At 54.1% G+C, this 112224-nt stretch carries 127 protein-coding genes (1 of these 127 only partly in view); 105 read left to right on the top strand and 22 right to left on the bottom strand.

The genetic code is table 11. The annotated features are described in order from the left end of the window. From KNP06_RS07945 to KNP06_RS07935, 3 genes are all read left to right on the top strand, one after another. A protein-coding gene (locus KNP06_RS07945) for a YqgQ family protein (protein ID WP_034778034.1) crosses the window boundary here: on the top strand, positions 1-80 show its 3' end. 115 nt of this gene lie to the left of the window's left edge; only the last 80 of its 195 coding nucleotides appear in the window; its start codon lies beyond the left edge, outside the window; its stop codon occupies positions 78-80. Between the two features lie 93 nt (positions 81-173). After that, positions 174-1136: an ROK family glucokinase gene (locus KNP06_RS07940; protein ID WP_138859255.1), complete on the top strand. Its 963-nt coding sequence runs from the start codon at positions 174-176 to the stop codon at positions 1134-1136. Between the two features lie 242 nt (positions 1137-1378). After that, positions 1379-3295 (top strand): LTA synthase family protein, encoded by a 1917-nt coding sequence (locus tag KNP06_RS07935; protein WP_138859256.1) that lies wholly within the window; start codon positions 1379-1381, stop codon positions 3293-3295. A gap of 80 nt (positions 3296-3375) precedes the next feature. Here the strand turns inward: KNP06_RS07935 and KNP06_RS07930 are convergent, their stop codons facing one another. Next, complete coding sequence (locus KNP06_RS07930; RefSeq protein WP_029595254.1) at positions 3376-3555, bottom strand: DUF2759 domain-containing protein; 180 nt, start codon at positions 3553-3555, stop codon at positions 3376-3378. Between the two features lie 158 nt (positions 3556-3713). Here KNP06_RS07930 and KNP06_RS07925 point away from each other — a divergent pair, with 158 nt between their 5' ends. After that, positions 3714-4334 carry an MBL fold metallo-hydrolase gene (locus tag KNP06_RS07925; RefSeq protein ID WP_034778027.1) on the top strand — a complete coding sequence of 207 codons (621 nt, stop codon included), beginning with the start codon at positions 3714-3716 and terminating at the stop codon, positions 4332-4334. Between the two features lie 39 nt (positions 4335-4373). On the opposite strand, the gene KNP06_RS07920 is transcribed toward KNP06_RS07925, so the two are convergent. Continuing rightward, on the bottom strand, positions 4374-4637 hold the full coding sequence (locus KNP06_RS07920) for a DUF2626 domain-containing protein (protein WP_021067727.1): 264 nt from the start codon (positions 4635-4637) through the stop codon (positions 4374-4376). A gap of 248 nt (positions 4638-4885) precedes the next feature. Here KNP06_RS07920 and KNP06_RS07915 point away from each other — a divergent pair, with 248 nt between their 5' ends. The 13 genes from KNP06_RS07915 to gcvPB all read left to right on the top strand — a co-directional run bounded on the left by KNP06_RS07915 (position 4886) and on the right by gcvPB (position 13650). Further along, positions 4886-5272, top strand: a complete 387-nt coding sequence (locus KNP06_RS07915) for a Spx/MgsR family RNA polymerase-binding regulatory protein (protein ID WP_052090134.1) — start codon at positions 4886-4888, stop codon at positions 5270-5272. 58 nt (positions 5273-5330) lie between these two features. Next, positions 5331-6137: an ATPase, T2SS/T4P/T4SS family gene (locus KNP06_RS07910; protein WP_034778024.1), complete on the top strand. Its 807-nt coding sequence runs from the start codon at positions 5331-5333 to the stop codon at positions 6135-6137. Next, positions 6119-7096: a type II secretion system F family protein gene (locus KNP06_RS07905; protein WP_214788418.1), complete on the top strand. Its 978-nt coding sequence runs from the start codon at positions 6119-6121 to the stop codon at positions 7094-7096. The genes KNP06_RS07910 and KNP06_RS07905 overlap by 19 nt, the downstream gene beginning before the upstream one ends. A gap of 17 nt (positions 7097-7113) precedes the next feature. Then, a complete protein-coding gene (locus tag KNP06_RS07900; protein WP_034778021.1) occupies positions 7114-7425 on the top strand; it encodes a prepilin-type N-terminal cleavage/methylation domain-containing protein in 312 nt (103 codons plus the stop codon). After that, on the top strand, positions 7422-7859 hold the full coding sequence (locus KNP06_RS07895) for a prepilin-type N-terminal cleavage/methylation domain-containing protein (protein WP_138859259.1): 438 nt from the start codon (positions 7422-7424) through the stop codon (positions 7857-7859). The genes KNP06_RS07900 and KNP06_RS07895 overlap by 4 nt, the downstream gene beginning before the upstream one ends. Further along, complete coding sequence (locus KNP06_RS07890) at positions 7846-8082, top strand: hypothetical protein (protein ID WP_214711436.1); 237 nt, start codon at positions 7846-7848, stop codon at positions 8080-8082. Before KNP06_RS07895 ends, KNP06_RS07890 begins: the two co-directional genes overlap by 14 nt. Beyond that, positions 8018-8500, top strand: coding sequence for a prepilin-type N-terminal cleavage/methylation domain-containing protein (locus KNP06_RS07885; RefSeq protein ID WP_214711437.1), 483 nt, complete (start codon positions 8018-8020; stop codon positions 8498-8500). The genes KNP06_RS07890 and KNP06_RS07885 overlap by 65 nt, the downstream gene beginning before the upstream one ends. After that, entirely contained in the window at positions 8500-8778 is a 279-nt protein-coding gene (locus tag KNP06_RS07880) for a hypothetical protein (protein WP_034778012.1), read from the top strand. Before KNP06_RS07885 ends, KNP06_RS07880 begins: the two co-directional genes overlap by 1 nt. Next, complete coding sequence (locus KNP06_RS07875; RefSeq protein WP_034778010.1) at positions 8771-9256, top strand: shikimate kinase; 486 nt, start codon at positions 8771-8773, stop codon at positions 9254-9256. Before KNP06_RS07880 ends, KNP06_RS07875 begins: the two co-directional genes overlap by 8 nt. Beyond that, on the top strand, positions 9253-9591 hold the full coding sequence (locus KNP06_RS07870) for a hypothetical protein (protein WP_214711438.1): 339 nt from the start codon (positions 9253-9255) through the stop codon (positions 9589-9591). Before KNP06_RS07875 ends, KNP06_RS07870 begins: the two co-directional genes overlap by 4 nt. Positions 9592-9738: 147 nt before the next feature. Further along, entirely contained in the window at positions 9739-10812 is a 1074-nt protein-coding gene (gcvT, locus tag KNP06_RS07865; protein ID WP_214711439.1) for a glycine cleavage system aminomethyltransferase GcvT, read from the top strand. 25 nt (positions 10813-10837) lie between these two features. Beyond that, a complete protein-coding gene (gene gcvPA / locus KNP06_RS07860) occupies positions 10838-12175 on the top strand; it encodes an aminomethyl-transferring glycine dehydrogenase subunit GcvPA (RefSeq protein WP_214711469.1) in 1338 nt (445 codons plus the stop codon). After that, positions 12175-13650, top strand: a complete 1476-nt coding sequence (gene gcvPB / locus KNP06_RS07855) for an aminomethyl-transferring glycine dehydrogenase subunit GcvPB (protein WP_214753118.1) — start codon at positions 12175-12177, stop codon at positions 13648-13650. Before gcvPA ends, gcvPB begins: the two co-directional genes overlap by 1 nt. Before the next feature lie 90 nt (positions 13651-13740). Here gcvPB and KNP06_RS07850 read toward each other — a convergent pair whose 3' ends face one another. Further along, positions 13741-14121, bottom strand: coding sequence for a rhodanese-like domain-containing protein (locus KNP06_RS07850; RefSeq protein WP_034778003.1), 381 nt, complete (start codon positions 14119-14121; stop codon positions 13741-13743). A gap of 164 nt (positions 14122-14285) precedes the next feature. Here KNP06_RS07850 and mntR point away from each other — a divergent pair, with 164 nt between their 5' ends. Beyond that, a complete protein-coding gene (gene mntR / locus KNP06_RS07845) occupies positions 14286-14714 on the top strand; it encodes a transcriptional regulator MntR (protein ID WP_034778001.1) in 429 nt (142 codons plus the stop codon). A gap of 178 nt (positions 14715-14892) precedes the next feature. Then, complete coding sequence (gene hpt / locus KNP06_RS07840; RefSeq protein WP_034777998.1) at positions 14893-15420, top strand: hypoxanthine phosphoribosyltransferase; 528 nt, start codon at positions 14893-14895, stop codon at positions 15418-15420. A gap of 55 nt (positions 15421-15475) precedes the next feature. Here the strand turns inward: hpt and KNP06_RS07835 are convergent, their stop codons facing one another. Together KNP06_RS07835 and KNP06_RS07830 are read right to left on the bottom strand one after the other, a co-directional pair. After that, positions 15476-15889 (bottom strand): SA1362 family protein, encoded by a 414-nt coding sequence (locus KNP06_RS07835; RefSeq protein ID WP_034777995.1) that lies wholly within the window; start codon positions 15887-15889, stop codon positions 15476-15478. Between the two features lie 16 nt (positions 15890-15905). Further along, the gene (locus KNP06_RS07830; protein WP_214711441.1) at positions 15906-16850 is read right to left on the bottom strand and encodes a DUF1385 domain-containing protein; all 945 of its coding nucleotides are present in this window, start codon (positions 16848-16850) and stop codon (positions 15906-15908) included. A 142-nt stretch (positions 16851-16992) separates the two neighbouring features. Between KNP06_RS07830 and aroQ the strand changes: the two genes are divergently transcribed. The 15 genes from aroQ to spo0A all read left to right on the top strand — a co-directional run bounded on the left by aroQ (position 16993) and on the right by spo0A (position 30718). Beyond that, a complete protein-coding gene (aroQ, locus tag KNP06_RS07825) occupies positions 16993-17430 on the top strand; it encodes a type II 3-dehydroquinate dehydratase (RefSeq protein WP_214753120.1) in 438 nt (145 codons plus the stop codon). Then, positions 17426-18493, top strand: coding sequence for a M24 family metallopeptidase (locus tag KNP06_RS07820; protein ID WP_138860291.1), 1068 nt, complete (start codon positions 17426-17428; stop codon positions 18491-18493). Before aroQ ends, KNP06_RS07820 begins: the two co-directional genes overlap by 5 nt. 29 nt (positions 18494-18522) lie before the next feature. Then, complete coding sequence (gene efp, locus KNP06_RS07815) at positions 18523-19089, top strand: elongation factor P (RefSeq protein ID WP_021067706.1); 567 nt, start codon at positions 18523-18525, stop codon at positions 19087-19089. 113 nt (positions 19090-19202) lie between these two features. After that, on the top strand, positions 19203-19658 hold the full coding sequence (gene accB, locus KNP06_RS07810; RefSeq protein ID WP_138859268.1) for an acetyl-CoA carboxylase biotin carboxyl carrier protein: 456 nt from the start codon (positions 19203-19205) through the stop codon (positions 19656-19658). Between the two features lie 7 nt (positions 19659-19665). Continuing rightward, a complete protein-coding gene (gene accC, locus KNP06_RS07805) occupies positions 19666-21009 on the top strand; it encodes an acetyl-CoA carboxylase biotin carboxylase subunit (RefSeq protein WP_034777987.1) in 1344 nt (447 codons plus the stop codon). Between the two features lie 112 nt (positions 21010-21121). Next, positions 21122-21505, top strand: a complete 384-nt coding sequence (gene nusB, locus KNP06_RS07800; RefSeq protein ID WP_138859270.1) for a transcription antitermination factor NusB — start codon at positions 21122-21124, stop codon at positions 21503-21505. Positions 21506-21589: 84 nt separating this feature from the next. Further along, entirely contained in the window at positions 21590-22426 is an 837-nt protein-coding gene (gene folD, locus KNP06_RS07795; RefSeq protein WP_138859271.1) for a bifunctional methylenetetrahydrofolate dehydrogenase/methenyltetrahydrofolate cyclohydrolase FolD, read from the top strand. Further along, complete coding sequence (gene xseA / locus KNP06_RS07790; RefSeq protein WP_138859272.1) at positions 22419-23768, top strand: exodeoxyribonuclease VII large subunit; 1350 nt, start codon at positions 22419-22421, stop codon at positions 23766-23768. The genes folD and xseA overlap by 8 nt, the downstream gene beginning before the upstream one ends. Further along, a complete protein-coding gene (gene xseB, locus KNP06_RS07785; RefSeq protein WP_034777980.1) occupies positions 23737-23967 on the top strand; it encodes an exodeoxyribonuclease VII small subunit in 231 nt (76 codons plus the stop codon). The genes xseA and xseB overlap by 32 nt, the downstream gene beginning before the upstream one ends. Then, complete coding sequence (locus tag KNP06_RS07780) at positions 23964-24842, top strand: polyprenyl synthetase family protein (RefSeq protein ID WP_138859273.1); 879 nt, start codon at positions 23964-23966, stop codon at positions 24840-24842. The genes xseB and KNP06_RS07780 overlap by 4 nt, the downstream gene beginning before the upstream one ends. Before the next feature lie 123 nt (positions 24843-24965). Then, the gene (dxs, locus tag KNP06_RS07775) at positions 24966-26858 is read left to right on the top strand and encodes a 1-deoxy-D-xylulose-5-phosphate synthase (RefSeq protein ID WP_214711446.1); all 1893 of its coding nucleotides are present in this window, start codon (positions 24966-24968) and stop codon (positions 26856-26858) included. Positions 26859-26864: 6 nt separating this feature from the next. Next, complete coding sequence (locus KNP06_RS07770; protein WP_034777976.1) at positions 26865-27686, top strand: TlyA family RNA methyltransferase; 822 nt, start codon at positions 26865-26867, stop codon at positions 27684-27686. 139 nt (positions 27687-27825) lie between these two features. After that, positions 27826-28275 (top strand): transcriptional regulator AhrC/ArgR, encoded by a 450-nt coding sequence (gene ahrC / locus KNP06_RS07765; RefSeq protein WP_021067696.1) that lies wholly within the window; start codon positions 27826-27828, stop codon positions 28273-28275. 13 nt (positions 28276-28288) lie between these two features. Beyond that, a complete protein-coding gene (recN, locus tag KNP06_RS07760; RefSeq protein ID WP_214711447.1) occupies positions 28289-29986 on the top strand; it encodes a DNA repair protein RecN in 1698 nt (565 codons plus the stop codon). Next, positions 29987-30718: a sporulation transcription factor Spo0A gene (spo0A, locus tag KNP06_RS07755; RefSeq protein ID WP_138859276.1), complete on the top strand. Its 732-nt coding sequence runs from the start codon at positions 29987-29989 to the stop codon at positions 30716-30718. A 613-nt stretch (positions 30719-31331) separates the two neighbouring features. Here the strand turns inward: spo0A and KNP06_RS07750 are convergent. After that, the gene (locus KNP06_RS07750) at positions 31332-31580 is read right to left on the bottom strand and encodes a DUF2627 family protein (protein WP_034777970.1); all 249 of its coding nucleotides are present in this window, start codon (positions 31578-31580) and stop codon (positions 31332-31334) included. Positions 31581-31710: 130 nt separating this feature from the next. Between KNP06_RS07750 and KNP06_RS07745 the strand changes: the two genes are divergently transcribed. The 8 genes from KNP06_RS07745 to KNP06_RS07710 all read left to right on the top strand — a co-directional run bounded on the left by KNP06_RS07745 (position 31711) and on the right by KNP06_RS07710 (position 41330). Further along, complete coding sequence (locus tag KNP06_RS07745) at positions 31711-33348, top strand: sigma 54-interacting transcriptional regulator (protein ID WP_138859277.1); 1638 nt, start codon at positions 31711-31713, stop codon at positions 33346-33348. A 122-nt stretch (positions 33349-33470) separates the two neighbouring features. Beyond that, positions 33471-34367 carry a phosphate butyryltransferase gene (gene yqiS / locus KNP06_RS07740; RefSeq protein ID WP_034777965.1) on the top strand — a complete coding sequence of 299 codons (897 nt, stop codon included), beginning with the start codon at positions 33471-33473 and terminating at the stop codon, positions 34365-34367. A 24-nt stretch (positions 34368-34391) separates the two neighbouring features. After that, positions 34392-35513: a Glu/Leu/Phe/Val family dehydrogenase gene (locus tag KNP06_RS07735; protein WP_214711448.1), complete on the top strand. Its 1122-nt coding sequence runs from the start codon at positions 34392-34394 to the stop codon at positions 35511-35513. 1 nt (position 35514) lies between these two features. Beyond that, the gene (gene buk, locus KNP06_RS07730) at positions 35515-36606 is read left to right on the top strand and encodes a butyrate kinase (protein ID WP_214711449.1); all 1092 of its coding nucleotides are present in this window, start codon (positions 35515-35517) and stop codon (positions 36604-36606) included. After that, on the top strand, positions 36590-37999 hold the full coding sequence (gene lpdA / locus KNP06_RS07725) for a dihydrolipoyl dehydrogenase (RefSeq protein WP_214788414.1): 1410 nt from the start codon (positions 36590-36592) through the stop codon (positions 37997-37999). Before buk ends, lpdA begins: the two co-directional genes overlap by 17 nt. A 21-nt stretch (positions 38000-38020) precedes the next feature. Next, positions 38021-39019, top strand: a complete 999-nt coding sequence (locus tag KNP06_RS07720; RefSeq protein WP_138860292.1) for a thiamine pyrophosphate-dependent dehydrogenase E1 component subunit alpha — start codon at positions 38021-38023, stop codon at positions 39017-39019. Then, positions 39019-39996 (top strand): alpha-ketoacid dehydrogenase subunit beta, encoded by a 978-nt coding sequence (locus tag KNP06_RS07715; protein ID WP_214711451.1) that lies wholly within the window; start codon positions 39019-39021, stop codon positions 39994-39996. The genes KNP06_RS07720 and KNP06_RS07715 overlap by 1 nt, the downstream gene beginning before the upstream one ends. Positions 39997-40007: 11 nt before the next feature. Further along, positions 40008-41330 carry a dihydrolipoamide acetyltransferase family protein gene (locus tag KNP06_RS07710; RefSeq protein WP_214711452.1) on the top strand — a complete coding sequence of 441 codons (1323 nt, stop codon included), beginning with the start codon at positions 40008-40010 and terminating at the stop codon, positions 41328-41330. An 81-nt stretch (positions 41331-41411) separates the two neighbouring features. On the opposite strand, the gene KNP06_RS07705 is transcribed toward KNP06_RS07710, so the two are convergent. Next, complete coding sequence (locus KNP06_RS07705; protein WP_138859284.1) at positions 41412-42188, bottom strand: sporulation protein; 777 nt, start codon at positions 42186-42188, stop codon at positions 41412-41414. A 99-nt stretch (positions 42189-42287) separates the two neighbouring features. Between KNP06_RS07705 and KNP06_RS07700 the strand changes: the two genes are divergently transcribed. The 8 genes from KNP06_RS07700 to KNP06_RS07665 all read left to right on the top strand — a co-directional run bounded on the left by KNP06_RS07700 (position 42288) and on the right by KNP06_RS07665 (position 48041). Next, complete coding sequence (locus KNP06_RS07700; RefSeq protein ID WP_214711453.1) at positions 42288-43472, top strand: class I SAM-dependent methyltransferase; 1185 nt, start codon at positions 42288-42290, stop codon at positions 43470-43472. Between the two features lie 34 nt (positions 43473-43506). Further along, a complete protein-coding gene (locus KNP06_RS07695; protein WP_034777946.1) occupies positions 43507-43935 on the top strand; it encodes a BrxA/BrxB family bacilliredoxin in 429 nt (142 codons plus the stop codon). A 55-nt stretch (positions 43936-43990) separates the two neighbouring features. Continuing rightward, positions 43991-44332: a DUF952 domain-containing protein gene (locus tag KNP06_RS07690; RefSeq protein ID WP_021067681.1), complete on the top strand. Its 342-nt coding sequence runs from the start codon at positions 43991-43993 to the stop codon at positions 44330-44332. A gap of 183 nt (positions 44333-44515) precedes the next feature. Further along, entirely contained in the window at positions 44516-45304 is a 789-nt protein-coding gene (locus tag KNP06_RS07685; protein WP_138860293.1) for a transporter substrate-binding domain-containing protein, read from the top strand. Between the two features lie 57 nt (positions 45305-45361). Then, on the top strand, positions 45362-46021 hold the full coding sequence (locus tag KNP06_RS07680) for an amino acid ABC transporter permease (protein ID WP_138859287.1): 660 nt from the start codon (positions 45362-45364) through the stop codon (positions 46019-46021). Beyond that, positions 46018-46740 carry an amino acid ABC transporter ATP-binding protein gene (locus KNP06_RS07675; RefSeq protein WP_138859288.1) on the top strand — a complete coding sequence of 241 codons (723 nt, stop codon included), beginning with the start codon at positions 46018-46020 and terminating at the stop codon, positions 46738-46740. The genes KNP06_RS07680 and KNP06_RS07675 overlap by 4 nt, the downstream gene beginning before the upstream one ends. Before the next feature lie 39 nt (positions 46741-46779). Continuing rightward, complete coding sequence (locus KNP06_RS07670; RefSeq protein WP_214711454.1) at positions 46780-47454, top strand: metal-dependent hydrolase; 675 nt, start codon at positions 46780-46782, stop codon at positions 47452-47454. Continuing rightward, positions 47454-48041, top strand: coding sequence for an HD domain-containing protein (locus KNP06_RS07665; protein WP_214711455.1), 588 nt, complete (start codon positions 47454-47456; stop codon positions 48039-48041). Before KNP06_RS07670 ends, KNP06_RS07665 begins: the two co-directional genes overlap by 1 nt. 32 nt (positions 48042-48073) lie before the next feature. Here KNP06_RS07665 and fadH read toward each other — a convergent pair whose 3' ends face one another. Next, entirely contained in the window at positions 48074-48838 is a 765-nt protein-coding gene (gene fadH / locus KNP06_RS07660; protein WP_251129699.1) for a 2,4-dienoyl-CoA reductase, read from the bottom strand. 93 nt (positions 48839-48931) lie between these two features. Beyond that, on the bottom strand, positions 48932-50011 hold the full coding sequence (locus KNP06_RS07655) for an N-acetylglucosaminidase (protein WP_240731339.1): 1080 nt from the start codon (positions 50009-50011) through the stop codon (positions 48932-48934). A 67-nt stretch (positions 50012-50078) separates the two neighbouring features. Here KNP06_RS07655 and KNP06_RS07650 point away from each other — a divergent pair, with 67 nt between their 5' ends. Together KNP06_RS07650 and KNP06_RS07645 are read left to right on the top strand one after the other, a co-directional pair. Then, on the top strand, positions 50079-51068 hold the full coding sequence (locus tag KNP06_RS07650; RefSeq protein ID WP_034777929.1) for an aromatic acid exporter family protein: 990 nt from the start codon (positions 50079-50081) through the stop codon (positions 51066-51068). Between the two features lie 179 nt (positions 51069-51247). Then, positions 51248-52378 carry a M20/M25/M40 family metallo-hydrolase gene (locus KNP06_RS07645; protein WP_214711456.1) on the top strand — a complete coding sequence of 377 codons (1131 nt, stop codon included), beginning with the start codon at positions 51248-51250 and terminating at the stop codon, positions 52376-52378. 44 nt (positions 52379-52422) lie between these two features. On the opposite strand, the gene KNP06_RS07640 is transcribed toward KNP06_RS07645, so the two are convergent. Next, complete coding sequence (locus KNP06_RS07640; RefSeq protein ID WP_167491781.1) at positions 52423-52596, bottom strand: hypothetical protein; 174 nt, start codon at positions 52594-52596, stop codon at positions 52423-52425. A gap of 75 nt (positions 52597-52671) precedes the next feature. Here KNP06_RS07640 and rnz point away from each other — a divergent pair, with 75 nt between their 5' ends. From rnz to KNP06_RS07605, 7 genes are read left to right on the top strand one after another with little or no spacing between them, the layout of a single operon-like run. Continuing rightward, on the top strand, positions 52672-53577 hold the full coding sequence (gene rnz, locus KNP06_RS07635) for a ribonuclease Z (RefSeq protein ID WP_214711457.1): 906 nt from the start codon (positions 52672-52674) through the stop codon (positions 53575-53577). Between the two features lies 1 nt (position 53578). Beyond that, on the top strand, positions 53579-54469 hold the full coding sequence (locus tag KNP06_RS07630; RefSeq protein WP_214711458.1) for a hypothetical protein: 891 nt from the start codon (positions 53579-53581) through the stop codon (positions 54467-54469). Further along, the gene (locus KNP06_RS07625) at positions 54466-54876 is read left to right on the top strand and encodes a DUF4430 domain-containing protein (protein WP_214711459.1); all 411 of its coding nucleotides are present in this window, start codon (positions 54466-54468) and stop codon (positions 54874-54876) included. The genes KNP06_RS07630 and KNP06_RS07625 overlap by 4 nt, the downstream gene beginning before the upstream one ends. After that, positions 54854-55522 (top strand): hypothetical protein, encoded by a 669-nt coding sequence (locus KNP06_RS07620; RefSeq protein WP_214711460.1) that lies wholly within the window; start codon positions 54854-54856, stop codon positions 55520-55522. The genes KNP06_RS07625 and KNP06_RS07620 overlap by 23 nt, the downstream gene beginning before the upstream one ends. Beyond that, a complete protein-coding gene (locus KNP06_RS07615) occupies positions 55491-56453 on the top strand; it encodes an ATP-binding cassette domain-containing protein (protein WP_214788411.1) in 963 nt (320 codons plus the stop codon). Before KNP06_RS07620 ends, KNP06_RS07615 begins: the two co-directional genes overlap by 32 nt. Beyond that, positions 56426-56971 carry a hypothetical protein gene (locus KNP06_RS07610; protein WP_214711462.1) on the top strand — a complete coding sequence of 182 codons (546 nt, stop codon included), beginning with the start codon at positions 56426-56428 and terminating at the stop codon, positions 56969-56971. The genes KNP06_RS07615 and KNP06_RS07610 overlap by 28 nt, the downstream gene beginning before the upstream one ends. A 35-nt stretch (positions 56972-57006) precedes the next feature. Then, positions 57007-57327: a hypothetical protein gene (locus KNP06_RS07605; protein ID WP_214711463.1), complete on the top strand. Its 321-nt coding sequence runs from the start codon at positions 57007-57009 to the stop codon at positions 57325-57327. Positions 57328-57395: 68 nt separating this feature from the next. On the opposite strand, the gene KNP06_RS07600 is transcribed toward KNP06_RS07605, so the two are convergent. Then, a complete protein-coding gene (locus KNP06_RS07600; RefSeq protein WP_251128396.1) occupies positions 57396-58190 on the bottom strand; it encodes an SDR family NAD(P)-dependent oxidoreductase in 795 nt (264 codons plus the stop codon). 150 nt (positions 58191-58340) lie between these two features. Between KNP06_RS07600 and KNP06_RS07595 the strand changes: the two genes are divergently transcribed. The 3 genes from KNP06_RS07595 to KNP06_RS07585 all read left to right on the top strand — a co-directional run bounded on the left by KNP06_RS07595 (position 58341) and on the right by KNP06_RS07585 (position 61974). Beyond that, positions 58341-59243, top strand: a complete 903-nt coding sequence (locus KNP06_RS07595; RefSeq protein WP_084592826.1) for a peptidase U32 family protein — start codon at positions 58341-58343, stop codon at positions 59241-59243. Between the two features lie 10 nt (positions 59244-59253). Next, positions 59254-60507: a peptidase U32 family protein gene (locus tag KNP06_RS07590; protein WP_214712638.1), complete on the top strand. Its 1254-nt coding sequence runs from the start codon at positions 59254-59256 to the stop codon at positions 60505-60507. 81 nt (positions 60508-60588) lie between these two features. Beyond that, complete coding sequence (locus KNP06_RS07585; RefSeq protein WP_034777906.1) at positions 60589-61974, top strand: MATE family efflux transporter; 1386 nt, start codon at positions 60589-60591, stop codon at positions 61972-61974. Here the strand turns inward: KNP06_RS07585 and KNP06_RS07580 are convergent. Continuing rightward, complete coding sequence (locus tag KNP06_RS07580; RefSeq protein WP_214712636.1) at positions 61969-62838, bottom strand: DMT family transporter; 870 nt, start codon at positions 62836-62838, stop codon at positions 61969-61971. The genes KNP06_RS07585 and KNP06_RS07580 overlap by 6 nt on opposite strands. A gap of 126 nt (positions 62839-62964) precedes the next feature. Here KNP06_RS07580 and KNP06_RS07575 point away from each other — a divergent pair, with 126 nt between their 5' ends. Next, positions 62965-65091, top strand: coding sequence for a DNA topoisomerase III (locus KNP06_RS07575; protein ID WP_214712635.1), 2127 nt, complete (start codon positions 62965-62967; stop codon positions 65089-65091). Between the two features lie 30 nt (positions 65092-65121). Here the strand turns inward: KNP06_RS07575 and ytzI are convergent, their stop codons facing one another. Next, positions 65122-65289, bottom strand: a complete 168-nt coding sequence (gene ytzI, locus KNP06_RS07570; RefSeq protein ID WP_131436521.1) for a YtzI protein — start codon at positions 65287-65289, stop codon at positions 65122-65124. A 161-nt stretch (positions 65290-65450) separates the two neighbouring features. On the opposite strand from ytzI, the gene KNP06_RS07565 reads away from it, so the two are divergent. Then, the gene (locus tag KNP06_RS07565; RefSeq protein WP_138859306.1) at positions 65451-66563 is read left to right on the top strand and encodes a PP2C family protein-serine/threonine phosphatase; all 1113 of its coding nucleotides are present in this window, start codon (positions 65451-65453) and stop codon (positions 66561-66563) included. Positions 66564-66604: 41 nt separating this feature from the next. Here the strand turns inward: KNP06_RS07565 and KNP06_RS07560 are convergent, their stop codons facing one another. Further along, a complete protein-coding gene (locus KNP06_RS07560; protein ID WP_034777898.1) occupies positions 66605-67540 on the bottom strand; it encodes a magnesium transporter CorA family protein in 936 nt (311 codons plus the stop codon). A 141-nt stretch (positions 67541-67681) separates the two neighbouring features. Between KNP06_RS07560 and KNP06_RS07555 the strand changes: the two genes are divergently transcribed. Next, entirely contained in the window at positions 67682-68059 is a 378-nt protein-coding gene (locus KNP06_RS07555) for an Hpt domain-containing protein (RefSeq protein ID WP_138859307.1), read from the top strand. A 43-nt stretch (positions 68060-68102) separates the two neighbouring features. Here the strand turns inward: KNP06_RS07555 and KNP06_RS07550 are convergent, their stop codons facing one another. Further along, complete coding sequence (locus KNP06_RS07550; RefSeq protein ID WP_034777893.1) at positions 68103-68978, bottom strand: chemotaxis protein CheV; 876 nt, start codon at positions 68976-68978, stop codon at positions 68103-68105. A 227-nt stretch (positions 68979-69205) separates the two neighbouring features. On the opposite strand from KNP06_RS07550, the gene KNP06_RS07545 reads away from it, so the two are divergent. From KNP06_RS07545 to KNP06_RS07505, 9 genes are all read left to right on the top strand, one after another. Beyond that, positions 69206-70642 carry an NADP-dependent glyceraldehyde-3-phosphate dehydrogenase gene (locus tag KNP06_RS07545; protein WP_214712643.1) on the top strand — a complete coding sequence of 479 codons (1437 nt, stop codon included), beginning with the start codon at positions 69206-69208 and terminating at the stop codon, positions 70640-70642. A 101-nt stretch (positions 70643-70743) separates the two neighbouring features. Further along, positions 70744-71721 carry an MBL fold metallo-hydrolase gene (locus tag KNP06_RS07540; RefSeq protein ID WP_138859308.1) on the top strand — a complete coding sequence of 326 codons (978 nt, stop codon included), beginning with the start codon at positions 70744-70746 and terminating at the stop codon, positions 71719-71721. Beyond that, entirely contained in the window at positions 71718-72464 is a 747-nt protein-coding gene (locus KNP06_RS07535; RefSeq protein ID WP_214712634.1) for an SDR family NAD(P)-dependent oxidoreductase, read from the top strand. Before KNP06_RS07540 ends, KNP06_RS07535 begins: the two co-directional genes overlap by 4 nt. 34 nt (positions 72465-72498) lie before the next feature. After that, entirely contained in the window at positions 72499-73668 is a 1170-nt protein-coding gene (locus KNP06_RS07530) for an ABC transporter substrate-binding protein (protein WP_214712633.1), read from the top strand. Beyond that, on the top strand, positions 73655-74428 hold the full coding sequence (locus KNP06_RS07525; protein ID WP_214712632.1) for an ABC transporter permease subunit: 774 nt from the start codon (positions 73655-73657) through the stop codon (positions 74426-74428). Before KNP06_RS07530 ends, KNP06_RS07525 begins: the two co-directional genes overlap by 14 nt. Further along, positions 74425-75126: an ABC transporter permease gene (locus KNP06_RS07520; protein WP_214712631.1), complete on the top strand. Its 702-nt coding sequence runs from the start codon at positions 74425-74427 to the stop codon at positions 75124-75126. Before KNP06_RS07525 ends, KNP06_RS07520 begins: the two co-directional genes overlap by 4 nt. Beyond that, positions 75123-76010: an ABC transporter ATP-binding protein gene (locus KNP06_RS07515; protein ID WP_214712630.1), complete on the top strand. Its 888-nt coding sequence runs from the start codon at positions 75123-75125 to the stop codon at positions 76008-76010. The genes KNP06_RS07520 and KNP06_RS07515 overlap by 4 nt, the downstream gene beginning before the upstream one ends. After that, complete coding sequence (locus tag KNP06_RS07510; protein ID WP_138859314.1) at positions 76010-76591, top strand: CDP-alcohol phosphatidyltransferase family protein; 582 nt, start codon at positions 76010-76012, stop codon at positions 76589-76591. Before KNP06_RS07515 ends, KNP06_RS07510 begins: the two co-directional genes overlap by 1 nt. Further along, positions 76588-77520: an NAD(P)/FAD-dependent oxidoreductase gene (locus KNP06_RS07505; protein WP_138859315.1), complete on the top strand. Its 933-nt coding sequence runs from the start codon at positions 76588-76590 to the stop codon at positions 77518-77520. The genes KNP06_RS07510 and KNP06_RS07505 overlap by 4 nt, the downstream gene beginning before the upstream one ends. Before the next feature lie 35 nt (positions 77521-77555). Here the strand turns inward: KNP06_RS07505 and KNP06_RS07500 are convergent, their stop codons facing one another. Beyond that, positions 77556-77870 (bottom strand): thioredoxin family protein, encoded by a 315-nt coding sequence (locus KNP06_RS07500; RefSeq protein WP_138859316.1) that lies wholly within the window; start codon positions 77868-77870, stop codon positions 77556-77558. A gap of 127 nt (positions 77871-77997) precedes the next feature. Here KNP06_RS07500 and KNP06_RS07495 point away from each other — a divergent pair, with 127 nt between their 5' ends. Continuing rightward, a complete protein-coding gene (locus KNP06_RS07495; RefSeq protein ID WP_034777872.1) occupies positions 77998-78537 on the top strand; it encodes a PadR family transcriptional regulator in 540 nt (179 codons plus the stop codon). Between the two features lie 3 nt (positions 78538-78540). Here the strand turns inward: KNP06_RS07495 and KNP06_RS07490 are convergent, their stop codons facing one another. Beyond that, positions 78541-79371 carry an aldo/keto reductase gene (locus tag KNP06_RS07490; protein WP_251129758.1) on the bottom strand — a complete coding sequence of 277 codons (831 nt, stop codon included), beginning with the start codon at positions 79369-79371 and terminating at the stop codon, positions 78541-78543. Positions 79372-79447: 76 nt separating this feature from the next. On the opposite strand from KNP06_RS07490, the gene KNP06_RS07485 reads away from it, so the two are divergent. Next, the gene (locus KNP06_RS07485) at positions 79448-79978 is read left to right on the top strand and encodes an NUDIX domain-containing protein (protein ID WP_214712625.1); all 531 of its coding nucleotides are present in this window, start codon (positions 79448-79450) and stop codon (positions 79976-79978) included. Between the two features lie 112 nt (positions 79979-80090). Beyond that, the gene (gene fur, locus KNP06_RS07480; protein WP_016509373.1) at positions 80091-80570 is read left to right on the top strand and encodes a ferric iron uptake transcriptional regulator; all 480 of its coding nucleotides are present in this window, start codon (positions 80091-80093) and stop codon (positions 80568-80570) included. A 46-nt stretch (positions 80571-80616) separates the two neighbouring features. On the opposite strand, the gene KNP06_RS07475 is transcribed toward fur, so the two are convergent. The 4 genes from KNP06_RS07475 to KNP06_RS07460 are packed head-to-tail and all read right to left on the bottom strand — an operon-like array spanning position 80617 to position 84028. Continuing rightward, positions 80617-81453, bottom strand: coding sequence for a Cof-type HAD-IIB family hydrolase (locus tag KNP06_RS07475; protein ID WP_214712623.1), 837 nt, complete (start codon positions 81451-81453; stop codon positions 80617-80619). A gap of 12 nt (positions 81454-81465) precedes the next feature. Then, positions 81466-81846: a VOC family protein gene (locus KNP06_RS07470; protein ID WP_214712621.1), complete on the bottom strand. Its 381-nt coding sequence runs from the start codon at positions 81844-81846 to the stop codon at positions 81466-81468. After that, positions 81843-83024 carry an MFS transporter gene (locus KNP06_RS07465; protein ID WP_214712616.1) on the bottom strand — a complete coding sequence of 394 codons (1182 nt, stop codon included), beginning with the start codon at positions 83022-83024 and terminating at the stop codon, positions 81843-81845. The genes KNP06_RS07470 and KNP06_RS07465 overlap by 4 nt, the downstream gene beginning before the upstream one ends. Positions 83025-83035: 11 nt before the next feature. Beyond that, a complete protein-coding gene (locus KNP06_RS07460; RefSeq protein WP_214712615.1) occupies positions 83036-84028 on the bottom strand; it encodes an ROK family transcriptional regulator in 993 nt (330 codons plus the stop codon). A gap of 225 nt (positions 84029-84253) precedes the next feature. On the opposite strand from KNP06_RS07460, the gene xerD reads away from it, so the two are divergent. The 6 genes from xerD (at position 84254) to KNP06_RS07430 (ending at position 89482) form a co-directional block, all read left to right on the top strand. After that, the gene (gene xerD, locus KNP06_RS07455) at positions 84254-85138 is read left to right on the top strand and encodes a site-specific tyrosine recombinase XerD (RefSeq protein ID WP_114166052.1); all 885 of its coding nucleotides are present in this window, start codon (positions 84254-84256) and stop codon (positions 85136-85138) included. Positions 85139-85161: 23 nt separating this feature from the next. Further along, positions 85162-86328, top strand: a complete 1167-nt coding sequence (deoB, locus tag KNP06_RS07450) for a phosphopentomutase (RefSeq protein ID WP_214788408.1) — start codon at positions 85162-85164, stop codon at positions 86326-86328. Positions 86329-86341: 13 nt separating this feature from the next. Continuing rightward, the gene (locus KNP06_RS07445; RefSeq protein ID WP_214788405.1) at positions 86342-87151 is read left to right on the top strand and encodes a purine-nucleoside phosphorylase; all 810 of its coding nucleotides are present in this window, start codon (positions 86342-86344) and stop codon (positions 87149-87151) included. 28 nt (positions 87152-87179) lie between these two features. Then, positions 87180-88481 (top strand): pyrimidine-nucleoside phosphorylase, encoded by a 1302-nt coding sequence (locus KNP06_RS07440; protein WP_131471226.1) that lies wholly within the window; start codon positions 87180-87182, stop codon positions 88479-88481. A 114-nt stretch (positions 88482-88595) separates the two neighbouring features. Next, positions 88596-89036: a peptidylprolyl isomerase gene (locus KNP06_RS07435; protein WP_029334855.1), complete on the top strand. Its 441-nt coding sequence runs from the start codon at positions 88596-88598 to the stop codon at positions 89034-89036. Between the two features lie 89 nt (positions 89037-89125). Further along, positions 89126-89482 carry a GNAT family N-acetyltransferase gene (locus KNP06_RS07430; protein WP_034777852.1) on the top strand — a complete coding sequence of 119 codons (357 nt, stop codon included), beginning with the start codon at positions 89126-89128 and terminating at the stop codon, positions 89480-89482. 12 nt (positions 89483-89494) lie between these two features. Here KNP06_RS07430 and KNP06_RS07425 read toward each other — a convergent pair whose 3' ends face one another. Then, positions 89495-89965: a DUF309 domain-containing protein gene (locus KNP06_RS07425; protein ID WP_029595323.1), complete on the bottom strand. Its 471-nt coding sequence runs from the start codon at positions 89963-89965 to the stop codon at positions 89495-89497. Between the two features lie 78 nt (positions 89966-90043). On the opposite strand from KNP06_RS07425, the gene KNP06_RS07420 reads away from it, so the two are divergent. From KNP06_RS07420 to KNP06_RS07315, 22 genes are all read left to right on the top strand, one after another. Then, complete coding sequence (locus KNP06_RS07420; protein ID WP_029595324.1) at positions 90044-90811, top strand: segregation and condensation protein A; 768 nt, start codon at positions 90044-90046, stop codon at positions 90809-90811. After that, the gene (gene scpB, locus KNP06_RS07415) at positions 90789-91382 is read left to right on the top strand and encodes an SMC-Scp complex subunit ScpB (protein ID WP_029595325.1); all 594 of its coding nucleotides are present in this window, start codon (positions 90789-90791) and stop codon (positions 91380-91382) included. The genes KNP06_RS07420 and scpB overlap by 23 nt, the downstream gene beginning before the upstream one ends. Then, positions 91383-92141 (top strand): pseudouridine synthase, encoded by a 759-nt coding sequence (locus tag KNP06_RS07410; RefSeq protein WP_029595326.1) that lies wholly within the window; start codon positions 91383-91385, stop codon positions 92139-92141. A 136-nt stretch (positions 92142-92277) separates the two neighbouring features. Continuing rightward, positions 92278-92859 (top strand): redoxin domain-containing protein, encoded by a 582-nt coding sequence (locus KNP06_RS07405; protein WP_214712614.1) that lies wholly within the window; start codon positions 92278-92280, stop codon positions 92857-92859. A gap of 19 nt (positions 92860-92878) precedes the next feature. Next, positions 92879-94426, top strand: coding sequence for a cytochrome c biogenesis protein ResB (gene resB, locus KNP06_RS07400; protein ID WP_233004336.1), 1548 nt, complete (start codon positions 92879-92881; stop codon positions 94424-94426). Next, on the top strand, positions 94426-95610 hold the full coding sequence (ccsB, locus tag KNP06_RS07395; RefSeq protein ID WP_029595329.1) for a c-type cytochrome biogenesis protein CcsB: 1185 nt from the start codon (positions 94426-94428) through the stop codon (positions 95608-95610). Before resB ends, ccsB begins: the two co-directional genes overlap by 1 nt. A gap of 158 nt (positions 95611-95768) precedes the next feature. Beyond that, a complete protein-coding gene (locus tag KNP06_RS07390) occupies positions 95769-96485 on the top strand; it encodes a response regulator transcription factor (RefSeq protein WP_029595330.1) in 717 nt (238 codons plus the stop codon). Beyond that, the gene (locus KNP06_RS07385) at positions 96485-98188 is read left to right on the top strand and encodes a sensor histidine kinase (protein WP_029595331.1); all 1704 of its coding nucleotides are present in this window, start codon (positions 96485-96487) and stop codon (positions 98186-98188) included. Before KNP06_RS07390 ends, KNP06_RS07385 begins: the two co-directional genes overlap by 1 nt. A 53-nt stretch (positions 98189-98241) precedes the next feature. Continuing rightward, positions 98242-98793 (top strand): cob(I)yrinic acid a,c-diamide adenosyltransferase, encoded by a 552-nt coding sequence (locus tag KNP06_RS07380; RefSeq protein WP_029595332.1) that lies wholly within the window; start codon positions 98242-98244, stop codon positions 98791-98793. A gap of 8 nt (positions 98794-98801) precedes the next feature. Then, positions 98802-100040: an EF-P 5-aminopentanol modification-associated protein YfmF gene (gene yfmF, locus KNP06_RS07375; protein ID WP_138859321.1), complete on the top strand. Its 1239-nt coding sequence runs from the start codon at positions 98802-98804 to the stop codon at positions 100038-100040. After that, positions 100037-101296: an EF-P 5-aminopentanol modification-associated protein YfmH gene (gene yfmH / locus KNP06_RS07370; RefSeq protein WP_214712613.1), complete on the top strand. Its 1260-nt coding sequence runs from the start codon at positions 100037-100039 to the stop codon at positions 101294-101296. The genes yfmF and yfmH overlap by 4 nt, the downstream gene beginning before the upstream one ends. Then, on the top strand, positions 101293-101988 hold the full coding sequence (gene ymfI / locus KNP06_RS07365; RefSeq protein ID WP_214712612.1) for an elongation factor P 5-aminopentanone reductase: 696 nt from the start codon (positions 101293-101295) through the stop codon (positions 101986-101988). The genes yfmH and ymfI overlap by 4 nt, the downstream gene beginning before the upstream one ends. Before the next feature lie 97 nt (positions 101989-102085). Next, complete coding sequence (locus tag KNP06_RS07360; RefSeq protein WP_214712611.1) at positions 102086-102862, top strand: YmfK family protein; 777 nt, start codon at positions 102086-102088, stop codon at positions 102860-102862. A gap of 48 nt (positions 102863-102910) precedes the next feature. Then, entirely contained in the window at positions 102911-103762 is an 852-nt protein-coding gene (locus KNP06_RS07355; RefSeq protein ID WP_241764584.1) for a helix-turn-helix domain-containing protein, read from the top strand. Positions 103763-103793: 31 nt separating this feature from the next. Continuing rightward, complete coding sequence (pgsA, locus tag KNP06_RS07350; RefSeq protein WP_021067614.1) at positions 103794-104372, top strand: CDP-diacylglycerol--glycerol-3-phosphate 3-phosphatidyltransferase; 579 nt, start codon at positions 103794-103796, stop codon at positions 104370-104372. 69 nt (positions 104373-104441) lie between these two features. Next, positions 104442-105668 (top strand): competence/damage-inducible protein A, encoded by a 1227-nt coding sequence (locus tag KNP06_RS07345; RefSeq protein WP_214712609.1) that lies wholly within the window; start codon positions 104442-104444, stop codon positions 105666-105668. Between the two features lie 76 nt (positions 105669-105744). Then, positions 105745-106794: a recombinase RecA gene (recA, locus tag KNP06_RS07340; protein WP_021067612.1), complete on the top strand. Its 1050-nt coding sequence runs from the start codon at positions 105745-105747 to the stop codon at positions 106792-106794. Positions 106795-106981: 187 nt separating this feature from the next. Continuing rightward, on the top strand, positions 106982-108544 hold the full coding sequence (gene rny, locus KNP06_RS07335; RefSeq protein WP_029595337.1) for a ribonuclease Y: 1563 nt from the start codon (positions 106982-106984) through the stop codon (positions 108542-108544). Positions 108545-108592: 48 nt separating this feature from the next. Then, positions 108593-109387 carry a TIGR00282 family metallophosphoesterase gene (locus tag KNP06_RS07330; protein ID WP_034777819.1) on the top strand — a complete coding sequence of 265 codons (795 nt, stop codon included), beginning with the start codon at positions 108593-108595 and terminating at the stop codon, positions 109385-109387. A 26-nt stretch (positions 109388-109413) separates the two neighbouring features. Then, positions 109414-109674, top strand: a complete 261-nt coding sequence (locus KNP06_RS07325; protein WP_012726477.1) for a stage V sporulation protein S — start codon at positions 109414-109416, stop codon at positions 109672-109674. Between the two features lie 169 nt (positions 109675-109843). Further along, the gene (tdh, locus tag KNP06_RS07320; protein ID WP_052090133.1) at positions 109844-110920 is read left to right on the top strand and encodes an L-threonine 3-dehydrogenase; all 1077 of its coding nucleotides are present in this window, start codon (positions 109844-109846) and stop codon (positions 110918-110920) included. Positions 110921-110935: 15 nt separating this feature from the next. Continuing rightward, positions 110936-112117 carry a glycine C-acetyltransferase gene (locus tag KNP06_RS07315; protein ID WP_214712607.1) on the top strand — a complete coding sequence of 394 codons (1182 nt, stop codon included), beginning with the start codon at positions 110936-110938 and terminating at the stop codon, positions 112115-112117. Positions 112118-112224: the final 107 nt, after the last annotated feature.

The raw sequence follows: 112224 nt of genomic DNA, 5'->3' as shown, positions 1-112224 counted from the left end.
CCGGCGGGATGATTGAACAACGAGAGTATGACACGGCCAAGATCATTTTGACGCATGAATTGAAAAATTCAATAGATTGACAGAAAAACCCCTAGTGCAAAGGTTTGCACTAGGGGTTTAATAGTGTAAACTATGGGATGAAAGCGATTTAATCGAGATGAGGAGTGGAACAGATGAAGTGGTTATTAGGAATCGACATTGGTGGCACGACGGTGAAAATGGCCGTCTTAGATATGAACGGGATCATTTCTGACAAATGGGAGATCACGACGGACATTCGAGAAAACGGGGTACATATTCCGACTGATATCGCTGCTTCATTCGAGGCTTATCTAGAAAAATCGGGCAAAGCGAAAGAGGAGTTCGCCGGTGCGGGAATCGGGGCACCTGGATTCATCAACTTCTCCGAGGGTGTCGTCGAATACTCGCCGAACATCGGTTGGAAATACTTTGCGCTCGTCAGCGAGTTTGAGAAAGCCGTGGGATTGCCGGCCGTCCTAGAGAACGACGCGAACGCCGCCGCACTCGGTGAGATGTGGAAAGGTGCCGGTGAAGGCGCGTCAGAACTCCTTGCCATTACACTCGGCACGGGCGTCGGTGGCGGTGTCATCACGAATGGAAACATCGTCCACGGGGCAGCAGGGATGGCTGGAGAGATTGGTCACATCACTGTTGAACGTGACGAGTCGAAAGCCGTCATGTGCGGTTGCGGACGCAAAGGTTGCATCGAGACGATCGCTTCGGCGACAGGTGTCGCCCGCTTGGCGCTCCAAAAACGAAAAAATCGGACGACGTCGTTGAACGAGTTGAAAGAAGTGACGGCACGTGACGTGTTTGAAGCGTTCAAGGCGAACGATCCCGTCGCCACAGAAGTCGTCGAAGAGATGACCGAATATCTCGGCCTAACGATTTCAAATATCGCCAACACGTTGAATCCAAAGATGATCGTCATCGGAGGAGGGGTCTCGAAAGCGCGTGAAGCGCTCCTTGAACCGCTCGATGAGCAGTTCAAACGGTTCGCCCTCGAACGCGTCTACGCCTCGACCACGTTCAAAATTGCGGAACTCGAGAACGACGCCGGTGTCATCGGGTGTGCTTGGCTCGCCCGCAAACATTTCTTGCCAACCCGTGTCTAATAATTGTCCATGCACGCCTGCGTCTTGACGCAGGCGTGTTTTTCATATGGAACGGGTATGGGATAATGTAAAATTTGTAATGACAGAGTTGATTTTTTGTTAAAAAAGGGGTAAGATTTGGACTTGATACCGGACTGTTATCGTACGTGAAATGGATAACAAGCCAATTGAACTTATAAAAAAATAGGGGGAGCGAGTTCGTTTGATCTCGTCGCCCGTTGAACAGAGGAGGAGGCCGTCAGATGAAGTCATCTCAGAGCTTTTCGAAGCTTACTATGCGACTGAATGATACGGTCCGCGCTTCGTTTCAAGAATATCGGTTATTTTGGATTTTCACGCTATTACTTTGGACGAAGACGTACGTAGTTTACCAATTTTTCTTCAATATCCCGATTGAAAACACCGCCCAGGCATTCATCTTGCTGATCAGCCCGATCAGCTCCACACTATTCTTATTCGCCTTTAGTTTCTTCTTTAAAGGAAATAAGCAGAAGTGGGTATTGTACATGCTCTATGCCGCGGCGTCATTCATCTTGTTCGCTGACGCCGTCTATTACCGCGAGTTCACCGACTACTTGACGATGCCGGTCATCTTGCAACCTTCGAACATGGAGACGTTGTCGACCTCGTTCACCTCATTGTTGGAATGGAAGGACTTGATCATCCTCGGGGATGTGCTCGCCTTGCCGTTCATCTTACGGCGCATCAATGCGAAGGCGACGGCGGCCTCTCATCAGAGAGCGCTCGTGACGTTCGCAACAGCGGTCGTCGTTTTCTTGTTCAACTTATCGCTCGCCGAAACGGAACGCCCTGAACTATTGACACGTTCGTTCGACCGGGAGCTGTTGGTCAAAAATATTGGGACGTTCAACTTCCACGTCTATGACGCGATGCTTCAAACGAAGACATCGGCCCAGAAAGCGATGGCCGATGGATCGGAACTGGCGAAAGTTGAGCAATATACCCGTCAACATTACGCGGCACCGAACCCGGACTACTTCGGGAAATATAAAGGCAAAAATGTGATCGTCGTCTCGTTCGAGTCGGCCCAAAACTTCACGCACAACATGAAGGCCTCGAACGGCGAATACATCACGCCGAACTTGAACAAATTGATCGAAGAGTCACACTACTGGCCGAATTATTACCATACGGTCGGACAAGGGAAGACGTCAGACGCCGAGTTCGCACTCGATAACTCGCTCTACGGCCTCCCGCGCGGTGCCGTCTACTTCACGAACGCCGACAACGAGTATCAGGCGCTTCCTGAATTGATCAAGGAAGACAACTACTACTCGGCCGTGTTCCACGCCAACAACAAGTCGTTCTGGAACCGGGACTTGATGTATAAAAATATCGGCGTCGATCAATTCTTCGACGAGAAAAGTTATGACCTCGGGAACCCCGAGGATATGACGGAGTGGGGACTTCTCGACGACAGTTTCTTCGAACAGTCGATCCCGATGCTCGAAGAGTTGCCGGAGCCGTTCTACGCGAAGTTCATCACGCTCACGAACCACTTCCCGTACACGATGCCGAGCGAAGACTATGAGCTCGTCCCGAAATTCGAGACGAACTCGACGACGCTCAACAACTTCCCGCAGGCGCTCGCGTATCAGGATTACGCGCTCGGGTTGTTCATCGATGAGTTGAAGGCGAACGGTATGTGGGATGACACGATCTTCGTCGTCTACGGTGACCATTACGGCATCTCGACGAACCATAACGACGCGATGGCCGACCTGCTCGGGAAAGACGAGTTGACGCCATACGACGTCGCCAAGCTCCAAGCGGTCCCGTTCGCGGTCCACTTACCGGGACAAGCCAAGGGCGAAGTACATGACACGATCGGCAGTCATGTCGACATGAAACCGACGATCCTTCACTTGCTCGGAATCGACACGTCGGACACGGTCGGATTCGGTAGCGACTTGTTATCGGAAGACCGGACGAGCCGCGCCATCTTCCGTGACGGCACCGTTATCACTGAGGAGTATGTCTGGACGCAATCGACATGCTATGACGCCTCGAGTGGTGAAGTCGTTGAGGACGTTTCACTTTGTGGACCGGATAGTGAAGAAGCAGAGAAGATTCTCCAAATGAATGATGACTTGATTTATTCGGATCTGCTTCGTTTTAAAGAACAGACCGAACAGTAAGCAACAGCGCCGTCCCGGCTTAGCCGGGACGGCGCTGTTTGTTATACAAAAAAAGACGACCGAGGTCGTCTTCATGCTCATTAGCCTGGGATTCCACCGTAAATCAATGTCGCGACGCCGAAAAATCCAAATACGAGTACAGTGACCGCGGCGAAAGCCAGTGGAAAGAATTGGCGTTTCTTAAACGAACGGGCCATTCCCCAGATTGCAACGAGTGCAACGATGAGCGAGATCCATCCAAATGGTTCATACAAATGCATGACGAGTTCCCCCTTTATTATACGTCATGAAATTCATAAAAATTTCACTGAAATATCATTATTATTTTATCCGATAATGTACACGCTGTCGAGCAAAGAAAGCCTCCGCTACAATTTTGCCACAATATCGATTAGAATGGGATGTGGAGGTGTTCTGAATGAATATTGTAAAAATCACATCGGGCTTGGCCCAAGAGAACGGATACGTGCTCGAGAAAGACGGGACGGTCCTCATCGTCGACCCAGGTACGGACGATCCGAAATTCTTTGAGGCGGTCGAACGCTTCGGTGGCTTGAACGCCATCTTGTTGACACACGCCCATTTCGATCATATCGGTGGCATCGATGCCCTTCGTGATCGTTACGCCGTACCGGTGTACGTCCATGAAGCGGAACGGACGTGGCTGATGGACGACGAGAAGAACGGGGCGGCGAAGTTCCATCTGCCGAGCGCATCGATGCGTCCAGCCGAACGGGTCTATCAAGGTAAAACGCTCGAAATCGGTGCCTTCACGATTGAGTTGCATCACACGCCTGGTCATTCGCCGGGCAGCGTCACGCTCCACATCCCGACGGAACGCATCGCCTTCTGTGGGGATTTGATTTTCAAACAGTCGGTCGGACGGACCGATTTATACGGTGGCGACCAGGCCACTTTGCTCGGATCGATCGATCGGATGCGACAGCTGTTACCAGGCGAGACCGTGCTCTATTCCGGACATGGGCCGAAGACGACGCTCGAGGCCGAAATTCGGACGAATCCATTTTTCGAGCGATGAATCAAAAAAAGATTGTCTCACGAGGAGACAATCTTTTTTTTACATTTGGAAGTTACTCCAATACGTGAAGACGACGAAGAAGACAGTCAAATATGCGCCGAACACGTACACATACGTTTTTTCAGTGAGTTTCAAGTAGCCTAGTGCGACGAAGAAAATAGTTTGAGCTAAAAAGACAAGACCCATTACGACGAAGTCACCACTATGTTCGCTACTGCTTTGATCTCCACCGAGTGCGCCTACGAAAGCAAGCGCCGCGATCAACCCAGTCCAAAAGCCTAGGACACGGAACATTCTCGCCATGTTAATCCCCCCATACGTGCATTATTCCATTCTCATTCACTATTTTACCAACACATTCAGAAAAATGCTATGGAAACGTGTGAATTGAGCAAAATAATCGTGAAAAATATGTGAAATAATTAGGTTGCACAAACTTGTACAAAAAATTAAAAAACTTGTACAAACTATGTACAAAACGGGTATAAGGTTGTATAATCGATTTACACACATCGAACGAATTGGTTCTCAACTTCAAAGGAGGTATTAAAATGGCAAATGAATTGATGTTCTATACGTATCCGAGCTGTACCTCGTGCCGTAAGACGAAAGCGTTTTTACAAGAGCAACACCTCGAGGTGAGCGAGCGCCATATCTTCCGGAACGCCCCGACGGTAGATGAGTTGATGACGCTGTTAGCGCTCAGTGAAAACGGTGTCGACTCGCTTCTTGCGACGAGAAGTCAGGCGTTCAAACAACTCGACATCGACGTCGAAGATTTGAAGCTAAGTGAATTGCTCAAATTGATGAGCGACAACCCGAAACTATTGAAACGTCCAATCTTGACGGATGGCAACGAAGTCATTGTCGGCTATGACAAAGCGACAATCGAGGCGTATGCCCGTCGTTTCGAATCAACAACTGCAAACGTATCCTGACACAAGTCCACTTTCCAAGGAGTGGGCTTTTTTTTATGCTCTTATTGAGGTGGTGGAGATGAAACGAGTGATCGAGCGTGTCGTGGGAGCGGCGCGAAATTTGAATGCGAGCGATGTCCATTTTATGCCATACGGAGACGAGGTGATGATTCAAGTTCGCCACGGGACGCTCTTGCATCGACTGGAGTCGATGACACAGTTTGACTACGAACGGTTGACGTTACATATGAAATATTGGTGCTCGCTAACGGAAACGGATCATCGCGTGCCTCAGTCTGGTATGTACGTCGGGACGGAGGACGCGATCCGGGTCACGTTTTTACCTTCATTCGACCATACGCTTATGTCGTGGCGACTCCCGAACGCCTCGTTTCAGTTGTCCGAGTTGCTAGACGATGAGGATGTGAACCGCTTTTTGAAGTTGGCTATGCTCCGGCAGGGATTGTTATTGATTGGCGGCGCGACGGGGGCAGGTAAGACGACGGTCCTCTACGCATTTTTGCAAAGTTTGGGCGGCCGCCGAATCGTGACGATCGAGAACCCTCCGGAGAAGCAGGTGCCGGGAGTGATTCAACTCGAGGTCAACCCGAAAGCAGGACTTGACCATCGCAGTCTATTGAAAGAGACACTTCGGGCCGACCCAGACGTCATCGTCATCGGAGAGATCCGAACGAGCGAGGAGTTGCGGGTGGCACACGACGCGGCGCTCAGTGGCCATTTGACGATCGCGACGTTCCACACGGCGAGTGTCGAGGACGGCGAACATCGGCTCGAACAGCTCGTCGGCAAGATGGAGGTCGCCCGTCATTGGTGCATCCTGCACCGCGAAGAGGAGGTGAGCTGTTCATGGTCCGAGACCAGATGAGTAAAGACTTATTCACGATCCGTCGCTTTCTCAGGCTGCAGGCCCGTGGTGTCGGATTGAAAAAGACGTTCGAAACACTTGAGCTTCATGAACGAGGCAGAGCAAAACAAGTGATTCGGGACATGCGGCTTCAACTCGAGCAAGGTCGGCCGCTCGCCGAAGTGTTCTCGGGACTCGTCACCGACCCAAGAATGCGTGAGATGCTCGTCACGGCGGAGCGGGGCCATCACTTTTTAGAAGGGCTCGAGCAAGTGCTCGTCTTGTCGACGATGCGCCGAAACCTGCAGCAAGAGCTCAAGCAGCTAGCGCGGTATCCGCTCGTGATTTTGACGATGCTGCTCGGACTCGGGGCGATTTATGCGCTCTATATTTTCCCGAAATTGCTGTCGATGGTGGACGTCGAGGCGCTAGATGGGATAAACGCAATTCTGTTGTCCCGTTGGTTTTTCCCGGGTCTATTCATCGGCTTGCTCGTGACCGGGGCGGCCCTCTACTGGAACGGGAGACGCGGCCGGCTCGTGCCGCTACGTGTCGTCGAACGAGGCAGGCGGCTGTACGTCACGTATTTGTTCGTCAGTGAGCTCTCGCTCTTAAGTGAAGGGCAAGGTTCGGTCCGTCATATCATCGAGCGTTTGTCTCGGGGTGACGGGGAAGTCGCGGCCATCGCGAGACGGATCCATGAGCGTATGTCGGACGGTCTTGAACTCGAAGAGGCGGCCCGGCAAGAACGGTTGCTCGAGCATGAGGTCGTCAGTCTCTTCGGCGTCGGTACGGTGAGTGGTGAGCTGGGGTCGATCATGACGTTGCATCGTGATCTCGTGTTTGAAGAGATGGAATTGTATTGGAAACAACTGATCACCAAGGCCGAGCCGGTATTATACGGATTTTTGACGATGATGGTGACAATGATTTTTTACACGATTTATTTGCCGGTCAAATTGATCATGGCCCAACTATAACAAGGAGGAACAACAACATGACACGATTCAAATCAGAACAAGGGTTCACGCTCGTCGAAATGGCTGCCGTCCTACTCATCATCTCGGTTTTACTGTTACTGCTCGTTCCCTCGATGTCAGACGGGAAATCCCGGGCAGACAGTGTCAGTTGTGAAGGGAGTGTGCGCATTGTCGAGTCGGAAATCAACTTATATTATGCGGAACACAAATCCTATCCGGAGACGTTGGCGGTCATCGAACGGGCCTCGACGGAGAGTCCGCTCGAGTATAGTTGTCAATCGATGGTCTACACGTACGCCCCGACGACCGGTACGTTGACAAAACAATGAGGCAAGACGGATATACGTTCGTCGAGATGGCATCCGTCCTCGTCATCTTGTCGCTCCTGCTGTTGATGACGACCCCGGTCGTCCGTTCGATGGATCGATTGGCCTTGTTTGATTTCACCGAGGCACTTGTGAGCGACATCAACGAGGTTGGCCAATATCCATACGTCGCCGCCGATGAATCATGTGTGCCGCGTCTACGGTGGTACATAAAAGAACGGCGCTATCAAATCGCCTGTGGGATGACGCCGATCGCATCGCGTGTTGTACCCGATGGGGTCGAGATGAGTCTCCCGGCCACGAGTGAGATCGTCTTCTCACGTACAGCGGCGACGTATGCAGGGCAGTGGAAGTTTTATACGGGACCGACGATGGTGACGTTGAAGTTTAGAATGGGGACGTATGAGCCGGAGGTGCTTCGCGTTGAAGGGCGATGAGCAAGGTATCACGTTTTGGGAAATCTGCCTTAGCCTGGCGCTCCTCCTGGCGTGGGTCGGGGTCGTGGCACCTTTTGTCGAGGGCGCGACGGACCGGGTCGACCGTCTCGAAACGACCGTTCGGCGTTATGAGCGGCTTCAAGGGGAGGTGTTGCACGATGCGGTCGAACCGAGCGGACGCACAGAAATCTGTGATGGTGACCTATGTCTCCCGACGCTTTGAGCGGGGGTTCACGTTACTTGAAGTGAGCTTCACGTTGCTCTTGATCCCGCTGTTCGTTGGACTCACGGTTCACTTGTTGGCACTCGGCCAGGCGTTTTATGAGCAACCACGTGACATGGTGCCGACGACGCCCCAACTGATCGTGCGAAAACTTTTCGATAGCCGGGATTGCGTTGTCGAATCGGGACGTCTTGTCGGCACATACGTGCGCCCGGACGACACAACGTGGTCGTGGACGCTCAAACAGATCAATCGCAATTTGGTCATGGTCGGAGACGAGGGAGGGAATTTACTATTTTTAAGAGGAATCGAGACGTATCAGGTCGAACCGGTAGGAGAGGGTTTTCGCATCAGGTGGACCGACGCGACCGGCCCCCGCGAGAAGAGCGTGATGTGCATGCGCGCGGATACTTTGTGATGTCGACGTTAATCGTGTTGACGTGGTTACTCGGCGGAGCGATGTTTTGGTATACTGATATGGAACGAACGACCGACCGACTGGCGCTCGATATTTTGGCGATCCGCTTCGAATCACACGTCATGGTCGCCAAACGGTCCTGTGGTCCGTCCGCCGTCACGGTGACAAAACCGACCGGGACGATTAACTGTCGACCGCTCGGCAGCGGGACGGTCGAGGTCGAGATTCGCCTTGAGACCGGAGAACGACATAAAGAGGTGATTTATTTCGATGACTAAACCGTTTTACATCATCGGGTTTATGGGTACAGGTAAATCAAGCTTAAAACGATATCTTGAAAAATCGAATCACGTCGTCGATTTGGATGAGCTGTTCGAAATGGACGTCCAAATGGACATCCCCGCATATTTTGACCGTTACGGGGAGGAAGCGTTTCGCCTGCAAGAAAGTGAGATTTTGCGACAGGCGAGCGCTGCCTATATCGTGACAGGCGGCGGAATCGTCGAACGAGACGAAAATCTCGATTGGATGCGCGAAAACGGTGTCGTCATCGCACTTGATCTACCGTATGAGATGTGTTGGGACCGAATCAAAGACTCGGACCGGCCTCTCGTGCGCCACGGCAAGGCGGCCGTCGAAGCGTTGTACGAACGTCGGCGGCCGCTCTACGCGCGTGCCGATCACGTGCTTGACGCCTCGCTCAGCACAGAAGCAATCGCGCATACCTTATATCGGTTGAAGGAGGAAGATACATGATTTGGATCAATCTCGGCATCATTGTGCTCGCACTAGTCGGGCTCGGTTTGTATGGGTTCTTATTGTACCGTAACAAGATGAAGACGGACGTGCGGCGGGTCACCCGTTTGACGGAACGTTTCCAGATTCGTGCGAACGTCATCCAAGGTCTCGTCAATGAAATCAAGCAACACGTCGATGCGGTCAACGCCTCTGTGAAGCAGATGAAGGCCTATTCCGTTAACGTGAAAGACGAGACGATGGAGCTTAAGCAAGCGACGATCGGACTGACAAAAGAAATTAAGCGGACAGCTGGAGTCGAACGCCCAGACGTTTCCACTGAGACCAAAATATGAAATAATGAGGATGAAAACGTTTTCGTTTTCCATCCTCTTTATTTTTGCCCATTTTAGCTAGGCATAGCCATAAAAAATTGATAAAGTGGAATAGAAAACGAAATATTTCACGCATTGCATTATTAACGTTCGGGATTGGGGGATAATATGGAGAAAGTATCGTTAAAACGTACGCCTTTGTATGATTTGATTTCCGTAAAGGCGAAGATGGTGGATTTTGCGGGGTTTGAGATGCCGATCATGTTCTCATCGATTAAAGAAGAACATCAGGCGGTGCGTAACGAGGTCGGCATGTTCGATGTGTCGCATATGGGGGAGATTCGGGTCGAAGGTCCGGATGCGCTCGAGAGCGTGCAACGTCTCGTCACGAATGACGTCTCGAAATTACAGATTGGTCAGGCCCAATACAACTTGTTCTGTTTGCCTAACGGCGGTGTCGTCGATGATTTGCTCGTCTATCGACTCGATGAAGATGCGTTTTGGCTCGTCGTCAACGCCTCGAACATCGAAAAAGACGTGGCCCACGTTCGTCAGTATGTGACTGGTGACGTCGCGGTGACCGATGAGTCCGACGCCTATGGTCAAATCGCGATTCAAGGACCGATGGCCGAACACGTGCTCGGCCGTTTGACGGATTTGCCGCTGGCCAACATCAAGTTTTTCCGGTTCATGACCGGCGACGTGGCCGGCGTGTCGACCATCGTTTCACGCAGTGGCTATACGGGGGAGGACGGGTTTGAATTGTATGCCCGCGCCGAAGACGTAGCCGCAATCTGGTCAGCGTTAGAAGCTGAAGGCGTCACGCCATGCGGGCTCGGGGCCCGCGATACGCTCCGTTTCGAGGCATGCTTGCCATTATACGGGCACGAGCTCGATGAGACGGTCACGCCGTTCGAGGCGAACTTGAACTTTGCCGTCAAACTCGATACCGATTTCATCGGCAAGGATGCCCTCGTGAAGCAAAAAGAAGACATCCCGCGCCGCTTAATCGGCTTACGCTTGCTCGGGCGCGGCATCGCCCGTCAAGGGGCGACGGTCGAAGTTGACGGGGAGACGATCGGTGTCGTCACGACCGGCACGATGCCGCCGACGGTGAACGAGTCGATCGCCTGGGCGCGTGTCGACCGTCGTTTCGCGGAGGCGACACACTTTATCGTTGAAGTTCGGGGGAAAAAAATAGAAGCCGAACGTGTACCGACACCGTTTTATAAACGTAAATGAAACAGGGGGATTCAGCATGAACAGAATGGAGTTTCGTTATTTACCGATGACAGAGCAAGATGAGCGTGACATGTTGCAGACGATCGGCGTCGAGTCGATTGAAAACCTACTCGAGGATATTCCAGCATCGCTCCGGGAGACGGCTTCTTTAGCGGCCATCGGTGCGCCGCTTCCGGAAGTTGACCTCGTTCGTCATATGACGAAGCTCGCCGAGAAGAACGTGCACACGAAATCGACCCCGAGTTTCCTCGGGGCCGGAATGTACGATCACCTTTCTCCGAGCGTCATGAACCACATGCTTCTCCGTTCCGAGTTCTATACAGCCTATACGCCGTATCAGCCGGAAATCTCGCAAGGTGAACTCCAAGCGATGTTCGAGTTCCAGACGATGATTTGCGAATTGACGGGCATGGACGTGGCCAACTCGTCGATGTACGACGGCATCACAGCCCTTGCTGAAGCAACGTATCTCGCGAGTGCCCATACGAAGAAAAAACGTGTCGTCGTCTCGGGAGCGGTCCATCCGGAAGCGAAGGACGTCATCCGGACGTATGCCGGTGGGCCAGGGCTCACGGTCGAATATACGGACGTTAACGCGGGATTGACCGACGTGACAGACATCGATTTGACGGACGCCTCGTGCCTCGTCGTCCAATATCCGAACTTTTATGGACGCGTCGAGGACTTGTCAGCCCTCGCGAAAGCAGCGCACGACGCCGGCGCCTTGTTCGTCGTCTCGAGCAATCCGCTCGCGCTCGGGATTTTGGAGTCGCCGGGTGCGCTCGGGGCCGACATCACGGTCGGTGACGCCCAACCGTTCGGGATTCCGCAAAGCTTCGGCGGCCCGTCATGTGGATACTTCGCCGTCAAACAAGCACTCATGCGTAAACTTCCGGGTCGTCTCGTCGGACAGACGGTCGATGAGGATGGCAAGCGCGGCTTCGTCTTGACGCTTCAGGCGCGGGAACAACACATCCGTCGTGACAAAGCGACGTCAAACATCTGCTCGAACCAGGCGCTCAATGCGCTCGCGGCATCAATCACGATGTCTGCCCTCGGGAAGTACGGGATTCGTGACATGGCCGTCCGTAACATGCAAACGGCCCATTACATGAAAGAAACGCTCAAAGCGGCCGGCTATACGGTTATCGATGAAGGACCGATGTTCAACGAGTTCGTCGTCGACTTCGGAATCGATGCGGAGCAAGTATCGCGTCACCTGCTCGACAATGGTATCATCGGTGGTTTGCCGCTCGGGACGTATGAAACGGACCGTCAGACCCAGATGTTGCTCTGTGCGACGGAGCTTCGAACGAAAGAAGAAATCGATTTATTTGTTGAAGTGGTTGGGGGGATGAACTGATGCAACACGAACAAACGCTTATCTTTGAGGTGTCACGTGAGGGGCGGACTGGCTACAATTTGCCGACGCCGACGGTACCAGAAGTCGATTTGGAGACGCTCTTGCCGGCTTCGATGGTTCGACAAGAGGCGGCCGAACTGCCAGAAGTGTCTGAACTCGATGTCGTACGCCATTACACGTCGCTCTCGACACGTAACCACGGAGTCGACTCCGGTTTCTATCCGCTCGGTTCGTGCACGATGAAATATAACCCGAAAGTGAATGAAGACATGGCCCGACTTCCTGGCTTCGCCCATATTCACCCGTTGCAGCCGGTCGAGTCGATTCAAGGGGCGCTCGAGCTCATGGTCGATCTGCAAGAACAACTTGCTGAGATCACTGGCATGGATGAAGTGACCCTGCAACCTGCAGCCGGGGCCCATGGGGAATGGACCGGTCTCATGCTCATCAAGGCGTTCCACCATCACAACGGTGATATGGAACGGACGAAAGTACTCGTGCCTGATTCGGCACACGGAACGAACCCGGCCTCGGCCGTCGTCGCCGGTTTCGAGACGGTGACGGTCAAGTCGGATGAGCGCGGGCTCGTCGATTTGGAGGATTTGAAAGCGAAAGTCGGGACGGATACGGCAGCGCTCATGCTGACGAACCCGAACACGCTCGGTTTGTTCGAGGCTGATATTTTAGAGATCGCCAAAGTCGTGCACGAGGCCGGCGGCAAACTGTATTACGACGGCGCTAACTCGAACGCGATTCTAGGCATCGCCCGTCCTGGGGATATGGGCTTCGACGTCGTCCACTTGAACTTGCACAAAACGTTCACAGGGCCGCACGGCGGTGGCGGTCCGGGTTCTGGTCCGGTCGGGGTGAAACGCGATTTGATTCCGTACTTGCCGACGCCAATCGCGCGCCGCTCTGAGTCTGGCTTCACGCTCGATTATGATCGCCCGCAATCGATTGGTCGCATCAAACCGTTCTATGGCAACTTCGGGATCAACGTTCGGGCTTATAGCTACATCAAGACGATGGGTGCGGAAGGGTTGACGCGCGTCTCACGCGAAGCGGTATTGAACGCCAACTATATGTTCGCCCGCTTGAAAGATGCGTTCGATGTGCCGTATGACACGTTCTGCAAGCATGAGTTCGTCTTGTCTGGAAAACGTCAGAAAGCACTCGGCGTTCGGACGCTCGATATCGCCAAACGCTTGCTCGATTTCGGTTATCACCCACCGACGATTTACTTCCCGCTCAACGTCGAGGAGTGCATCATGGTCGAACCGACGGAGACGGAGTCGAAAGAGACGCTCGATGCCTTCTGCGATGCGATGCTCCAAATCGTCAAAGAGGCGGAAGAGAATCCGGAAATCGTTCAGACGGCCCCGCATACGACGGTCGTCAAACGCCTGGACGAGACGCTTGCGGCTCGGAAACCAGTGCTCAAATACGAACGACGCCAACCGTCGTCAATCAATTGAATCCGAACCCGCTCACTATTCGTGAGCGGGTATTTTTCTGGAAATAAAAAACGTCCCTCCTCGGAGTGAGGAGTGGACGTGGTGGGCAGGTCAGTCTTTCTTGACTTTCCCTTTCCAGTTTTTGAAGCCGCCATCGAGCATGTAAATGTCGGTATAACCATTTTTCATAAGCAATTTGGCCGCCTGGTTCGAACGCGACTTGCCTTGGCAATACATGAGGATCGGCTGATCTTTGCGAAGTTCTTTCATGCGTAGTTTCAATTGGCCGACCGGGATGTTACGGGCGCCGACGATGTGGCCTCCCTTATACTCGTTCGGTTCACGGACGTCGATCAATTGTCCTTTACGGAGCGACGCACGAAACTCTTCTTGTTTCATTTTCTTCAAACCGCGTGCCGGCAAGAAACGCCAGACGATGTATGCGATGAGCGCAGCCCATAGGATGATGACGAGGATAGTTTCGATTCCCATTGATGTTCTCCCTTTCTCTATTAAGTTTCACCAACATCCATTATAAAGAATTTAAGGTCATGAGACAATGATTGACTGATGGATTTACCCGTTCTGCTTTCGGTTTCTAGGTGGTTGCGTTAAAATAGAGGTTGCAGAACGGAACATAAGGGGAGGCTACGCCCATGCCGACACCGAGTATGGAAGATTACTTAGAACGAATTTATTTGCTAATGGTCGAGAAAGGATACGCCCGCGTGTCCGATATCGCCGAACATTTAGGGGTGCATCCCTCCTCTGTCACGAAAATGGTGCAAAAGCTCGACCGGGAAGACTATTTGATTTATGAGAAATATAGAGGACTCATGTTGACGAAAAAAGGTCAAAAAATCGGGAAACGACTCGTCGAGCGTCATGCGATGCTCGAATCATTTTTACGTTTGATCGGTGTCGACGAGGCCCATGTCTACGAAGACGTCGAAGGGATCGAGCACCATTTGAGCTCGAACACGCTTGACTGCATGACCCAGTTCGTCGAATTTTTTGAAGATAAGCCCGAACTGATGGCCCAGTTTCGCGCGTTTCAAGAACTGAATACGAACGACGATGAGTGAGTCTAGATGACCGCGACCGATGAATCGATTCGGGAGCGGTCTTCTTTTATCAAAACGCCTCTAGAACCGAACAATGAAGCGTTTTAATTGAATTTTAGTCTGTTTTTGGTTTGTTTTTGTGATAGAATGGGTGCTGGTAAGAATGATAAGGGGGTGACGGCGAACAATCGCCGACATGATGGATATTCAAATCAAAGGGAAACTGTTTGACGAAGCACAAATCAAACAGCGCGTGGCGGAACTCGCTGAACAAATCGAACGGGATGCGGCCGGAACACCAATCGTCCTCGTGGCCGTCTTGAAAGGGTCGCTCGTCTTTGCGGCTGATTTGATGAGACAGATGACGGGCAGTGTCCAACTTGATACGGTGGCGACGTCTTCTTATGGGAAGAAATCGACTTCGAGCGGGAACGTCCAACTCCGGAAAGATTTAGACCTCGATGTCGAAGGGAAGTACGTCGTCATCATCGAAGACATCATTGACACGGGACAGACGCTTAAATTCTTGTGTCAGCATATGACGTTACATCAACCGGGGCAATTGAAGATTTGTACACTTCTCGACAAGCCGGCCCGCCGACTCGTCACGCTCGACGCCGATTACGTCGGCTTCGAGATCCCGGATGAGTTCGTCATCGGGTACGGCATCGACTACGCCGAACAGTATCGCAATCTACCGTATATCGGTTTCGTCGAAACGGACTGACTTCCGAATCACGACAAAAAACGAACCAGGTCGCCCGTGGCGATCTGGTTCGTTTTCACATGTTCGCTTTCTTTTTCTTCTTGCCTTTCTTCCCCTCGATGACGGTGAGGTGAGGGGCGTCGCTACGATGCGTCGAACGAGCCGGGCGCTTCGAGAGTTTCGTCACGTTTGAACCAGGTTTCGCTTTCTTTTTCGTCGTCGCGGACGGTTTCACTTTAGGGTTCGCACCGGGACGTTGCATCCGTTTTTTGGAAGCCTGAGCGGTCTTCCGGTACCGCATATCCTCGGCTGAGATTTTAGGAGCCATGAACACACGGTAAATCACATAGAAGATTAACCCGAAAATACCGATGAAGAGCAACTGTCTGAACAAGCGACCGGGGTCGGTCGCGAGCATATGTCCGACTCCGATGAAGCCTAAGATGAACACGATCGTGGCAGCGGTCGTACCGATTCTTTGTCTGATCATGGTGCTTTCCTCCTCTTTATCCCTCTCTTTGCGCGGCCGGTTGACCTAGTTCTGAACGTTCCCATGTTTCGAAAGCCTCGATGGCGACGCGGATTTGCTCATCGTTTGGTTCACGCGTCGTCAACAGCTGTAGCGATAGTCCCGGCTTGCCGAGGACGGATAGGAAGCGATGTTCACGAAAACGGTTTGTGAATTGGAGCACCTCGAACGAGATGCCGATGACCACCGGTAACAAGGCGATGCGGCTGACGAGTCGGACCCAGAGCGGATCGATCGGGACGACCATATAGACGCCGATGCCAACGAAAACGGTGAACAGGATGAAGCTTGACCCACAGCGATAGTGGAGGCGTGAGCTCGAGCGGACGTTGTCGACGGTGATCGGTCGTCCGGACTCATAACAGTTGATGACCTTGTGTTCAGCGCCGTGATATTGAAACACGCGTCGAATGAGCGGTGTCAAGGAAATCAAATAGAGGTAACTGAGCAGCAATACTAATTTTATTCCCCCTTCGAGGAGGTTTTGAATCACGTGACCGGACAATGCGGGCACGCTTTGGAACATGGCGGCGAGCAGGGCCGGTGTGACGTTAAAAATCAGCTTGCCGAACACGTACGAGATGATCCCGACGACCGCGATCATGATGACCATCAAGATGTTCTGTTTCTTCTCATCCGGTTTCGTCGCCTCGTCCTCGCTCGGATCGACGTCATAGCGGTCACTGGCGAAGTTCATGTGGGCGGAACCGTTTTTGAGCGATTCGTATAAGGCGACCACGCCGCGCAGGAACGGGACTTTCTTTAACGATTGGACCCAGGGGACGAGGATGCGAGGTTGCTCGAACGTCTCGATCGATCCGTCCTTCCGGCGGATTGCCGAGGCACTCTCGGCGCGTCCTTGAAACATGACGCCTTCCACAAGCGCTTGCCCTCCAACGGGGATCAGTGGTTTAGTTTTCATGGCATTTCCTCGATTCCTACAGTTATATAGTTGAATTATACCGTGATTCACCTAAAAAACGAAACCACATGAACGTCAATTGTCGCTACAACCGTTAAATTTGTTACAATAGAGGCGACTTGACGAACAGGGGGGAAGACTTGTGCACATACTCGTCTTGAATGGGCCGAATTTGAATCTACTCGGGAGACGTGAACCGGACGTATATGGTGACGTCTCGTTGAAGGGACTGACGGCGGAGCTGTTGCTCGCCGCGCCAGATGACGTCGAGTTGACGTTCGTCCAATCCAACCATGAAGGCGAACTGATCGACGCGCTACACGAAGCGTACGATTATGCGGGGGTCATCTTCAACGCCGGGGCGTATACACATACGTCAATCGCGCTTCGAGATGCCATCGCCGCCATCAAGGCCCCGGTCGTCGAAGTACATATCTCGAACGTGCATGCACGAGAGTCGTTTCGTCATGAATCCAAGCTCGCCGGCGTCTGTCTCGGCGTCATCAGCGGCTTCGGGTTGACGAGTTACACGCTCGCGTTGCAGGCGCTGATCGAACATTGGAGGAATCGACATGATTGAACGGGTCAACAAACTGCAAGCTCAGCTAGAAGCGAACGGAATTGACGGATTGCTCGTGACGAAACGGGAGAACATCCGCTACTTGTCGGGGTTCACCGGGTCGAGTGGCGTCCTTGTGATCACGCCAAAGTCGGCGAGCTTCATCACCGACTTCCGCTACACGGAACAGGCCGCGAGCCAAGTGAAAGGGTTCGACATCATTGAACACAAGACATCGCTCATCAAGTCGGTCGCAGAAGTCGTGGACCGGGAAGCGGTCGCACGTCTCGGTATCGAGCAAGATGACATGACGGTCGGGCAATTCCGGACGTATGAAAAAGACGTCAACGCCGAACTTGTCGAGACATCAGGCATCGTCGAAAAGCTACGCTTGATTAAGGATGAGTCAGAGATTAAGATAATGAAGGAAGCTGCGGCGATTGCGGATGCGGCGTTCACCCATATCCAGTCGTTTATCCGCCCGGGCCGGACAGAGAAAGAGGTCGCGAATGAACTCGAGATGTTCATGCGTGCTCAAGGAGCCGACTCGTCGTCGTTTGATATGATCGTTGCATCGGGCCATCGCTCGGCATTGCCGCACGGTGTGGCCAGTGATAAGGTCATCGAGGCAGGCGAACTCGTGACACTCGACTTCGGGGCTTACTATCAGGGGTACTGCTCGGACATCACGCGCACGCTCGCCGTCGGAGAGATCTCAGACGAGTTGCGCAACATCTATGATACGGTACTCCGCGCACAACTCGCGGGTGTCGAAGGCACGAAAGCCGGGATCACGGGAATCGAGGCGGACGCGTTGACGCGTGATGTGATCAAAGAAGCCGGTTATGGTGAGTACTTTGGGCATTCGACGGGACACGGTCTCGGCATGGAAGTCCATGAGGCGCCAGGGCTGTCATTCCGTTCGGAGACGGTGCTTGAACCTGGGATGGTCGTCACGGTCGAACCAGGCATCTACATCGCCGGAATCGGCGGATGTCGCATCGAGGACGATATCGTCATCACTGAGACTGGCAATTTCCGTCTCACGCAGTCGCCAAAAGAGTTAATTACGATTGAGGCTTGAGTCTCAGCTCATCTTAGGAGGAAATCAACATGGTATCAGTTAACGATTTAAAAACAGGCTTAACGGTCAAAACGTCGGACGGATCGATTTGGCAAGTCATCGAATTCCAACACGTCAAGCCGGGTAAAGGCGCGGCTTTCGTTCGTACGAAGATGCGTAACTTGCGCACGGGGGCGATTCAAGAGACGACGTTCCGTGGCGGCGAGCGCATCGAGCGTGCCCACATCGAACGTAAACGTATGCAGTACCTCTACCCGATGGGCGACACGTACGTGTTCATGGACACAGAGTCGTATGAGCAGCTCGAACTCACGGGCGAGCAAGTGAAAGCGGCGCTCCCGTACATGCTTGAAAACATGGAAGTGAGCATCGCTGACTACGATGGCGAGATTCTCGGCATCGAGCTCCCGACGACGGTCGTCTTGACGATTGTCGAGGCCGATCCAGGCGTCAAAGGTGACACGGCATCGAACGTGAAGAAAAATGCGACGGTCGAAACGGGCCACATCATTCAAGTGCCGCTCTTCATCGAGCCAGGCGAAAAAGTAACGGTCGACACGCGCACAGGCGAGTTCACGGGCCGCTATAACGGGTAAGGCAAAGGGTGTCCATTCTTCGGAATGGGCCCTTTTTTTGTCGTTGCATTCACTGGTCTGACCAGTTATAGTAGAGTAGAGATTAGTACCAGGTATAAACAGGGGGTTATTTCATGCAAATCGAACATATTAAAGAGCTGATCACAATGCTCGATCAGACGTCGGTCCACGAGCTGGAGCTCGAGACGTCAGAATTTAAACTATCATTGAAAAAAGAAGCGGCCCCGCAACTCGCCGCCCATCATACACCAGCCGCCCAAGCGGCGCCGGTCGCTGCACCTACACCGGCCGCTCAAACGGAGCAAGCAGTCACACCGGAAGCGGCCCCGAGCAACTTACGGACGATCACGTCGCCGATGGTCGGGACGTTCTATTCGCGCCCGGCACCGGACAAGGAGGCCTACGTCCAAGTCGGCGATCGCGTCGAAGCTGGACAAGTGGTCTGTATTTTAGAAGCGATGAAGCTGTTCAATGACGTCGAGGCGGAAATCAGCGGAGAAATCGTCGAGATGCTCGTCGCTGACGGCGATTTAGTCGAATATGGTCAAGCGCTCTTCAGCGTGAAGTGAGGTGTCTATGAAACTACTCATTGCAAACCGTGGAGAAATTGCGGTCCGGATCATCCGGGCCGCGAAAGAGTTGAACATTCCGACGGTCGCCGTCTTCTCCGAGGCCGACCGTGAAGCGCTACACGTCCGTCTCGCCGACGAGGCGTACTGCATCGGACCGAACCCGTCCAAAGACTCATACTTGAATATCCCGAACATCCTATCGGTCGCTTGTGCGGTCGATGCGACGATGATTCATCCGGGTTACGGTTTTTTGGCCGAAAACGCCGAATTCGCCGAGATGAGCGAGGCGTGCGGCATCCAATTCGTCGGACCGAGCAGTTATGCGATTCGGAAGATGGGCATTAAAGACGAAGCGAAGCGAACGATGATCGAGTCGGGCGTTCCGGTCGTTCCGGGATCGAGTGGGGTCGTGACCGACGAGGAAGCGGTCGAACTCGCCCGTGAAATCGGTTATCCGGTCATCATCAAAGCGACGGCCGGAGGCGGAGGACGCGGAATCCGTGTCGCCTATGATGAGACAGAGCTTGTCAAAGGGCTCACGGATACTCGTAAAGAAGCGAAGCAGGCGTTCGGCAACGGCGACGTCTATCTCGAGAAGTACATCGAGTCGTTCCGCCACGTCGAGGTGCAAGTGCTCGCCGACCAGTACGGCAACGTCATCCATCTCGGAGAACGTGATTGTACGATTCAGCGCCGGATGCAGAAGCTGATCGAGGAGGCACCGTCGCCGGCGATCGATGAGGCGACGCGCCAAGCGATGGGAGATGCGGCCGTGAAAGCGGCCAAAGCGATCCGTTATTCTGGTGCCGGTACGATCGAGTTCATCTACGTCCCGGAGTCGAACGAGTTCTATTTCATGGAAATGAACACGCGAATCCAAGTCGAACATCCGGTCACCGAGATGATCACCGGCTTCGACCTCGTCCAAGCACAACTCGAGGTCGCGCTCGGTCATCCGCTCGCGATCAGTCAAGCCGACATCACGTTCAGCGGACACTCGATCGAGTGCCGCATCAACGCCGAGGACCCGTTTGCCGACTTCCGTCCGATGGCTGGGAAAATTGATCAGTACATCGTGCCGGGCGGTATGGGTGTCCGGGTCGACAGCGGTCTGTTCGCAGGCGCGGTCATCCCGCCGTTCTATGATTCGATGGTGGCGAAGTTGATCGTCCATGCCCCGACGCGGGAAGAGGCGATCGCGAAGATGCTTCGCGCGCTCGATGAGTTCACGGTATCGGGCATTCATACGACGATTCCATTCCATCAACAAGTCATGGCGCACGAACGTTTCCGAGCGGGCGCGTTCGACACGAAATTTGTCGAAAAAGAAATGACGCTCACAAAATGAACCGTACCAGGAAGCCCGAACATTATTTGGGCTTCCTGGTTTTTTGTACTGAATTTATGGAGGCTTTATGCTAAACTATCACAATGAAAGCATGCAAAAGGAGAGTATCTGAATGAAACGTCATGAAGCACGAGAAAAAGCGATTCAAACGCTTTTTCAAATCGAAGTATCAAAACTTAAGGTGGACGAGGCCATCGAATTCGCCCTCGACGGTATGGATTCGGATCCATTCTACGAACAACTCGTCGTTGAGACGTTAGAAAAGAAAGACGAAATTGACGAACTGCTCGTCGAAAACTTGAAAAACTGGAGACTCGATCGCCTCGGCAACGTCGAGCGGACGATTCTCCGCATGGCGACGTACGAGTTGCTCTATGTCGAGACGATTCCGGACAAAGTGACGATCAACGAGGCGGTCGAACTCGCCAAGTCGTTCGCCGACGAAGAAGCGGCCAAGCTCGTCAACGGCGTCCTCGGCAACATTATTAAAGCGTAAACGAAGAGAGAGAAACGCGTCATACAAATAGAGAAGACACCACACCAACTACAGAGAAACCTAAGATAACGGGGGATGAGAGAGATGGCAGTAGTGATCGACGGGAAACAAATCGCAGCATCATATCGGGAAACGTTGAAAGAACGGGTCAGTGCGCTTCGTGCGCGCGGCATCGTTCCGAAACTGAAAGTCATTTTAATCGGGGATGATCCGGCGAGCCACAGCTACGTCCGGGGTAAAGAACGGGCAGCAGCTGAGATCGGGATCGATTCACAAGTGATTCGTTTCGATGAGACGATCTCGGAACGTGAAGTGCTCGAACTGATTGATTCGATGAACGAGGACGACGAGCTCCATGGCATCCTCGTTCAATTGCCGCTACCGAAGCATATCGATGAGAACCGTGTCATCATGCGCATCTCGCCAGACAAGGATGTGGATGGGTTCCATCCGACCAACGTCGGGAAGATGATGCTCGGTCTCGAGACACTGTTGCCGTGCACGCCGCACGGAATTCTCCATCTCGTCAAGACACAGACTGACCTCGTCGGTAAACACGTCGTCGTCGTCGGTCGCAGCCAAATCGTCGGGAAACCTGTCGGGATGCTGTTTTTAAACGAGTCGGCCACGGTGACATACTGTCACTCGAAAACGGTCGACCTCGGTGCGATGACGCGTCAAGCCGACATTTTGATCGTCGCCGTCGGTCGGGCCGGTCTCGTCACGAACGAGATGGTCAAACCGGGAGCGATCGTCATCGATGTCGGTGTCAACCGCGTCGACAGCCGTCTCGTCGGAGATGTTGACTTTGATGGTGTCCGCGACGTCGCTGGCGCCATCACCCCGGTTCCGGGTGGTGTCGGTCCGATGACGATCACGATGCTCATGCACAATACGGTCGAGGTCGCCTCACGTGGCTAATCCGATTCAAGTCTCTGAAGTCGTCCGTTATGTGAAACGTCAACTCGACGGTGACCCGGTGTTGCAACAAGTCGCCGTCATCGGCGAAATCTCGAACTTTAAACGGTACGCCTCAGGGCACTGCTATTTCACACTGAAAGACGAATCGTCCCGCATGAAGGCGGTCATGTTCTCACGAGATGCCCGCACGCTCAACTTTGAACCTACGGACGGGATGAACGTGGTCGTCGTCGCTCGAGTGACGATGTATGAGTCGACCGGTGATGTTCAATTGTACGTCGAGCTCATGCGGCAAGACGGCATCGGCATCTTGTTCGAACGCTATGAGGCACGAAAACGTGAGCTCGAGGCGAAGGGCTGGTTCGCGGCGGAACGGAAACGTCCGCTACCGGCGTTCCCTGAGCGCATCGGAATCATCACGTCTCCGAAAGGCGCAGCCTTGCACGATATCGCGACGACGCTTAGACGGCGGGCACCGCACGTGGCCATCACGTTCGCTCCTGTCGCAGTCCAAGGTGAACAAGCCGCTCCGCAAGTGGCGAGTGCGATTCGGTGGATGAATGAACGCACCGACTGCGATGTATTGATTGTCGGACGCGGAGGTGGATCGATTGAGGAATTGTGGGCGTTCAACGAGGATGTCGTCGTCGAAGCAATCTACGATTCCGAGATTCCTGTCATTTCGGCCGTCGGTCACGAGACAGATTTTACGTTGGCTGATTTCGTCGCCGACGTACGGGCTGCCACTCCGACAGCGGCGGCGGAGCTCGCGACGGCAACAATCGAAGCGCAACGAAAAGATGTGGAGCGCTTAAGTCGCGCACTCACGCGGGTCGTGACGACGCAAATGGCCTCGCTTCGCGAACGTGTCGAGCGCATGAAAAACAGTTACGGCCTCAAGTCGCCCCGCTATACGATCATTCAAAAGCGAGAGCGGTTCGCCCAGGCCGAGATTCGGCTCGAACAGAGTGCCACGAAACAAGTGACGCACGCGCGGCACCGTTTCGCAGCGTCGTCCCAACGCCTCGACGTCCGCAATCTGATGCAAGTGTTCCGAACGCAAGACGACCGTTTCCGGCAATATGAAGGACGGTTAGAACGCATTCGACCTCTCGAGAGACCGGCGGTTCAATTCGCCCAGTTGGCAGGACGATTGCAATCTGTCAGCCCGCTCGCCGTGCTCGCGAGAGGATACACGTTCGTCGAACAGGACGGGACGTACGTGAAAGATGTCAAACAACTACATGACGGCCTGGTGACGATCCGATTTCGGGATGGCCATGCCGTCGCGGAAGTGAAGGAGAGACACGATGGCGAAGAAACAAGAAGAACTGACGTTTGAAGCGGCGCTCGCCCGGCTCGAGGAAATCGTGACACAACTCGAGACGGGAGAAGTCGCCCTTGAAGAAGCGATGACCCTTTACGAGGAAGGCGTGCGATTGTCTGCCCTCTGTCAGACCAAATTGACGGCGGCGGAACAAAAAATGGACGAAATTCTTGAACTCGACGGGACGCTCCGTGAAAAAGGAGGGACCGTATGAGCGTGCAGGTCCATCTACAGGCATGGAAAGAAGAGGTCGAACAGGCGACGCGTCGCTTGCTCGATCCGTCTCTGATGCCGGAGCGCTTGTTTCAATCGATGACATACTCCCTCGAGGCGGGTGGGAAACGGATTCGTCCGGCTCTTCTTTATGCCGTCCTCGATACATATGGCCGTCCGAGGGCGCTCGGGCATGAAGCGGCCGTCGCCCTCGAGATGGTCCACACATACTCGCTCATCCATGATGACCTTCCGGCGATGGATGACGATGACGTCCGTCGCGGGCGTCCGACGAACCATCGTCAGTTCGATGAGGCGACCGCGATTCTCGCAGGCGACGCCTTGCTGACGGATGCGTTTCATCTCATTGCACGGGCCGATTTGGAAGCGACGAAAGTCGTCGCCCTCATGACACGGTTCAGTGAAGCGGCAGGCAGCGCCGGCATGGTCGGCGGTCAGCTCGATGACATGCTCGCTGAGAAACGGAGCGGTGTGACACTGTCGACTCTGCAATCGATCCATGAGCGGAAGACGGGGGCGCTTCTCGTGTATGCCCTTGAAGCGGGGGCCATCCTTTCGGACGCTTCCGAGACGGATCGTCAGGCGCTCGCACGGTTCGGAAAACATCTCGGGGTCGCCTTCCAAATCCAAGATGATATTTTAGACGTCGAAGGAGACGAGGCGCTCATCGGGAAACGAGTCGGTTCGGACGAAGGAAACGATAAAGCGACGTATCCGAAACTGCTCGGTCTCGATGGAGCGAAAAAAGCGCTGGAACAAGAAGTCACGGAAAGTGAGGCCGCACTGGCCGAACTTTCGGTCGAGGCCCCACTTTTACGGGAGCTTCTCGACTTCGTCGTACGACGCAATCATTAATCTCGGTGACACGATGAGCACATCGTGTCACCTTTGTTTTTGTGAATGTATAGCATCTATGGACACATTCTTGTAAAATGTAAGGTACGAATCAGTAATAAGACAGGAGAAAGGATGGTCATCATGGACTTGACATCCATTCAAGACCCGTCATTCTTAAAAAAGATGTCGGTACCCGAGTTAGAAGCGCTCGGCGCAGACATTAGACGGTTTTTGATTGAAAAATTGGCTGAAACGGGAGGGCACTTGGGACCAAACCTAGGGGTTGTCGAATTGACGCTTGCCTTGCACCGTGTATTTGACAGTCCGAAAGACCAACTCGTATGGGACGTGGGGCATCAAGCGTACGTCCACAAAATCTTGACAGGACGAACGAGTCAGTTCGATACGCTGCGTCAATACAACGGCTTATGCGGATTCCCGAAGCGTTGTGAGAGCAATCATGACGTCTGGGAGACGGGGCACAGCTCGACGTCCTTATCGGCCGCGATGGGAATCGCCATCGCGAACGAGTTGAAAGGACGCTCGAACGACCGGGCCATCGCCATCATCGGGGACGGGGCGCTAACTGGGGGAATGGCGCTCGAAGCGCTCAACCATATCGGCGCCGAGAAACAAAATGTCATCGTCATCTTGAACGATAACGAGATGTCGATCGCGCCGAACGTCGGCGCGATGCACAACATGCTCGGCCGGATGCGGTCGTCACGTAAACTGAAACACGCCCGTGAGGAAGTCGAGACGCTCATCAAACATATCCCGATCGTCGGCAACTCGCTCGAACGGAGCGGGGAACGCGTGAAGGATATGCTGAAATCAGCGCTCATACCAGGGACGTTCTTCGAAGAGCTCGGATTCACGTACTTCGGACCGACGGACGGTCACGATTTACGCGACCTGCTCGAGACGCTCGAGTACGCCAAGAAAATCGATGGACCGGTCATCGTTCACGTCATCACGAAAAAAGGCAAGGGCTATCGTCCGGCCGAACTCGATGGTGTCGGCACGTGGCACGGTCTCGGACCGTATAAAATCGAGTCGGGAGAAGTCATCAAAGGCAAGGTCAAAGGACCGAGCTATTCGAAGGTCGTCGCTGAGACGATCACGAAAGTCGCCGAGACGGACGAGCGCGTGACACTCATCACACCAGCGATGAGCGTCGGCTCGAAACTTGATTGCTTCAACAAGCAATTCCCGGAGCGGATGTTTGACGTCGGCATCGCCGAGCAACATGCGGTCACATTGGCCGGAGGACAGGCGACACAAGGCTTGAAGCCGGTCGTCTCGATCTATTCGACGTTCTTCCAACGCGCCTATGATCAGCTCGTGCACGACATTTGCCGTCAAAACTTGAACGTCGTCTTCACGATCGATCGTTCTGGTCTCGTCGGAGCGGACGGGGAGACGCACCAAGGCGTGTTCGATATCGCCTTTATGCGCCACGTGCCGAACATTCGCATCTTGATGGCGAAAGACGAAGAGGAATTGCAACATCTCGTCTATTCGGCGCTGAAGTATGATGACGGTCCAATCGCCGTCCGTTTCCCGCGCGGCGAAGGAATCGGGACATCGATGAGCGAGACGCTCCGCGAATTGCCGCTCGACGTCTGGGAGACGGTCGCGGACGGAACGGATGTCGCCATCTTGACGTTCGGTCCACAAGTGCAAGACGCGCTTGAAGTGCGTGCACTGCTTGAAGGGCAAGTGAGCGTCCGTGTCATCAACGCTCGTACGATCAAACCGCTCGACGACGTCATGCTCTCCGCTTTATACGCGGAAGGCATCCCGCTCGTCACGTTAGAGGAAGCGGCGCTCGCCGGAGGTTTCGGCAGCAGTGTGCTCGAACATGCGAGCGATGCCGGGCAGTTCCCGCGTGTGCTCCGACTTGGCATTCCGGACCGCTATATCGAACACGGCGGCGTCAATCAATTGCTCGAAGAAATCGGGCTCCGTCCGACGCAAATCGCTGACTCGGTTCAGCAGTTCGTTCAAGTGACAAATCGACAGAATGTGTGAGGAACTATGGAAAAACGAAAGAAAACTAGATTAGATGTACTCCTCGTCGACCGCGGGTTAGCGGAGACGAGAGAGAAAGCGAAACGGGCCGTCATGGCCGGTCTCGTCTATAGTGGGACCGAACGGCTTGATAAGGCGGGGGACAAAGTGTTTGACGACATCCCGCTCGAAGTGAAAGGCCAAGTGTTGCCATACGTCGGACGGGGGGGACTGAAGCTTGAAAAAGCGCTCCAAGTCTTCCCGTTCGATGTGGCTGGTAACATCGGCATCGATATCGGTTCATCGACAGGCGGGTTTACTGATTGCGCGCTCCAAAACGGCGCTGCGCAGATGTATGCCGTCGACGTCGGTTATAACCAATTGGCATGGAAGCTGCGGAGCGATGACCGTGTCGTCGTCATGGAGCGGATGAACTTCCGCCATGCGACCGCGGACCAGTTTCCGGTGGCGCCGGACTTTGCGACGATTGACGTCTCATTTATCTCGCTTCGGCTCATGATTCCGCCGTTGAAGACGATTTTGAAGCCTAACGGCATCGTCATGGCGCTCGTCAAACCGCAATTTGAGGCCGGGAAGGCCGATGTCGGCAAGAAAGGCATCGTCCGGGACCGTGCCATCCATGAACGGGTCGTCGACGACATGGTCCGTTACTTCGCCTCGGAAGGGTTCGAAGTTGCGGGACTCGACTTCTCGCCGATCACCGGTGGGGATGGGAATATCGAGTTCTTATTGTTCGCCCGTTTCACCGGCGTCGGCAGTGTCGACCCAGCCATCGACGTGGACGCGGTCATCGACGCCGCCCACGCGCAATTGAAGAAGAACGCTTGAGCTGCAGACGTCTTGTCTGCAGTTTTTTTGTGTCCGCTCGCCGATCCAGGGAATTCATCCCGCGAAAGCTAGACCTTTTTTCGACAATACTTTAGAATGATACTGAGTATGCGAAACATAAAATGAGGTGTCAGCGAGTATGAACAAAGGACAGCGCTTGATTAAAATTCGAGAAATCGTGACCAATCGTGAAATCGAGACACAAGACGAGCTCGTCGATGAGCTCCACCGCTCCGGCTATCCGGTGACGCAAGCGACAGTTTCGCGGGATATCAAAGAACTTCATCTCGTGAAAGTGCCGCTCAACGACGGTCGCTATAAGTATAGTCTCCCGGCCGATCAACGCTTCAATCCGTACGGCAAGATGAAGCGGATTCTCGGTGACAGCTTCGTCTCGGTCGACTCGGCTCAAAACTTGGTCGTCATGAAAGTGTTGCCGGGCAATGCGGATGCGATCGGTGTCTTGATCGATCATTTGTCATGGGACGAGCTGATTGGAACGGTATGTGGAGACGACACGATTTTGATGATCGCCCGTGACGAAGACCAGGCGAAACGAATCATCGAACGACTACTCGGAATGTTATGAGGTGAATTATCGTATGTTAGCAGAACTATCGATCAAACAATTTGCGATCATCGATGAACTGAATATCACGTTCAAACGTGGGATGACCGTATTGACAGGGGAGACCGGGGCCGGGAAGTCAATCTTACTCGACGCCATCGGTTTGCTCGTCGGGGGACGCGGCTCGAGCGAGTTCGTCCGTTACGGTCAAGACAAGGCGGAGATCGAAGGGCTGTTCATCGTCGAACCGGACCACCCGATCCTCGAGGCGGCGACCCAATACGGGATCGAGATCGAAGAAGGGACCGTCATTTTACGCCGCGACTTACATAGCAGCGGAAAGAGCGTATGCCGGGTCAACGGCAAGATGATGCCGCTATCGACGCTACGCGAACTCGGCCGACTGCTCGTCGATATCCATGGCCAGCACGAGCATCAGCACTTGATGGATGCCGAGTACCATCTCGGTATTTTGGACAGCTTTGCCGAATCCGAGCTCGCCCCGCTCCTCGAGCGATATCGCGAGGCTTACGTCGATTGGAAAAACGTCGCCGATGAGTTGAAACGGTTGAGTCAAAGTGAACAAGAGTTGGCCCAACGCATGGACTTGCTCGCGTTCCAGACGAATGAGATCGAGGCGGCCGAGCTGAAAGTCGGTGAAGAACAGGCGCTCACGGAGGAACGGAACGAGCTCGCCAACTTCGAGCGGATTCATCAGCACGTCCGGTTATCGTATGAGGCGGTCGCGGATGAGGCGAAAGGGCTCGACCAGATCGGCATCGCCATGCGCGAGATGGAGGAAGCTTCCGCATTGTCGACATCGCTCGCGCCGATGGCCGAGACGATCTCGAACGCTTACTTCTTGCTCGAAGACGCGAAATTTCAGTTGCGTGACCAGCTCGACTCGCTCGAATTCGACCCGATCCGGCTCGATGAGATCGAGACGCGGCTCGCTTTGTTCCAACAGCTGAAGCGGAAATACGGGGCCACGATCGACGAGGTCATCACGTACGGGGAAAAAATTGCTGATGAGTTAAAATCGATGACGAATCGGGAAGAACATTTGCAAGAACTATCGGACCGGCTCGCCCAGCTCGAACAAAAAGTACGTACGTCCGGGCTGGCGCTATCGGCGGCCCGTAAACAAGCGGCTACCGAGCTCGAGAAGGCGATTCAGCGTGAATTGAAAGAATTATATATGGAGAAGACCCAGTTCGAAGTTCGGTTCAAAGAAGGACCGTTCAAGGCGGACGGGCTCGATCAAGTCGAATTCTATATGATGACGAACGTCGGGGAGCCTTTCAAGCCGCTCGCCAAAGTGGCCTCCGGCGGAGAATTGTCCCGCGTCATGCTCGCCTTGAAGTCGATTTTCTCGCGAACGGTCGGCGTCGCGTCGATCATTTTCGATGAAGTGGATACGGGTGTCTCAGGACGGGTCGCCCAAGCGATGGGTGAGAAGATCTTCCGTCTGTCGGTCGGCTCACAAGTGCTCTGTATCACCCATTTGGCTCAAGTGGCCGCCATGGCGGATCAGCACTTGTACATCACGAAGACGGAGACGGATGATCGCACGAAGACGAACGTCTCCACGCTCGGTCATGCCGAACGGGTCGATGAGCTCGGGCGCATGATCGCCGGGGCGCAGATGACGGATTTGACGAAACAACATGTGGAGGAACTGCTCACTATGTCTCTCCAATTAAAACGGAAGTTTATCGAAGGGGTGTCTTAATTGATCACATTATGCATCGCGGACGACAATCGAGAAATCGTCGACTTGTTGACCCGACAACTCGAGTCCGAGGACGACTTAAAAGTCGTCGGGACCGCCTACGACGGCGAGGCATGCTTAGACGTCGTCAAGACACACCAGCCGGACGTGCTGCTGCTCGACATCATCATGCCGCACCTGGACGGCATCGGCGTCCTCGAACGGTTACAGACGGAATTGGCTCATGCCAAACCGGAAGTGATCATGCTCAGTGCGTTCGGGAAAGATGAAGTGACGAAACAGGCAGTTCAACTCGGCGCTTCTTACTTTTTGGTCAAGCCGTTCAACATTCAACAATTGATCACGAAAATCCGCGAACTCGCCGCTGGTTCGAGCCGAGAATTCGAGGCGATGTCGCCGGAAGAACTCGATATCTCGCTGTTGTTGCAACAACTCGGGATTTCACCGCGCATCAAAGGATTCAAATATATTCGTCAAGCCGTCGTCTACGTCCGGGAGCGCCAAGAGCTGCTCGGATTGATCACGAAGGAACTGTATCCGATGATCGCGAAAGAGCATGAGACGACGTCGTCCCGTGTCGAGCGTGCGATGCGCCATGCCATCAAGACGGCATGGGAGAACGGGATGCGCGACCATGAGATGTTCGATGGCCGGCCTGAGCGCGAGCGCAGTCCGAAAAACTCTGAATTCATTTCATATTTCGTCACGTATCAATCGTTTAAACAGAAATGACCGATCAGGGGGTTCTCCTCCTGATTTTCTTTAATATTGTGAAAGAAAGCGCTTGCAAAATTGCCGGAACTTGTTATAATAAAGGTGTACCAAGTTACTTGGACGAGCGTCAGATGAACGCTTTCTAACGTGTTCCGGAACAGGTTAGAGCAAGAAATCATCTCGGACCGCTATCCGTCAATAGCTCAGAGGTGGGAACGACATCTCAAATCGTCATCGTCCCGACGAGAGGTCGCGACGTACGCTCATTCGCGAGGCGATTCCGGCATCGGTTCGAAGCTAGGGACCGTGTTCGGGGAAAACGAATCGTTCAGTTGACCAAAAGGAGTGTTGTCAACCGTTGAACAGTTTATGGCAAGCGTTCGACTTCACGATGGATGGTTCGACATGACCCGATGACTATTTGTTAGTAACTCGAATGGGTACGTTTCCGTTCACGCAAGACGGCAGTTACTAATTTCTTTCAAACTTCTTCATTAAGAAGACCATTGGACCTCATGTCACAAGATTGTAACAAGTAGGAGAGGAGATCATCCGTAGTGATCACAATTCAATACGAATAAAAAGGTTCCGCACTTGAAATGAAGTCAAGTTAGGGAACCTTTTTTTGTGTTCAAGAATCTATTCGCGGGACTTTGCCTGTTTTCTTGTCACGATTGAAGATATAACCTGCCACAAAACCGATCCCGCCCATCGCGATCAACAGCCCGAACGTTCCTTGGAGCATGGAGGCGGCTGCCACCGACTCGATCCAAGAGAATGGGACGCTCGTTTTGAGGAAGAAACTGTCGCGAAGCAACTTGATGCCATAGACACCAAGTAGGCCAGGGATGATCAAGATCAGCAGTGCGATGATACGCATAGGATCTCCTCCTTAACACTCATTATTTTAACAGAAAATACATAGCTCGACACGGCCTTTTTTGTGAGGTTGCGAAATCAGTTCAGGTTCAGTAGCATGGATGCAGAACGGTAAAATGGGGGATATTAGAATGAATAAACGATTGATGATTGTCGGTGCGGGGAAAGGCGGGACCGAGGTGTTGAAGATGTTGCTCGACTCGCCGCTCGTCACCGTCGTCGCCGTCATCGACCCGGAAGCGATGGCCGAAGGCGTGCAGCTCGCGCGCAACCACGGGATTATGACGGCGGGGGATTGGCGGGTATGTGCTGCAACACGTCTCGATTTCGTGATCGAGACGACCGGACGCTCTGAGACGTTTGATGAGTTGAAAGAACATTTTGCGGACGCGGTCGTCTTGCCCGGGGAGTTCATCCGTATCGTCGTCGAACGGCTGAAGCAAAACCAACAGATGCTCGAGGCGATCATCGACTGTACGAGCGAGGCGATCTCGGTCGCCGACCACAACGGGAATACGATTTTAATCAACCCGTCCTATACGCGACTGACGGGATTCAAGAAAGAAGACGTCGTCGATAAGCCGGCGACGGCCGACATCGGCATGCAGGAGAGCGTTCACTTGAAAGTGCTGTCGACCGGGCAAGGAGTCCGCGATATCCGGATGCAAATCGGGGCGACGCGGCGCGACATTCTCGTCAATGCCGAACCGATTATCGTCGAAGGGAAACTGCGCGGGTCGGTCGGTGTGATCCGGGACGTGTCTCAAATCCGGGCGCTCCGTGACGAGCTGCAAGAAGCGAAGACGCGTATCCGCAACCTTGAGGCGAAATACCAGTTTGCCGACATCATCGCGTCGAGCGACGCGATGCGCTTCGTCATCGAACAGGCCCGCCTCGCCGCGGTCACGCCGGTCACCGTCCTCATTCGCGGGGAGTCGGGAACAGGTAAGGAGTTGTTCGCCCATGCGATCCACGGAGAGTCTCCGCGGAAATATAAAAAGTTCGTCCGCGTCAATTGCGCGGCCATCTCCCCGACGCTCCTCGAGAGTGAGTTGTTCGGTTATGAGGACGGTGCCTTCAGTGGGGCGAAACGTGGTGGGAAGGTCGGCTATTTCGAAGAGGCCGATGGCGGCTCACTCTTCTTAGACGAAATTGGCGAACTGCCGGTCGACGTCCAAGTCAAACTCCTCCGTGTCCTGCAGGAACATGAGATCGTCCGGGTCGGGGGCACGAATGCGATTCCGGTCGACGTCCGCATCATCGCGGCGACGAACGCCGACCTCGAACAGAAAGTGGCGGACGGCACGTTCCGTGAAGACTTGTACTATCGGATCAATCGGATGCCGATTCATATCCCGCCGCTCCGGGACCGGCTTGAAGAAGTCGAGCCGCTCTGTGAGCGCATCGTCCGTAAATTGAATCAAGAGTACGGCCGCAGTGTGCGCGGTGTGAACCGTGAGGCGACCGAACTGCTGAAGAGCCAATACTGGAAAGGCAACGTCCGTGAACTCGAGAACGTGCTCGGCCGGGCGATGATCTATATGGCGAGCAGCGAACAGTGGATCGCCCCGCACCATCTTCAACTCTCAGCCCGTGTCCCGTCGACACGACCGACCGACGCGCTTTCCTTGCAAGACGCCGTCGCACGTTACGAACGAGATTTGATTGAACGGGCGATCGAGGAAGCGGACGGCAACAAGTCGGAAGCGGCTCGTCGATTACACATCTCGATCCGAACGCTGTATAATAAACTTGAACGTCTGCAATAAATTACCTGCACTTTTTTTCATACCATGCAATAATGTGCGTAATATGCAACTGGTTAAAGCGCTTTCAAAAATGGAAACAATCTTGCATGATAGTAAGTGAAGACAGGCAAGGGGGGACACGCATGAATTTTGAACGGATGCTCGAACAAGCGAAACAACTGAACGGGCGCACCGTCTCGATCGCCGGGGCGGCCGACGTAGAAGTCATCCGCGCCGTCAAGCTCGCGACCAATCACGGATTGTCTCGGTTCAAACTGATCGGGGAGGCCCGAGAGATTAAACGATTGTGTGATGATCACGGCATCGACGAGGACGCGGTCGACATCATCCACGTCAAAGGCGACAAAGAGATTGCCAAACGGGCCACACTCGCCGTCAAAACGGGGGAAGCCGATGTGCTCATGAAAGGAATGGTCGCGACGTCGACGTTCATGAAAGCCGTGCTCAGCCGGGAGACGGGGCTGAGGACGAACCGGACGCTCAGCCATATCGCCCTGTTCCAAATCCCGAATCGGGACCGGCTGATCGGGGTGACCGACGCGGCGATCCATATCGCGCCGACACTCGATGAAAAAGTCGACATCATTCATAACGCCGTGGCGGCGATGCATGACATCGGTTACGCGTCGCCGAAAGTGGCCGCCATCGCGGCGGTCGAAGTCGTCAATCCGCAGATGACGGCGACACTGGACGCCGCACTGCTCAGTCAGATGAACCGGCGCGGACAAATCAAAGGTTGTATCGTCGACGGGCCGCTCGCGCTCGATAACGCCGTCGACATGGTCGCGGCCAAACAGAAAGGCATCGCCAGCGACGTCGCCGGACAAGCCGACCTATTGCTCGTCCCATACATAGAGGTCGGCAACGTCCTTTATAAGTCGATGATGTACTTTGCCGGAGCAAGTGTGGCGGCCATCGTCGTCGGCGCGGCCGCCCCGGTCGTCTTGACGAGTCGGGCCGATACGGCCGAGGCCAAGCTGTACTCACTCGCGTTCGCATTACTGCACGCCAAAAAATAAACTACGCATATGGAGGAATCATCAATGATGGAAACTAACATGGAACCACGCTTTCGTATTTTCGACGTCTTACAGGCTGAAGACTATGAGCAAATCGTCTTCTGTCAAGATCAGGCATCGGGATTGAAGGCGATTATCGCGATTCATGATACGACGCTCGGACCGGCTCTCGGGGGGCTGCGGATGTGGAACTACGCTTCAGAAGAAGAGGCGCTCACGGACGTTCTCCGTCTCGCCAAAGGGATGACGTATAAGAACGCGGCGGCGGGACTCAACCTTGGTGGCGGGAAGGCCGTCATCATCGGCAATGCGAAGACGGACAAATCAGAGGCGTTGTTCCGTGCATTCGGTCGTTACGTGCAATCGCTCAGCGGGCGCTACATCACGGCCGAGGACGTCAATACGTCGGTCGCCGATATGGACTTCATCCACATGGAAACGGATTACGTGACCGGTGTCAGCCCGGCGTTCGGATCGAGCGGCAACCCATCACCGGTGACGGCGTATGGCGTGTATCGCGGCATGAAGGCGGCAGCGAAATGGAAGTTCGGTTCGGATTCGCTCGCCGGCAAGACGGTCGCCGTCCAAGGGGTCGGGAACGTCGCCTATAACTTGTGCCGCCACTTACATGAAGAAGGGGCACACTTGGTCGTCACCGACATCAACGAAGAGGCGCTCAAACGGGCCGAGACGGACTTCGGCGCGACGGTCGTCAAGCCGGACGAGATTTATGCGGTCGATTGTGACATCTTCGCCCCGTGTGCGCTCGGTGCGGTCATCAATGATAAGACGATTCCGATGCTCAAAGCCCAAATCGTCGCCGGAGCGGCGAACAACCAGCTCGCTGAGGATCGTCACGGGGACGTGCTCGAGGAGCGCGGTATCCTTTACGCCCCAGACTTCGTCATCAACGCGGGCGGTGTCATCAACGTGGCCGACGAGCTCGAAGGCTATAACCGCGAGCGGGCGATGAAGAAAGTCGAGCTCATTTACGACAACATGCAGCGCGTCTTCGAGATTGCCGAACGGGACGGGGTACCGACCCACGTCGCGGCCGAGAAGATGGCTGAAGAGCGCATTCAGATGATGGCACGTTCACGCAGCCAGTTCTTGAAAGTCGAAAAGAGTCTGTTAGGTGGTCGCTAAAATGACAAGACAGCTCATTCTTGCCATCAACCCTGGTTCGACTTCGACGAAGGTCGGCTTGTTTGACGGAGCGGTCGAGATCATGTCTCGGACCGTCCGTCATGGGGCCGACGTCACAGGATTGTCAATTCCGAAGCAACTTTCGCATCGGGAACGGGAAGTACGAGCCTTGTTGGCCGAGACGGGCATCGCGGGCGAGGACTTGTCCGCGATCGTCGGTCGCGGTGGCTTGCTTGCCCCGATGACGTCGGGGACGTACGCCGTCAATCCGCTCATGCAGGAAGACTTGGCGAGCGGACGTTTCGGCATGCACGCCTCGAACTTGGGCGGTTTGCTCGCCCACAAGCTCGGTGAGTTATTTCAAGTACCGAATTTTATCGTTGACCCAGTAGTCGTCGACGAGCTCGGACCGCTCGCGCGACCAACCGGAATGCCTGAAATCAACCGACGCAGCATCTTCCACGCCTTGAACCAAAAAGCGGTCGCGAAGCGTTTTGCCGCCGAAAATGGAAGCGATTACAAAGAACTCAACCTAATCATCGCTCACCTCGGAGGCGGCATCACGGTTGGCGCCCATGCCAAAGGGTCGGTCATCGATGTGAACAACGGACTCGATGGCGACGGACCGCTCGCGCCGGAACGAGCCGGTTCGATTCCTGTTGGACAGGTAGTAGAACTATGTTATAGTACCAGGTATAAAGAGTCGGAAATGAAACAAAAAATCGTCGGACGCGGAGGTTTGTTTGCCCACCTCGGGACGTTCGACGCGATCGAGATCGAACAGCGGATGGCAGACGGTGATGAGCAAGCCGCACTCCTTTACGAGACGATGGCGTACCGGGTCGCCCAAGAGATCGCCAAACATGGCGCCACCTTATTTGGTGACGTCGACGCGATTCTGTTGACGGGCGGCATCGCCTATTCGACTTGGCTGACCGAGCAAATCAGTGCGCGCGTCGGCTATTTGGCGCCGGTCCACATCTATCCTGGTGAAGATGAGTTGAAGGCACTCGCCGAAGGCGCACTCCGGGCCATCCGACAAGAAGAAGCAGTTCGAGAATATGAGGGGGATACACATGGCACGAGAATTTGAGATCGTCGTCATCGGCGGCGGTCCTGGCGGATATGTCGCGGCCATCAAGGCGGCCCAAGCCGGTAGAACTGTCGCAATCGTGGAGGCCGAGAAACTCGGCGGGACATGTCTACATAAAGGCTGCATCCCGACGAAGGCGTTGTTGAAAGCGGCCCACGTCTATCAGACGGCGAAACATGGGAGCGCCTACGGCGTCGAGACGGGAACGGTCACGTTCAACATGGAACGCGCCCAGTCGTTCAAACGCGATTTGGTCGCAGGGCTTGAGAAAGGCATCGAGCACTTGATGAAACAAGGCAAGATCGAGGTATTCCGCGGCAAGGCCTCGATTTTAGGGCCGAGCATCTTCTCGCCGCAGCCGGGAACGGTCGCGGTCGAGGACAGCTCGGGCGAGTCTGAGCTCATCTTGCCGAACCAGCTCATCATCGCGACGGGGTCGATTCCGCGCGAACTGCCTGGTCTGCCGTTTGACCATACACGGATTTTAAACTCGGACGACCTGCTCCAATTCGAACAGTTGCCGGCATCGATCGCCATCGTTGGCGGTGGGGTCATCGGTGTCGAATGGGCCTCGATGCTCATCGACCTCGACGTTGACGTCACCTTGATCGAAGTCGGAGAGCGACTGTTGCCGCTCGAAGACAAGGCGGTGTCACGGGAAGTCGAACGACTCCTCAAAAAGCGCGGCGTCAAAGTGAAAAAGAACGTCACGGTCGACCCCGAGCGGACTGAAGTGACCCCGGACGCCGTCGCACTCGCGGTCGGCGAAGAGACGATCTCGGTCGAGTGTGTGCTCGTCTCGGTCGGACGGGTCGCCAATACGGAACATCTCGGGTTACAGAACACATCGATTGTCGTCGAGAACGGTGTCATCCAAGTCGATGAGCAGTATCGGACGAAAGAACGTCACATCTTCGCCATCGGGGACTGCATCGGCAAGCTCCAGCTCGCCCATGTCGCCTCAGCGGAAGGTGTCAAGGCGGTCGAGACGATTCTCGGTCACGAGCCGACTCCGCTCGATTATGCGTTGATCCCGCGTTGCGTCTACGGGGTGCCGGAAGTCGCATCGGTCGGCATGACCGAGGAAGCGGCCAAAGCGGCCGGTCATGAAGTGAAGACGGGCACGTATCGTTTCAACGGCCTCGGCAAGGCCCGCATCGAAGGACCGGCGGACGGATTCGTCAAGCTCGTGTCCGACAAGTCGACCGACGACCTGCTCGGTGTGCATATCGTCGGGCCAAAAGCGACAGAACTGATCACAGAAGGCGGACTCGCTCTCGTCTTGAACGCCACGGCATGGGAAATGGGCCAACTCGTCCATCCTCACCCGGCGCTGAGCGAAGCGTTCCAAGAAGCGGCACTGGCCGTTGACGGATTACCGATTCACGCCTAAGGAGGAAACAGAATGGAACAGATGACTGTGAATTCATATGAGGAACTAGGATTGACGAAACAAGACCTCGGTGCGATGTACGAGACGATGGTCCGCGCCCGTAAAATCGATGAGCGCATGTGGAAATTGAACCGTGCCGGAAAAATCCCGTTCGTCGTCTCGTGTCAAGGACAAGAGGCGGCCCAAGTCGGGGCAGCGTTCGCGCTTGAGAAAGGGACGGACTATATTCTCCCGTATTACCGCGATGTCGCCGTTGTCCTGCACTTCGGACAGACGGCTCGCGACTTGATGTTGTCGGCGTTCGCCAAGGCGGAAGACCCGAACTCGGGCGGTCGTCAGATGCCAGGGCATTTCGGTTCAAAACAGCACCGCATCGTGACGGGTTCGTCTCCGGTGACGACGCAAGTACCGCATGCGGTCGGTGTAGCGCTCGCCGCCAAACTGAAAAATGAAGAGCTCGTCACATTCGTATCGTTTGGAGAAGGCTCATCGAACCAAGGCGACTTCCACGAAGGTGCAAACTTCGCCGGTGTCCACAAGCTACCGGTCATCTTGTTCTGTGAGAACAACAAATATGCCATCTCGGTACCGCTCTCGAAGCAGCTCGCTTGTGAGCGTGTATCGGACCGCGCCAAAGGTTACGGGATGCCGGGCGTCACGGTCGATGGGACAGATCCGATTGCCGTCTATGTCGCCGTGAAAGAAGCCCGCGACCGCGCTCTTCGCGGCGAAGGCCCGACGCTCATCGAAGCCGAAGTCGAACGTCTCGTACCGCACTCGTCGGATGACGATGACAAAGCGTACCGCTCGTTCGAAGAGTTGGCTGACCTTAAAAATCGCGACGGGAATCAATTGTTCCGGAAGCGTTTGATTGAGGATGGCGTCATGACCGAGGAAGAACTCGCAGAGATCGAGGCAAACGTCGATCGTGAAGTCAATGAGGCGACTGCGTACGCCGACAAGGCACCCTATGCGTCTCCTGAATCGACGATGGACCATGTGTACGAGGAGGAAATGTGATGAAAACGTTTATTGAAGCGATCAATGAAGCGATCCATGAAGAGATGGAACGCGATGAGAACGTCTTCGTGCTCGGGGAAGATGTCGGCGTCCGAGGCGGTGTGTTCCGCGCGACCCAAGGCTTGATTGAGAAGTACGGCGAGGACCGCGTCATCGATGCGCCACTCGCCGAGAGCGCAATCGCAGGTGTCGGAATCGGAGCGGCCATGTATGGCATGCGTCCGATTGCCGAAATGCAATTCGCCGACTTCATCATGCCGGCGGTCAACCAAATCGTCTCAGAAGCGGCGAAAATCCGCTATCGTTCAAATAACGATTGGACGTGCCCGATGGTCATCCGTGCACCGTTCGGCGGTGGAATTCATGGTGCGCTCTATCACTCTCAATCGGTCGAGGCGATGTTCAACTCGACGCCTGGACTCAAGGTCGTCATCCCGTCCGATCCGGTCGATGCGAAAGGGTTGCTTAAGGCAGCCATTCGTTCGAATGACCCGGTTCTCTTCTTTGAGCACAAACGGGCGTATCGTCTATTGAAGTCGGAACTCCCGACCGAAGAGTATACGGTCGAGATCGGCAAGGCCGCCGTCAAGCGGGAAGGTGACGATATCACGATCATCACGTACGGTCTGTGCGTCCTCATGGCCCAGGAAGCGGCGAAGACGCTTGAAGCCGAAGGGGTCAGCACGCACATCCTCGATTTGCGCACAATTTATCCGCTCGACCAAGACGCCATCGTCGAATCCGTCAAGAAAACCGGGAAAGTGCTCCTCGTCACCGAGGACAATAAAGAAGGCAGCATCATCGGGGAAGTCGCGGCCATCATCGCTGAGAAAGCACTATTTGAACTCGATGCGCCGATCGAACGTCTGGCGGGACCGGACGTTCCGTCGATGCCGTATGCACCACCGATGGAGAAATTCTTCATCGTCTCCCCTGAAAAAATCGCGGAGCGGGCACGTCAGCTCGCCGCCTTTTAAGGAGGGGTCATATGGAACAGACAATTAAAATGCCACAGCTCGGGGAAAGTGTCACCGAGGGGACGATCACGACGTTTCTCGTCAAACCAGGTGACCGCGTCGAGGAGTATGAGCCGCTCGCCGAGGTCATGACCGATAAAGTGACGGCTGAGATCCCGGCGACGAGTGCCGGCGTCGTGAAAGAAATGTTAATCAGTGAAGGGGACACGGTCGCCGTCGGCACGCCAGTCCTCATCATGGAAGTCGAAGGTGCCGAGTCTACACCGGCAAAAGCAGAACCGAAAGCAGAACCGGCACAAGTCGAATCGGCCCCGGTCGAGACGAAGCAAGCGGTCACTGCCGCGTCGGCCGCCCCCCGAAAACAGAATAATGGACGTTTCTCGCCGGCGGTCATCCGACTCGCCAATGAGAATGCGATCGACTTGAACGAGCTCGACGGCAGCGGCCTCGGTGGTCGCATCACGCGCAAAGATGTCCTCCGCTACTTGTCAGAAGGTCGTCCGGTCAAACCGGAAGCGGCGACGCAGACGCCAGTCCAAGAGACGATGACCCAAGTGAAGCTCGAAGTGCCTGAAACAGTTGCTGCCCCGGCTGTAACGCCAGCTGCTACGACTTCTGCTGACGTCTCAACGGACCGCGTCGAGTTGATTCCGACGGCCGGTGTCCGTCAAGCGATCGCGAGCAACATGGTCCGCTCGAAACATGAGGCCCCGCATGCGTGGCTCATGATCGAGGTCGATGTGACGAACCTCGTCTCAGCCCGGGCCAAGTTGAAAGACGAGTTCTTCAAGCGGGAAGGTGTCAAACTGACATTCATGCCGTTCTTTATGAAGGCGGCGATCGAGGCGCTCAAAAAACACCCGATGATGAACTCGGAATGGGCGGGCGATCACATCAAAGTCCATCAAGATATCCATCTGTCGGTCGCCGTCGCAGCGAACGACGCCCTCTACGTCCCGGTCATCAAGCACGCGGACGAGAAGAACATCAAAGGGCTCGCTGTCGCCCTTCAAGACGTGGCGGCGCGTGCCCGCGGCAACCGTTTGAAAGCGGACGAGATGCGCGGTGGCACGTTCACGATCAACAATACGGGTGCGTTCGGTTCGATTCAATCGGCGCCGATTTTGAACTATCCGCAAGCGGCCATCCTATCGGTCGAGTCGATCGTGAAACGTCCCGTTTGGGTGAATGGGATGTTCGCAGCGCGTGATATGGTCAACTTGTGTATGTCGGTCGACCACCGTGTCCTCGACGGTCTCGTCGCCGGTCAATTCTTGCAGGCGATCAAACAGTCGCTCGAGTCCATCGACCCAGACACGTATACGCTCTATTGATTCACGTCCTGCCTTCGATCGAGGGCAGGATTTTTCATATGGAAAATAAAAAAGCCACGGAATTTTCCGTGGCAACATGGTTCAGATGGAACGTTCAATCAATGCCTCGAGATCGCGGCGAATCCGTTCGGGCGAGGCGAGCTCGGTGTTCGTATAGCTGAGACGGTGCGTCGACTCGTCGGTCCCCGTCAAGTCGGCGAACAGGCTGCCGAGATTATGGACGCTCTTGTCGACTTGAATCAATAAGTCTAGAGACGACTCCGTTTGGAGCATGACGACTTCGAGCTCATCGAGTTTGCGTCCATAGCTCGTGCCGTTCGGTGAATATTCGAGTTCTTGGGCAATCGGGAGACGGCCGGAACGATGGCGGGCCGGGAGCATCTCCGTATCAGCCTTCTTCAAGCGGAAGCCGATGTCGTCGAGCACGTCGAGGACGACCTGTTGAGCGTGGTTCGGTTTGACGAGAATCGAGTCCTCGTCTTTCGGGTCGACGGCCTGGGCGATATCGAGACCGGTCTCAATCCACGATTTCGATTGGCTGACCGAAATCGGCGTGTTGAACGGCACGTCGATCGTGAACGGGATTTCTTTCACTTCGTCGGGACCAATCATGAACGGCGCCTCGTTCAACAAAATCTTCTCAATCGTGAACGTCGAGTACGTTGTCTTGTCGTTCACCTCATGCTTATAGAGCGTGTTGAAGAAGATGTAAATCCGGTCGACCGATTGCTCGGTGCTGCCGCCCTTGATATGGACGACACCATCGAGCGTCCCGCCTGGCACACAGGCGTTCTCCGCGAGCCGTGTATCGACCGTCGCGGCACCGATCCCAATCGATGATAATAACTTTTTGAACATACAATAATCCTCCTTTGACGTTTGCACGTGTTCGTGTAATAGTATGTACGAATACACGTGAACAAAAGTTTCGAAACTATTGAAAAAAGGATGAACGCAGTGGAATATACAGAGTTAAAACAGCGACTCGCTGATGTGATTCGCCAGAACGAGCTCGTGACGGCGACAATCAGCCAACCGCGTCAAAAGTCGAACGATTTGCGCCGGGTCAAATTGAAGCCGGTCCTGTTGAAAGGCGAGTACCATATACAGTTCGAATACCAATTTGAACGGGTGATGAAACATAAAAATCTCACACCGGACGAGGCGGTCAACGAGCTCGATGAATTGCTCGAGACGTTCCGCCAAGGTCAGTTCCAGTTGACGGCGTCCGAGGTCCACTTTCAACTGTCTAAAAAGTTCAAAGTGACGTTCAAGGAACGTGAGACGGCCGTCAAACAAGTGAAGCTGAGCCATAACCGCGAGAAGCAGTATGTGTTGCCGCTCGATGAACCGGTCCCGTTCCTCATCCGCCTCGGCGTCCAGTCCGAGGATGGGAAAGTGAAACGCCAAAAGTATGACAAGTTCAAGCAAATCAATCGTTTCCTCGAATTTATCGAGGACTCGATCAAACACTTGCCGACCGACCGGACGATACGGATTCTCGACTTCGGCTCAGGGAAGTCATATTTGACGTTCGCCCTCTATCACTTCCTGCATGAGATGAAAGGCTATGACGTCCATATCACCGGGCTCGATTTGAAGAAGGAAGTCATCGAAGAATGTGCCGGGATTGCCCGTGACCTCGGCTATGAGCGCCTCGAGTTTCTCGTCGGGGACATCAACGAGTTCGAAGGCGAGACGGCGGTCGATATGGTCGTCACGCTTCATGCCTGTGACGTCGCGACGGACATGGCGCTCGCCCGGGCCGTTCGCTGGGGAGCTAAAGTCATCTTGAGCGTCCCTTGTTGTCAAAAAGAATTGAATCGTCAACTCGAGGCGCCGAGCCTCGACGTCATGCTGCAGCATGGACTCGTCAAAGAACGGTTCGCGGCGCTCGCCACCGATTCGATTCGGGCCGAATTACTTGGACTCGTCGGCTATGAGGCGCAACTGCTCGAGTTCATCGATATGGAGCACACGCCGAAAAACATCCTGATTCGGGCGTATCTCACGAACCGGGAAGCGACCGCTGAAGCGCGGGCCCGCTATGTGGCCTTCAAGACGCTGTTGAACGCGACACCGTTCCTCGAAGGACAACTGAGCGATAGACTTGTCCTAACCGATCCACTAGACGTAAAATAAGAAAGAACAGACGCAAGTCGAAAGGGGAAACAATATGGATTTTCAATTATACTTTCAAGATGTAGTCGAACAAGCTCGCAATGAGGTACGCGCTGCAGGGTACACAGAACTCACGACACCGGAAGAAGTCGACGCGGCGTTAACAAAAGAAGGCAAAACGCTCGTGCTCGTCAACTCGGTATGTGGCTGTGCTGGTGGCATCGCTCGTCCGGCAGCAGCGTACGTGAACAAGATGGAAGGCGTCAAACCGGACCAGTTCGTGACTGTGTTCGCGGGTCAAGACCGTGAAGCGACGGACCGGGCCCGTGAATACTTCGAAGGTTACGCCCCGTCGTCACCATCGATCGCGCTGTTAGAAGACGGCAATATCGTCACGATGGTCGAACGGAGCACGATCGAGTCATCGACGGCCGAAGAGCTCGTCGAGCAGTTACAGACGTTGTTCGATATTTACTACGCCTAAGAAGTGAGCGCAGAGGCATTGCCTTTGCGCTTTTCCTTAAGAAGGGATCGATGAGATGGAACCAGTCGTCAAAATCATGAGCGAGGCCGAATATACGATTGCTTTGTCGCGCGGCGAGATCAACGAGCCGACCCTCCAGACGGAAGGTTATATTCGTTGTTGCACCCCGCAACAGATCGGCAAATTCGTGCGTCGACATTATCATGGGGAGCGAGTCGTGCTCGTCTCGTTCCATGTCGGACGTCTCGGCAGCCTGCTCCACTACGAGTTTGACGAGGACGGGGAACGCTATCCCCACGTGTATAGCGCCATCCCGATCGCGTCGGTCAAACGGGTGCAGCCCTACGGCTCTCGCGACAACGGTACGGTCACTTATTTTGCTTACGAGCGAATGTGACCGTATTTTTTTAGATTTTATGCATGAATATACTTTACAAGTAATAATTATGTGTATATAGTGGTTGAAGAACAAGTCGGACATATGATGAGTTGAAGAACAGTTGAGCACTATTCACATATATGTCATAATTTTTTTAAAGTTCTGATAATTTCATCCTACATGAAGAAAGGGACGATGAATATGAAAAAAGGTTTTCTAGCATTATGTATCGCAAGTCTTGCCGCTTTCACGGTAGCTTGTGGGGCAGACGTGAACGAAGGAGGTTCGACGTCGACCGATGAGAAGGATAAAGTCATCGTCATGGGGACGAGTGCGGACTACTTCCCATATGAGTTCGTCGATACGGCGAACGGCGACGAGATCGTCGGTTTCGATATCGACATCGCCAAGCAAGTGGCTGAGAACATGGGCTATGAATTGAAAATTGAAGACATGGATTTCGGTAGCCTACTCGGGGCGCTAAACGCTGGCCGTGTCGATTTCGTCATGGCAGGTATGACACCGACAGAAGAACGAAAAGAGAACGCTGATTTCTCAGACATCTACTTCACTGCGAAGAACTTGATCTTGTCAAAAGGGGATGCCATCCAGTCGCTTGAAGATTTAGACGGGAAACAAGTCGGGGTCCAACTTGGTTCGATTCAAGAAGGAATCGCTAAAGAACAAATCCCGGGCGCTGAAATTGTCGCCTTGAACAAGATCCCGGAGATCATCCAGGAAATCAAGACTGGTCGCATCGATGCAATGGTCATCGAGGATACGGTCGCGAAGAAATACCTCGACCAAGACAGCGAACTTTCAACGTTTGAAATCGTCGACGAGGAAGAGGCCGGTTCTGCCGCCGCCTTCCGTAAGGACGATGAGCTCCGCGATCAATTCAATGAAGAATTGAACAAGATGATTGATTCAGGAGAAATCGAGAAGTTGGCACAAAAATGGTTCGAACAAGAAGCAGCACCAGCTGAATAAAGATTGAAGAAGGCTGACTGAAAATATCAGTCAGCCTTTTTTTAGGAGGAACTCACAATGGATTTTAGTCGGATTTATGATTCTATCCCGTATATTCTCGAAGGGATCCCGGTCATGTTTCAAGTCGTGCTCGTCTCGGCCTTGCTCGGGATCACGCTCGGGGTCGTCGTCGCCACATTCAAGATCGTCCCAAACCGTCTCATCAACTTCATCGGGCACGCCTACACGGCCGTGTTCCGCGGGACACCGCTCATCTTGCAACTCGCGATCATCCACTTCGGGTTACCGCAATTGACCGGTTATATCACGACGCCGTATCAGTCGGCCGTCATTGCCTTCTCACTCAACTCGGCGGCGTATATCTCGGAAATCATTCGGGCCGGGATTCAAGCGGTCGATAAAGGCCAGTGGGAAGCGTCGGATGCCCTCGGCGTCCCGTACGTCAAACAACTGCGGTCGATCATCTTGCCGCAGGCGTTCAAAAACATCTTGCCGGCCCTCGTCAACGAGATGATCACGCTCACGAAAGAATCGGCGCTCGTCTCGACGGTCGGTGTGCTCGACATCATGCGTCGGGCGCAAATCGTCGGTGGGCAAAAGGCGATCTACTTTGAACCGCTCCTGTTTGCCGGTGTGATATACTTTACAATAGTGATGGTGTTGACGTATCTTGGTCAACGTCTAGAAAAACGGCTAAGAAAGAGTGATGGCAGATGATACAAGTAAAGGATTTATACAAACAATTTGGTGACCTCGAGGTCCTCAAAGGCATTACGACATCGATTGAGAAAGGGGAAGTCGTCGCCGTCATCGGTCCGTCCGGTTCCGGGAAATCGACGTTCCTCCGTTGCTTGAACATGCTTGAAGTGCCGACGTCCGGCACGGTCAGCGTCGCCGGCTATGAGCTCACGAAAAAAGGGGCGAACGTCTCGAAGGCTCGTCAAAACATCGGCATGGTGTTCCAACAGTTCAACTTGTTCCCGCATATGAGCGTGCTCGACAATTTGACGTACGCGCCGATCAACGTCTTGAAAGTGAGCAAGGCCGAAGCGATCGAACGAGCGAAAAAGCTCCTCGAACGGGTCGGATTATCGGAGAAGATTGACGCTTACCCGAGCCAACTGTCGGGTGGACAGAAGCAACGGGTCGCGATCGCCCGGGCTCTCGCCATGGAGCCGAACGTCATGTTGTTCGATGAGCCGACGTCGGCGCTCGACCCAGAGATGGTCAACGAAGTGCTCGACGTCATGAAAGGACTCGCCGATTCAGGGATGACGATGGTCGTCGTCACGCACGAGATGGGCTTTGCCCGCGAAGTGGCGGACCGCGTCCTCTTTCTCGACGAAGGTATCTTGATGGAGGAAGGCAAACCGGCCGACCTGCTCCTCAACCCGCAGACCGACCGCGCAAAACGCTTCTTAGAAAAAGTATTATAACTGAAACGATCCATCTGACACCAGAAAGGGAGGATTTCTATGAAGATCACCTACTATGGCCATGCGACCGTACAACTCGATATCGACGGGACATCCGTCTTGATCGACCCGTTCCTGACGAGCAACCCGCATACGGACGTCGACCCGGCGAGCGTCAAAGCAGATTATATCCTGCTCACCCACGCTCATTTCGACCATATCGAAGACGTCGAGTTGATTGCGAAACAGACGGGTGCGACAATCGTCGCGACGCACGAACTGGCGACATATTATGAGAAAAAAGGCTATTCGGTCCACGGGATGAACATCGGGGGCGGCCATTCGTTTTCGTTCGGTCGCGTCACGATGACGCAGGCGTTTCATAGCTCGAGTCTTGATATGGGGGACGTCCCGATCTACATGGGTATGCCGGGCGGGTTCATCATCGAGACAGAGGCGCTCACGGTGTATCACGCCGGGGACACGGCCCTGTTCTCGGACATGAAACTGTACGGGGAGCGGTTCGATATCGACGTCGCGTTCCTCCCGATCGGTGACAACTTCACGATGGGACCGGTCGACGCACTCGATGCGGCGCACTGGCTCCAAGCGAAACGGGTCGTACCGATTCACTTCGACACGTTCCCACCCATCAAACAAGACGCGCGGGCGTTCTGCGATCAATTGCATCAACGCGGCCTCTTGATCGAGCCGAACACGACGATCGAGATTTGATGAGTCATCCAGCGGTGCTCGAGACCGAACGGTACGTGACAAAGCTCCATGCCGGAGACCATACCGGGCATGACATGACTCATCTCGACCGCGTCCGCCGTTTGGCGATGCATCTCGCGGAAGGCGAGGTGGTCGATGGTCTCGCCTTGACGCTCGCGGCGCTCTTGCACGACGTCGAGGATGAGAAGCTCGGTCGCGAGGCGGGGCTCGTCGCACGACACCTCGACACATTGGCACTCGATCCCGAACAACGGGCTCACGTCTTGACGATGATTGAGGAGACGTCCTTTTCAAAAGGACGATCCCCGTCGTCACGCGAGAGCGCGATCCTGCAAGATGCGGATCGACTCGACGCGATTGGGGCGATCGGCATCGCCCGCACGTTCCAATTCGCGGGGTCACGCGGAACGGCTTTATATGACCCGAACGATGCGACAAGTGCGGTCGCCCACTTCGATGATAAGTTGCTCCGGCTCGCGGATGGGATGCATACGGAACGGGCACGACAGATTGCTCGGGAACGCCACGCATTCATGGTCTTATTTTTGGACAGGTTCGAAGCGGAATGGACGGGACAAGACATATGAAACGGCCGAGGAATCTCCTCGGCCGTTTTAGGTTAGAACGGATGTTTATTGAGCCAATGGCCGCCGTCGAGCGAGATACATTCTCCGTTCAAATAGCGCATCTCGTCCGACGCCATCCAATAGGCGAGGTCGGCAATCTCTTCGGGTGTGCCGAACCGTCCGAGCGGCACGTTACGACGGATGCGCTCGACTTCTTTGACGTGGACGGCGAGTTTGTCGGCACCACCGGTCCGCTCGATTGGGCCCGGGCTGATCGCGTTCACGCGTGCCCCGAACTGATACCCCCATTCGACGGCGAGCGTCCGCGTCAAATTGAGCACCCCGGCCTTGGCGGCGGCGCTCGGGGCGACACCGGCGCCCGCTTGCCAGGCGTAGGAGGCGACCATGTTGATGATGGAGCCGTCCCGCAGTTGCTCCCGTTCCCAATGTTTGCCGAGGACGTGGGTACAATTGAACGTCCCGTTCAAGACGATGTCGATGACGCTCGTCCAGCCGTTCGGCGTCAAGTCGAGCGTCGGACAGACGAAGTTGCCGGCTGCGTTATTGACGAGCGCATGCACCGGTCCGAACCGTTGGCTGATTTGATCGAGTGCTTGTGAACACGCCTCGTAGTCACGCACATCGTGTTGCACGGCCATCGCTGCTCCGGCCCCGATGGCCTCCAGTTCGCCCATCGCTTCTTGTAGCCGCTCTTCGTTGCGGCCGCTGATGGCGACGTTCCAACCCTCGGTTTTGAATTTTAGCGCCATCGCCTTGCCCATCCCCGATGAGCCACCTGTGATCCAAATCGTTTTCATACAAATCCCCCTTTGGAATGAATGGTCGTTCATTTAGGTATTCGCTCAGCGAAGGGGGGATTCCTGCAAAAAAAATGACGGCCGCCGTGGCCGTCATTTTAGCTGTTTGAAATAGGTTAATCCGAGTTCACGATCGATGCGATACATCGTCCCGGCGACTTTCTCGCCCCAATATGGGTCCGAGGCGTAAAAGACGTTGACGCCTTCTTGTTTATTGCCCGGAAACGGACCGCGGTCGTAATCTCCGGTTACGTACTTCTCGGCGAATAAACGAGCCGCCGCATCGATGCTCGCCTCGACGGATGGATAAGAGGCCGCATTTCCGCTCGGATCATTGTCGGTCGCTTGGAAGCCGAACAAGTTATTTTTTTCACGGGCGATGGCAGACGTACCGAAACCGGACTCGTGTCCGGCTACCGCCATGAGGAACAAGGCGTTGATGCCGAATTCGGCCTCGGCGTCCTTGAAGGCGTCGCCTTTCCCAGCGAGCGGGCTATCGTCGAGTGATTCGAGGAATGCGTCGAGCTCGCGAGCCGAATACGGTGCCTTCGACGCGATTGAAGCGAATTGGTATGGCGAATCGAACACGTCGCGTACGTCCTCCGTGTAATATCGGTCGGACGACTGTTGCGGCGCCGGTCCGACGAGAAACGTCCCGGCCAAATTGCCGTTCGCCTCGACGGTATGGAACACTTGTCCGTCCTGTATCTGATAGAAGCCGCGCCGCTCGACGACGGCGTCCGGGTAAAGCGTCATGTCGGCCGGCTTCACGTAGACATCGGCCCCAGAGATATTTACCAACAAATGCTTGTCGCCCGTTTGTATGAGACGGAGACGTGTTCCACCGGCAACATAGGACTGCCGTTTCTTAAACTCGGCGTCCTGATATAGGTTTGTGATTCGGTCGGTCGGGGTGACCGCGATACCGGTACCTGTGAAATCGATGACGTCTCCTGACGCATCGAGTAGGGCGCGATTGCCCCCGCGTTCCATGTAGGCGCGCGCCTCATCGAGCGACTCGAACGCCCGGGTCGAGACGTCCCCGTTGTCATAGGTCTGAACGGTATACGACCCGCTCGGACGATCTTGGAGCCAAAGGAAACCGGATATGGCGAGAGCGAGCGTGAGAATCGTCGGGATCACGCCGCGTTTCTTTCTTTTCAATACGATCACTTCCAAACATATGGATTGCCAAACGGAAGAAACTAGTGAACAATTTTGTGAGAGAGGAGGAGATATCATGAAAATCGGATCACGTACGCTCAAGACGGCGGCAGCCGCCGGGATTGCCATGCTCATCTCGGAGACGATTCATCTCGACTATTACGTCTTCGCGGCCATCATCGCCATCCTCAGTATTCAGGAGACGCGGAAAAAGTCGTTTCGGGCCTCCTATGAACGGGTCATGGCCAGCTTGATTGCCATCGGCATGGGTGCGTTGATGTTCACCTTGCTCGGCTATTCGCCAGCGACGCTCACACTTTATTTTGTCATGTTCATCCCGCTCGTACAACAGCTCAAACTGCAAGATGGCATGATCACAAGTGTCGTCATCCTGACCCATCTGTATACGGAAGGACAGTTCTCACTCGATTTGTTCGTGAACGAGTTGTTGTTGATCGCCATCGGGGTCGGGGTCGGGCTCGTCGTCAACATGTATATGCCGACGCTCGATAAAGAGATCGAACGCATCAAGGACAATATCGACCGGGCGCTCGCCGTACATTTTTATGATGTGGCCGCATGTGTCGAGACCGGCGTCTATAACGACCATTCGATGATGCTGTTGAAGACACGCGATTATTTGAAGCAAGGAAAAGATCTTGCGCTCCGCCGGATGGGGAATTCGATCGGGAAGCGGAACGAGGACATGGATTACTTGTACTTCCGAATGCGGGAGCGGCAATATGACATCTTGAAACGCATCGCTGAGAACTCACGGGAAATCACACTCGTCGTCAATGAAGCCAAACCGGTCGCGACGTTCCTTCGACTCGTCGGCGACAACGTCAACCAACAAGCCGACGCCTCGACGTTCTTGCGGGAGCTCGAGGAGACGATTGAGCATTATCGAAAAAACGTACCCCTCCCCACGTCACGTGAGGAATTTGAGGTACGTTCATCGTTGCTCAATATTTTGTCTGATGTGAAGAGCTACTTGATTTTGAAAGAGCGCTATATCCTATTGTTACAGGAACATGGCCATCCCCGACAAAAACGTGCTCAATAAAAAGATGGATACGATGACGACGACACCGATTTGAATGATGCGTTGTCGCTTTTTCTGTTTCTTACTCATGACGTTCCTCCAAATGTGTTTGTCCTCATTGTACAGAATGGAAAAGGTTCGTGCAAACGGCACGAGTTTGTTATAATAACCTAGAAATGTTTGGATGGAGGGATGTTTTCATGGTAAACGAGAAACGGGTGCTTGACACATTTTTACAGTTGGTCGGCATCGATTCGGAGACGAAAGAAGAGGCAGTCATCTGTGAGCATTTAAAGGCGGTCTTCACTGAGCTCGGATGTGACGTCTACGAGGACGACGCATCGACGAAAACGGCTCATTCAGGTAACAACCTCATCATCACGCTACCTGCTACGAAACAAGGCGTCGACCCGATTTATTTCACGGCGCATATGGATACGGTCACACCAGGTAAAGCGATCAAGGCGAGTATTCAAGATGGCTACGTCGTGACGGATGGGACGACCATCCTCGGCGCTGATGATAAAACTGGTTTGACGGCGATGATTGAGCTGGTCTGTGTTTTGACGGAACAAGCGATTCCGCACGGTCAAATCCAATTCGTCATCACGGTCGGCGAAGAGTCAGGTCTCGTCGGGGCGAAAGTACTCGACTTGTCGAAAATTGATGCGAAGTTCGGTTTCGCGCTCGACTCGGACGGCCCGGTCGGCGATATCATCGTCGCTGCCCCGACACAAGCGAAAGTGAACGCTAGAATTTACGGTAAGACGGCGCATGCCGGTGTCGCGCCTGAGAAAGGGGTCTCGGCCATTCAAATCGCGGCGAAAGCGATCGCGAAGATGAAGCTTGGACGAATCGATGACGAGACGACAGCGAATATCGGACGGTTCGAAGGCGGACGTGCCACGAACATCGTCTGCGATTACGTCGAGGTGCTCGCCGAAGCGCGCTCGCTCATCCACGAGAAGATGGAAGCCCAAGCCGAGTCGATGAAACAAGCTTACGTCGAGGCGGCAGAGGCACATGGTGGCCGAGCCGAAGTCGACATCGACATCATGTACCCGGGCTTCAAGTTCGAAGAAGGCGACGAAGTCGTCGAAGTCGCGAAAGCGGCGGCAGCGGCCATCGGACGCCCGACACGAATCTTACATTCAGGTGGAGGGTCAGATGCGAACGTCATCGCTGGGGGCGGGATTCCGACCGTTAACCTCGCTGTCGGTTATGAAGAGATTCATACGACGAACGAGCGCATGCCGCTCGTCGAGCTATACAAGTTGGTTGAATATGTCGTTCAAATTGTCGAGCACGTCGCGACACCGAAAACGAAGTGAAAAAGAGCCGACGCGATGTCGGCTCTTCCTATGTGTTCGAGTGATTATGCGGCGAATTCCAATGATTCCAAGACGAGTTCGTCTGAACAGTGAAGTTCCATCGCTATGTCGTGAATGTGGATTGAGGTGCCTAGTTCTTGTTGGTGTTTGCGATTCATTGAAGTCGCCCGTTCCCGGATCAGTTCATAGATCGAGTCGGAATGTTCAACTTTATTCATCACGGATCACATCCTTTATCAACGATTGCCTACAGTATAGCATGGAATGCACTAGAAGAAAGGACAAAATTATTTATGAAGTTACAATTTTTAGGAACTGGCTCCGGCATGCCCTCGAAACAACGGAACGTTTCCGGTCTGGCGCTCACGCTTTCGAAACAGACGTGGCTCATCGATTGCGGTGAAGCGACCCAGCACCAAATGCTTCATACGAAAGTCAAACCGCGTAAAGTCTCGGCCGTCTGGGTGACCCACCTCCACGGTGACCACGTGTTCGGCCTGCCCGGGTTTCTGTCGACGCGCTCGGCGCTCGACGGATCGAGCCCGCTCACCTTGTATGGACCGAAAGGCATCAAGAAATGGCTCGAGTTGACGATGAAAGTAACCGGTTCTTATCTCGGCTATGATTTGACGATTGTCGAGTACGAGGACGGCGATACGTTCGAACAGGACGGGCACATCGTTACGGTCAGACGGCTTGAACATCGCTTTCCGTCTTATGGATTCCGCATTGAAGCACCGGAACGACCGGGCGCACTGCGCGTCGACAAAGTGAAGGCGCTCGGCATCCCGAGCGGACCGATTTATCGGACGATCAAGCAGTCTGACACATTCGAATTTGAAGGAAAAACGTACGCCTCTAAAGAATACGTCACTGATGCGGTCCCAGGGCCCGTCGTGGCGATTCTAGGCGACACGGTCCCTTGTCCGAACGCCGCTATCCTCGCCGCAGGGGTCGACGTGCTCGTCCATGAAGCGACGTTCATGCAGGCGGAAGCAAAGCTCGCCCGTCAATACGGTCACTCGACGACAGTCGAGGCGGCGACGCTGGCGAACACGGCGCAAGTCGGCCGTTTAATAGTCACGCATATCTCGGCCCGCTATCAAGGTCGAGACGAGGCGTTTGTGGATGAAGTGCGCACCGTGTTTCCAGACAGCCATGTAGCTAGTGACTTCTTCGAGTTTACAGTGGGGGATTAACGTGACAGTACAACTATACGTATGGCTAGGCTTTTTCGTCATCAGTACGTTGCTAGGTTTACGCTTAAATCAATTGAAAGAACCGGAACCGAACTTTTTCATCAAGTTTTTATTTTTCTCATTGCTCGGAATCGTCTCGTTCCCAATCGGCGGCTTTCATATTCCGATCGGCTTTTTGATGTCGTTCTTATTCTTCCCGAAACGCAATAGCCGCTATAAATGGTACGGGGCGCTCGTCGGATTCTTTTTCTTCATCGTCCTGTTGTTCGTCCCGCTGTTCGATCAATCCGAATTTCGTGCCGAGTCGCAACAGATTGGCACGGTGTCGGTTCAAGATGAGACGTTTGACGAGATGACGGACAACATTCTGCGCCGCATCAACAGCGACTCGATCAAACTCGATCGCAGCAAAATGATTGTCACCGAGGACGGTGAGCTCCGTTCGCTCGAATATTTGCTCATGGTCGAACGCGCGAATTCATACCAACAGATTCGAATCAACTACGATGAGTCGGGCGAGCTGACGTATCGTCAAGTCGACGAACTGAACAAGGATTCGGGCAGTGCGTTCTTCGAGAAGCTCGTCGACTTTGAACATATGCTCGACGCAATCCGGAAACCGGCCTGGTCCGAGTTCACGGCACAAGTCGATGCGCCGTTGTTGCAGCTCTCATTCGACGGGCTGTATGACATGTATACGTTCGAGAACGAGTCGATGCTCATGATCAATCGGGACAACCGTCTCGTCAAGTTTTGGTTGCAACGCGAGCCGGTGCTCGCGAACAGCATCCAACTGTCGGGGCTGAGCCAGCAAGGGCGGACCACGGGTGAAAAATATACGATTTTATATAACTACTCTATCCATCAACGAGAGGATTTGACTGATTTATGAAAAAATTGCTACTGATGAGTTTACTCGTCCCACTCTTAACCGCATGTGGAGGGGATACAACCTCGACCGAGAAGAAGACTTGTGACGTCGAGCCGACCATCTCGGTTTACAATGCGTCGACAGAAGAGACGTTGTTCAATGAGAAGAGTGTCTGCTTGGAAGAGGGGGCGACGGTGCTCGATGCCCTTGAAGCGACCGAGTTGGACATCGAATCGGTCGGCAGTGGTGAGATGACGTATGTGACAGCGATTGACGACATCGAAGAGAAGTCGGCCGGACAATCATCCGGTTGGGTCTATGCCTTCAATGGCAGCCCGGGCGATGAAGGCGCCGGAGCCAAAGAAGTGGAATCAACCGACATCATTCAATGGCGGTTCGAAGAAGATGCGATTTCTTTCTTCGAATGAGGCAGATTGGGAGCGCAGACATCCGGTCACGCTCCTTTTCTTCTTACTCGTCCATTTGTACGTATTGACGTACGTGAACGACTCGATTTGGCTTCTCCTCGGTCTATTCGGTTTATTGCTACTCGAACGACGGTTTCCCCTGGCGATGCTTGGTATCATCCTGGCGTTCTTACTGATTTCACTCACTCCGTTCGTCCTCGGATGGCGAATCTCGCTCGGTACTGTGTCGAATCAACTGATTCCGCTGGCGACTTTTTTGTTCGGCATGATTTGGGTCAATCGGTTCATGCGTCTCGAACGCTTATTGCCGTTCTTGAACAAGTGGCCCCGCTCGACGCGATTGCTTTACGGCGGTTGGGCGCTCGTCCCGACGATGGAACGGGCGGTCCGTCTATCGTTGGCGAGTCATCCGCGACGTGACTGGCAAGAGGCGGTTGTCGTCGGCATCGACAGTCAACGCCTCGAGCCGGTGTACGTGACGAATCGGATGCGACGTTTTGAAAAACATGATTGGATTCAATGTCTCGTCCTTGCTGGATTCGGGTCGCTGGCGTTGCTGGTCACACCGGTCGTTTGGCTTCTGTATCCATATTTGACGAAGGGAGGGGTGCGAGATGCGTTGGTTATCCTTGGCAGACGGACATGAGGAATTGGAGCAATGGGTAGAGGCAGAACACGCGCGAGTCGTCCACCTCGATACCCCGCTCGCCGGGAAGGTCGCGTCGCTCATTTCTGGGAGTGACGCCCTGCGCGGAGCCGAGCTGGCAGCCATTCTTCAAATCGATCACCTGTTCCATAAACGATTCGACGAATGCTCGAGCGGGGAACGGCAACTCGTCCGAATCGCGCACGCGCTCGCGGATTCATCCGAGGCAATCGTCTTGATTGAGCCGTTCCGACATTTGGATCGGTTTCGCGTCGAGCATTTGACGATGTTACTCAGCCGACTGACCGCACTCGGTGTTCGGGTCGCTTACACGGACAGGACGCGCGAACATACCTCGTCGGTGACCTTCGACGTCAATCCGACCGTGAACAAGCCCCGGCTCGTCGTCACGGACGTGTCCTATCGTCATCCGTTACAGGCGTCCTATGCGGTCGAGCATGTATCGTATAAGGCGGAGCGAGCGGGACTGACCATCTGCATCGGAACGAACGGGAGCGGCAAATCGACATTGCTCGAATTGATCGCCAAAAGCGTCCGTCCGCTGTATGGGAAGGTCAAGTGGACAGAACGGCCGGTCTATTTACCGGCCGAGCAAGAGGTTGGTCCGTTCCCGCATGCGACGAATCGTCGTCTCGCTCAACTGCAAGCCATATTCGATTCTGAGGCATCTCTGTTCTTGTTGGACGAGCCGAGCGTCGGCTTGACCGAGCAAGAGCGATTTCAGTTTGAACGGGCGTTAATCGAGAAAGCCGCGACGGCACATATTTTATGTGCGACCCATGACGAACGATTGATTGAGGCGGCGGATCGAATCGTGTGCCTGTCGAACGGCACACTCGTCTTTGATGGAACTGTAGCCGAGTATACGGAACGGAGTGCGCTATGGTCACATACGTCGTCATCCTGTTGATTGCGGCGGGAGTCATGTCAAGATTTGAGCGGACGGATTTCCCGATCGCCGTTTTGACCCAAATTCTCGCCCTGGCCGTCATCGGACGCTGGCTGTTCGTGGCCATCCCGAACGTGCAACCATCGACGGCGTTGCTCATGTTGACGGCCTTGTATTTCGGGTTTACGAGCGCCGCCATGCTGGCGCTGTTCGTCCCGATTTTATCGGGACTGTTGCTCGGGCTCGGACCGTTCGTCTTGTTTCAATTTTTAGGATGGCTCCTCGTCGTACTCGTGGTCATCCTGCTCAAACCGTTGCTCCGACGCTCGCGCTGGCTGCTTGCTGGCGTCGGTCTCTTGTCCGGGTTCCTCTACGGCTGGACGGCCAATCTATCGTTCGCGGAGGTCATTGGAGCCGACTTCGTCAAGCTGCTCGTACTCAGTCTGCCGTTCGATGCGGCCCACGGCATCGGGAACGCCGTCTTCCTCGTCTTATTGCACGATCTATTCGTTCGCATATTTGTGCGGGAAGACGGGTAAAAAAAGGATATCACACCGAGTGAGGTGACACGTGCATGAGCGGATACGTCAATCTGGTTGAAATTGGTTGGTTTCTTTTCATCGGACTGTTGTTTATGGGACTCAATCTATTGTTGATGTCACGTCGGTTCTTACGGACGCGCTACGGGATGCTCAGCATCCTCGGGGCTAGCGTCTGGCCGGCACTCATGATCGTCTTGTCCGTCCGAGGCGGAAGTGTCCTTGGCGGGCTGACGGAGCGAGCGCTCACGCTCGAAAGCGCGTTGGCTTGGTTGGTCGTCGTGGCGACGGCACTGATGGTGTGTATCCCGGGCGTGTCACTGATTCGGCGCATGGTGCAGTTGGCTCGACATTGAACAATCACTATACGTAAAAGGAGAAGGTCCCACAACGGGAACCTCCTCCTTTTTATTGATTATGATTGTCAGGTCGTCGGCACATCTTCCGTTCCGGCATTTGACGGTTTTTGGAACCGGCGCAAGATCTCGAGGCTGACCGCCCTAGGCATGAGTTTGGCCGCGGCCACGAGCAACTGGTTCGAGACGCCGGGAACGACCACGCGTTTGTTATTCATGACGCCTTTATAGCCGAAGAAGGCGACGAGGTGGGACGGCATTTTCGACACCATCATTTCGCTGCCGGCACGATTGAAGAAACCGGTATCGGTCGGTCCCGGGCACAGGACGCTCACGTTCACACCTGTTCCTTTCACTTCGGCATGGAGCGCCTCGGTGAGTGACAACACGTACGCTTTCGTCGCATAATAGACCGCCATGTAAGGGCCAGGTTGGAAGGCGGCGACTGAGGCGACATTTAAGACATAACCATGATTTCGCTCGACCATGCCAGGTAAGTAGGCTTTCGTCAGTTCGGTCAAGGCGTTGACGTTCAAGCGGACCTCTTCGGCCTCGGTCTCGGCGTCGAGGTCGATGAACTCGCCGGCCGTCCCGAAACCGGCGTTGTTGATTAAAAAGTCGACCGTCAGTCCGGCGTCTTCAATCGCGTTTGTCAGTCGTTTTGCGGCCTGATGTTCAGACAAGTCGAGGGCGAATACGTGCACGTGGACACGGTACCGCTTCTCCAGTACTTTTTTCAATTCGTGCAAACGGGGCTCGTTGCGAGACACGAGGATACAGTCAAACCCGTCCCGGGCCGCTAAAACGGCAAGATCGAGGCCAATTCCGGTCGAGGCTCCAGTAATTAAGGCGGTTTTTGTCAAAATCGTCCACTCCTTCGATGTAAAAAGTCATACTTTGTTACTGATTTCTTCACGAGTTGTTAAATTCCTGCACGGCCACCACATCAAAACGTGTGCTAGAGTATAGCAAGAATATGTGATTAGACTCACAAAGTGAGGAGAAGAAAGCAAATGATGATTCAGCTAGTGACTACGGCACAAAGCGTCGAGCAAGCAGAGGCGCTAATCATGGCGGGCTCCGACCGCATCTATATCGGAGATTCAAAATACGGGTTACGCCACAAAGGTGACTGGTCACTTCCGGCTGTGCGAGAAGTCACAGCAGTAGCCCACCGATACGGCAAAGAAGTGACGGTCGCTGTCAATAACTTGATGCATAACGAGCAGATCGAGACGCTCCCTGAATATTTGCAGGAACTCAAAGCGATCGGAATCGACAGTGTGACGGCAGGCGACCCTGGCGCCATCCGTCTGATCCGTAATGCCAATATCCCCTATTGGTATGATGCTCAAACGCTCGTCACGTCGGCGAGACACATTCAGTTTTGGGGGAAGCGTGACGCCATCGGGGCGATCGCAGCCCGTGAAGTGACGTTGACCGAACTCGGGATGATCCAACAACAGATCGGTTTGCCGGTCGAAGTGCAAGTGTATGGCCCGACGTGCATCCATCATTCGAAACGTCCGCTCTTGACGAACTACTTCAACGAGATCGGCCGGTCGAACACATTGGCAGAAGCACGAGAGTATTATGTGAGCGAACCGTCGGATGCGGACAGTCGCTACCCCGTCTATCAAGACGACAACGGTACGCACGTATTCTCTGAAGATTTGACACTCATGGGACAATTGCCCACGCTCTTGAAGGGCGGGTTGCACACGTGGAAACTCGAAGGCTGGCATGCGGGCGATGCGTTCGTCGACATCGTCCGTCTGTTCGATAAAGCCCGGTCGGATCTATTGAACGGGCGGTTCGACCGTCATGGCATGGAACGGCGTCTCGCCGAACTCCAACCTGAACAATTCCGGCTCGGGACCGGACTGTTGTTACGAAATCCAGAAGAGATCAAGTGAGGGAACCGAGATGAAAAAACGTCCAGAACTATTAGCACCAGCTGGGAACTTAGAAAAATTGAAGATGGCGATTTTGTACGGGGCCGATGCGGTCTTTATCGGGGGGCAACAGTTCGGGCTCCGTTCCCGGGCGGGTAACTTCGGTTATGAAGAGATGGCCGAAGGAGTCGCGTTCGCCCATGCGCGTGGCGCAAAAGTGTATGTCGCGGCCAACATGGTGACGCATGAAGGGGATATCGACGGTGCTGGCGAGTTCTTTTGCAAGCTTCGCGATATCGGCATCGATGCCGTCATCGTGTCCGATCCGGCCATGATCGAGGTGTGCCTCACGGATGCACCGGGACTTCCGGTCCACTTGTCGACGCAGGCGTCAGCAACGAACTATGAGACACTCCGTTTCTGGCAAGAGGAAGGATTGGAGCGAATCGTCCTCGCCCGCGAAGTTTCGATGGAAGAAATCAAAGAAATGAAACGGCAAGTCGATGTCGAAATCGAGACGTTCGTCCATGGGGCGATGTGCATCTCGTACTCGGGGCGTTGCACGTTATCGAATCATATGGCGCTCCGCGATGCGAACCGGGGTGGCTGTGCCCAATCTTGTCGTTGGAAATATGGTTTCTTCGAGGCGGACGAGCTGTTGACCGACGAGATGGCGGCACGCGACGAGGAACCGTTCTCGATGAGCTCGGTCGATTTGGCGATGGTACGCCACATCCCGGACTTGGTCGATGCTGGTGTCGACAGCTTGAAAATTGAGGGACGGATGAAATCGATTCACTATGTGGCAACCGTCTGTAACGTCTACCGTCAAGTCATCGACGCCTACTGCGCCGATTCTGAAGGGTTCGAGTTCGACCCGGCGTGGGAAGAAGAAATTTGGAAAGCGGCACAACGAGAACTCGCGACCGGATTCTATTACGGCGTCCCGACCGAGAACGAGCAACTGTTCGGCAAGCCGCGCGCCATCCCGCAATATGCATTCGCGGCACGCGTCATCTCCTATGATCCGACGACACAAATGGCAACACTCGAGCAGCGGAACCATTTCCGACGCGGAGAAGAAGTCGAGTTCTTCGGCCCCGGCTTCGTCCGTTTCTCCCAGCGAATCGATGAGCTGTACGATGAGTCGGGAGAAAGACTTGAGACGGCGAACCATGCGATGATGACGGTGCGCGTCAAAGTCGAGCAGCCGGTCGTGACCGATTTCATTATGCGCAAACGAAAAGCCGGCGTCGTGAGCCCTCCAGTGCCGAGCCCGGTCTGACACATCCGGTAAGACAACATAGTCGACCGTTCCATCCAATCTTGCTACCCTATTAACATAGACGAAAAAGGGGATGGAAGCATGAATCAAAATACGGAGCAGCTCCGGACCGACCCGATCGGACGCCTGCTATTCAAGCTGTCGCTACCTGCGATGATCGGCATGCTGGTGACGGCGCTCTACAATATCATCGATACGATCTTCGTCGCCCGCGGCATCGGGGCGACCGCCGTGGCCGCCATCGGGATCGCCTTCCCGATCCAGATGATTCTCATGGCCGTCTCGAGCGCGGTCGGGTTGGGCGGCGCCTCGATCAGTTCACGGAAACTAGGCAAAGGGGATGATGCCGGTGCCGCCGTCACGTTCTTGAACGTCCTCGTCCTCGTCGGGGTGTTCGCGGCCTTCGCAGTCAGTTCCGCCTTTTTCATGTTAGATGACATTTTGACAGTGTTCGGAGCGACGTCGGCCATCATGGAACTGAGCCGTCAATACTTATCCGTCGTGCTGATCAGCTCGCCGTTCTTCATGTTCACACTCGCGGCGAGCGCGATGGTACGGGCTGAAGGGCAAGCGCCCTATCAGATGAAAGTGATGCTCACGACCGTCGTCGTCAATTTGGTGACGACACCGCTATTCATCTTCACGTTCGACTGGGGCATTTACGGTGCGGCCTGGTCGACTGCGCTCGCCCAAGTCGTCGGATCGGTCCTCATGCTTCGGTTCTTCTTCGCGAAAAAAAATCGCCGGACCGAGCTCGACTTCCAATGGCGGAAGTTTCGACTACGGTTCGGCGAATTAAAAGAGATTATGGCGATTGGGTCATCCTCATTCATCATGATGGTGTCGCAATCGATTCTATTCGTCGGCGTCAACGTCATGCTCGGAACGTATGGTGGCACCGAGGAGCTTGCCATCTTTGCGATCATCAATAAATTCATGGCGCTCGTCGGGATGCCGATCATGGGCATCGTTCAAGGCATGCAGCCGATCGTCGGGTACAATTTCGGGGCCAGACAATTCGACCGGATGCGCGAGACAATCTGGACGGCGTTGCGGGTCGGGATTGCCATCGCGGTCATCATCTGGCTGACGCTCCAGTTGATTCCGGAACAGCTCATGCGCATGTTCACGACCGACGCGAACTTGATTGCCGGCGGGGTGACGGCCATCCATGTGTTGTTCGCCGTCTCGTTTCTCCCGAGCGTGCAAATGCTCATCAACGGCATTTATCAATCGCTCGGAAAGGCCCGTGTCGCGATGTTCTTGTCACTGTCGCGCCAAACGCTCTATACGATTCCGCTCGTCTTCATCTTGCCGAACTTCTTCGGCGTGTTCGGGGTGTGGCTCGCGTTTCCAATCGCCGATGCCATGACCTTCTTGACGGCGGTCGGCATGGCGGTGTGGGACCGCAAGTTATTGTTCCGCCCGTCTGAGGAAGAAGTCGAAGCGAAAGCGACCAATTTATGAAGCGACGTCCGTTCTGGTGGAACGGGCGTCTTCTTTTAGGAACAAATAGATTCCGCCGAGCAGGACGGCCGCGCCGATCCATTGCATTACGCCGAGACGTTCGTCGAAGAAGACGAACCCGAACAGCATGCCCCACAGTGCCTCGCCAAGGATGGTGATGCTGACGACGGTGGCACTGACCCGGGCGAGCGCGTAGTTGAACAAGTTATGCCCTAAAATCGTCGGGAAGAAGGCGAGGGCGAGGAAATACCACCAGTTGACCGATTCGAACGCGGTGAACGTCGTCCCCCGCACGAGGAGCATGAAGCAGAGGACGACCGTCGCGACGAGATAGACGCTGAACGAGTAAGTATTCGTGTTCATCTCGGTCCGGACGTGTTGACCGACGAGCCAATAGCCGGCGATAAGAAGGGCGGCGATTAAGGCGAGCAGGTCCCCGAAGAGCGCTTCGCGTCCAAGTTGGATGTCACCCGCCGCGACAAGCATGCCCCCAAGGACGGCGATGAGTGCAAAGGCTAAACCTTTTCGGGTCGGATTCTTTTTAAAAATCAAGGCGTTCCCGATTAAAACGAAAATCGGACTCGACGTCACGAATAACGTTGAACTCGCGACGGTCGTATAATCGAGCGATAAAAACCAGAGCCAAAAGTGGAACGCCAACAACGTCCCGCTGAGCAACAAGGCATATCTCGTCATGAGACGCGTCCCGATGAGTGACTTGAAGTCGACAAACGGCAACAACATCAGACATGTGATCAGCATTCGGTAAAACGCGGCCGTCTCGGCCGGTGCGGACGTCCATTTGACGAATAATACGCTCGTCGACAAGAAAAATACAGCGGCGAATAAAATGAGATAAGACAATCGACATCCCCCTTTATGTTGTACATACTCTTCTAATGATATTATAGAATAGATAAGAAAATACATTCTTTCTCGAAAGTGTCGTTCCGACGAGATATTTCGGATGACTTTGAAAGTAGGGATCCTATGAGACTAATCATCGCGGAGAAACCGTCGCAGGCTCAAAAACTGGCTGCGCCGTATCCATCAAAAAAGAAAAAAGACGAGATTGAGATTGCTTCTTGCGCCCGTTTCCCGGAAGGTGCCATCGTCGTGTGGGCGGTCGGTCACTTATGCGAGCTTCAAGAACCGTCCCACTATAAACCGGAATGGAAGTCGTGGAAATATGAGTCGCTCCCGATTGTGCCGGACCGATTCGACTATCGCATCTCGAAAGGTAAATCGAAACCGTTCCAGACGATCAAAAAATGGCTGCACGATCGCTCCATCACCGATATCATCATCGCGTCCGATGCCGAGCGAGAAGGAGAAGCGATTGTCCGGCTCATTTTACGACTCGCTGGCAATAAAAAACCGTTGTCACGCCTTTGGATCTCAAGTTTGACCGAACAGGCGGTCGACCGTGGTTTCGCCGAACTGCTGCCCGGCGACCAGACCGTCCCTTATTATCATGAGGCGATGAGTCGTGCTTGTGCCGACTGGCTCGTCGGTATGAACGCCTCAAGGGCATATACGACGCTGTTGAAGACGATCGGTATCGAGGACGTGTTCTCGCTCGGACGTGTCCAGACGCCGACGCTCGCTTTGATCGTCAATCGTGAACGTGAGATTAAACAGTTCGTCCCAGAGCCGTATTTCGAGGTCGAGGCGACACTTCAAAAAGGACGTGGCACGTTCAAAGCGAAATACACGCTCGGGAAGACGACGAAACTGAAGACACGCGAACAAGCCGATGCGGTCGTCAACCGGGCGACCGGGACAGCGATTGTCCGTTCGATTGACAAAGAGGACAAGACGGAATACCCGCCGTTTTGGTTCAGTTTATCGGGTTTGCAGGCCGAGGCCGGCAAGCGGTTCGGCTTTGGGGCGAAGAAGACGCTCGATATCGCTCAAAAGTTGTATACAAAAGGGTGGATCAGTTATCCACGAACCGACTCGAGCTTCGTCACACCGGACGAAGCGACACTGTTCCCGCAGACGAAAGCCCGGCTGTTGAAATCCGCGGCCTATGCCGGACTTCAGGACGTGTTGACCGAGAATCCGTCGCGAAACAGTCGCTACGTCAATGCGAAAAAGGTCAGTGATCACTATGCGATCATCCCGACGGAGGCGTGTGGCGATGTGGCTCGGCTCAGCGGGGACGAGGCAAAACTATACGATTTGATTAACCGTCGCTTTCTTGCGGCGTTCGCCCCTCCGGCGAAGCTTGAGAAGACGACGGTCGACCTCATGGACGGGGACGACCTATACCGGGCGAAAGGGACGGTCGTCGTCAGCCCCGGGTACCGGCAAGTCGTCGAGATGAAGTCCAAGGACGTGGAGCTCCCGGCACTTACGGTCGGTGAACCGTTGACCGAAAAAAAAGTCGAAGTATTATCGAAACAGACGGAGCCACCGAAACGGTATACGGAAGGGGCACTGATCATGGCGATGAAAGTGGCCGGCAAGCAACTCGATGATGAGGAACTGATTCACATCATGAAAGAAGTCGAAGGGCTCGGCACCGAGGCCACGCGGGCCAATATTATCGACGGATTGAAAAAACGGGGTTATGTCGACCTGCAAAAGAAAGAGCTCGTCCCGACCGACAAGGGCCGTCTCTTGATCGATGTGCTCGGCGACAGCATCCTCGCCTCGCCGGCCATGACAGCGAAGTGGGAGAAGCGGCTCCATGAGATTGGACAGGCATCGGCATCCGCCGCCGAGTTTATCGAACAGGCGAAAAAGATGTCGATTCATCTCGTCGAAGAGGCGAAAGCGCGTGTCGAGTCGGCAAACCCGGAAGGCTACACGATTGAAGCAAGACGTTTCGGGAAAAAATCTGCGGCACGGCCAAAAGCGTCGTTCGGCGTCTGTCCGAGCTGCGGCAAAGGGCTCGTCGAGCATCCGAAGTTTATCGGCTGCAGCGGTTATCGCGAAGGGTGCAAGTTCACGATGTCGAAACAAGTGCTCGGCGTCGGGATTGCCAAGGATGAGCTGAAACAGATGATCAACGGCGGCCAGTCGAACGTGCATACGTTCAAAAAAGGGGACAAGACGTTCGACGCTGCGCTCTATCTTGAAAAAGGGGCGCTCCGATTCGAATTTAAATAAAAAATAAGAGCCATCCGTCATGGATAGCTCTTATTTTTTCTGCTGCTCATCTTCGGTGATGCGGCGGTTAATCTCCTCGTAATCGAGCACGATGTCGTCTTTGTTGTCCTTGTAGGCGTATCCTTTTTGAATGACGACGATCGAGGCAATCAAGACGAGCAAGATAATCAAACCGCTCACTGCAAAAATCCATCCCATGGGCCATTCCTCGCTTTCGTACTTCTAGTATGCCAAAAACGAAAGAGATTCTCCATCTTTCGGGTACTTCGAACTGTCACAGCATTGAAATACCTAATGAGGCGATTAGATATGATACAATAATATGCAGAAGAACACTGACAGAGAAAGTAGGGATGACTATGGCGATTTTGATTGTGGACGACGAACCGGTCAATACGATGGTTCTCGAACAATTATTGCATCAACATGATTATGAGACGATTTCGGTCTCAAGTGGTGAAGATGCGCTCGCGCTCCTGATGGATCCGCAAGCCCCGTCGCTATACGACCTTGTCCTGCTTGATGTCGAGATGCCAGGGATTTCTGGGATTGAGACATGCAAACGGATTCGACAGATGACCGGTTACGAGGAATTGCCCGTGATCATGGTCTCGGGCCGCACCGAAGAAAAGCAGATTGCGGAAGGACTTGACGCTGAGGCGTCCGATTATACGACGAAACCGATTAAAATCACGGAACTGCTCGCACGGATCCGTTCGGCACTTCGCTATAAAGCAGCCGTGGATGAACGGAAGAAATATGAGGCACGTCTTCAATATGACCTCGATCTCGCGCAAAAGATTCAACAGAGTGCCTTGACCCCACCGATCAGTAACGATGAGATTGACGTCCGGGCCTTGTATTTGCCGTCTAAAAAACTGGCCGGTGACATGTATGCCTGGTTCCAAGTCGCACCTGATCGCTACGGCGTCATCATCTTTGATGTGATGGGGCATGGCGTGTCGTCGGCGTTGATTACGATGGGCATTCGTTCGATTTTACCGGGCCTCGTCGGCAACGTCCAATATCCGGTCGATGTGATGAGCGAGTTGAACCGCCAGATGACGTTCTTGTTCTCGGGAGAGGACATGCAGAGCTACTTCACGGCCGTATACTGCTATATCGATACGACGAAGCGTCAAATCGAGTACGTCAACGCCGGACATCCGCCAATCATCGTGACGTCTGATACAGGCGTCACGCGCCTCGAGACGACCGGAGTGCCGGTCGGTATGTTCGAGGAGCCGAACTATGAGTCAAACGTGATTGACATCGAGCCGGGTATGACGATGCATATGTATACGGATGGGCTGATGGAATGTTACAGCAAAGACATCGATGACGGCATCCGTTGGCTCGAGAAGGACATCGCGTCCTACGGGCTCGACTACGCACGCCATGTCGCCGAACAGCTCGTCCCTAAAATCGAGATCGACGATGACCTTTGTCTCGTCACGGTCAAATTGATGTAAATAAGAGGGTGTCACCGTAGCCGGCGACACCCTCCTTTTCTTTAGAAATAACGCTTACGCCACAAAATATAAAAGGCGAGGCTTGAGAAGCCGACCATCATCGCGAGCGCGAACACGAAACCGATCGATTGGCCTTCCCATGGGACTTGAACGTTCATCCCGAATATCCCAGAGATCATCGTCGGGATGCTCAGCACGATTGTGATCGAGGCCAAGAACTTCATGACGAAGTTGACATTGTTCGAGATGATCGAACCGAAGGCGTCCATTTTAATGCTGATGATGTCGTTATAGATCGACGCCATCTCCATCGCCTGGCGGTGCTCGACGAACACGTCTTCGAGCAATTCCTCGTCTTCCTCGTGCTTCTCGAGGCTCGGTGTCTTGACGATGCGGTCGAGTACGCTGTCGTTCGCTTTAAGTGAGGTCATGAAGTAGACGAGCGACTTCTGTAAGTTCATCAATTGAAAGATTTCCTGATTTCGCATCGAACGTTGCAATTCTTGCTCGAGCTCGTCCATGCGCCGGTCGATTTGGCGAAGGAAACGCAAGTACGTCATGCTGACTCGGTGCAAAATCTGGAAGACGAACCGGCTCCGATAGTTCGTTCGGAACAGCCGGGCTTTTCCGTTGGCGAACAGGTTGAGCACGTCGAGGTCTCGTGAGCAGACGGTGATGAAATGTCGGCCGGTGACGATGATACCGAGGGGAATCGTGTTGTAGGCGCGTCCCGTATCATCCTCTTCCACGTACGGGACGTCGATGATCATGAGGAGCCCCTCATCATCTTTTTCAAATCGTGGTTTTTCTTCAATATCAAGCGGGTCGTAGACGAAGTCTTCAGGAATGCCGGAGGCGGCGATGACTTGATCAGCCTCGTCTTTCGTCGGATTGACGAGTTGGATCCAGCTTCCTTTATCAAAGTCGTCGATTTCGTCGACACGCCCAGATGCGTCGGTACGGTAAATCGTTAGCATAATGTTCCTCCTACCTTAGCTCAACCTAATTATAGGTAGGCGATTGAGAGAGTGCAATCGGAAAAGGAGGAGTTTTTTTGTTTTTTCTCGAAAACATGCTACAGTGGGAAAGAATGGTAGTAGGATTGAGTCAAAGGAGGGATGGAGTTGTCACAAACGCCCCATAATGCTCTGTTTAACGAAGAAAAGTTGGCGGAGCTCCATCAAATCGCTAGCGGAAATAAAGAATTTTTGAAAAAGATTGCCGATACGTACGTGCGTCAATTCGAGGCGAAGTTCCCTGAATTGAAGCAGATGGTGCGTGAACAAAATCACGAACAAATCGAACAACTTGCACACTTGTTGAAAGGGGCCTCTTATTCTGTCGGGCTCGATGAGACGGCCGCTCGATTCCATCAGCTCGAAATGGCTGGGGAGACGAACGAGACGTCGAACCTCGAACCGATTCTCGATGAGATTGAAGCCGATATGCATCGCTTCGATCAAGAATGGGACACCCACTTGAACGAGTTGCCATAGGAAAAACGGAATTCCGCCGCGAGGCGAAATCCCGTTTTTCAAATCAGGCTAAAAATTCGTCGAGTGTGGCGATCAGCATGCCGATCTCTGGTTTTGTGATCTGGGCGTTCGCCCCGACCGCGTCGCCTTTATGCTTCAAATCATCCGAGATGAGTGAAGAGAAGATGACGATTGGCAGGTCGGCGAATTGGTCCATCTCACGGAGTCGTTTCGTCAAATGCAAGCCGTCCATTTGCGGCATCTCGATGTCGGTGATGAGCAGGTCGCAATGAACGTCGCTCTGTTCGAACGCATCGAGCGCTTCCTTTCCGTTGTTGAAGATCGTCGTGTTGAAGTAGCCGGCATCGTCGAGCGTGTCGATGATGAGCGTCCGTAACATCTCTGAATCTTCCGCGATCCACACTTGTTTGTTCGACCGTTCCCGGGCACCGAGCCGTTTGACCGATTCGCGGGCCATGATATCCTTTCGTGACAATTCGAGCGCAATCCGCTCGTAATCGAGAAGGATAATCATCTGGTCTCCCGTTTTGACGACCCCGTTCGTGATGCCTTGCATGCCGCGCGCGAGATCGGACGGCGTGTCGATCTGTTCCCATGAGATTCGTTTAATTTCGGTCACTTGGTCGACGCGGAGCACCGACTTTTCTCCGTTGAACTCACAGACGATCAAGCGGTCGTTCTCTCCAACGTCACGCGGGTGACCGATGACCATTGGTAAATCGATGACGGTCATGACCTCGCCGCGAAGCTCGATGAGCCCCATGATCGCTTCCGGGGTACCCGGTAGAGGGGTGAGGGGAAGCATCGTGATGATTTCACGTACTTTCATGACGTTGATCCCGAAAATGAACGGGCCAGATTGGAAAATGACGATTTCTAATTCGTTCGTGCCTGCCTCAAGTAAAATATTATGATCCATGCTCACTGGTGGTCCCTCCTAGTTCACGTACTCTCTTCCTTTCTATCGGTCGATTTGATGAACATCTACAGTTGAAAGTGTCAAAGTCGAGGCGGAATTGACAAAAAATTGACGAGTAACCGTTTACATTACATAAACTGAATCTTTATAGTTGTTCTACCGATTTGATTTTGCATACAATGGGGGTGGCAACGAGATATCAAAGCTTACTCAGGAGGCAGATAGAGATTATGAGTATGAACACGTATCCATATTTAATTAATGGACAATGGCAGGAATCAACAACGAACGAAACAATCGAACTCGTTTCACCTTATACAGAAGAAGTCGTCGGACATGTCCAGGCGATGTCTCGTGATGAAGTCGATGAGGCAATTCACGGCGCGAAAAGCGCACAACAGGAATGGGCGGCGCTTCCGGTCAACAAGCGTGCCGAACTGTTGTACGCTTGGGCGGACAAACTCGAAGAGCGCGTAGATGAGATCGGTCAAATCATCATGTGCGAAGTCGGGAAAAACTTGAGCGATGCGAAGAAAGAAGTCGTCCGGACAGCAGAAATCATTCGCTATACGGCGGAAGAAGGACTTCGCTTCACAGGCGGATTCATGCAAGGCGACTCATTCCCGGGCGGTTCGAAGAACAAGATGGCGATCATCAAGAAAGAAGCACTCGGTGTCGTCCTCGCAATCTCGCCGTTCAACTATCCGGTCAACTTGGCAGCAGCCAAAATCGCACCGGCTCTTATCACTGGTAACGCGGTCGTGTTTAAACCAGCGACACAAGGCGCTATCAGCGGTGTGAAAATGGTCGAGGCACTTCAAGATGCAGGTCTTCCGAGCGGTCTATTGAACCTCGTCACAGGACGCGGATCGGTCATCGGTGACTACTTGACGTCACACCCTGGCATCGACATGATCACATTCACAGGTGGTACCGGGACAGGTCAACACTTGTCGCAACAGGCATCGATGGTACCTGTCGTGCTCGAACTCGGCGGGAAAGATCCGGCCCTTGTCCTCGAAGATGCGGACCTCACCCTGGCTGCCGATCAAATCATCAGCGGGGCGTTCTCGTATTCAGGACAACGCTGTACGGCGATCAAGCGCGTATTCGTGCTCGAGCATCAAGCAGACGAACTCGTCGGTATGTTGAAAGAACGTGTCGAGAAGCTCACGGTCGGCTCACCGGTCGATAACAGCTTTATCGTCCCACTCATCGACAAGAAGTCGGCAGATTACGTCCAAGGTTTGATTGACGACGCCGTCAACAAACAAGCGACGGTCGTCCACGGAAACGAACGCGACGGCAACCTCCTTCATCCGACGCTCCTCGACCACGTCACGCGTGAGATGCGCGTCGCTTGGGAAGAGCCGTTCGGACCGGTGTTGCCGGTCATCCGCGTCAAGTCGCTCGACGAGATGATTGAACTCACGAACGAGTCTGAGTTCGGTCTTCAAGCGAGCGTGTTCACACAAAACGTGAACAACGCCTTCACGGTCGCCGACAAGCTCGAAGTCGGTACAGTCCAAGTGAACGGTCGCACAGAACGCGGCCCTGACCACTTCCCGTTCATCGGCGTGAAGCAATCAGGCCTCGGGGTCCAAGGGATTGGACGCAGCCTCGAGACGATGACACGCGATAAAGTTACCGTCATCAACTTATAAGTGATTGGAGAGGAGAAATCCTCTCCTTTTTTTGTGTGATTGAAATCCATTCTGATCGACAGGTATAATGAGTGAAGATAGGTGGAAGGGGTTGTGGGGACGTGGCGAACTGGATTTCAAGCCAACTGGCAAGACTCGATATACCGACGCCGTTCGAGGTCGGCAACGTGAACGTCTATGTCGTCGAACATATGAACCGTTTCTTCATGGTCGATTGTGGACCAGACACGGAAGAGGCGTGGACTTCATTGACGACACAATTGGCCGAGCTCGAACTGAATCTCGCGGATATTGATTTTTTATTTTTGACGCACCATCATGCCGACCATGCAGGGCAGGCCTGGCGTTTACGTGACGCCTCGATTCCTGTATATGGACACGAGAAGCTCGTTCGCTATTTGGAACAGACACCGAACTTCATCAAACGGGGCAACCAGTTCTTACACGACTTGGCGCACTGGTTTGGTACACCCGAGTCGATTGTGAACAAACTGCCTGATTATCGGGAAGCGCTTCGTTGGATCGGTCCGACGACCGTCACGATGACGTTCGAGGACGGTCAGGATGTGACGAGTGACGGGGCATGGAAGACGATCCATCTGCCTGGTCATGCGAGTGACCAGCTCGGTCTGCTTGGTCCAGGCGGTGTCTTGATCGCGGGTGATCATTTGATCGATACGGTTGAACCGAACCCGCTCATTGAACAACCGTACGAGGAGGAAGGGTTTGCCTCACCGGTCGTCCTGTATCTCGATTCGCTCCGAAAACTTCAAGATGTCGATTTAAAGCTCGTCGTGAGCGGGCACGGGGAACCGATTCAAAAACCGCGACCGTTGATCGAGGCGCGCATCGCCCAGCGTTATGAACGGAGTGAGTTGCTGCTCGCCGATTGGGTCGACGGGTTGAGCGTGTTCGATTGGTCGATGCGCCTCTATGGCCGCAAGATGCGTCGGGCGATGCCGCTCGTCTTCAGTGAGGTGTTCGCGCGCTTGACGTTGCTCGAGGAACGTGGCCGCGTCGTCAAACGGTTGAAGGACGGAAAATGGATCTATATGAGAGCGGAGGAATTTGTGGAATGAGACATATTGTGATCACGGGTGCGTCGAGCGGCTTTGGGGCCGCGCTGGCGCATTCTTTTTATGAGGCGGGTGCCCGCTTGACATTGATTGCACGAAGTGAGGACCGATTGCGTGAACTCGGCACGAAACTATCGGCCGATTGGCTCGTCGCCGACGTCTGTACCGAATACGAGACGCTCGTGGCAAACGTCGAACGAACATACGGGCCAATCGACGTCTGGGTGAACAATGCCGGTATCGGTGAGTTCGACCGGGTCGTCGATCAATCGACCGACGTCATCGAGGAGACGATGCGCTTGAACGCGATCGCCCCGATGATGCTCGCACGTGACTGTGCCCGGTCGATGCGCCGCGGCAGCACGATCATCAACGTCTGCTCGCAAGCGGCGAAAGTACCGACGCCGAAGTCGGCCGTCTATGCCGGTTCAAAGGCGGCGTTACTTCAGTTCTCAAACGCGCTTCGGTTGGAACTGAAGCCGGAAGGGATTCATGTGTTGACGGTCAATCCGGGTCCGATCGCTACACCGTTCTTTCTCCGGGCCGACAAGAGTGGACGTTACGAGGCGAGCGTGAAATCGATTATGCTCGACCCCGATCGTCTCGCAAAACGCGTCGTCGCTGCATGTGAGGCGACAAAACGTGAAGTGAACGCCCCATGGTGGATGAATCTTGGCGCAAAACTGTACGCAATGTGCCCGGTCATGTTCGAGCGGCTCGCAAAACGGGGATTTGACAGAAAGTAAATGGGTCAACACAGAGAAAAAAGGGGGAGACACGATGCGCCGATTGAAACAATTTGGCTTGATGCTGTCACTCGTCTTCCTCGCTGCCTGCGGGACGACGCGCGCCGAAATCGCACCGACGTTCGAACAGGCGGCTGAAGAAGCGAAACAGTCGACGGTCAATTTCTATATGTGGGGAGGCGATGACGGCATCAATCGCTATATCGATGAATATGTCGCGCCCCGTCTGAAAGAGACGTATGACGTGGAATTGAACCGCGTCCCGATGGACACGGCCGAATTCGTGCGCCAATTGTCGCTCGACAAACGGGCGAACCGAGAAGAAGGCACCATCGATCTGATGTGGATCAATGGGGACAATTTCCGTAACGCCGCCGAGGCGGAGTTGCTCCAAGGCGACCTGCTCGACAAAATCCCGAACGCCGCGCTGTTGAACGAAGAAGCCCAGGCAACTGATGCGGGCACCCCGACCGACGGGCTCGAGGTCGCCTGGGGGAACGTGCAGTTCGTCATGCACTATGATGCGGACAAAGTGAAAAATCCGCCGACGACGTTCGACGAATTACATCGTTGGACCGAAGAAAATCCGGGCCGTTTCACGTATCCTGAAGTGACAGACTTCACGGGCAACGCGTTCGTGCGCCATCTGCTCTACGCCGAGTATGGGACTGCGGCCGGTGACGGAGAGATTCCAGACGAGTTCTGGGAGAAGCTTGCGACGTGGTCGCCGACCCTATGGAAACAAGGGTCAACATATCCGAAGTCACTCGCCCAACTCGACCAGTTGTACGCCGCGGGTGACGTCTGGATGACGATGGGCTTCAATGAGCGCCGGGCCGAGGCGGAACGTAACGAGGGCGTGTTCCCGAAGGGGACACGGGCACTCGTGCTCGAGCATTCAATCGCCTCGACGCATTTTCTCGCCGTTCCGTTTAACGCCAAAAATCCGAACGGTGCGCTCGTCGTCATCAATGAGTTACTGTCACCGGAAGCCCAGCTCGCCAAACAAGATGCGACATACTGGGGGGACGGGACATCGCTTGATTTGACGAAACTCGATGCGTCCGACCGTGACGCCTTCTTGAAGCTTGATGACGGGGTCACTTATCCTGATCCGGAACGTCTCGCCGAACGATCGATTCCCGACTATGGGCCGGCCGTGATTGACGCAATTCGCGAGGAGTGGGAACGTGTCGCGCAGTAGTCTATGGATCAGTCTGTTCGTTCTGGCCTTGCCGTTCACCGGTGTCGCCTTCTTGATCTACGAGACCGTCGGCTTCGACTGGTCTGAGTTGAACGATGAGGCCTGGCGCGCCAGTCTCGCCGTGACGCTGTATGTGACACTCGTCTCGACGGCCATGTCCCTTGTCATCGGGACATGGCTCGCCCGGTCGGTGTACCGACGCCGGTCGACATGGCTCGCGTCGCTACTCAGATGGCCGATGTTCGTCCCGCACGTCGCGGCCGCGTATTTATTTTATGTCTTGTTCTCGAGTGGCTTCCCGTTCTATGGGGTGGTGGAGGCGAACGAACGTCACCACCTCGTCGTCATTTTGACGTACGTTTGGAAAGAGGTGCCGTTCGTTTTTTTGATGGTGGTCGGCACATACGGCCAACTGAATCCAGGGTATTTGGATATGGCTAAGACGCTCCAGCTCAAACCGCTCGAACAGTTCAGAGTGGCCGAATGGCCATTTCTCATCAAACCGCTCCTCGACTCGTTCTGGGTGCTCGTGGCGTTCATCTCGTTCGCCTATGAAGTGCCGGCTTTGCTAGGTGTCACGTACCCCGAGCTGCTCGGGGTACTCGCCTACGAGCGATTGACGACTGGTCTGTTTTTAAATGCATTCGAGTCGTATGCGGTCGCGCTCGCTTGGACATTGTTCATCTTCAGCGGCGTCATCGCATCCTACGCTTTGACGGCCAAGCGGAGACGCCGAATCGAACGGGGGGTGAGACGATGAGTCGACTTCTCGTCGCTTGTTTCGTCGTCTTTCCGTTCGCCGGGTTGTTTTTGACGTTCCCGACGTCGCCCACGTGGGACGAGGCGATTTTGAATACGGTCGCCTACGTGGTCGCCGTGGCGCTCATCAACGTTTGGCTCGGCATCGGGACGGCCTGGTGGCTCTTGTTCACCGAGTCGAAATGGAAGGCGTGGGTCGAGTGGCTCACGTTTCTGCCATTGTTTATCCCCGTCTTGGCGAGCATGTTCGGCATGTATATCGCCCTCGCCCAAGTCGGACTCATCGGGACGTACACGGGGGTCGGGCTCGTCCTACTCGTCACGACGTTGCCGTATTCGATTCGATTGGCATACAACGCCATGTACGTGATCGGGAGACCGCTCCTCGAACAGTCACTGACGCTCGCGCCGCTCACCCGGATCGGGTTCGTCCTATTCCCGCTCATGAAAGAGTCGGTCCGGACGATCGTCTTGTTCTCGACCGTCATCGTGTTGAGTCAATTCGTGCTCGTCCAATTGATCGGGGCCGGACTCGTCCCGACGGTCACAACGCGACTGTATCAGGCCTACGCAGGCAATGACGTCTCATTGGCGTTACAAAATACATGGGTGCTCGTCTCGTTGCCGGCCTTATTTTATATCGGGCTCGGTGCGATGTTTGGCATCTGGATTAGATTGGTGAAGGGGCGTTTGCAATGAGCTTGGTATTGTCAGGAATACGAAAACGTTTTAAAGACCGCAATGTGTTGTGCGGCATCGATCTCACTATCCCGAACGGAGAAATCCATGCCCTCGTGGGTGTGAGCGGTTCCGGGAAGTCGACACTGCTCCGCATCGTCGCCGGACTTGAGACGCTTGATGCCGGGTCGGTGACGTGGGATGAGATACCGCTCGATGGGGTACCGCCTCACTTGCGCCGGATTACGATGTTGTCCCAATCCCCGCTCTTGTTTCCGCATCTGACAGTCGGCGAGAACGTGACGCTCGCCACGCCGAACCGGTCACGGGAAGAAGCGGAAGCGTGGCTCACCCGAGTCAAGCTTCCCGGCCGATACGACGCTGAAATTCATGAATTGTCTGGAGGGGAACAGCAACGCGCGAGCTTCGCCCGGGCGCTCGCTGCCGCGCCTCGACTCATTCTGCTCGATGAGCCGTTCACGAACCTCGACCCCGGTCTCAAATCCGAGTTGCAACGACTGATTCGTGACCTCGTCCGTGAACTCGAGTTGACGGCGCTCCTTGTGACCCACGACCGGGAAGAAGCGATGCTCGTCGCCGACCGGGTGACATTACTCGAGACGGGTCGGGTTCTGGTGACCGGTACGCCGGGACGTTTATCCGAGACGGAGTCGACGTTCGGTGACTTTGTCGAAGTGAGCGGTACGCTGCTTCCGTCGACCGATATCGACGTGTCGACAGAGGCGACGTCCGATTCGATCGTGCTCGTCCGGACGTTCATTCGCTTCGGGCATCATTTCGGCGAGTACCGGCGCCCGACCGGGGAATATGTCATCTTACCGCGGAGCGAATCGTTCAAAGTCGGAGAGACGTATTATTTGCGACAGAAACAAGGAGGAATTTGATGTTAGACACATACGGTAGCCGCTTCGTCCGTCCCGTCATCGAGCGCGGGGCCGATCGGCTTTTGAAATGGAACTTTACCCCGAACGAGGTGACGATCCTCGGAGGCATCATCGGTGTCTCGGTCGGTCTGTTCATTTATAACGATATGTTGTGGACGGCCGTGTTGCTGTTATGGGTGTCGGGTCTCTTCGACGTCCTCGATGGGACGATGGCCCGGCGCTCCCAAAAGACGGGGTTCGGCACGGTGCTCGACCTCGTCTTCGACCGTATCGTCGAGATTGCCGTCGTCATCGCGCTCGCTCTACGACATCCTGAACATATGCCGATCTTCCTGCTCTTGCTCGGGTCGTTCGTCGTGGCGATGACGTTATTCCTCGCCGTCGGGGCGAGCAGCTCACGCCGTTCAGAGAAATCATTTTATTATCAGCCTGGTATTTTGGAGCGGACGGAATGTTTCATCTTGTTCACGCTCATGATTCTTTTCCCGACATGGATCGGCGTCATCGCGACGATTTTCCTCGTGCTTGAAGTGTTCACGATCCTCCAACGTTTGTTTGAAGCAAGGCGGATTCTAAGATGAAGCCGCGCCTTGTCTTGGTCGGGCTCGGTCATGGGCAGCTCGAGATTCTAGAACATCTCGATGCGCTTAACGAAAACTACGAAGTGTCGTATATCGGTGGACGAGAGGCGATTTATACGGGTGCGTTTCCTCAAGTGATCGCTGGCGAGATGGAATCGGCGACGACGCGGTTGCGTCGTGACGTCTCTCCCGTCGCCGAGCGCCTGATCGGTCTCGATCCGGATGCGCGCCTCGTCGAAACCGATCGCGGCCACGTCGCATATGACATCCTCGTGCTCGCGACCGGTGCGAAGAGTCGTGGGATCGGGAACCGGTTAAAACCGATGACGACAAACATGCTGGACGAGATTTTACAGAGTGATGCAATCACGATCGTCGGCGGGGGCAAAGCCGGAGTCGAACTCGCCTTCGCTTGCCTCAGACAGAAGCAACGCGTGACGCTCTATGCTCGTGACATCTTACCCGAACTTCCCCGTCATGTCGGGCGACAGATGGCGCGACGTCTCGTCCGCAGCGGCGTGATGCTCATTCTGACGTCGTTCCAACCAGGGACTCAGACAGAGGGACTCGTCTTAGACGCGACCGGTGTCGTTCCTGATGAGTTTTGGTCTGAGGCTGGACTTGCGGACGATGGGGCGTTCATCGACACGGAAGACGATTTGCGACACCCGGTCTACCGCGAGATTTATATCACCGGGGATATGGCGGCCCGATTGAACGGTGGTGTCGATGCCGTCCGTTCGGGTCGGCATGTCGCCCGTCAACTGCTCGGTACGCCACGCCGGTTCAAATCGCGGACGTCGCTCAATATTTTGTTGACGACCCCAGGACGGGCACTCTTGACGTTCGGGAAGCTGACATGGCACGGTCGTCTGCCGTTTTGGCTAAAGCGGCGCATCGACCGGCGTTATCTCGAGCGCTTCAAGTGAACAAAAAAAGACGACCACGACGGCCGTCTTTTTGTTTACGCGTTCAACGTATCGAGGAACGAGCGGATTTGCATCTCCGTCTTGGCGTTCGCCGAGTGGAGGTGTTCTTGTTTGACGCCTTCTTGATAGAAAAGAAGTGAGGGGATGCCTCGGACTTCTTGCGCGTCCGACAGTTCAGGCAACTCGTCGCGGTCGACGACGTACCAGTTGAACTGCGGATAATCTTTGACTAGTTCGTCGACGTACATATCAAGACGACGGCAGTCGGGACACCATGATGTCGTAAAGATGACCATACCTTTATTTTGGATGGCCTCTTGGAATTGTTGATCAGATTGGATCGGTTTCATAAAAATCTCTCCCTTCACATATATTGTCTGTGTATTCGTAACGGGCGTCAACCGATTGGCATTCTCGGTCGTATCGCAATATGTGATACACTTATAAAAATAGAACCGCAAGGGATAGGTGATGGTTATGGCGTTACGTCATGCACTACTCGGGTTATTGACCCATCAACCCGCTACCGGCTATGCCTTGAACGCGACGTTCAAAGCACAAATGATTCATTTTTGGCACGCCCATCATACACAGATTTATCGCGAACTGTTAAAGATGGAAGACGAATCACTCGTCTCCTCTGAGCACGTCGCTCAACATGACTTACCGGATAAAAAGATTTATTCAATCACCGAGGCGGGACGTCAAGAGCTAATCGACTGGCTCCGGCAACCGACCTCGTACCAACCGAAGATGAAAGATGAGAACTTGCTACGGGTCAGCCTCCTGCAACTACTCCCGCTCGACGAGGCGATCCGTTACGTCGAGGAGACGAAAGCGCATCATGAACAAGTCGCTCATCAGATTCGGGCGTTTCAAGCGGCGCACCAGTCCGAGGCTGACACGCTCGGTTATTTACTGACGAGCGAGTACGCCATCCGGATGATGGAAAATTACGCCGGTTGGGCTGATTGGGCCATCGAACAGATGAAACAGCGAGACAAACATGCGACCTGACGTTCAGGTCGCATGTTTTGTGTAGGGTTGGACCGGCAGCCGGTTCAACAGATCGTCGAGTTTGTGCGAATCGACGGCGTATTGATGAGCGGCGATCAAGTCGTTCAATTGGTCGACCGAGGACGCGCCCGGTAGGACGACGGCACATGTCCGCTCCGCGGCTGCGAGGGCGTACGCTTGAATCGGTTCGGGAATCGTCGGCATCAAGTCGCGCAACTCCGCTTCAGTCCAAGATTCAAAGCCCTTCTCCGACAAGCGGGCAGACCATTCGTCGGTCAGTATGCCTTTGGCGAGCGGACCGCGCCCGACGATCGGGATGTCGAGTTCGAGCGTTTCGATGCGGCGGTCGAGCAGGGAGTACGGGGTCATCAAGACATCGAGCTCTCCGTGTTCGAGCCAGTAGCGGATGACGTTCGGGCGAATCGAGGACAGTCCGATTTGGCGGATGGCGCCAGCTTGTTTCTGTCGACGCATGAAATCGATTGTCGCGTCCAGGTCGTCTTCCATCGTGCCGCCATGAACGTAATATAAGTCCAAGTAATCCGTCTGTAAGCGTTCGAGAGAATCGTGTAGGGCCTGTTCTAAATAGGAGGGGGTTGGATTCCAACGCATTCCGTCCCCTGTCCATTGATTCCCGCCTTTACTGGTCAAGAACAGTTCGTTCCGACGTCCGGCGAACGTCGAGCCGACGAGTTTTTCGACTTCGAAATGGTCATAGACGTCGGCCGTATCAAAGTGGAGGATGCCAGCCGCATAGGCGGCCTCTAAAATCTGTCGCGCTTCCGCCTCGCCATGTTTCAAAATCGACATAGTTCCTAATCCTAACTCTGCCATTGATAATTCCTCCTTGTTCCGTCTGTCAATATGAATCATAATTACAGTATATAGGAAAAGGTGAGGGGTACATACAATGGAAGAGAAAACGATTGAACGGGAAGTCATTTACGAAGGAAAGATCTTTAACGTGGAGAAGCACGTCGTGTCACTCCCGAACGGAGGGACGTCGGTCCGCGAACTCGTCTATCACAACGGGGCCGTCGCCGTCCTCGTCGTCGATGAAGACGACCGCATCGTCCTCGTCGAGCAGTACCGGAAAGCGTTCGAATCGATGTCGCTCGAAATTCCGGCCGGAAAATTGGAAGTTGGTGAGGAGCCGCTTGCGAGCGCGAAGCGCGAGCTCGAAGAAGAGACCGGTTATACGGCCGAGAACCTTGAAAAAATCTTCTCGTTTTACGGGGCACCCGGCTTTTGTAGCGAACGGGTCGACGTCTACGTCGCACACGGCTTGACGGCCGGTGTGATGAACCTCGATGAAGACGAATTTTTACAAGTCCAACGCTTTACGTTCGAGGAGGCGGTCGACTTGCTGGCTAGCGGACGCATCACCGACGCGAAGACGATCATGGCGATTCAATGGTGGCAATTATCTAAATTGAAATGATTCTAAACTAGAGTGACATATGTTACACTTACATAGGAATCATTTTAATTTGAAAAACCGAACGAATTTCGGTATGCTTTGAATAGTGAATTATGCAAAGAGGGGGCGCCTTATGGAAACGCGAATTGAACGGATCAAACAGCAATTGAGCGCCAAAGGATATAAATTGACACCGCAACGAGAATCAACTGTCCGAATTCTACTTGAGAATGAGACAGACCATTTGAGTGCGGAGAACGTGTTCATGCTCGTCAAAAGCATCGCACCGGAAATCGGGCTCGCGACCGTCTATCGGACGCTCGAGCTCTTGACCGAGCTTGGGGTCGTCGACAAAGTCAACTTCGGTGACGGCGTCGCCCGTTTCGACCTCAGACCAGAAGGCGCGAACCATTCGCACCACCATCTCGTCTGTGTCGAGTGCGGTTCAGTCGAAGAAATCATGGAAGACTTGCTCGTCGACGTCGAGAAGAAAGTCGAAAGCAAATACGAATTTTTAATCAAAGACCATCGCTTGACGTTTCACGGCATCTGTAAAGTGTGCCAAGCCAAAGGCGTCACGCTTGAGGGTCATAAAGCAGTCATCAACGGATAAAGCAAGACAGGCAGCCTCTTAAAGGCTGCCTGTCTTTTGTATGTCGTCACGTCGTCAAATAACGGGACAAGACGGTGGCGATGCCATCGTGATTGTTCGACAGCGTGATTTCGTTCGCAATAGCCTTGATGTCTTTGACGGCGTTGTCCATCGCGACCCCGATGCCGGCATACTCGATGATGGAGCGGTCGTTATGGCCGTCCCCGAACGCGATGACGTGCTCGCGGTCAATCCCAATCTCCCGGAACACGTGATCGAGTGCCCGGGCCTTGTCGATGCCGAGATCCGTGAACTCATAGTACATGGCTGCCGTGAACATGCCCGTCACGCGGTCCTTGAACGGTCCGGCGAGCAAGTCGGCATGGGCCTGTAGATAGTCCGGCTGTCCGGCGACGAGGATTTTATAAATCGGGAAGGTGATGGCGTCGGCGAGTCGCGGCTCTTCCCGCAATTGGAACCGTCCGCCGCGCGACTCATATTCGATGATATTGAACGGCTTACCATTTAACTCGAGCATGCCGCTGAAGACGTCATTGACGTACATATACGTCTCGTCATTGATCATCGGGATGACGTCGAATCCGGTCAAATGATCCAAGATGGCAATCGCGTCGTCCTGATCGATGGCCTGTTCGAACAGCGTCTCGTTCGTTCTGGCATCGGTCACACATGCCCCGTTCGAGGACACGAGGAGACCGCCATACTCGTGGAGCCGGAGCTCGTCGGCGAACGGTTCGATGCCCCGTTTCGGTCGGCCCGAGGCGAGGACGACTTTGACACCCTCGGCCTGCAAATCGAGGAGCGTCTGTTTCGTTTGGGGTGAGATGAGTTTTTGATCGTTCAATAGCGTTCCGTCGAGGTCTAATAAGATGGCTTTGATCATGGTGTCGTCTCCTTATATGGTCAATTCGAGTTTGTTTTGTTCCGGATCGAGGAAGACGCTCTCGTAATAGCCGTCCCCGGTCGTCCGCGGACCATCGACAAGCGGATAGCCGTCGGCCTCGAGCCGTCGCGTCAACGTGTCGACCGCTACTTTGCTGCCAAGCGCGAACGCGATATGTGCGTAGCCAACCGTTTCACGAGGTGTGCCTTGGATGTCCGGGCGGCGCATCAACTCGAGTCGGCACGTCGAATCAGGGAACGTCAGGAAATACGATTCGAACTGTTTCTGTTCGTTCGTATACTTGTCGTTCGCCGTTGCCCCGAGATACGTCTCATAAAAACGGCGCATCTGTTCAAGTTCGTTCACCCAGAGGGCGACGTGTTCGATCTTCATGTGGGTTCCTCCTTTGATTGTTGATGCATGATGACATTCAAGCGTTCCGTGTTCAAGAGCATCCCAACCATGATCAAAACGGCCACGAGCGGGAATAGACCGAGCGATGTCTGGGACACGACGAGACCGAATAGCGGTGGCAGGAACGTGCTGCCCGTGTAGGCGAACGCCATCTGGAAGCCCATCAAGCGTTTGGCCCGTTCCGCACCGAACCGCTGCGGCGTCTCATGGAGCATGCTCGGGTAAATCGGAGCTAGCCCGAGACCGATACAAATTAAGCCGATCAACATGGTTTCAGTCGTCGGAATGAGAAATACGAGGCTACCGATTAAGGCGAGGGTTTGCCCGAGTCGGATCATCTGTCGATTCGTGAAGCGGAATGACAGGAACCCGCTCAAGAAACGCCCGAGCGTGATGCTGCCGTAATAGATCGATACCCACGTCGCGGCCGTCGCGACCGAAAACTGTTTCATCTGGACGAGGTAACTGCTGGCCCACAGTCCGATGAGCGCTTCAATGCCGCAATAAAGAAGGAACGTGGCTAGTGCATACGAGACGCCTTTCGGCAGTTTTCGATCGAGCGCGGTCACGGCCGTCTCTTGTCGTTCGAGCGAGGAGGGTTCCGTTTTGACTTCGCGCTTCCAGAGCGGGAACGACAGGAGCAAGAGGAAGGCGAGCGCGAACTGAATCAACGCGACAATCAAATAGCCATCGCGCCAACCGTTCTCCGTCAAGACGCCGGCCATGACGAGCGGTCCGCCCGTCGCTCCGACGCCCCAAAAACAATGGAGCCAGTTCATATGGTGCGCCTTATAGTTTTCCGCGACGTAATGGTTGAGCGCGGCATCGACCGCGCCGGCGCCAAGTCCGAGCGGAATCGATAGGACAAACAGCCAAATCAAGGACGGGGCCGCGTAAAAACCGAGCAGGCACAGAGCCGTCACGAGCCCGGAGCCGAATGTGACTTGTTTCGTATCGAACCGTTCGAGCAATCGGCCACTGAGCAGGCTCGATAAAATCGTCCCCGCGGCGATGGTCATAAAAATCCATCCGGCCATCGAGATCGGGGCGTTGAACTCGACGTGCATCAACGGCCAACCGACACCGAGCAAGGCGTCGGGCAGACCGAGACTGATAAAAGCGATGTAAATCACGGCCAATAATAAAAATCCTGTCATGGTACACCTCTTCAAATTGATTCAAGCATCAACCCGACGCAACGTCGAGCCAAGCCTGCAAAATAATCTTCCTCCCAGTTGCCAATCAATAAATCTGGCATGTGAGCCACCGGAATGTGACGTTGGCAAGCATGCCTGATTGCCTCCAACTCAGGATCGACGAGATCGACATCCGAAAAAATGATGGCGTTCGGATTCAGCGTCGCGGTGAACGTCGCGACAAGCCGACCGAGCGCATCGAAAGCGGAATCCGAAAGCGGGGTCGCTCGCTCGCTCTCCATCCGATTATGAAACGTCGAATCGTCGTAAAGGGGTAAAAACGAGATTTCCCCGCTGAATCCCGTCTTGCCGCGGATGAGCTGTTCGTTGATGAGAATCCCGGCACCGGGTCCGTTCTTTCCTAAATAGATGTAGACGATAGATTGGTCACCGGCGAGTTCTTGCGTGTGTCCGTATCCATAGACGGCAGCGTTCATATCGTTCTCGATGACGGCAGGGCGATTGGAACGCGACTCGACCCAACTTTTCAAGTCGAGGTGTGCGAACGTCGGATAGTCCGGGGCGAAGATGACCGTCCCATCTGCGACGGCCGCTGCGACACCGATGGAGATCGCGCTCATATCGGGGGTTCGGTCCAACTGTCGGTCGAGCACCGAGCCGAGCGCACCGAGGTGGTCCCCGTGTAGAATCTCCTGCGTCCCGTCGTCGATCGTCGTACCGATGCTATCGATGACACGATAGCGGACGACCGACTTCTCGACGTACAGCGTCAATCCGTGCGTGAACCGCTCATTATAGATGTAACGTTTGGCTGGGCGACCACCGCGTGAATCCTCAAAACCTTGTTCAAACACTTCACCGGCCTCCATCAACTGCTCCAACTGCTTCTTGACGGTCGGAAAACTGAGCCGGGTCGCTTCTGAGATGGCGGCGATGGTCGAATGACCGGATAAGACGAGTTGACGTCTGACGGCGACCGTCAGATTAGTAATGGTCTGGTCCATAGACGACTCCTTTCAAACTTTTTAAATCATTTTAATAAGTCGACTTGAGTGTACCAAATCATGATGAGATTTGTAAGCCCTCAATCGAAATATATGCGTGAAAACCTCACCAATTCCTGTCACAAAAAAGCTTTAAAAAAAATGAGGTCAGACGTCTTCACAACGGTTTACATAAGTGATATGATGTAAGCGTATTCAGGTGTAGCGAGGAAGGAGGGGGATGTCATGCGTTCGCAAGTCGAGTTATTTTTGCAGTATATGACGGTTGAGAAACGAATGTCCACGAACACGAGACAAGCCTATGCGAGCGATTTGACCCAGTACTTATCGACACTTACCCAACTCGGGGTGACAGAATGGAATGAAGTCACGCGGGCACACATCGTCAAACATATGGAAGAGTTATCGCAAGCCGGTCGGGCTGCTTCATCACTCCGACGGGCCGTCAGTTCGATTCGGACGTTCCATCATCATTTGAAGATGACAGGTGGTGCAACGACTGACCCGGCACTTTATTTGGAGACGCCGAAAGCGGAACGGCATCTGCCAGACACGTGGTCTCAAGATGAAGTTGAACGGTTGCTCGACAGTGTGCCGACGTCAGACCCGCTCGCGCTCCGCGATCGGGCCATGCTCGAACTGCTCTACGGAACGGGCATGCGCGTCAGCGAACTTCTTGGGCTTGATTTGGATGATTTACAGTTCGAATTGGGGTATCTACAGTGTGAAGGCAAAGGCGAGAGCGCCCGGATCATCCCGGTGTCGTCTGTCGCCCAAGGTTTTGTCGAACGCTATATCCAACAGGCCCGTAACGGGCTCGGCGGTCGGGAGACCGAGGCGTTGTTCTTGAACGGGCGCGGCGGAAGGCTCAGCCGTCAAGGGTTCTGGAAGATGATCAAACGACGGGCCAAAGAGGCCGGCATCCAAAAAGAGATCACGCCACACGTGCTCCGTCATTCGTTCGCGACACACTTGCTCGAGAACGGGGCCGATCTTCGGGCCATCCAACAGATGCTTGGGCATGCCGATCTCTCCACGACTCAAATCTACACACATGTCAATAAGGCACGACTCCACGATGTCTATCGAAAACATCATCCGCGTGCGTAAAGACACTAAAGGAGGAACTTTTTGTGAAGAAATTTAAACGTATTTTCTTGGTCGTCATGGACTCGGTCGGGATTGGGGAAGCCCCAGATGCCGACCAGTTCGGAGACGTCGGTTCAGACACGCTCGGGCATATCGCTCGTGAACACGGTGGGTTGAACATGCCGAACATGGGCCGCCTCGGGCTGTCGAACATCAAGCCGATTGACGGCATCGAAGTGTCGACGACACCGAGCGCCTACGGACGCATGGAAGAAATCTCGGCCGGGAAAGACACGATGACTGGCCACTGGGAGATCATGGGCCTTCATATCGATACGCCTTTCCGCGTGTTCGAAGAATTCCCGGACGATTTGATCGACCGGCTCAAAGAGTTCAGCGGCCGTGACATCATCGGCAACAAGCCGGCATCAGGGACAGAGATCTTGGATGAGCTCGGCGAAGAGCATGTCAAAACAGGTGCCTTGATCGTCTATACATCAGCTGACTCGGTGCTCCAAATCGCGGCGCACGAAGAAGTCGTCCCGCTCGAAGAGTTGTACCGCATCTGCGAATACGCCCGTGAAATCACGCGCGAAGACCCGTACATGCTCGGCCGCATCATCGCCCGACCGTTCCTCGGAACGCCTGGCGCGTGGGTCCGGACATCTAATCGTCACGACTATGCGCTCAAGCCGTTCGGCAAGACGGTCATGAACACGCTCGAGACGGCAGGGAAAGATGTGATCGCTCTCGGGAAAATCAGCGACATCTATGACGGCGAAGGTGTCACGAAAGCGATTCGGACAAAATCGAACATGGATGGCATGGACAAACTCGTCGAATCGCTCGATGAAGAGTTCGAAGGTCTCTGCTTCTTGAACCTCGTCGACTTCGATGCGCTCTTCGGTCACCGCCGTGACCCAGAAGGCTATGCGATCGCGCTTGAAGAGTATGACGCCCGTCTACCGGAAGTAATGGAGAAGTTGCGTGAAGACGACTTGCTCATCATTACGGCCGACCACGGGAACGACCCGACGGCACCGGGAACGGACCATACGCGTGAATATGTGCCGCTCATCGTCCATCATCACGGTTCGACAGCGGTCGACCTCGGCATCCGCGGAACGTTCGCCGATATCGGCGCCACAGTGGCCGATAACTTCGACGTCGATGCACCAGCACACGGAAAGAGTTTCTTAAACGAAATTTGAGGAGGCATTACTCATGGTAAATTGGAACGAAACAAAGGCATTTTTACAGGAACGCATGAACGGAACACCAGAAATCGGACTCATTCTCGGCTCAGGTCTCGGCGTCCTCGCGGATGAAATCGAGAACGCGGTGAAAATCCCTTATGAGGATATCCCGCACTTCCCGGTATCGACCGTCGAAGGCCACGCCGGCCAACTCGTCTTCGGGGACCTCGAAGGAAAACGCGTCGTCGCGATGCAAGGACGGTTCCACTTCTATGAAGGCTACTCAATGGAACAAGTGACGTTCCCGGTCCGCGTCCTCAAATTGATCGGTGTCGAAACGCTCATCGTCACGAATGCGTCTGGTGCTTGCAACGAGTCGTTCAACCCGGGGGACTTGATGATCATTACGGATCACATCAACTTCTTCGGTACGAGCCCACTCATCGGTAAGAACGCGAGCGACTTCGGAACACGTTTCCCGGACATGTCAGAAGCGTACGATAAGGAGCTCGTCACATTGACGGAAGGCGTCGCCACAAAACTTGGACTTTCTGTTCAAAAAGGCGTCTACTTCGGGAACACGGGTCCGACGTATGAGACACCGGCCGAAGTGAAGATGGCTCGCCTGCTCGGAGGCGACGTTGTCGGCATGTCGACGGTGCCTGAAGTCATCGTGGCCCGTCACTCAGATATGCGAGTGCTCGGCATCTCGTGCGTATCGAACATGGCAGCCGGGATTTTAGATCAACCGCTCAACCATGAAGAAGTCATCGAGACGACAGAACGCGTCCGCCAAGACTTCCTTTCACTCGTACGCGGCACGATTCAAAGCATGTAACCACTACCCAATTAGGAGGACGAAACTTATGCGCATGGTCGATTTGATTTTGAAAAAACGTAACGGTGGCGAATTGAACGAAGAGGAGATTCGCTTCATCATCGAAGGCTTCACGAACGAGACGATTCCTGATTATCAGATGTCGGCCCTTTCGATGGCGATTTACTTTAACGGCATGACAGAGAAAGAGACGGCGGCCTTGACGATGGAGATGGTCAAGTCTGGTGACGTCATCGATTTGTCGAACATTCAAGGTAAAAAAGTTGATAAACACTCGACTGGCGGCGTCGGTGACAAAATCAGCTTAATCGTCGCTCCGCTCGTCGCGTCAATCGGGATTCCGGTCGCGAAGATGAGCGGTCGCGGTCTCGGCCACACGGGCGGGACGATCGATAAGCTTGAATCGTTCCCTGGCTTCAACGTCGAGTTGACGGAAGAACAGTTCACGAAGCAAGTAAACGATATCAAGATGTCAATCATCGGTCAGACGGGCAACTTGACGCCTGCCGACAAACGTCTTTACGCACTCCGTGACGTGACGGCGACGGTCGATTCAATCCCGCTCATCGCGAGCTCGATCATGTCGAAGAAAATCGCGGCCGGTGCCGACAGCATCGTCCTCGACGTCAAGACGGGTTCAGGCGCGTTCATGAAGTCGTTCGACGACGCGAAAGCGCTCGCTGAAGAGATGGTCGCCATCGGTAAGAACGTCGGCCGTAAGACGGTCGCCGTCATCACGGATATGGATCAGCCGCTCGGTTTCGAAATCGGGAACGCCAATGAAGTGAAAGAAGCGATTGAAGTCCTCTCGGGCAAAGACGTGACTGACTTGAAGACGATTGCCCTCACGATTGCCGGTCATATGGCGGTACTCGGCGAGTTCTATCAGACGTTCGAGGAAGCGTACGCTGACCTTGAGAAACGGATGGCCGACGGTCATGCCCTCGAAGTGTTCCGTCAGTTCGTAGCGGCACAAGGTGGCGACGCGTCGCTCGTCGATGACTTGTCGAAACTTCCGCAAGCGAAGTATGAGACGACGTTCGTCGCGAAACAAGCAGGTTACGTCGAGTCGATTATCGCTGACGAAGTCGGTGTGGCAGCGATGCTCCTCGGCGCAGGTCGGGCGACAAAAGATGATCAGCTCGACTTCGCGGCCGGTATCACGCTCGAGAAGAAAGTCGGTGACAAGGTCGAGGCCGGTGACGTGATCGCCGTGCTCCGTTCGAACAAAGAAGACATGACATCTGCGCTCGAGCGGATGGACCACGCGTACACGATCGGTGCGACAGAGCCGACGGCGCGTCCACTCGTCCACGCTGTCATCCAGTAAGCGGCAAGTCAGAACGTCTGTTTCCACAAAATAGTGGAGACAGACGGTTTTTTTTGATAGAATGGGCAATGTGTGAGTGAGAATGACAATATGAACATAAAGGGGTAACTTTTCATGAAAAAAGGATCTATGAAATTAGAGAACGGCGAAATGATCGAATTCGACTTGTTCCACGATGCGGCACCGATCACGGTCGACAACTTCGAGGAGCTCGCGAACAGCGGCTTCTATAACGGTTTGACGTTCCACCGGGTCATCCCAGGTTTCGTCAGCCAAGGCGGTTGCCCAGACGGGACAGGCATGGGTGGTTCAGGCAAGACGATCCCATGTGAGACATCGACATCGTTCCCATACAAACATGAAGCGGGTTCGCTTTCAATGGCACACGCCGGACGCAACACGGGCTCGTCACAGTTCTTCATCGTCCATGAGCCACAACCACATCTCGACGGTGTCCACACGGTCTTCGGAAAAGTGACGTCTGGCCTTGAGCACGCGGTCAAACTTCGTCAAGGCACGAAGATGGCCGAAGTTAAAGTTTGGGACGAGAATTGATTTCTGCCTGAACGTTATGGCACAATGAGCCATGTCTCTCACGTGTTCACTTAGTGAAACATGAATGACTAAAGGTGGTGAAACCAGCAATGCTGGTGAAATACAAACAATCGTACGAAAAGACGGCGATGGGCTTGCTCGCGTTCTCATGTAGCGACAAATCTCCGCTCGCCTTGCTCGAACTCGTCCGGTCCTACGAAGAAGACCCTGCCAAATTCCTCTATCTGTGGAGAGTCGGGGAAGACTTCGTCGGGATCATCGGGATGGAGCAACAAGAGACGACGATGTTCATCCATCATATCGCGCTGTCTCCGTCGTTCCGCGGCGAGAAGCGTTCTTACGAATTGCTCGATGAGACCCGGAACTTATTGCCGCTCGACTTGACGCTTGTCGGTCAAGGCAAAACCGGTGACTTGCTCGATAAATGGAACCAAGTCGTCATTTAAAAAAAGCTAGGCTCAGCGCCTAGCTTTTTTACGTGCCTCAAGCGCCCGGAGCCGTTCGGTGACGACGGGTGTCCGGTCTCGATACATATGTTTATGGACGAGCTCGTCAAACGTCAAAGTGGTCGGTTCGAAGGCGGGCTTCAAACGCTCGATGCGTTGTCGTGTCGCTTCATTGAGCGGAAGCGCCTCCGGGAGCGGCCAACGCTCCAAGTCACGGGCAAACGTCGCGGTATCGATTCCGAGGGCTTCGAGTTCGGTCACGGCCAACGTGAGCTTCTGCTGTAACGCTGCGATACTCTTTTTTGCACCGGGCGTGTTACCGCGACGGGCATGGTAGTGGGCAACGGCGTATTGAATCAAGGCAGCGTAACCGAGATCCTCTCGCCCCCCGTCCTGCCATGCTTCTTCAAGCACTTCGTGGCACTCGAAATAATCGGCATGACATTCAAATAAGAGCGTATACTGGATAAAAGGCGTCGACATCAAATTTCTCCTTTCGTGGTCACGGTACTACAAAACATGTTATACTAAAGCGCAAAAATGTAAATGGCAGGTGTCTCTATGGAAGCGTACAACGTCAAAATCGATACGTTCGAAGGCCCGCTTGACCTGTTGCTCCACTTGATTGGAAAAATGGAGCTCGACATCGCAGACATCTCTGTCTCCGAGGTCACGGATCAGTATGTCGCCTATATCCGGACGATGCAAAAATTTGAACTCGATGTGGCCAGTGAATATTTGGTCATGGCGGCGACGTTGCTCCAATTGAAGAGCAAGCAACTGTTGCCACCGGTTCCAGTTGAAGAAGATGACATTCCCGACTTTGGGGAAGAACCGACCCGAGAAGGGTTGATTCGACAGTTGATTGAATATAAGGCGTATAAAGAAGCGGTCGTATTCATGCGCGAGCAAGAAGAGTCTCGCCTCGAACTGTATAGCCGTCCCGGTGAGGATTTGACGCGCTACATGTCCGACCTCGTCCAGCCGTATGACGGTCCACTCAACTTTGCGGACTTATTACACGCCTATTCGAAAATGGTCGAACGCAAGCGGTGGAAAGAGCGTCGCAAAAAGACGATCAAACGTGAAGAACGGACGCTTGAAGAACAGATGACACGGTTGCACGATCACGTCTCGGCAAAGCGGACAACATCGTTCTTCTCGTTTTTTGAGGAACGTCCCGATGTGTCGGACCTTGTCGTCACGTTCATGGCGCTACTCGAATTGATCAAGTTGCGCGTCGTTACGACTAAACAGGAAGAGCGAGACATTCAAATCTCGTTCGTCGAATCGTCAAAGGAAAGGGATGAAGCCGTTGCTGTCTTATGAAACGATTATTGAGAGTCTATTGTTCGTCGTCGGCGAAGAAGGAATGGAAGTGCGGGCCCTCGCGGACACGCTCGACATTTCGGAAGCCGCTGCACGCGAACAGTTGAGCAAACTAGAAGCATCGTTCAAAGATTCGGGTCGTCCGTTCCAACTGATTGAATCCGCGGGCGTGTATAAGCTCGTGACGATTCCTGAAGTGTCGGAGTACATTCAACGCTACGTCGGCACGATGGCCGAACAGGCGTTATCACGTGCCGCGATGGAGACGCTCGTCATCATCGCGTACAAGCAACCGGTCACCCGGGCTGATATCGAGGAAGTCCGGGGCGTTAAAGTCGAACGTGTCATCCATACGCTGTTGTCTAAAGGATTGATTGAAGCGGCCGGCCGGGCCAAGACAATCGGCCGGGCCAAGTTATACCGGACGACCGAACATTTCCTGGACCATTTTGGATTCAATTCACTCGATGAATTGCCCCCATTAACGTTTGAAGACGAGCTCTCGGACGAAGGCGATTTGTTCTTCGGCCAGCCGTCTGCGATTACGCAAGATAGATTGGAGAATGAATAAATGGAACGTTTACAAAAAGTGATTGCCCAAGCAGGTGTCGCCTCACGGCGTAAAGCCGAAGAAATGATTTTAGATGGACGGGTGCGCGTCAACGGGAAAGTCGTGCGCGAACTCGGTACGAAAGTCGGTCCAAAGTCTGAAGTCGAGGTCGACGGTGTGAAAATCGAACAAGAAGAGCATGTTTATTATGTGCTCTACAAGCCGAGCGGTTACGTCTCGACGGTCGAAGACGATAAAGGACGGAAAGTCATCACCGATCTCGTACCGCCTGGATCGCGTGTCTTCCCGGTTGGACGTCTCGACTATAACACGACGGGACTCATCATTTTAACGAATGACGGTGAGTTCTCGAATATGATGACCCATCCGAAGTTCAAGATCCCAAAACGTTATGTCGCGAAAGTGAAGAACATTCCTTCGTATATCGCGATTAAACAACTCGAGTCGGGTGTCGAACTCGATGACGGCTACAAGACGGGTAGCGCCCAAGTGAAGATGAAGACGGTCGACCATAAGAAAAACTCGGCCATCTTAGAAATCGTCATCTCGGAAGGCCATAACCGTCAAATCCGTCGCATGCTCGAAGCAGTCGGTTCAGAAGTCATCAAACTGAAACGCGAACAGTTCGGTTTCTTGACGCTCGACGGTCTCACGACGGGCGAATGGCGTGAACTGTCACGCAAGGAAGTATCGAAGCTACGTGAGCTTGCCAACCCGACCGTACCACCCGTACAACGGGGCAAGAAAAAGAAAAAATAACAACTAAAAAATCGTCCTGAGATAGGATGATTTTTTAGTTTGTGGAGATTGTGTGACAAAAAGATGAAAAAAGTCTGTTAATGTGCGTTTTTGGTGTTTTTTCAGTACAATAACAACTGAAGGATGGTGTGAACTCATGACGAAAGAAACAAAGTCGGGTGATCGCATGAACCAGGCGATGGCCCATAAGAAAAAACGGTCATTTTGGCGGCTCATGATTATGACGATGGTCCTGTTCGCAGGAGCGGTCGTTATCATGCAATTGTTTGAACAAGCCGGCAACGACGGACGTGTCGAGGCCGGTGACGATGCGCCGAACTTCAAGCTCGTCAGTCTTGACGGGACGACGATGGTCGAGCGAGACACATACGACGGTAAAGGGTTGCTCTTGAACTTCTGGGGCACATTCTGTGAACCGTGTGAGAAAGAGATGCCGGTCGTCCAGGACAACTATGCCGCACTCCAAGAGATGGGCGTCGATTTTTGGGCGGTCAACGTCGGCGAGACACCGCTTCGGGTCGATAATTTCGTGAACGACCTCGGCGTCAAGCTCGACTATCCGATTTTGATGGACACGCGCAGCGAAGTCGAGAAGGCGTACGGGATTTATAACTTGCCGGTCACGTTCGTCATCGATGCCGACGGCAAAGTGATTGAAAAGTACGAAGGTGAACTCACGAAAGAGAAACTGATGGAGTTGGCCGAGAAGTCATTGTAAGCGAACGGGGGGCGCACAAATGCTAGATATGAAATACGACGGCGCCGATTTACGATCGAAGCGCCGTCCACGGTCATGGATTGACCGGGTGTGGAGCTTTTTTGCATCGGTCAAGGTCGGTCTATGGCTCATCGGGCTCATCATCGTCGGGTCGGCGATCGGAACGATTTTCCCGCAAGAGATGTATATTCCGCAACAGTTGCCGGCGAGCCAGTATTACACGGACGAGTACGGGACACCGGGTACGATTTACTATACGCTAGGATTCCACAACCTCTATACATCGTGGTGGTACATCACGTTGATCGTGATGCTGACGTTATCGCTCATCGTTGTATCGATTGATCGATTTTTCCCGCTGTATAAAGCGTTGAAATTTCAACCGGTCCGACGAACCGATCGCTTCATGCGCGGTCAACGTTTGATTGGTGAGGGAAAAGGGACGGACGAACAAATCGATGCGTTCGGAGAGGCTTTAAAAGCCAAGCGTTATCAAGTGAAGCGTGACGGGGATGCCTTACTCGCCGAGAAATATCGGTTCGGGCGCTGGGGTCCATACGTCAATCACATCGGGCTCGTCATCTTCTTCATCGGGGCGATGCTTCGCGTTTTCCCGGCATTCCATACGGATACGCTCGAATGGGTGCGCGAAGGCGATACAGTTCCGCTCGAAGCGACGGATGATGAATATTATCTTCGCAACGATCAATTCATCTTAGAGATGTATGATCCGGAAAATAACGCGGAAGATGCGAAATTTGCCGAGGCGATCGAGAAAGCGGGCGCAGTCCCAAAAAACTATGAGACGGAATTGACGCTGTTCAAGAAGACCGGGACGAACGAGGACGGATCGCCGCAACTCGAGGAAGTCGATACCGGTTCGACGAAAGTGAACCATCCGTTCAAGTTTGAAAAGTACGAAGTGTATCAAGAACAGTATTCAAGTCGCCCGGAATTCTTGTCGATGTCCTTTAACGTTGCCGATAAAGAGACAGGTGATGTGTATGGACCGTTCACGGTCGATTTGACGAACCCGGAGACGACGTATGACCTCGGAGACGTCACGGTCAAACTGAACGACCTGTATCCGGACTTTGAGGTCAAGGACGGTCAACCGAACACGAAATCGCCACGGGCGCTTAACCCGGCCTTCTTCATGGCGATTGACACACCAGACGGCACGACGGAATCGAATTTGATTGGAATTCGTTTAAACGTGGCCGATGAAGATAATCGCTATGCGTTCCAGTTCGCTGGTACGGAAATGGCAAGTACGAGTGGTCTACGCGTCAAGAGTGACTCGACGTATCCGATTTTGATTGTCGGTGGAGTCATCTTTATGATTGGAATTGTCATGGGGATGTATTGGCCGCACCGTCGTATCTGGATTCGCCGACACAATGAGACGGACGTGCTCGTCGCTGGTTTCACCAACAAGAACCCGTCCTCGCTCAATCGCGAAATCACACCGCTCCTAGAGAAAAATGGCCTGCCGATCTGGGAAGATCAGGCACGGTTTGAAAAAAAGACGGACGACAACTCAACCAATGAAAGAGGGGAATCATAATGGAGTGGATTCAGTGGAGCAGTCGTTTGCTCTTTATCGCGTTCATCCTTTACGCTGTCGCGACCGTGTTATTCACGATCGCGGTCAGCGGGATGCGCAAAGGCCGAAACGTCAACCGTATCGCCTACGGCAAATATGCGTTCATTTTGGCCGTCATCGGCTTCATCGCTCAAATGACATATTTTATTTTACGTTGGGTCGGGGTCGGTTATGCACCGGTATCGAACCTGTACGAATACACGACGTTCTTCGGCATGATGATGGTGTTCGGGTTCCTCGTCGTGTACGGGATTTATAAAAATGACGTGCTTGGCTTGTTCGCCATGCCGGTGGCGCTTCTCGTCATCGCTTTCGCTTCGATGTTCTCGAGCGAAGTGGCACCGCTTATCCCGGCCTTGAACAGTGTCTGGTTGAAAATTCACGTCACGACGGCCGCGCTCGGCCAAGGAATTCTCGCCATCAGCTTCGCCTCAGGTCTCATTTTCTTATTGAATGAGACGTCGATGCGGGAACAGTCGAAGTCACGAACGTGGCTTGAGATTACGATGTTCGTCCTCATGTGCACGCTCGGCTTCATTCTCGTCTCGATGCTCTTCAAGGCGATCGGTGCCGGTGGCGTGGTCGAGTTCACGAACGACCGCGGGACACAAGAGTCGTATGAATACTTCATGCCGATGTTGTTCGTGCCGGAAGGGGCTCAGCTTCTCTCTGGTTCGGGCGGACTGTCACTTGAGTTACCGACGTTCATCAATACATTGAAGTTGAACACGCTCATTTGGTCGGTCATCGCCGGCGTCGTGATTTATGTACTGCTTCGTTTCGTCATCTTGCGAAAACGGATTGCCGAGGCGCTTCAACCGCTCGCGAAAAAAGTCGACCTTGATCTCGCCGACGAGATCAGTTACCGGTCGATCGCCATCGGCTTGCCGGTGTTCATCCTCGGTGGACTCATCTTCGCGATGATTTGGGCACAAATCGCCTGGAACCGTTTCTGGGGCTGGGACCCGAAAGAAGTGTGGGCGCTCATCACGATGCTCATCTATATCTACTATTTGCATATGCGCATCCAACGTGGTTGGACGGGAACAAAAGCCGCTTGGTTATGTGTCGGCGGCTTCGCCGTCATCATGTTCAACTTGGTGTTCGTCAACCTCGTCATCGCAGGTTTGCACTCATATGCGTAAAAAAAGAAGTCACTTCGGTGGCTTCTTTTTTTACGCCGCTGTCAACTGACCGTTGTGAAGCCAAATAATAGAGTGGTATAGTTATGAAAGAGAGCGAAATGTTCACAATTGTGCAACATTCGCTACATCTTGTAATGGTTCTTTAGGAGGTTTAGTGGATGGCTAATAAAACTAAAATTTTAGTGGTCGACGACGAGGAAAGAATTCGCCGCCTATTAAAAATGTATTTGGAACGGGAACAATATGTGATCGTCGAAGCGACGAACGGGGAAGAGGCGCTTCAGCTCGCCCTTGAGCACAATTTTGATGTCATCCTGCTTGATTTGATGATGCCGAAAATGGACGGGGTCGAAGTATGTACCGAGCTTCGGAAATCGAAGGCGACACCGGTCATCATGCTGACGGCGAAAGGCGAAGAAGTCGATCGTGTCCAAGGTTTCGAAGTCGGAGCGGACGATTATATCGTCAAACCGTTCAGTCCGCGTGAGGTCGTCTTGCGCGTCAAGGCACTCCTTCGCCGCTCGGGCTCGACGAAATATTTGCGTACGGCCGAAAAATCAAAAGACTTGATCGTCTTCGCGCATTTGACGATCGACAACGATGCGCACCGCGTCACGGTCGACGGAGAAGAAATCGCGCTCACGCCGAAAGAGTATGAGCTCTTGTTCTTCTTGGCCAAACAAGTCGACAAAGTATTTTCACGGGAGCAACTGTTGAAAGAAGTTTGGAACTATGAATTCTTTGGAGACCTTCGAACGGTCGACACACACGTGAAACGACTCCGGGAGAAGTTGAACCGGGTCTCTCCAAAAGCCGCGCAAATGATCACGACGGTATGGGGTGTCGGGTACAAGTTCGAAGTCGTCAGTGAGTGATGATTCGCCGGAATAGTATCGTCACAAAACTATGGTTGACGATTCTCGTATTGGTCAGTCTCATCTTGTTCATCGTCTCTGTGTTGATGCTCGAGTTTTTCAACTCGTTCCATATCGACCAGGAACGCGGCCACTTGGCCAAGCTCGGCGGGCAGGTCCAGTCGGTGTTGCTTCAAGAAGGGGACGCGTCACGGACGGTCGACCAAATCATTGAAGTGTACGGTGCGAACTATATATTAGAGAACGGGACGGTCCGTTCGAACTTTGGAACGGAAGTCGACGGTCTCATGACGGAGCTCGGCCGTCAGGATTGGGAAACGTATCAGGCAGTCGGGGAGACCGCGATTGGAAACTTTTCGTCATTTGACGATCAGGCGGCACTCGCGTATCGGACGACATTCTCACTCGAGACAGGGGAATACACGCTCTATTTGATCGAACCGCTCGACGCGATCTCGAGTGCGAACGAAGGGGCCCGGACGATCATCTTTTGGACGGTCGCGTCGGCCATCATCGTCACGACCGTATTTGCCTTCTTTTTATCGACCCGGATTACGGCACCGCTCCGCGAGATGCGTGACGCGGTCAATAAGACAGGAGAAGGACAATTCGACCTCCGTCTCGTCCAGAAGTCGAACGATGAGATTGGGGAGTTGGCCGGGTCGTTCAATGCGATGAGCAGCCAACTGTCGACATACGTGAATGCGCTCGATCGAGAACGGCTCCAACTCGCCTCGATTTTACGATCGATGGCCGACGGGGTCATCACGCTCGATCGTCATGCGAACGTCATCGTCACGAACCCGCAAGCCCAACCGCTCCTCATCGACGAACAGCCGCATGAAGTCGTCCTGTCTCTCTATGAGGACGTCGTTGCCGGGGCACCGGAGAAGACGATCGAAGTGAAACAAGACGATCATTATTATACGTTGACGGTGACACCGCTTCTCGGCGAGGACGATTTTGAAGGTGCGGTTGTCGTCATCCGTGACACGACCGAGAGCCATCGTCTTGACAAGATGCGAACCGATTTTGTTGCCAACGTCAGCCACGAGCTACGCACACCGCTCGTGACGCTTCAAGGGTATTCCGAGGCGATTATCGACGGCATGACCGAAAGTGATGACGCGACGAAAGAGTTCGCTTCCATCATCTACGATGAATCGCTTCGATTGGCCCGTCTCGTCAACGATTTGCTCGACCTGGCACGAATCGAGTCAGGCAAAGAGACGATGCAGTTCACGACGTTCGACCTCGGTGAATTCCTTCCGCGCGTCATGCGCAAATTCAACCAAATGGCGAACGAAAAAGGCATTACGCTGTCAACGGAGGCCCCGCGTCATGCCATCGAGGCGGACGGGGACCGATTGGAACAAGTGTTCACGAACTTGATCGGCAATGCCATCGCCCATACCGAGTCGGGATCAATCCGGCTCGAGGCGAGTGAAGAGGAGGCCGGCTTCGTGATCCGTTTGTCGGATACGGGCAGCGGTATCCCGAAAGAAGATTTGCCGTTCGTGTTCGAACGGTTCTACAAAGCGGATAAAGCGCGGACGAGCGGCGGCAAGACGGGTACCGGCATCGGTCTCGCCATCGTCAAAAACGTCATCGATGCCCATCAAGGCACGGTCGACGTCTCGAGCACGCACGGGGAAGGAACAACGTTCACGATTCATCTTCCGTACACACAACCGCACGCATAACGACAATGGTGACTCCTATGGGTCACCATTTGTGGCATCAAGGAGGAAATGACATGAAACTGTACACACGAGGCGGGGACAAAGGGGAAACATCACTCATCGGCGGACGTGTCTTAAAGATTCATCCGCACATCCAGGCGATGGGGCTGTTAGATGAATTGAACAGTCAGATCGGTCTCGCGCTCGTCCATCAGACAGACGAGACGCTCCGGTCCCAGCTGACGAAGATTCAACATGATCTATTCGATCTCGGTTCCGAGCTCATGTATACTGAGACGCCGCCACAACAAGTCGATTTGACAATCGTCACCGAGCTCGAGACGTGGATTGACGAACTTGAACCGAAATGTCCGGAGCTCGTCCGCTTCATCTTGCCGGGTGGCAGTGTCGGTGCGGCGAGCCTGCACGTCTCACGTACCGTCTGTCGCCGTGTCGAGCGAGAGCTCGTCAACGTCGACGCCGCCGCTCGTCAGCTCCCGTACTATAACCGGCTGAGCGACTATTTGTTCACCGCGGCCCGTTACGCCAATGTCGTGGCCGGAGTTCCCGATCAAGAATACGCCCGCGGTGCGGACGTGTTCAAAACGAAAAAGAAAAAGGAGTAGATCAACTTATGAAAGGAATCGAACAATTCCAACAACGACTGCATTATTCGGTCTACCCGACCCAAAAATTTAAAACGACGACATGCCTCGTCTCATTTGCGGCCCCACTGTCGGCTGAGACGATTGCCGACCGGGCTTTACTGCCGTATGTGATGGAGAAAGCGACCGAAGCCTATCCGTCGATCGAACTGTTTCATACGCCGCTCGAACAATTATATGACGCGAGCCTTTACGCCGGAGCGTCGAAAGTCGGCAAAGAACATGTCATCCAGTTCCAACTCGAAGTCGTGAGCGATGCGCTCGTCGGCGAACCGGTGCTCAGTGAGGCGATCAAGCTGCTCGAAGAAGTACTCCTTCGTCCGAACGCCTATGACGGGGCGTTCCAACCGCTCATCGTCGAACAGGAGGCCCGTCTCCAGCGTCAGCGCATCGAATCGGTATACGATGACAAGATGCGCTTCGCCCAGCAACGTCTTCAAGAACTGCTCGGCGGCGAACTCGCCATCCAGTCGCTCGGTACACTCGAACAGTTGGAGCACGTGACGCCTAAGACGCTCTTTGATGCCTATACCTCGATGATCCGTCACGATCGTGTCGACGTCTACGTCGTCGGCGACGTGAGTCGTGAGCAAGTGACTGCCGCGTTCGCGCCGCTCGAAGGGCTCGGGGAACGACTCGTCCGTGAGTATCCACAGCCGGTCGACCGTGAGTTTCAGCGCCTCGAGGAACATCAAACGATCAATCAGAGCAAATTGCACCTCGCCTATCAAGTCGACGTCGACCCGCGCAGTGAAGACGCTGTCCGGATGCAAGTCGTCAACGGCCTGTTCGGCGGCTTCCCGCACTCGAAACTGTTCATGAACGTCCGGGAGAAAGAGAGTTTGGCCTACTATGCCGCCTCGCAGTACAGCTCACTCAGCCGGATGTTATTCGTCTATGCCGGGATCGATGCCTCGAACCAGGCGAAGACCGAGGCAATCATCGCCGACCAACTCGCCGACCTCCAGGCCGGGACGTTCGAGGACGAGACACTCGAACAGACGAAAGCGATGCTGTACCATCAACGTCGTCAACTCGGGGATAACCCGCGCCAATTGATCGCTTGGATGAGCGGCTCGGACATCCGTCCGTTCTCGCTCGAGGAAGAGATGGCCATCATCGAGCGGACCTCGCGGGATGATGTGGCCGCGCTCGCCAAGGGCCTGGATTTACAGGCTGTCTATTGTTTAAAGGGGGGAACTGTATGAAACTCGATTTTCCAAACGTCGGAGAAACGCTCCATCACACCGTCCTCGAGAACGGATTGACGGTCTATTTATTGAAGAAGAGCGGTTATGAGAAGACGTATGCCACGTTCACGACGAAATATGGTTCGATCGACCGTCGCTTTAAAACGGAAGATTGGGTCGACGTGCCAGACGGGATTGCCCATTTCCTTGAGCATAAGATGTTCGAGAAAGAAGACGGCGACGTGTTCCAACAGTTCGGACGCCTCGGCGCGTCGGCGAACGCGTTCACGTCGTTCACCCGGACGGCATACTTGTTCGGTGCGACGTCGAACGTCAGTGAGAACTTGAAGACGTTGATCGACTTTGTCCAAGCGCCGTACTTCACGGAGGCCTCGGTCGAGAAAGAGAAAGGGATCATCGGCCAAGAGATTCAAATGTATCAGGACAATCCGGGCTGGCGCCTCTACTTCGGTTTGATTGAGGCGATGTATGCCGAACATCCGGTCAAAATCGATATCGCCGGCACGATCGAATCGATCAGCGCCATCACGGCCGACGATTTATATCGCTGTCACGAGGCGTTTTACCATCCGAGCAATATGGTGCTGTTCGTCGTCGGCAATATCGACCCTGACGCTGTCCTTGCCGAGATTACCGCCAACCAGGCGGCGAAGACGTTTGATGCGCCGCTATTGACGGCACGTGAGGTGGTCGAGGAGCCCGAGACGGTCCATATGACGGAACGGGTCATCGAGATGGACGTCTCGGTCCCGAAAGTGATGATCGGCTATAAAGATACGCCACGCCCCGGCAAAGAGGGCATGAAGCAAGAGCTCATCGTCGAGCTCCTCATGCACGCCTTGTTCGACACGACAGCACCGCTCTATGCGGAACTTTACGCCGAAGGATTGATTGATGACGCGTTCTCGTTCGACTATACGTCAGAAGAGACGTTCGCCTTCGCCGTCCTGTCAATGGAGACGCCGCACGTCGAGACGTTCGTCGACCGGATCACGTCCGCTCTCGAGCGTCCGCTCGAACTCGGCGGCGAGACACTCGATCGCAAGAAGCGCATGATGAAAGGACAGTTTTTGAAGGCGCTCAATTCACCAGAGTTTATCGCCAACCAGTTCTCACGCTACGCGCTCAGCGGCGGCAACATGTTCGACATCCCGGACTTGCTCGATGCGATCACGCTTGACGACCTGTATGCGGCGTACGACCGTCTGTTCCAAGCCGATCATCGGACGGTCTGTGTCGTCAAGAAACCGTGACGACGCTCATCACGGGAGCGAGCGGAGCGATTGGCCGTGCCGTCGCACTAGCGTTTCGAGACGATGCACTCATTTTGCAGGCGCATTCGCAAACGGAGTCGCTTCGTGCGTTCGTTTCACACGAACAGTTGACGGCAGACGTCGTCACGTGTGACCTCGACGATGAGGCCGGACTCGAAGCTTGGCTCGAGACGCTCGGACCGGTCGACCGCCTCATCCATGTCGCCGGTAATCATGTCTACGGTCTGCTCGTCGATCAGTCACTCCTCGAGCTCGATCGGCTGTATCGCATCCATGTCCGCTCGATGGTCCGTCTCGTCCAGCACGTCGTCGGGCAGAAACCGTATGATCGCCCGCTCGACATCGTCGTCGTCTCGAGTGTCTGGGGCGAGGTCGGTGCGGCCGGAGAAGTCCTCTATTCAACGGTCAAGGCCGCCCAGCTTGGATTCGTCAAAGCGTTCGCGCGCGAGGCCGGACCGTTTCACGTCCGCATCAACGCGGTCACGCCGGGGTGGATTGACACCCCGATGAATGATACGGTAGAAGAGACGAAACAAGACGTTCGGGATGAGATTCCGCTCGGCCGGTTAGGAGGCCCAGGGGAAGTAGCGGAGACAATACGCTTCCTCTGCTCTCCGGCAGCCGCATACATGACCGGCACCGTGCTTCGGATCGACGGCGGTTGGGTGTGAAACTTTGTTGGCTCGGTTGAAACGAGTTCTTTTCAATTCTTCTAAAATAATTTAGAATGAACAAGGTAGCGAGCACACATCAGAAAGGGTGGACGAGATGGATCATAAGTTCGAAGAATGGTATCTCGAATATGAACTTTGCCAAAATCGACCCGGTATCCTCGGGGATATCGCCTCACTGATGGGGATGCTTCAAATCTCAATCGTGACGATCAACGGCGTCGATCTACAGCGCCGCGGCATGCTGTTAAAGGCACCGGCGGCCGATCACGTCCATCGTCTGGAACATATTTTGCGCAAGATGGAAGCCATCGTCGTCATCAAGCTCCGGCGCCCGAAACTCCGGGACCGGATCGCAATTCGACACGGACGTTACATCGAGCACGATAACGATGACAAGAAGACGTTTCGTTTCGTGCGTGAGGACCTGGGTGTCCTCGTCGATTTCGTCGCCGAACTGATGAAAGAAGAGCGGCATTTGTTGATCGGCGTGCGCGGCAACCCGCGTGTCGGAAAGACCGAGTCGATTGTGGCAGCGAGCGTCTGTGCGAACAAGCGCTGGCTATTCCTGTCCTCGACGCTCATGAAGCAGACGGTGCGGACTTCGCTGTTCGAGGAAGAACGCGAAGGAGACCACGTCTACATCATCGACGGTGCCGTCTCGACGCGGACGATGGATGAACGCCATCGTCAATTGATTCGAGAAGTCATGCGGTTGCCGTCCGTGAAAGTCATCGAGCATCCGGACCTATACGTGCGCAACACCGATTGCGTGTTCGAAGACTTTGATTACATCATCGAACTGAGGAACTCACAAGATGAGGAGATTATCATTCCTCAAGAGACACATTGTGAGGCAGAATGGTTTGAATAACTACTTGAATGGAAGGTGTGGACCCCTGTGACAGAACTAGGGACTTTTTTGAAACAAAGGCGTGAGGCGAGCGGTTTGACGCTCGACCAAATCCAGCAGACGACGAAGATTCAAAAACGCTATATCATCGCGATCGAGGAAGGTGATTACAAAAATCTCCCTGGCTCGTTCTATGCACGGGCGTTCATTAAAACGTATGCGGAATCGTTAGGACTTGATGTCGATGAACTGTACGAGACGTATGCGAAAGACTTGCCGAAAATCGAGCCGCAACCGACCGTTCAATTATCGCGAAAGCAAACCTATTCGAAAGCGTCCGAGACGTCGAGCCGTGTCTCGCGTTGGGTACCGAAAGTCATGCTCGTGCTCGTCGCGTTCCTGTTGATGACGGCCGTCTATTACGTCGTCCGAAACCTTGATTTCGGCGACCAAAACGCGTCACCGACTGAACAGACGAACTCGGGTGTAACCATTGATCAAAACAAGGACGTGCCGGAAGAAGAGCCGGTCGAAGAAGAACCGCCGGCTGAAGAACCGGTCGAAGAAGAACCGGCAGAAGAGACGGGACCGATTGCGGTCGCGTCGACGAACGGGGCAGACCTCACATATGAGATCGCGACGGCCGATAAACTGACGACGGAGATTCATGTGAAAGAGTCGCCGGCGACATATGTCGGTGTTCGGGACACCTCACTCGAGGGAGCGTTCCTCGCTCCGGAATATCCGAACCAATCGAAACAAAACCCGATTGTCATCGAGGACGCGGAGACGGATACGCTTCGCATCCGAATCGGCTTGATCGGTGGGGTCGAGAAAATTGTTGTCAATGGCCGGGAGCTTGAATTAGCCGACTCGCCGGTCACACAAAATATATTTGTAAAGAGAGTCGACGCAGAATAAGTTGACTCTCCTTCTAGAGGAGGAGTTCTCGATGAACCTACCTAACCGTTTGACGATGTTACGGGTGTTGCTCATCCCCGTGTTCGTCGTCTTACTCGCCGTAGATTTTGATTGGGGAGACATCGCTTTCCTCGGGGCGGACGTACCGCTCCATCAATTCATCGCCGCGGTCATCTTTACGATTGCCGCTATCACTGACTGGCTTGACGGGCATCTCGCCCGGAAGCACAACTTGGTCACCAACTTTGGGAAATTCATGGATCCGCTCGCTGACAAACTACTCGTCACGGCGGCACTTGTCCTGCTCGTCGAGATGGATCTCGTCGCGGCATGGGTCGTCGTCGTCATCCTATCGCGTGAATTCGCGGTGACGGGGCTACGTCTTGTGGCTGCCGATGAAGGCATCGTCGTCGCGGCCGGGAAGTCGGGCAAAGCGAAGACATGGGTCCAACTCTTTGCCATCATCTTCCTGTTGTTCGGTAATCCGATTTTCAGCTATGTCGGCATCCCGTTCGGTGAATGGGCCATGTGGCTCGCGCTCGTCTTGACGATTTACTCAGGGGCCGAATATTTTGCACAAAATTACAAGATCATTGTAAAGTCGATGTAACCGTCGGCACAGACGAGTTGTTCAGCTTGGCCGAACAGCTCGTTTTTTTATTTGGGGGGAGGAATTCGGATGAAACGGACCGAAATCATTGCGGTAGGCTCTGAACTGCTCTTAGGGGAAATCACCAACACGAACGCCCGTTACTTGTCAGAACAGCTGTCGAAATACGGACTGTCCGTCCTGTATCATGTAGTCGTCGGGGATAACAGGGAGCGCCTGAAAGCGACGCTCGAAGAAGCGAAGTCCCGTAGCGAGCTCGTTATCGTCACTGGCGGACTTGGCCCGACGGCCGATGATATCACGAAGACGACGCTTGCCGACGTGCTCGGCCGCCCACTCGTCCGTGACGAGGCCTCGCTCGAGACAATTCGTCGTTTTGTCGCCTCGCGCGGACGGACGATGAACGAAGGAGATGCTCGTCAGGCCGACGTCTTATCCGGGTCCGAAGTACTTGACAACCCGGTCGGTCTTGCGCCCGGCATGTGGATTGAAGGGGAGACGACATGGCTCTTACTGCCTGGCGTACCGTGGGAAATGAAAGCGATTGTCGAGTCGACGTTCCCGAACAAGTTCACGGGTGCGACGATTCATTCCGAGTCGCTTCGGTTTTATGAAATCGGCGAGTCCGCGTTAGATGAGGCGGTGGTTGATTTAACGACCGGTGCCAATCCGACGGTCGCCCCGTATGCCGAGTCAGGCGAGGCACGGCTTCGGATCAGTGCTCGGGCCGAGACGGAATCCGAGGCGCGGCAAATGGTCGACCGGGTCAAACGGGACATTTTAAATCGGGTCGGCCGGTATTACTTTGGTTCCGATGAGGAGACGCTCGCTACCCATTTGATTCGAGAGTTGCAAGCGCGCAATGCCACACTGTCGATTGCCGAGTCACTCACCGGCGGTCAGGCCCAAGCGATGCTCACGGCCGTGCCGGGGGCATCCTCGGTGTTCAAAGGTGGAGTCGTCACGTATTCGGACGAGCTAAAAAATAGGTTTTTAGGGGTGTCCCTTGATACAATTGAGTCACACTCGGTCGTCTCAAAAGAAGTCGCCTTTGAAATGGTCCTCGGTCTGACGCGTCAGACCGGGACGGATTATGGACTGGCGTTCACCGGCGAGGCCGGCCCGACTTCAAGTTCGGGTCAACCGGTCGGCAAAGTGTTTATCGGTATCCGGTCACCGGCCGGGATTGACGTGATTGAACGCAACTATCCACATCAAGAGCGGCATGTCATTCAAGCCCGGGCTACGAAAGACGGAATGTGGGCGCTCCTGCAACAAATGAAAAAAGGCGAATAAACGTTCGCAAAAAACTTGTGTATCGTCTTCGCTTCGCTTATAATGAAAGTATCAATCAAAGGAGGCTCATTAATCTATGAGTGATCGTAAACAAGCGTTAGAAATGGCATTACGCCAAATTGAGAAACAATTCGGTAAAGGCTCAATCATGCGCCTCGGTGAAAATACAGATCAGCAAGTTTCGGTGACCCCGTCAGGCTCAATCGCCCTCGACATCGCCCTCGGTGCAGGTGGTTATCCACGTGGTCGTGTCATCGAAGTGTACGGACCTGAATCGTCAGGTAAGACGACGGTAGCGCTTCATGCCATCGCTGAAGTTCAAAAGCGCGGCGGACAAGCTGCCTTCGTCGACGCTGAGCACGCGCTCGACCCGAAATACGCACAAAACTTGGGCGTCAACATCGATGAGTTGCTCCTATCACAACCGGATACAGGGGAACAAGCCCTTGAAATCGCGGAAGCCCTCGTCCGCTCTGGTGCGGTCGATATCCTCGTCGTCGACTCGGTTGCGGCACTCGTTCCGAAAGCCGAGATTGAAGGGGAGATGGGTGACTCACACGTCGGTCTTCAAGCCCGCCTCATGAGCCAAGCGCTCCGTAAATTGTCTGGTGCGACGAACAAGTCGAAGACGATCGTCATCTTCATCAACCAAATCCGTGAGAAAATCGGAATCATGTTCGGTAACCCGGAAACGACACCTGGTGGTCGTGCCCTCAAGTTCTACTCGTCGGTCCGTCTCGAAGTCCGTCGTGCTGAAACGCTCAAACAAGGCCAAGACATGGTCGGGAACCGGACGAAAATCAAAGTCGTCAAAAACAAGATCGCGCCTCCGTTCAAGACGGCGGAAGTCGATATCATGTACGGCGAAGGCATCTCGCGTGAAGGCGAGCTCATCGACATCGGGGCCGACCTCGATATCGTTCAAAAGAGCGGCGCGTGGTACTCGTACAACGAAGAGCGTCTCGGTCAAGGCCGTGAGAACGCGAAGCAGTATATGAAAGAGAACCCGTCGGTGGCCGCATCGGTCGAAGAACGAATCCGCGACCACTACGGTCTCAACGGTGAAAAGACGGTCACAGTCGAAGCTGACAACGATGACGTCCTCTCACTTTTAGACGAAGAGTAAGCAACGTTTCTCGCCTGACATGGTTCAGGCGAGATTTTTTTAGTATAATTTTTTTGATGAATTGGTAGTTCTATCCTGTCCGTGCATTGCATTCTAACAGGTAAATAAGTACAATAAAGCTATACGCGGGCTCGCTCGCGTTTTCATTCATGAAAAAATAAAATAACCTTGCGAAAGGGAGGTGAACATGATGGAATGGCTATTAGAGCTTATTCTGATCCTCCTTTTGCCGATAGCTTTTGTTGCAGGTTTTTTTGTGCGTAAATCGATCGCCGAAGCGAAGATTCAAGGTGCCGAGACGGAAGCGACCAAGATTGTGGAGCAAGCGCGCCAACAATCGGAAGCGATGCAAAAAGAAGCACGGCTTGAAGTAAAAGAAGAGATGATTCAACTTCGCAATGAAACCGAACAAGAATTGCGCGAACGACGTGAAGAGCAGAAAGTGAAAGAAAATCGTTTCGTCCAAAAGGAAGAGCTTCTCGACCGGAAAGCAGACATGCTTGAACGGAAAGAAGACGCCTTGGATGAACGTGAGGCTGCACTCGCGAAACGGAAGCGTGAAGCGGAAACGCTCGAGAGCAAAGTGGAGGAATTATATGAGGAGGCACGCCAAGAACTAGTACGCGTGGCAGCCTTGTCGAAAGAAGAAGCACGGACCATCATCATGGACGAAGCGAAGCAGGAAGCGCTTCACGATGCTGCTCTCCTTCAAAAAGAAATCGAGCAAAAAGCAAAATTAGAAGCTGATAAAAAAGCGAAACACCTCTTGTCTCTCACGATGCAACGTTACGCGGCCGAACACGTCGCCGAGACGACCGTATCAGTCGTCAACTTGCCGAGTGATGAGATGAAAGGACGCATCATCGGACGTGAAGGACGTAACATCCGCACGCTCGAGACGCTCACCGGCATCGACCTCATCATCGATGACACGCCGGAAGCGGTCATCCTGTCTGGATTCGACCCGGTCCGTCGTGAAATCGCCAAGATGACGCTCGAGAAACTCGTTCAAGACGGTCGGATTCACCCGGCCCGCATCGAAGAGATGGTCGAAAAGTCGCGTCGAGAAGTCGATGAGCGCATCCGTGAATACGGAGAAGAAGCGACATTCTCAGCCGGCATCCACGGTGTCCACCCGGACCTCGTCAAGACGCTCGGTCGAATGCGTTACCGGACGAGTTACGGTCAAAACGTGCTCGCCCACTCGGTCGAAGTGGCCCATCTCGCCGGGATGATGGCCGCCGAGCTCGGGGAAGACGTCACGCTCGCCAAACGAGCGGGTCTCCTCCACGATATCGGGAAAGCCATCGACCATGAAGTCGAAGGCAGCCACGTCGAAATCGGTGTCGAGCTCGCCACGAAGTACAAAGAGCATCCGGTCGTCATCAACTCGATCGCCTCGCACCACGGGGACGTCGAAGCGACCTCGACGATCGCGGTTCTCGTCGCAGCGGCTGACGCCTTGTCAGCGGCGCGTCCAGGAGCCCGTCAAGAGACGCTCGAAAGCTATATCCGACGCCTTGAGCGCCTCGAAGCGATTTGTGAGTCGTTCGAAGGAGTCGAGAAATCATATGCCATCCAAGCGGGACGTGAAGTCCGGATCATCGTCCGCCCAGACGTCGTCGACGACGTCGTGGCGAACAAGATGGCCCGCGACATCTGTAAACGGATCGAAGATGAGCTTGATTATCCAGGCCAAATCAAAGTGACGGTCATTCGCGAAACGCGTGCCGTCGATTATGCGAAGTAACAAGAGCGGAGACATTCTCCGCTTTTTCTATTGGAGGAGGACAAAACTATGAAAATTTTATTTATCGGCGACGTGGTCGGAAAACCGGGTCGCGACATCCTGAGTGCCCAAATCGGACGCTTGAAGAGCAAGTATAGCCCGACGTTCATGCTCGTCAACGGTGAAAACGCAGCCAACGGACGCGGTATCACAAAAAAAATCTACCAACAGTTCCTTGAGCTTGGGTTCCATGGCGTGACGATGGGGAATCATACTTGGGACAACCGTGACATCTTCGACTGGATCGATGATGCCGACCGTATCGTCCGCCCGGCCAACTATCCGGAAGGCACACCTGGTGTCGGCATGATGGTGTTGAAACAAGGTGGGAAGAAGCTCGCTGTCATCAATGCGATGGGGACGGTGTTCCTGCCATCGCTTGACTGTCCGTTCCGCACGGTCGATGCCCTCGTCGAAGAAATCCGTGGTGAGGTCGATGCCATCTTCGTCGATATGCACGCTGAAGCGACGAGTGAGAAGATTGCGATGGGCTATCATCTTGATGGACGCGTTCAAGCCGTCGTCGGGACCCATACGCACGTCCAGACGGCTGACAACCGCGTATTGAACAACGGCACGGCATACATCACCGACGTCGGGATGACGGGACCGCTCGATGGGGTGCTCGGCATGGATGCTGAGGTCGTCTTGAGAAAATTCATGACACAACTCCCGGTCCGGTTTGAAGTTGCCGAGGGACGGGAACAACTTAATGGAGTTTTAATCACTATCGATGACCAATCGAAACGAGCCACAAAAATCGAACGCATACACCTAGATGATCAGACCGTATGGTTTGATTGAACAACCTACCCGAGGGGGAAACAAGAATGGACGTACTCAAAGTTTCGGCAAAATCGAATCCTAACTCCGTGGCGGGTGCACTCGCTGGCGTACTTCGTGAAAAAGGAACGTGTGAGATTCAAGCAATCGGCGCCGGGGCGCTCAATCAATCCATCAAAGCGGTTGCGATCGCGCGTGGTTTCGTCGCGCCGAGCGGGCTGGATTTGATTTGCATCCCTGCGTTCACCGATATTATGATTGACGGAGAAGAACGAACGGCAATCAAGCTCATCATCGAACCACGATGAGCTTGCGGTCGGGACATAGGTCCTATTCTTGTAAGAGAAGCCATCGGCGCGGATGGCTTCTCTTTTTTGTCTGAAAATATGACGTTCTATCTTCTCAGGTTCGTCATTTTATGACAAGATGAAAGGGAACGTGAAGTTCGATCAAGAGATGAAGAGGGGGACGTTTTCAATGGAACAGCTCGTGTCTATGACAGAGAAGGAAGCAACGACACCTGTGATGAAAGCGATTCAAAAACATACGGCCGGATTCGGGGCGAAGTTGGTCGAAGTGCCAATCCCGACACCAGGAGCCGGGCAAGTGTTGATCAAAGTGAAGGCGACATCGATTTGCGGGACCGATGTCCACATCTATGAGTGGGACGACTGGGCGAAGAGCCGAGTTAAACCGCCATACGTGTTCGGTCACGAGTTCGCGGGGGAAGTCGTGGCGCTCGGGGAAGGTACGAAACGCATCCAAATCGGACAGACCGTGTCGGCCGAGACGCATATCGTCTGTCATCAATGCAAACAATGTTTGCGCGGGCAATATCACATCTGTAAGAACACGAAAATCATCGGTGTCGACACGCAAGGCTGTTTCGCCGAGTACGTCGTCATGCCGGAAGAGAACTTGTGGGTCAACCCCGAGTCGATGCCGTCGAAGCTCGCCTCGATTCAAGAACCGCTCGGTAACGCTGTCCATACGGTGCTCGCCAGTGACGTGTCGGCCAAGTCGGTCGCCATCGTCGGTTGTGGGCCGATCGGACTCATGGCCGTCGGTGTCGCCAAAGCAGCGGGCGCGAGCCGGGTCTATGCGATCGATGTCAACCCGTATCGGTTGAAGCTCGCCGAAGACATGGGGGCGGACGTCGTCATCAATAGCCTTGAGCAAAATCCGCTCGAGCTGATCATGGATCAGACGGACGGGGACGGCATCGATGTCGTCTGTGAGATGAGCGGGCATCCGGTCGCCATCGACCAGGCGTTCAAGATGGTCACGGCCGGCGGCGATGTCAACGTGTTGTCACTCCCGGCCAAACCGGTCGCGATCGACCTGACACGTGACGTCGTCTTTAAAGGGGTACGCGTCCAAGGCATCACCGGACGCAAGATGTATGAGACGTGGGGCCAAGTGTCGACGCTTCTCGCGACGGGTCAGCTGAACGTGGAACCGATTATCACGCACGTGTTCAAGCTCGAGGAGTTCGAGCAAGGTTTCGAGCTCATGCGGGCCGGGAAATGTGGAAAGGTCGTCTTATTACCATAAACAGGGGGAATCAATATGGCATTTGAACATATTACAGAAGCAGTCAATGAAATGAAACAAGCGGGCACGTTCCGTTCACTCGTGCCGCTCGAATCAGCACAAGCGAACGAGGTCACGATCGGTGGCAAGTCGCTCGTCCAGCTATCGTCGAACAACTATCTCGGTCTCGCCAACCATCCGCGCTTGAAGCAAGCGGCAATCGAAGCGGTCGAACAGTTCGGTGCCGGCACTGGGTCGGTGCGGACAATCGCCGGGACGTTCGAGATGCATGAGGCGTTCGAACGCGAACTCGCCGAGTTCAAGCATACGGAAGCGGCGCTCGTGTTCCAGTCGGGCTTCGCGACGAACCTCGGCGTCTTGTCGGCGCTACTCGGCCCAGAAGACGTCGTCATCAGCGACGCGCTCAACCACGCCTCAATCATCGACGGCATCCGGTTGACGAAAGCGGCTCGCCGCATCTATAAACACGTCGATCTCGAGGACTTAGAAGCGGCCTTGAAAGAGACTCAAGATTACCGGACACGTCTCATCGTCACGGACGGCGTCTTCTCGATGGACGGCAATATCGCGCCGCTCCCGGAAATTGTCGAGCTCGCCGAGAAGTATGAAGCGGCGGTCATGGTCGACGACGCCCACGCTTCGGGCGTACTCGGGAAGAATGGTCGCGGTACGGTCAACCACTTCGGTCTCGACGGACGGGTCGCGCTCCAAGTCGGGACGCTATCGAAAGCGATCGGCGTCCTCGGCGGATACGTCGCCTGCTCGAACGACGTGCGTGACTTCTTGATTCAAAAAGGACGTCCGTTCTTGTTCTCGACGTCACACCCGCCAGCGGTCGTTGCGGCGAACCGTGAAGCGATCCGTGTCATGAAGGAAGAAGAGGAATTGTTCGACAAGTTATGGGCGAACACCGAGTTCTTTAAGACAGGACTTCGCGACCTCGGCTTCGATATCGGGCATGCGACGACGCCGATCACGCCGGTCATGCTCGGTGAAGAGACGCTCGCACACACGTTCTCGGACAAGCTGAAAGACCACGGCGTGTTCGCACAGAGCATCGCCTTCCCGACGGTCGAGAAAGGCAAGGCCCGGATTCGGACGATCGTGACGGCGGAACATACCCGTGACGACCTCGAACGCGCGCTCGCTGCCTTCAAGGCGGTCGCCGAAGAATTGAACGTCACACTCCATGCGTAAGATTGAACTGCAGACAAATTGATATGCTCCCCAATAGGTAGACAGATGAAATAACAAATCTGTTTATCTGATTGGGGAGTGTTTTTTTATGGCGAGAAGTCGGCATT

This window comes from Exiguobacterium sp. s21, assembly GCF_018617975.1.
In the GTDB taxonomy this organism is placed as follows: domain Bacteria; phylum Bacillota; class Bacilli; order Exiguobacteriales; family Exiguobacteriaceae; genus Exiguobacterium; species Exiguobacterium mexicanum_A.
This window is presented reverse-complemented; position numbering and strand designations above follow the sequence as displayed.

Coding starts and splice junctions, on each gene's coding strand:
- yfmH (WP_214712613.1), top strand. CDS start 100,037: ATGAAACTCGATTTTCCAAACGTCGGAGAAACGCTCCATCACACCGTC.
- buk (WP_214711449.1), top strand. CDS start 35,515: ATGACAAGACAGCTCATTCTTGCCATCAACCCTGGTTCGACTTCGACG.
- KNP06_RS07685 (WP_138860293.1), top strand. CDS start 44,516: ATGAAAAAAGGTTTTCTAGCATTATGTATCGCAAGTCTTGCCGCTTTC.
- KNP06_RS07490 (WP_251129758.1), bottom strand. CDS start 79,371: ATGGCAGAGTTAGGATTAGGAACTATGTCGATTTTGAAACATGGCGAG.
- KNP06_RS07445 (WP_214788405.1), top strand. CDS start 86,342: ATGGTAAATTGGAACGAAACAAAGGCATTTTTACAGGAACGCATGAAC.
- resB (WP_233004336.1), top strand. CDS start 92,879: ATGCTAGATATGAAATACGACGGCGCCGATTTACGATCGAAGCGCCGT.
- KNP06_RS07610 (WP_214711462.1), top strand. CDS start 56,426: ATGGTCACATACGTCGTCATCCTGTTGATTGCGGCGGGAGTCATGTCA.
- KNP06_RS07915 (WP_052090134.1), top strand. CDS start 4,886: ATGGCAAATGAATTGATGTTCTATACGTATCCGAGCTGTACCTCGTGC.
- KNP06_RS07835 (WP_034777995.1), bottom strand. CDS start 15,889: ATGATCAGACAAAGAATCGGTACGACCGCTGCCACGATCGTGTTCATC.
- fur (WP_016509373.1), top strand. CDS start 80,091: ATGGAAACGCGAATTGAACGGATCAAACAGCAATTGAGCGCCAAAGGA.
- KNP06_RS07465 (WP_214712616.1), bottom strand. CDS start 83,024: ATGACAGGATTTTTATTATTGGCCGTGATTTACATCGCTTTTATCAGT.
- rnz (WP_214711457.1), top strand. CDS start 52,672: ATGAAGTTACAATTTTTAGGAACTGGCTCCGGCATGCCCTCGAAACAA.
- efp (WP_021067706.1), top strand. CDS start 18,523: ATGGTATCAGTTAACGATTTAAAAACAGGCTTAACGGTCAAAACGTCG.
- KNP06_RS07695 (WP_034777946.1), top strand. CDS start 43,507: ATGGATTTTCAATTATACTTTCAAGATGTAGTCGAACAAGCTCGCAAT.
- KNP06_RS07500 (WP_138859316.1), bottom strand. CDS start 77,870: ATGAAACCGATCCAATCTGATCAACAATTCCAAGAGGCCATCCAAAAT.
- KNP06_RS07665 (WP_214711455.1), top strand. CDS start 47,454: ATGAGTCATCCAGCGGTGCTCGAGACCGAACGGTACGTGACAAAGCTC.
- KNP06_RS07715 (WP_214711451.1), top strand. CDS start 39,019: ATGAAAACGTTTATTGAAGCGATCAATGAAGCGATCCATGAAGAGATG.
- KNP06_RS07550 (WP_034777893.1), bottom strand. CDS start 68,978: ATGGATCATAATATTTTACTTGAGGCAGGCACGAACGAATTAGAAATC.
- KNP06_RS07575 (WP_214712635.1), top strand. CDS start 62,965: ATGAGACTAATCATCGCGGAGAAACCGTCGCAGGCTCAAAAACTGGCT.
- KNP06_RS07920 (WP_021067727.1), bottom strand. CDS start 4,637: ATGGCGAGAATGTTCCGTGTCCTAGGCTTTTGGACTGGGTTGATCGCG.
- KNP06_RS07830 (WP_214711441.1), bottom strand. CDS start 16,850: ATGAAAACTAAACCACTGATCCCCGTTGGAGGGCAAGCGCTTGTGGAA.
- rny (WP_029595337.1), top strand. CDS start 106,982: ATGATGGAATGGCTATTAGAGCTTATTCTGATCCTCCTTTTGCCGATA.
- KNP06_RS07520 (WP_214712631.1), top strand. CDS start 74,425: ATGAGTCGACTTCTCGTCGCTTGTTTCGTCGTCTTTCCGTTCGCCGGG.
- KNP06_RS07900 (WP_034778021.1), top strand. CDS start 7,114: ATGACACGATTCAAATCAGAACAAGGGTTCACGCTCGTCGAAATGGCT.
- KNP06_RS07460 (WP_214712615.1), bottom strand. CDS start 84,028: ATGGACCAGACCATTACTAATCTGACGGTCGCCGTCAGACGTCAACTC.
- dxs (WP_214711446.1), top strand. CDS start 24,966: ATGGACTTGACATCCATTCAAGACCCGTCATTCTTAAAAAAGATGTCG.
- tdh (WP_052090133.1), top strand. CDS start 109,844: ATGGAACAGCTCGTGTCTATGACAGAGAAGGAAGCAACGACACCTGTG.
- KNP06_RS07390 (WP_029595330.1), top strand. CDS start 95,769: ATGGCTAATAAAACTAAAATTTTAGTGGTCGACGACGAGGAAAGAATT.
- KNP06_RS07670 (WP_214711454.1), top strand. CDS start 46,780: ATGAAGATCACCTACTATGGCCATGCGACCGTACAACTCGATATCGAC.
- KNP06_RS07930 (WP_029595254.1), bottom strand. CDS start 3,555: ATGCATTTGTATGAACCATTTGGATGGATCTCGCTCATCGTTGCACTC.
- KNP06_RS07650 (WP_034777929.1), top strand. CDS start 50,079: ATGAAAATCGGATCACGTACGCTCAAGACGGCGGCAGCCGCCGGGATT.
- folD (WP_138859271.1), top strand. CDS start 21,590: ATGGCAGTAGTGATCGACGGGAAACAAATCGCAGCATCATATCGGGAA.
- KNP06_RS07735 (WP_214711448.1), top strand. CDS start 34,392: ATGATGGAAACTAACATGGAACCACGCTTTCGTATTTTCGACGTCTTA.
- KNP06_RS07380 (WP_029595332.1), top strand. CDS start 98,242: ATGAAACTGTACACACGAGGCGGGGACAAAGGGGAAACATCACTCATC.
- KNP06_RS07595 (WP_084592826.1), top strand. CDS start 58,341: ATGATGATTCAGCTAGTGACTACGGCACAAAGCGTCGAGCAAGCAGAG.
- recA (WP_021067612.1), top strand. CDS start 105,745: ATGAGTGATCGTAAACAAGCGTTAGAAATGGCATTACGCCAAATTGAG.
- KNP06_RS07590 (WP_214712638.1), top strand. CDS start 59,254: ATGAAAAAACGTCCAGAACTATTAGCACCAGCTGGGAACTTAGAAAAA.
- KNP06_RS07425 (WP_029595323.1), bottom strand. CDS start 89,965: ATGTCGACGCCTTTTATCCAGTATACGCTCTTATTTGAATGTCATGCC.
- KNP06_RS07330 (WP_034777819.1), top strand. CDS start 108,593: ATGAAAATTTTATTTATCGGCGACGTGGTCGGAAAACCGGGTCGCGAC.
- KNP06_RS07770 (WP_034777976.1), top strand. CDS start 26,865: ATGGAAAAACGAAAGAAAACTAGATTAGATGTACTCCTCGTCGACCGC.
- KNP06_RS07605 (WP_214711463.1), top strand. CDS start 57,007: ATGAGCGGATACGTCAATCTGGTTGAAATTGGTTGGTTTCTTTTCATC.
- KNP06_RS07315 (WP_214712607.1), top strand. CDS start 110,936: ATGGCATTTGAACATATTACAGAAGCAGTCAATGAAATGAAACAAGCG.
- KNP06_RS07555 (WP_138859307.1), top strand. CDS start 67,682: ATGGAGTTGTCACAAACGCCCCATAATGCTCTGTTTAACGAAGAAAAG.
- gcvPB (WP_214753118.1), top strand. CDS start 12,175: ATGCAACACGAACAAACGCTTATCTTTGAGGTGTCACGTGAGGGGCGG.
- KNP06_RS07780 (WP_138859273.1), top strand. CDS start 23,964: ATGAGCGTGCAGGTCCATCTACAGGCATGGAAAGAAGAGGTCGAACAG.
- mntR (WP_034778001.1), top strand. CDS start 14,286: ATGCCGACACCGAGTATGGAAGATTACTTAGAACGAATTTATTTGCTA.
- gcvPA (WP_214711469.1), top strand. CDS start 10,838: ATGGAGTTTCGTTATTTACCGATGACAGAGCAAGATGAGCGTGACATG.
- accC (WP_034777987.1), top strand. CDS start 19,666: ATGAAACTACTCATTGCAAACCGTGGAGAAATTGCGGTCCGGATCATC.
- KNP06_RS07495 (WP_034777872.1), top strand. CDS start 77,998: ATGGCGTTACGTCATGCACTACTCGGGTTATTGACCCATCAACCCGCT.
- KNP06_RS07345 (WP_214712609.1), top strand. CDS start 104,442: ATGAAACGGACCGAAATCATTGCGGTAGGCTCTGAACTGCTCTTAGGG.
- KNP06_RS07745 (WP_138859277.1), top strand. CDS start 31,711: ATGAATAAACGATTGATGATTGTCGGTGCGGGGAAAGGCGGGACCGAG.
- lpdA (WP_214788414.1), top strand. CDS start 36,590: ATGGCACGAGAATTTGAGATCGTCGTCATCGGCGGCGGTCCTGGCGGA.
- KNP06_RS07750 (WP_034777970.1), bottom strand. CDS start 31,580: ATGCGTATCATCGCACTGCTGATCTTGATCATCCCTGGCCTACTTGGT.
- KNP06_RS07405 (WP_214712614.1), top strand. CDS start 92,278: ATGACGAAAGAAACAAAGTCGGGTGATCGCATGAACCAGGCGATGGCC.
- KNP06_RS07940 (WP_138859255.1), top strand. CDS start 174: ATGAAGTGGTTATTAGGAATCGACATTGGTGGCACGACGGTGAAAATG.
- KNP06_RS07440 (WP_131471226.1), top strand. CDS start 87,180: ATGCGCATGGTCGATTTGATTTTGAAAAAACGTAACGGTGGCGAATTG.
- KNP06_RS07905 (WP_214788418.1), top strand. CDS start 6,119: ATGGTCCGAGACCAGATGAGTAAAGACTTATTCACGATCCGTCGCTTT.
- KNP06_RS07565 (WP_138859306.1), top strand. CDS start 65,451: ATGGCGATTTTGATTGTGGACGACGAACCGGTCAATACGATGGTTCTC.
- ccsB (WP_029595329.1), top strand. CDS start 94,426: ATGGAGTGGATTCAGTGGAGCAGTCGTTTGCTCTTTATCGCGTTCATC.
- KNP06_RS07620 (WP_214711460.1), top strand. CDS start 54,854: ATGCGATTTCTTTCTTCGAATGAGGCAGATTGGGAGCGCAGACATCCG.
- hpt (WP_034777998.1), top strand. CDS start 14,893: ATGGATATTCAAATCAAAGGGAAACTGTTTGACGAAGCACAAATCAAA.
- KNP06_RS07705 (WP_138859284.1), bottom strand. CDS start 42,188: ATGTTCAAAAAGTTATTATCATCGATTGGGATCGGTGCCGCGACGGTC.
- KNP06_RS07640 (WP_167491781.1), bottom strand. CDS start 52,596: ATGAATAAAGTTGAACATTCCGACTCGATCTATGAACTGATCCGGGAA.
- KNP06_RS07710 (WP_214711452.1), top strand. CDS start 40,008: ATGGAACAGACAATTAAAATGCCACAGCTCGGGGAAAGTGTCACCGAG.
- ytzI (WP_131436521.1), bottom strand. CDS start 65,289: ATGGGATGGATTTTTGCAGTGAGCGGTTTGATTATCTTGCTCGTCTTG.
- KNP06_RS07475 (WP_214712623.1), bottom strand. CDS start 81,453: ATGATCAAAGCCATCTTATTAGACCTCGACGGAACGCTATTGAACGAT.
- KNP06_RS07850 (WP_034778003.1), bottom strand. CDS start 14,121: ATGGGAATCGAAACTATCCTCGTCATCATCCTATGGGCTGCGCTCATC.
- KNP06_RS07615 (WP_214788411.1), top strand. CDS start 55,491: ATGCGTTGGTTATCCTTGGCAGACGGACATGAGGAATTGGAGCAATGG.
- KNP06_RS07410 (WP_029595326.1), top strand. CDS start 91,383: ATGGAACGTTTACAAAAAGTGATTGCCCAAGCAGGTGTCGCCTCACGG.
- KNP06_RS07625 (WP_214711459.1), top strand. CDS start 54,466: ATGAAAAAATTGCTACTGATGAGTTTACTCGTCCCACTCTTAACCGCA.
- KNP06_RS07435 (WP_029334855.1), top strand. CDS start 88,596: ATGAAAAAAGGATCTATGAAATTAGAGAACGGCGAAATGATCGAATTC.
- xseB (WP_034777980.1), top strand. CDS start 23,737: ATGGCGAAGAAACAAGAAGAACTGACGTTTGAAGCGGCGCTCGCCCGG.
- KNP06_RS07585 (WP_034777906.1), top strand. CDS start 60,589: ATGAATCAAAATACGGAGCAGCTCCGGACCGACCCGATCGGACGCCTG.
- recN (WP_214711447.1), top strand. CDS start 28,289: ATGTTAGCAGAACTATCGATCAAACAATTTGCGATCATCGATGAACTG.
- KNP06_RS07505 (WP_138859315.1), top strand. CDS start 76,588: ATGAAGCCGCGCCTTGTCTTGGTCGGGCTCGGTCATGGGCAGCTCGAG.
- KNP06_RS07430 (WP_034777852.1), top strand. CDS start 89,126: ATGCTGGTGAAATACAAACAATCGTACGAAAAGACGGCGATGGGCTTG.
- KNP06_RS07870 (WP_214711438.1), top strand. CDS start 9,253: ATGATTTGGATCAATCTCGGCATCATTGTGCTCGCACTAGTCGGGCTC.
- gcvT (WP_214711439.1), top strand. CDS start 9,739: ATGGAGAAAGTATCGTTAAAACGTACGCCTTTGTATGATTTGATTTCC.
- KNP06_RS07910 (WP_034778024.1), top strand. CDS start 5,331: ATGAAACGAGTGATCGAGCGTGTCGTGGGAGCGGCGCGAAATTTGAAT.
- KNP06_RS07530 (WP_214712633.1), top strand. CDS start 72,499: ATGCGCCGATTGAAACAATTTGGCTTGATGCTGTCACTCGTCTTCCTC.
- KNP06_RS07885 (WP_214711437.1), top strand. CDS start 8,018: ATGCGGTCGAACCGAGCGGACGCACAGAAATCTGTGATGGTGACCTAT.
- scpB (WP_029595325.1), top strand. CDS start 90,789: ATGAAGCCGTTGCTGTCTTATGAAACGATTATTGAGAGTCTATTGTTC.
- KNP06_RS07925 (WP_034778027.1), top strand. CDS start 3,714: ATGAATATTGTAAAAATCACATCGGGCTTGGCCCAAGAGAACGGATAC.
- KNP06_RS07645 (WP_214711456.1), top strand. CDS start 51,248: ATGGTAAACGAGAAACGGGTGCTTGACACATTTTTACAGTTGGTCGGC.
- KNP06_RS07675 (WP_138859288.1), top strand. CDS start 46,018: ATGATACAAGTAAAGGATTTATACAAACAATTTGGTGACCTCGAGGTC.
- KNP06_RS07420 (WP_029595324.1), top strand. CDS start 90,044: ATGGAAGCGTACAACGTCAAAATCGATACGTTCGAAGGCCCGCTTGAC.
- KNP06_RS07935 (WP_138859256.1), top strand. CDS start 1,379: ATGAAGTCATCTCAGAGCTTTTCGAAGCTTACTATGCGACTGAATGAT.
- KNP06_RS07895 (WP_138859259.1), top strand. CDS start 7,422: ATGAGGCAAGACGGATATACGTTCGTCGAGATGGCATCCGTCCTCGTC.
- KNP06_RS07560 (WP_034777898.1), bottom strand. CDS start 67,540: ATGCTAACGATTTACCGTACCGACGCATCTGGGCGTGTCGACGAAATC.
- KNP06_RS07485 (WP_214712625.1), top strand. CDS start 79,448: ATGGAAGAGAAAACGATTGAACGGGAAGTCATTTACGAAGGAAAGATC.
- KNP06_RS07875 (WP_034778010.1), top strand. CDS start 8,771: ATGACTAAACCGTTTTACATCATCGGGTTTATGGGTACAGGTAAATCA.
- pgsA (WP_021067614.1), top strand. CDS start 103,794: ATGAACCTACCTAACCGTTTGACGATGTTACGGGTGTTGCTCATCCCC.
- xerD (WP_114166052.1), top strand. CDS start 84,254: ATGCGTTCGCAAGTCGAGTTATTTTTGCAGTATATGACGGTTGAGAAA.
- yfmF (WP_138859321.1), top strand. CDS start 98,802: ATGAAAGGAATCGAACAATTCCAACAACGACTGCATTATTCGGTCTAC.
- KNP06_RS07690 (WP_021067681.1), top strand. CDS start 43,991: ATGGAACCAGTCGTCAAAATCATGAGCGAGGCCGAATATACGATTGCT.
- fadH (WP_251129699.1), bottom strand. CDS start 48,838: ATGAAAACGATTTGGATCACAGGTGGCTCATCGGGGATGGGCAAGGCG.
- KNP06_RS07720 (WP_138860292.1), top strand. CDS start 38,021: ATGACTGTGAATTCATATGAGGAACTAGGATTGACGAAACAAGACCTC.
- accB (WP_138859268.1), top strand. CDS start 19,203: ATGCAAATCGAACATATTAAAGAGCTGATCACAATGCTCGATCAGACG.
- ahrC (WP_021067696.1), top strand. CDS start 27,826: ATGAACAAAGGACAGCGCTTGATTAAAATTCGAGAAATCGTGACCAAT.
- KNP06_RS07325 (WP_012726477.1), top strand. CDS start 109,414: ATGGACGTACTCAAAGTTTCGGCAAAATCGAATCCTAACTCCGTGGCG.
- KNP06_RS07360 (WP_214712611.1), top strand. CDS start 102,086: ATGGATCATAAGTTCGAAGAATGGTATCTCGAATATGAACTTTGCCAA.
- KNP06_RS07535 (WP_214712634.1), top strand. CDS start 71,718: ATGAGACATATTGTGATCACGGGTGCGTCGAGCGGCTTTGGGGCCGCG.
- KNP06_RS07470 (WP_214712621.1), bottom strand. CDS start 81,846: ATGAAGATCGAACACGTCGCCCTCTGGGTGAACGAACTTGAACAGATG.
- KNP06_RS07515 (WP_214712630.1), top strand. CDS start 75,123: ATGAGCTTGGTATTGTCAGGAATACGAAAACGTTTTAAAGACCGCAAT.
- KNP06_RS07880 (WP_034778012.1), top strand. CDS start 8,500: ATGTCGACGTTAATCGTGTTGACGTGGTTACTCGGCGGAGCGATGTTT.
- yqiS (WP_034777965.1), top strand. CDS start 33,471: ATGAATTTTGAACGGATGCTCGAACAAGCGAAACAACTGAACGGGCGC.
- KNP06_RS07385 (WP_029595331.1), top strand. CDS start 96,485: ATGATTCGCCGGAATAGTATCGTCACAAAACTATGGTTGACGATTCTC.
- KNP06_RS07680 (WP_138859287.1), top strand. CDS start 45,362: ATGGATTTTAGTCGGATTTATGATTCTATCCCGTATATTCTCGAAGGG.
- nusB (WP_138859270.1), top strand. CDS start 21,122: ATGAAACGTCATGAAGCACGAGAAAAAGCGATTCAAACGCTTTTTCAA.
- KNP06_RS07510 (WP_138859314.1), top strand. CDS start 76,010: ATGTTAGACACATACGGTAGCCGCTTCGTCCGTCCCGTCATCGAGCGC.